The organism is Pseudomonas sp. NBRC 111139 (genome assembly GCF_001753955.1).
Classification (GTDB): Bacteria; Pseudomonadota; Gammaproteobacteria; order Pseudomonadales; family Pseudomonadaceae; genus Aquipseudomonas; species Aquipseudomonas alloputida.
This window is the reverse complement of sequence record NZ_BCBP01000042.1, coordinates 1-83194: the sequence shown is the minus strand read 5'-3', so window position 1 is coordinate 83194 and position 83194 is coordinate 1. Positions and strand designations below refer to the sequence as shown.

Genomic DNA, 83194 nt, shown 5'->3' with positions numbered 1-83194 from the left:
CCATGCTGCTGAAGAATCCGCTCTTGAACTCGAACGCGCACTCCACGATCTGATCGCCGTATTCCATGCGCATCTTGGGTTTAAGCGACGCTACTGAGACAGCCCCGTTGTCGACAGCCGAGTACACGCTGAAAACAAGAGCCACCCTCCCACCCATGCGATGCGAGATAGCCGGGTTGATCTCAACGGTTTCGATCCCTGGCGCTGTCGAACTAGCGCTTACTACATCGCCTGTATGGAAAACGTAGGGGTCAGACTCGAATGACCCACGCTTGTCAGGTGCCTGGATGATTGACATGCGTCCGTCAGGACGAAGTATGCCGACACGGAGATCAAGGTCGTCGTTGTCCCGACCATCTCCATTGTCCACCCATGTAGCGCTTACCTTGATCGTCTTTGGCGCTGCAGCGCCCTTCTCGAGCGAGACCTTGTGGGCAGCTCCAGGCTTGTCCAGGGTGATAACCGATTTGGTGATGTTCACCGGCTTGGTCTGTGCAGCTACAGGCTCGACCTGTTCAGGTTCATCGCTGACCTCCACCCCATACATGTTGCAGAGGCCGGCCAGGCCCGAGGCGAATCCTTGCCACACGGCCCGGGCCTTCGCCTGCCCATTGCGAACATAGAGTTCAAGCACAGTGATGCCCGTCTCCAGCTGAAATCGATTCCAGCATCGGGGAACTCCCGGCCTAGCACCGCGCCAAAAGAGACGCGCTCCGCGCAGCTAGCCTGCACACAAGGCTTCGGCTCCTCGGCCGAGTAGATTTTGAACGTTGGGATCGACTTACCATCCACGAGGGGTGCGACAGGAGTCAGGTTCGCCGCATGTAGGACGTACCATTCATTCCCCAGCTTACGATCGGACTGCAGTCGACCTGGGCCTGGGAAGTCGATCTGATAGTAAGCACCGTCATGGCCCGTCACATGGACCATCATCGGGCTGGCTCTCATTGAACTGCCCGGGTCCATCATGGCCAACGGCGAGCTAAATTGAGCCCTGCCCTGATCCCTGCAAGCTGCGCCAGCGCCTCACTCTCATGCCCGTTAGCATCCTTAAGGCTCGCCTTCAGCTGCTCGTAGCGTGCAAGCACCCCCGTGTGCAGCTTTGCCATGCGTTCCATCTGGCCGAGGTTTGGAGCCACAGCGGCGACAACTCCCGCTGGGACAGTGTCCCCTATCGCAGAAGCCGGCTCATCCAGTGCCTCCGCCGGTACCGGCGCTGATCCAACAGGCTGTACCAACGACTCTGGTTTTGGAATGTTGGCCTCTGAAGGCGACCCCGCGGTGCTCGCAGGTGTTAGTCCAGCGGCGGCTACAGGTGCTGATGTCGGGGCGGCGGATGACTGAGCGGCGGTATTGGCATCCGCACGCAATGGGGGTTGTGTCAAGGAAACGATACCCAGGTTTGCCGCATTACCAAACCCGCTCGCATACTACTTGCCAGATGCATCGACCGCTTCCCACGCCACTCTGGCAGCCGGGCAGTCTTTACCAAGTACGACCGGCAGCACCGAAACCAAACGATCGAGGGTTTTTTGGTTGTCCCACGTGGGACGCCTAATGGTGAGTTCGATATCCGGCTTACACCAGCTATCCGCGGTGCCAGGCACTTCAACCATGACCTGGTCTTTCTTCGAAAAAGCCAGCTCGTGAGATAGAGCATCCGGTGCAAAACCGAATGCTCCGATCACAGCCAGCGCGAGAGCGCTATGCTTTATGGAGTCCTCAGATCAGTTCCCAAGTGCCGTTGTTCTGCTTGCAGAAGGTGTTCTGCTGCTGCTCAGGCTGGCCACTTGCGGATTTGAGGCTCACTGTCACTGGACGGCACGATGTTTCGGCCGCGATCTGCTGGGTCTGCAGGGTTTGAATCGAGTCCAGATCGAATGCCTGGGTCTCTTTGCTTGCCTTGACGTCCATCTCGTCCAGGTTGGCAGATGGGGCGGCGCGCTGGGCTACGGCTTGCTCTTTGGGCTGGACATAGGATTTATGTACATATCCAACAGTGACACCTTTGCGACCTACCAGAATCCAGTCACCGGTGGAGCCAACTGCCTGAAATTCAGTGGAATTCTGCAGTCCGCCGACCTTGTCAGCTTTCAGATTCGGAGCTGATCGAACATTGACGCTCGACTTGGTGACGTAGGGCTCGTTGATCAAGCGCATCGACGGAACGGCCTGGATTTTTGGAGCCCGCTTAACCTCGACGACTTTAGTCTGGGTGAACTCGTTGCCCTGTGTAATCTGTGCCGTTGCACCGGAATGCTCAGACGTCCAGGTAATAGGACGGTTGGGAGCTACAGGTTGGCTCAGAATCTCCTGAGTGCGAAGGGCCAGAGCTTGCTGGTCCTTTTCATCGAGGCTGGCGCCGATACGGTTACCAAGGTAGCTGCCGAGGCTGCCAGCAATGATGATTGCCACAATCTTGCCGGTGCCCTTACCCATTGCCGCGCCAGCGACAGCGCCAGCGAGGCCGCCGATGATAGTGCCCGCCTGCTGTTTGTTGATTCCCAGTTGAGCGCACCCGGTCGTGCTAGCGATGGCGATGGCCAAGCAAGTGGCGACAAACTTCTTACGCACGTTGAAACTCCTTTTTACGAACAGTCACTCTGCTTTAAGCAGTGGCTTGGTGAGGTTGTAGAGCATTGCTTCAGCAGTCATTGCCCAATGGAAAACACCCGCAACCAAAGTGGGGCCGCGATCGATGCTGCGGAAGGCCTTTTTGTACCCCTCAGATTGCACAAGGGCATTGCCGGCTATTAGGGGGATAACCACGATTGCGGCGATGGAGACGGTACGCAGCAACCACTGGCGACCGCGTATCAGTCCGCGCCGCTCGCAGGCGGACAGGATTAGGCCGACCAGGTTGAGTGCTCCCAGAAACAGTCCGCTCAACAGCGACCAGGGAACGAACCACATGTTTTTGAGCACATTCAGACCTTGCTCACCGCGGATGTCGGTGTGTGCAACGTCGGTGGCCATGTTGCGGGCGATCTGTGGAAGGTACTTTTCGAACTGCTCACGACTGGCAAGCACGTTCATCCCCTTCACGTAGATTGGCCCTAGCGCTTGGCTGGCCATGTACATGACCTCAGGAGACTGAGCGACCTGCGGCCGGCTACGCAGGCCTGGCTTGATCGCCTGGGCGTATTCAGCAACTGTTGGCTCAAACCCGAGGTCCTCGCCAGGCTTGGGCAACCGGATGGGTTTCCACTCACTGTTACCTATGCCGGAAGCCCGGAGTGCTTCAAGCTGCGCATACGCGCGGATGATATCCAGAGTGGTTGGTACCACTTCAGCTTGGAGACGATCGTAGAGCGCATCGCCGTTCCGGCGCGTGTAACCTTTGAACACGGTCTCCGCAAATGCTGGGAAATTCCCGTCGATCTTCTCTACGTAGGTCCCCTGCGCACTCATCAGAATCCCGAGGTTTGCAATGAATGCCTTGCCCTCGCCGTGCTCCCGGTAATCCTGATAGGGTAGCCCCGGGATTTGAAGGGAATCGTAGAGCAGCCCCTTCTTTGTGACATAGGCGTAGAGACTGGACACCCGCAGGGTGTGAGGGAATTTCTCAGCGATGAGATCCGGCGCCTCACCCTGAACCCACCACGTTGCAGGTGCGGCGACCAATGTCATCACCCCCACACTGTGCCATAGGTACTTCTCCCCTCCCCAACGGCGATGAGCCCAGATGCACACTCGCCAGCCAGTCAAGCAGACGGTTACTGACGCCAGGATCTGGCTGTATATTTCGAGATCCTGCAGTTTCTTCAGCGGTATGTCCGCGCCGGCGACGTTTAGGAGCTCAGCGTTGAAGAGGAGGCCTGCTAGCAAACAGACAGCGTTGAGGCACGCGAGCAAAACTAGGAGCATCCAACGGTTCCTTGTCAGTGTTGGTGTGTAGAAGCGGCACCTGCAGTTCCGAAAGCCAGAAGCTACGCATTATCCAAAAGCAGTGTGCCGAATCAGGTGAGAACCAAGCTTTATCCCTGAACCTAACTGCCGAGCTTCGGGTTTCAAGAGGTTTCTACCCCTGATATGGAAGCTCTCAGGCAGTCCGCGACAATATCATAATGATTTCACGCCAGGGATGTGTCTGAATTGCGGCCCCTGAGCGTGACCGTCATCGCTAGCCCACACGCTGCTCTGACAAGTACGCTGCGTGCTTGCGAATAGCTTCATCAGACAGCGTGCCGTTCGGACTGCCCTTCAGTTCAGGTTGAAATCATGTGTCGCCTTAAGCCGGAAAAGTGGGGTCTGCAGGTCTTTCTTCAACCGTGTTTGCGTGCGCCGGCGGCAGGTCAATAGCCGCTTTGGCAGAGGCCATTGTAACCGCATGCCCAGGCCACGACCGCCATGCGTGGATCGAGTGTATGCGCAGCGGACCAACCCAAGCCATCCCCGTAGCTAGATTGTCCTTGATCGAGACTCGAAGACGTTTTATCAGGCAGTAAATTGTAGTGACAAAATGCCACGATGGCTCTTTACTACATCGCCCGCCAGCCGATAGATGGGGGGTCAGGAATAGCTGTCTTTAAAGGAGTTCAGAATGCTTACAAAGGGCGCAATCGCGCTGGTACTGGGTTTGGCCGCAGGAGGCGTTTCAGCAGCAAGTTTCGACTGCTCAAAAGCGTCGGGCTTCGCAGAGACTGAGATATGCCGAGATGGCTACCTATCCGGAGTGGATGGAGTTCTCGATCGTACATACAAGAAGGCCGTCGCAGCGTCCTCCAACCCAGAGGGGCTTCGTCAATCGCAAAGGCAGTGGCTTCAGATCCGAAATCAATGCCAAGACCAGAAGTGCCTGGATAAGGCCCTTGGAAGTCGGATTCAGGAACTGGAGCGTATCGCGAGTGACGAACGCGTATTGGCAATGCATGCCCGAGAAGAACGGGAAGCCGCACAACGTCGCGCCGCGGACGCCGAACGCGAAAGGCAAGCAGCGGCCCTGGCGAATCAGCAGCGCCAGTCAGCGCAGATGGCACAACGCACTCCACCTCAAGCATCCACACTGCCGGCAGTCCGCCCGGGTGGCACTAAAGCTCAACAGGAATCGAATCCCGTAGCTACGTGGTTCATCAACGGTCCTGGTTGGAAATACACCCTAGTGCTGGGCCTACTGCTCTCCATCTGGGCCGTTGTACGCCACCATCGAGGGTCGGCAACCATTTACAGCGATTACACCGACGCCTTGATCACCAACGCACTTCCTGCACTCGGGATCGTCACGGCCGCGGTGTGTAAATGGCTCGAAATGCCTGGCGTCGTATCCGTTTTCTCGGTAATAGCAGGCTTCGTCCTCGCGATTACCTATGCGATCTATGCCACGGTAAAAAACAACAGAGGGGGGCTGAGCATCTTCCTTACGTTGATGGCAAAGCTAACCCTCATCACAGTCTTCTATGTCGTCATCGGGATGCTGATTGCCTCGCTGTTCAACGGCGGTGCTCGTCGCAAGGGTGAATCCCAAGCAAGGTTCGAATCGCGGATGCGTCGTCAGGGAAAGGCAACTATGGCGCTGATTACGGCACTCTCCGCGGCGTACACAGCACTTACTGCATGGGTTTGTCGTAACCCAAAGTTCACCCCCGTCGGTGAGTGCCTCGAGTTCAATCGGGTGCCTGCACTATCGTAAGCCCCCTCCGCCGTGCGCCGCCCAGCGCACGCGCGCCATATCCATTAGGGTCAGCCATGCATCAAGGCGGGTGGGAGATCGCTAGGCCCATTCACCTTGATATGGCAGCATCTACTCCGACCGGCCTGAAGTAGTTTGCAACAACTCTCCAGCGCAGGTGCAGCAGTTTCCCTGCATATTGCCAATTTCAAAAGAGTGATCACTTTGATGCCCTGGGTAAAACGTTCGCTTGGAATCCTCAGCTTTGTGCTGGTTACGGCATTCGGTTTGTGCCTCCACTTCTACTTGCCACGCCATGAGGTCGTTCATGTCACTGGCGTCGAGGTGAAGCGCATGGATGCAGATGGCGTGATCAGCGCTGAGAACCCGGCTGATGGTCCAACCCGAGATGTCTATTTCATCAACACTGTTTCAACCGACGCAAATCGTGAGGTAACGGTCTATCGAAATGAGGATACCGGTTGGGGATTCCCGTGGTACTTCAAATTCGATAGCGCCGACCTGCAGGCTAAGGCCCAGGACTACTCGCGTGACGCGAACCAGCTCGCGGTCATCCGGTATTACGGCTGGCGCTTCCAGATCTTCTCGATGTTCCCAAACATCACCGACATCAAGGCCACAACCAGCAAAACTGAGCCTTTCCCAGTTTTCGTGGCCCTATTCTTCGGCGGGCTGCTCATTCTAGTGCTTGCGATCGCCCTCCTCGTCCGCCGAAAGCTTCGCGCCCGGCAAAGGCCAATGGTCCCGAACCAGTAAGCTTTACCTTCGCCGTTATTCCCCCGGACGTTAAGCTGTGTTGGGCACCGCCAGGACGCTGTCCTGGCTTCTCAACCGCCGGACCTGACTTCTCAAGGACGCAGTATGCAAATCACACAGGGCCAGCGCCTGCCGCTGTCCAGCATAGGAATTTCTGATCGCCTCACGATGGCGGTTTCCATTCAGTCGAGCCACGAGATCGACGTAGCCTGTTTCGGTCTTGATCAGCAGTCGAAGCTGTCGGATGACCGCTTTATGGTATTTTTCAATCAAACCTCCTCACCTGCTGATGCCATCCGGCTGATTGGGCCAGGCCAGTTCGAGATCAACCTGGGCGCATTGCCGGCAACGATTGATCGATTGGTGTTCACCGCGGCGATTGACGGCGCGGGTGCCATGAAAGACATCTCATCAAGTCGCTTTGTCGTCAGTGGACCTAGCGCGCCAAACGCCGCGACCTGTGAATTTTCCGGCAGCACTTTCTCCGTGGAGAAGGCGATTATGGTTGCGGACATTTATCGCAAGGGTGGCGAGTGGCGCATGCTCGCAAACCTGCAGGGCTTCAAAGAAGGCTTGGGCGCTCTTGTGCGCCATTTCGGCGGCGAGGTGAGTGATGAACCCGCGACCGCGCCTCCAGCACCCGCTACGCCGCCTCTTGTCCAGGCGACGTTCTCTCTCGAGAAAAAGGTCGCAGCCCAAGCGCCAGCATTACTCAGCCTGGCAAAAAAAGCTCAGATCAGCCTGGAGAAAAACAACCTCACCAAGGTGAGAGCGAAGCTAGCCTTCGTGCTCGATGTGAGTGGTTCTATGAATGGCCAGTACAGCCGAGGCAGAGTGCAAGAGGCCATGAACCGGCTGATGCCACTCGCGGTAGCCTTCGATGATGACGGCGAGCTGGATGTTTTTGGGTTTGGGGCCAAACCAGTTCACCTCTCGCCAGCCACTCTCTCCAACTACAGCGACTACATCGACACTGAGCAAGGTGGTTGGCGGAAGTGGGATGTGGGCCAGCGCGTAAATGACGAACCACGGGCGATGCGCCTCCTGATGGACTACTACAATCAAAGCGGCGACAAAACCCCGGTCTACATCATCTTCATCAGCGATGGCGGTGTTCATGAGAATCGCGCAATCACAAAACTGATGATCGAAGCGTCCTCCAAGAATTTCTTCTGGCAATTTGTCGGCCTGGGCGGAAACGGCTACGGCATCCTGGAGCGACTTGATGATATGCCAGGTCGCGTTGTCGACAACTGCAGCTTCTTCGCTGTGGATGACCTTCACGACCTCACCGAAGATGCACTGTACGACAAGCTTATGAAAGAGTTCCCGGGCTGGCTCAAAGAGGCGAAAGCGAAGGGAATCATCAGTTAATACCCTGATTTTCAGCGAGAACCGTACGAATTTCAGATGTTCCGAATCCTCGCACCAATTCAGCGCATGAAATTAAAAAAGCCACCTGATCCGGAAGGGCCAAGGTGGCTTTTTCGTATTGGGTTTGGATGTGCCCGCTGGGCACTGCCTCAGCCCGGCGGATGGATCAACGTACCTGCTTCAGCGTTCTGATTTCCCTAAAGCGCGTACACCACCACGTAGCCGCGGCTCCCTTCACCCCAGATAGGCAAGGTCAAACGGTTGGATCTCCCAGAACCGCGCAGCACGGTCCAAGTCGACCCGAGCACCCCAGCTATTCAGTGCACCCACAGGATCTATGTGCTCAATGCGAGCAAAGTCCAAAAGCTCCCAGTCCTCCCGCCGCACGACCACAGACAAGATATAGGGCTCCTCAAGGCGCCCGGTCGCTGGGTCATTTCGTTGAACATACCCTGACACCAGGCAGCGATTGATTGCCGGCAGCAGAGCGAATACCTCGCCAACGACCCTGAACAAAGAGCCGTAACACAATCCCACAAAGTCCCGTCGCACCTGGGCATCACTTCGTGTCTTGAAGGTGAGTTTTCCATTGCCTTTTGCCTCGGCAGTACGCCGCGGGGTATCACCTTCGTCAGGTAGATCCACATCCAAGGCTATCCCGGCTGCATCGTAGGTGAACTGATAGGCAACATTCGTTTCCTTGGGCCAGGCTATGCCGCTCAGCACGTAATCGAGCGCTTTCTCCATGTGAGCACTGAATCCCTTCGCAGCCAGGCGGAAGGTCTTCTCAGCTTCCGAGCGCTCATTGTCATGCGCGTCACGGGCTGCCTCCCATTCCGATAGATCCTGCTGGTAGATCTGCTCGTTGGTGAGGCGGTCAGCCTCTAGCTTGCCAGACCTGAACAACCTATCAACGAAGCTAGGCTCAACTGACGTCGGCGCCGTCGGAATCGGTATCGAAAAAGGAGGCGGTAATGCCGGCATGGTACCCGGTCGAGGGGTGCCTACGTGGACGTTCAAGCAATCATTGAGCTCCTGGTTCAAACTCTCTGCAGCTTTTGTGAGCAGCGCTTCAATCTCTGCAGCCTGTTCGCTCTTAACGCGCCTCACGACTCTTGCAGGAACCGGACTTCCTGCCTCATCGACAATCAATAGCGTACCGTCATCCTGCACGCTGATCTTGATCGGCCCTGAATAGCCCGCTGAACCGGAGGAGCTGGATGGTGACTGACGTGCACCATCCAAGCGCTGGCGGTAGGACAACCCGGTCCCGGGTAGGCCAGCGTTCAGAAACGTGCCATTACGTCCCATTGTCATGCTTAGGCCCCTCGGGCCAACTGAAGCGGACAATCCGCTGGGGGAGATATTAAGCCTTACGCCCGGCACAATCGTGATCCGCTTACTGAACCTCCACCCCATAGCCTTTTCCTTGACTCATGATTGTAGAACTGGGCGCTTACTGTCATAGCAGTGTCTCGCACGCATGACGGCAGATACGAAGGTCTGAACATGCGCCCGGTTGAGAACTAGCGTTTAAGCGCCTGGGAGCTCGATGAACTTCTCACCACTCCACTGGAAGCGCTGCGGGTATGGCTGCGTCGGGCAGCAACGTGGATCATCATCTCCCTGAACAAGGGCGTCGATGAAGATGGTGCGACTGCCGACATCGCGCGCCTCACGAACGGCTCCACTAATTGCAGCATCGCCACCTTGAGCCTGCCAACCCTCTGGCGCGTGGTAGAACGCTGCGAGGGAGTGATAGGCCGACTGTGAGCCGCCTGAGCCTTCGATGGTATAGAGCACTGCGGCATCCAATTCACCGTCACCATTCAGGTCCACCTGAATGATTTGCCGACCTTCTGGGTACTCTACACCGCCGTCTGTATCGAGCCCCGCGATGTACGCATTGATTGCCACAGTCAAGTCAGGGAACGACTGTGCTGCAACAGTAGATTGAGCCATCACGACTGCAGGTGGGGTGGCAACTGGGTTATTCAATTGCGGCTCGACCGGATCTGCTGCAATGGTATCAGCCCCGGCATTCGGCTCCGGCTCGACAGAGCTCGGGCTACCTCTGCCGTTCACAGCGTCGGCAATCATTTGGTAACTCCGAAGTGCCTGATCGTCTGGCTTCAGACCTGCCTTCTTCGCACGAACAGAAAACTCCTTTTGGATCTCGCCCAAAGCCCGTCCCATGTCCTCAGGGTTGAAGGTCATCACAAATCCTTTAGGAGACATCGGTTGCGAGTCACCGAAGAAGATGCGCGCAAAAATGTTCGGTCGCATGTCCTCAAGGGCGTCGATGCCGGCATCAACAAACTCGTCCGCGACATCCTTGTACAGCGACCATCCTTCATCGCCGAAAAGCTTGGTGATGTTCTCTTTGGCCACGTCATTTTTGAAGTCGGTTAGCTCCAGGGCTTTCTGGTTAAAGTCGATCGTTTGGCTCCTGCAGCTATACGTGTCATTACCGAAGCAGTTCTGCCTTAACTCGTTGAGTGCCAGGGAAAGACGTACGTCATTTGCTGCCTGGCCGCAGCCGGCCAGCATGGTGACCACAGCACTGGAAACCAAGATTCTCTTAATCACTTGAAACTCCGCAATCCATGCGCATCACGTGTGCGCGCAAAGCTAGGTGGTCAGAACGAACCACCTGACAAAAAAAAGCCCCTGCCGTGTTAGCAGGGGCTTTTCCTACAGGCTCGAATTAGCCGATGGAAACGCCATGGGCTTCAGCCAGTGGCTTCAGGCCGCCAGCGAAACCTTGACCGATCGCCTTGAACTTGAACTCGTCGTTGTGACGGTACAGCTCACCGAAGATCATCGCGGTTTCAGTCGAAGCGTCTTCGCTCAGGTCGTAGCGCGCCAGCTCTTTACCGTCTGCCTTGTTGACGACGCGGATGTAGGCGTTGCCCACCTGACCGAAGCTCTGCTTGCGGCCTTCGGCTTCGTGGATGGTGACTGCGAAAACCAGTTTTTTAACGTCTGCAGCCAGGCCGGTCAGCTTGACGTTGACCTGCTCGTCGTCGCCTTCACCCGCGCCGGAGCGGTTGTCGCCCAGGTGCTCAACAGAACCGTCTTGCGAGGTTTTGTTGTTGTAGAAGATGAAGCTGTTGTCGTTCAGTACTTTGCCATTTTCACCGGTGATGAAGATGGATGCATCGAGGTCAAACTCGGTACCGTCGGTTACACGAGGGTCCCAGCCCAGGCCAACGACCACTTCGGACAGGCCAGGAGCTTCTTTAGAAAGCGATACGTTGGAGCCTTTGGTCAGCGAGACAGCCATAGGATAATCCCTTGAAAATAGATGGAGTGGTCGTTAGCACCGTGTGGTGCTAACGACGGATAGCGACCTTAGAAATTCAGGCCGTACGAGTTGGCAAGAGCCTTCAAGCCGCCGGCATAGCCTTGGCCAACGGCGCGGAATTTCCACTCGCCGTTGTTACGGTACAGCTCAGCGAAGATCATCGCGGTTTCAGTCGAAGCATCTTCGGCCAGGTCGTAACGAACGACCTCAGCACCAGTCACATCGTTGGCGATACGGATGAACGAACCGCCGACCTGACCGAAGTTCTGCTTGCGAACATCGGCGTCATGGATGGTAACGGTGAACGCGATCTTGTCGATGTCCGCTGGCACGCGGCTCAGGTCGACCTTCAGTACTTCGTCATCGCCGTCGCCAGCGCCAGTACGGTTGTCGCCGGTGTGCTCGATAGAACCGTCTTGGCTCTTCAGCTGGTTGTAGAAGATGAAGTCTGCTTCACCGCGAACCTTGCCATTGGCAGCCAGCAGGAATGCACTGGCGTCGAGGTCGAACTCGGTGCCATCGGTCGAACGCGGGTCCCAGCCCAGGCCGACGATGATCTTGGTCAGCGACGGGTCAGTTTTGGTCAGGGACAGGTTGCCGCCTTTCTGCAGGGTCAAAGCCATTTCTTAAACTCCTTGTTAGGGTACGAGTGATTCAGTTGGATTCTGCTTGAGTGTCTTCCTTTTCGGGGAAGATCACACTTGCAACGATGCCGATGACCAGCACCACCATCACGATGAGGAGGCTGGTGTTTGGATCGATCTTGAAGCCGTGGTGGAACATATGGTCTGTGGCGTTGAGGCCCAGTTTTACCGCGATGAAGAACAGCAGCGCAATGACAGCTTTCTCCAGGTGCACCAGGTAGCGCTTCAGGGCCTCGAGTACGAAGTACATGGTACGCAAGCCCAGAATGGCGAACAGCATAGCGGAGTAAACGATGAGAGGCTCACGGCTCACCGCGATCACAGCCGGCACGGAGTCGAAGGCAAACAGCACATCCGATACTTCAGCGACTACCAAGCACAGGAACAGCGGGGTAGCAAACAAACCACCTTTGGCCGCCAGGCTCATGCCTTTGTTCTCAGGTTTCAGCAACTCGCCCTCGAGAACCTTGCGGCTAACGAAGAACTGGTTGCCGTGCAGCTTTGGCCAGACCGGGAACAGTTTCTTGGCGAATCGATAGGCGATGTGCTTGGAGTAGTCTTCCTCCTCCTCATCATCACCGCCGCTACGAAGCATCATGACGGCGGTCCAGGCCACGATCAGTGCGAATACGATTTCTACCCAAGGACCGAACGCCAGAAGGCCGGTACCGATCGCAACGAAAATGCCGCGGAAAACGATAGCGCCGATGATGCCCCAGTAGAGCACGCGGTGGCGGAGGCCATCAGGAACTTTGAACCAGGCAAAGATGGCCATGAACACGAAAAGGTTATCGACGCTGAGAACCTTCTCAAGGGCGTAGCCGGTGACGAACAGGCTGGCGACTTCAGGCCCGTGCTGAACGTACAGGAATCCTGCAAACGCGAGGGAAATGGCAATCCAGAACACGGACCAGACAGACGCTTTTGCCAGCGAGACCGGCTTATCGCCGCGATGCGTAACCATGTCGAGCAGCAGAGCGCCTAAGGCGATGCCGACGAAAACCATCATGGTCAACGGGGGGAAACCGATATGGGTAACTTCCACAGGTCAGTCCTTAAAGTTCGAAATCAGCTGGGGAGAGGCCCAGCTCCATGCAGATCAGACGGCATGCCGCCTTTTCCTTTTCATCAAAGTCACCATCGGATGCGCCGACGGAGCAGGTAACGCGTACGAGAAGGCGCGCAGCCCCTTCGTTGTCTTTGATTCTGCCGATGACCTTCAACGCTTCTGCTTGACCGATCTGAGGGTCAAATTCGAACTTGCTCATCGCGTCGTTGAACACGGCGAGTACGTCGGTCAGGCTGAACACCTTCAACTCTGGGGAGTTGTTGATGAAGCCGATCATCTTTTGCTTTTCTTCAGGACCCGCGCCATTGCTCGCCACAGCTACCATGGCGCAGCCGTTGGCGGTTGCTTCCATGAACTTGCGATTCTTGTGCTTGCCTACTTCGGCAGTCAGGGCCTCGCGTGCTTGCGCACCTTTTGCTTTCAACCAACTGAGCATTGTTCGTACCTCAAAGTGGCGGGAACGAAGCCCCGCCCGAAAGTGGATTACTTGGAACCGACGCTCCAGCGCAGACCCCAACGGTAGGCCTTATCCATGGGCTCTTGGTTTCTATGGAAGTCGACCCTACGAGACACCTTAACGGCGCCGTTGTCGTTTTCAAGGAGAGCAATGGCGCAACAACCGAGACTTCCACCCTCCTCGTTCAAACGGACTTCAATCTCTGGCTGGCCAGGGATGAAAATGGTGACCACACCATCGGTCTGCCCCCAGTTCGGTGCACCGTCGTAGATGAAGGCGTAAACCAGGATTCGCTTGATCTCACTCCACTTCTTCCCATTGATGTGAATCCACTCGCCGCCGGATACGGAGCCAGTTCGGTCATCACCCATGAGTTGAATGTAGGGTTCGTCTTCAAGGTCGCCAAAGGCATTGCCCAACGCCTGAACCACGCCCTTGTGCCCGTCCTGCAACTCAAACAAGCAACCAACGTCGAGGTCGATAGACTTGCTACGACTGAAGAAGCCGCCAGACTTGCCTTGGTTCCAGTTCAGGTTCACCCGGATTTCACCGAACCCAGCAGCTGTCTTTTCCAGACTGATCGAGGAACGAGTCTTGTCGAGGGTCACCTTACTCAGGCTAATAGTCGACTTTGGAGCAGGGGCCGGTGCAGGGGTGGGCGCTGGAGCAGGTGCCGGCGCAGTACTTGGAGCTGGTGTCGGGGTCGGGGCCGCAATGTCGACACCAAAGTGGGTTGCCAGTGGTGCAAGGCCACCGGCAAAGCCTTGAGCGACACATCGAAATTTCCACGCACCCTGGCGACGGTAGAACTCGCCAAGAATCAGCGCGGTTTCCTTCATCCCCGAAGTCGGGATCTGAGTCTCAATGCCACCAGACACAGTGACCACAAGCATGGGTACACGATCGAAGCTGGCTTTGTTCTCGTAGATGGTCGCCGTCAGCGCGACCTTTTCGATAGCTGCGTCCAGCCGGCTGAGGTCAACGGTGAAAACGGCGCGGCCAGCAGCCGTATCAACAAGCTGCACCGACCCACCCAGTACACTGGGCTGGCCGTAGAAACACATGTCATTGTCGCCACGGACCTTTCCAGTTGCGGTCAGTGCAAATGCAGACACATCAATGTCTGCACCTGGAATAGGCGAATAGCCCACCTCCACCCGCAGGCTCCCGGTCGCTACCGGTGCGTTACCACCAGGGACCAAGGTTGTCATGCGCGCACCGCCTGAACGGCCAGGTTCACCAAGTCGTCAGCAGTACGGCCATGGGTAGTCTTACCGATAGCTTTGAACTCCCAACCAGAAGCGCCGCGCGACAGGTTGGCCATGACCACGCCAGTGTGCTCACCCTGGTCACTGAGGTTGAAACGCGCCAACTCCTGTTTATTGCCGTCATTGACGATGCGGCAGTACGCATTTTGGATGCGAGAGAAGTTCTGCCCAGTGAAGCTGTTAGTCGTAAACACCAAGTGCTTAACCGATGCAGGAACGTTGCTCAGGTTTACGGTGATCGACTCATCATCACCCTCACCCTCACCAGTGCGGTTGTCACCAGAATGCTGGATCGAACCATCTTTGGATTTCAACTGGCGGAACCACACCAGGTCGACCGGCTTCAGGTCGCCATCCAGCATGATGCACGACGCGTCGAGGTCGATCTCTCCACCGCCACCACCGAAAATCTTGCCGAAAAGACCAGTAGCTTTCACAGGATCCCAGCCCAGACCCAGGGTTACCTTGGACAGACCCGAGCCCGCGGTCTTCTCCAGAGAAATGGACTGATTCTTCGAAAGGGTAAGTGCCATCGTTACGCTCCTTGTTGGTCATCGTGCTGTTGGGTGCCAGAGGAGACACCCGTAACTGAATTTGTGGTCGCGTTCGTCGAGTTCACACGCGCACCAATTTTCTCAATCTTCATCCGGCCACGCTGCCAGCGCGGGTGAAAGTGCCGCCAGTGCGGCTCTTGCGCTGCAGCAAGTAGCTCTTGATCCCCGCGGGTGTCACCCCAAGCTCGTAGCTTGTACTGGGCCAGCGGGCCATATACAGCTTCCAGGCGAAGTACCTTTGCTTCGCAGCGGCAGTTACTCCCGCTAAGCGCGCCTGTGAGCTTGCCTTCAACTACTTCAAGCTCGGTCCCAATCAAGCTGATACCCAGCTCCTGAGCGAATGGCATGAGCACTATCCGCGGAGAAGCTGAACAGATTGTTACCAGGGCACCGCTAGCAACCTCGGCCGCGACGGATTGTACGCCGGCCGGCCGCATGAGCCGTACCCAAAACGCCTGCCTGAATTCCGCAGCCTTCCGCTTCACCCAAGCCTCCTCAACACCAGTCAGGAAGGTGGCGACAAGCACAGCTTTAAGCTCGTCGCGACTCATTCCCTTGCCGAGGTAGCGAATGCATGCAGGAAGCATGCGTATCACCCGTGCGGCGAACTTCCGCTTACCGAACGCAAACAGCAGGAATGGGACGAAACTGTCTCGCCGCGTCAGGGTGCCGTCGAAGTCAAAAACCGACAGGACCTGGCCGGAGGCCGGGCCAGCTTCAATCATTTCCTGGGTCACCGAACTGCCTCAGCCAGGCGAACTGGCTCCGCTATACCTGATTCTGCGGGTTTCACTCCGTGCCATTTCACCCGTTCGATGATGTTGATGGCCCAGTTGTAGTGGGTCGCTGGTTCAACCATCGCATCGTTGTGCTTGAAGACAGCAGGCGCAGAACCATCGACGATGAGCTTGGCGCAGTTGTAGTCCTCAAGAGGAACGCGGAAGCCGTCATGAATCTGCGCAATCTGAGTCGGGTGAATCGCTGTCTTACCAACCAGCCCATGGGCAATGTCCAAGCCCAGCTCCTCAGCGAGCAGCTGAGGTGTTGCGAGCTGCTCGAAGACAGGGGCGGTAAGAGCAAAACCTTGTGCCCCAAGGACCCCGCACAGCATTGGGATCACGTACCCCATTGGGGTCTGATACAAGGTCGTTGCCGGGTTGCGGCGCAGCCCCAGGCAACTCATAAGATCATTTCCACCGATGCGCAACGCAAGGATTCGATCCCCCAGCTCTGAGCGAAGCGCGCAACCCAACTCGCCCATTGCTCCAGGGTTGAATACGTCGCTGGTTTCAAGCGTGGGCATCATCAGCAGGTCGGGGTTGGTAACTGCTCGGGCCCACTCACCCAAGGTGGCAAGGGACAACTTCGGCACTACAAATCCATGCGCTGCGGTGATCTCAGGCCACTCGTTGAGTAGAGTCGCCATCTTAGAATCACGCGGACGTACGAAAACCAACGGACTTCTCGGAGAGCGGCTAGCTCGTGGCCCGATAGCAGTCAAGATCGCCCGCAGCGACAGCAGTGCATGCTCAACATCGGTAGAGGCAACCGCATCCTCTAGGCAGATAACGAGCGAGCGAAGGCCAGGCTGCTTATCTGCGCAAATCACATCGACGATATCGGCTCTAGTTGCAGGCATGTAGAGCGTCGCGCCCAGGGCCCACGGCGAGATGCGGTCCATTAGCTCACCTCCCGGATGATGGTAACGGCACGGTAAGGCCCCAAGTCTTCACCAGCTTCCTGTACCTGGATGCCGGCACGGTCAGTCAGATGGATCAGCAGTTGGACGTCTGCGTCGTTGCGGTTCCGCACCAGTACCTGATCTGGGACACGGCGCAGCACAGCGCGAGTCGCTTCGGCGATACCGGGCTTGATGCGATTCAAATTGGTCACACCAAATCGATCAGCAAGACGGCTGACGACACCAAGTGCATCGTTCTGCAGGTTCTTCGCCTCATCTGGTGTCCACGGCTGAGCCGGACTTACCTCGACGGCAGCTCGAGCTGCTTCGATCCGATCAATGAATGCTCGGGTCACGTCGTGCTCTCGCAGGTGGTCGTATACTACGCAGCCATGCAGCCCGCCATCACTCGGCCAGATCGAGCGGGAAACCAAACCGGATACGGTCGCGCCCAGAATACCGGATGGGATGATCCAATCTTCGGCCGAGGCTGCGAGCCAGGCTCGGCCGCACGGGTCTGCCAGTACGACCAATCGCGGGTCTTCAGGGAAACGGCTGTCACCTGCAAGGCTTCGCTTGATCTCACCGGAGATTGCGCCTTTGCCTGTCCACCCATCGACGAAGACGATGTTTTCAGCACCATGTGCAGCGATGATAGACTCAAGCGCAACAGTGTCGATACCACGATCGCGGACGATGCTGATGCCGTAGTGATGTGCGTCGCGGCCCCGGCCAATCAATGCACGGCGTAACAGAACCCCAAGCGGAAGCCCGGCGCGCACGAAGGACACGAGCGCAATTGTCGGCCCCTGATAGCGTTCTTCCAAGGCCAGAGCTAGGGATTGAACGTCCGCCGCCATGCGCAGGCCGTTCTGAGTCATCGCTCGCTCGAACAACTGCATGTGAGTCTGTGACGGCGCATCTTCCTGGCTGATCATTTCCGAGTAGTGCTTTTCCTTGGACTGGATCAGCCGCTCCTTTTCCAGCACATCCGTCAGGCCGATGTTCACTGGCTGCAACAGGAAATGAACATCCTCAGGCAAGTAGCTACCGCTACCAACAGTCATCGAGGTCAGGATCGGGTTAAGCATGGATGGTGCCCTCCACCAATGCGGCAAGCTGGCTCCGCGCCGGAGTCGACCAGAAATCGCAGAGGTTCATGTAGCCGAGATCGGTGATGCTGTCGCCGAAGCCGAGCACAGGGCGCTCCCCGTGTAATCCACGATCCTGCTTGAGGAAGTGCTCAACAGCGACGCGCTTGGACAGACCTGCAGGTAGCAGGGCAAGGTTGTTGCCGTTGGAGTGAGTGTGCATGCCTTCGATCAGGCCAGCTTCACTCAGCTTGTTGCGCACCAGAATCAGATCAGCGTCAGAACCGTTGTTGTGCTTGACCACAACGTAGTGACGCTGATCGGCCTCTTCCACAACCCAGCCACGAAGCGATACACCTTGCTCGTCCCCAATACGCAACGCCGTCTCACACAGCACGGGCAAGCGGTCCTGGAACGCCGAGAGAATTCCATTCATCACGCCATGCCAGTCCATATTGACGGAGCGATCGGGATTAAGAATCAGGCCACCATGGGAGCAAATAGCAGGGCCAGTGAAATCCAGACGAACACGATTGAAGGCCTCGGCACTGCGCGCAGTAACGGGTACCACATCAGTCGTTGCCAGGAGCCACCCAAGGAACTGCTTCTGCATCTCGGTCTGGTAACCGCTCACTTCACCGTTAACGTCAAAGGACGCCGGATAGCGCGAAGTGCCCTCAGGCATTTTTCGAGCGGTTTGGAAGAGCGTGTCGTCCAGGTCGACCAGGGCAAGCGGGCGCTTATTTGCCATCGACGATCACCTCCGCGTTCAAAGCTTCAATCAACGCAGCCGGCACAGCCTGTGCGTCCGTCTCGCTGCAGATCAGCACTCGATCGAATTGCCCGGGTGCCACGTTGTAGAGGAAGTTGACGATGCCCAGACCGTAGTTGTCCGAGAAATTCAGCGCGTGCCCAATCGAATGACCAAGTGCAATTGGCGAACGGGTAGTCGAGCTGAAATGCACATCGGCGCCAGCGCGCTCAAGGCGTTCAGCCAGCAGGAAGGGCTTCCAAACGAACTCACCGGTACCGAGGACGATGACCCGCTCACCCGGCTGGACAGCGATGTTGAGCCCCAGGGTGTCTGCTACCCCACGGGTACCCAGTCGGCCCCAATCGTTTTCGGGGTTCACAGCCCAATCTCCAGCGGCCACGGTGCCGGTGTCTGGCATTTCAGGAAGCGGAGCTTCAGGATCTTCAGTGAAGCTGTAAGCGCCACTCAGCAGGGATACCTGTGCGGCCGCTTCGCCGATGCTGCTCGATACAGCGCCTGCAGACCAATCAGTCAGCACGCAGGTGACAACGCGCTCGATCTGGTTGAGTCCAGCGTCCACTAGGGCGCGGTGTAGATTGATGAACGTGCGACCGGTCGAGGCCTCATCATCAACGAGCACCAGCGACTTGGCGCTGCGCATCATTTCCGAGAGTTGAGGTTCGGACGGCTCATGAATCAAGTGTGCACTGGCATGGCTGTGCTCTTCTTCAAAACGAGCAAAGATCAGATCGCCCACCGGGTGGCGGGTGCTGACGATGTACATGGTGTCAGCCCGTGACTCGCTGAGGGCGCGATGAACGCCAGCCCCCAGGCCGACGGCTGTCTCTGCCATACCGATGATCAGTACAGGGCCTGGCAGGTCGGATGGGATTTGTGCAGCCAAGGCCTTATAGGATTGCTGCATCACCGATGGCTTGACGGGAATGTGCTTACCCAGCACCCGAGAAACAAACAAAAATGCTCGTTTCGGATTGCGGCGCTCGGCAAAGCCAAAAAGCGACTCAGGCGAAATGGAAGCCTGATGCACATCAACTTCGAGAACGCCGCGCTTCAGCGTGGCGCTCAACTTTGTAGACGCTCGATTCACTAAACTATGCCCCATGTTGGAGTTCCGTGGACGATAGTAGTGAACCTAACGTGCGCACTTTTAATTTCAATGGCCTGCAGCATTTAATTTCGCGCTTCGACTTTCCAAAGCGACGGTTGAACACCCCTCGCTATATCGGCAGGTGTCTGCGCTGCATGAGAGTCATTGACTGTTATGTGGATATGGCATGCTTCTAAGAAGGCGCCGAGCAAATGGGACTTGACCGCAAAGTTCATGTTCTGCGCATCTGGCACGGTTGAAGTAACCATTCCGACCACACTCCCCTGCGAGTCGAACAGTGGACTACCACTCGACCCTGGCTGAATTGCCGCTGTGAACTGCAAGAGGCTCGAGTCGTTACGTAGTCCGAACAGGGCGGAGACGCCGCCCTGAGTGACATGCGCACCACCGCCCGCAAATCCCGACATTGGGAAGCCAATCGCTGTCACTGCGTCGCCCAGGGAGCAGCCGCCGGTTGCGGCGAACTGGACAGGCGTCAATGGCGCACCATCTACTCGGAGCAATGCAATGTCGTTTGAAGTGTCGACCATCACTGGCTCAGCTCGGTACCGACCATTGAAGGAACTGATCTCAATTGACGACATCCCCTCGATGACATGGGCGCAGGTCAACAGCCCGTTGCTGGACACAGCAAAGCCAGTGCCAGTGGCGGCCGTTGCACCGCCATTAGGCCGAGAGTCGCGACTTCCAACCTCTGGATGGTCAGGGTTGGCTTCGTCTATCTCCACTCCGAGCCTGCGGCCAAACGCCGCCAGGCCATAGGCTGAGCCTTCTGCCATGGCCCGGAACTTCCATTGTCCACCGCGGGAATAGAACTCGCCCAATACCAACGCGCTCTCGCCAAACGCGCTGGTATCCAGGTCGTAGGAAATCGTTTGATCAACCTTGAGCTTGAGGTTGCCAAGAGAGCTAACCGGCCCGAGGTTGGAATATCTGTAGACGATCAGCAGAACGCGATCACTGCCGGCAGGCAGGCTCCCGAGCTGAAGCGAGCAGCCGACCTGCTCCCGACTACCACTCCATTGCATCCAGGCGGGCTGCTCAATGTGAAAGAGCGCGGCAGCCCCCTTTGGGGATCGTTTGTCATCAACAGGGATCAGCGCGACAGCTGCGGTTGAGCCAAAAGCATTCTGCTGCGAAGACTCCAGCGTCCACGATGCTTTTTGTGAAGAAAGTGCAACATTGGCGCCTGGCGTCAGCATGTCTCGCTCCCTGAGTAGACAGAAACTTTAATCTATAATCTGGTACACGTGGTACCAGAATGATGGCCATTCTATCACCCAGCCGGGGTCGTAACGGCAATAGTGATCGCCCGAATTCGCACCCCCTCCTTCCAAGAAATCTCTGGCTCTGGGAGGCCAAGCCGGCGCGCAGCGAAGATACCCGCCAGGTTGACACCAGCTTCACGGGTGTAGCCAACACCACCTGAATATCGTGGGTTGATCTCAAGAAGCCTTGGCATCCCATCGGCGCCATCGCGGGTCTGGACGTTGATGATGCCGTCACAACCGAAATGCTGAGCCGCGGCGACAGCCAGATCGGTTGCCGGCGTGTCTCGCTCGAAAGTTTGGTGCGCTCCGGCTTTCCGGCGACCGACATACGCCACTACCTTGCCGCCCTCACAAACCATGTCTACGGAGCACTCTGGCCCTGGGAGGTAAGGCATCACCAGCATCGGCTCACGAGCTGGCCCGGCCGAGTAGATCCGATGATAAGTCTCGAAGTCGACTTCTCGAGCATCTGGGTTCGCAAAGCAGCGGAATGGGTCAACACCGGCCTTGAACCGCCAGAATCCCTGTCCATAGATGCCAACAACCGGCTTGATGCAAACCTCTGAAGTCGGACTCAAGGTTTCGTAAGCAGCGCGCAGCTGCTGTGGGTTTTCAACCGTGATAGCGGGGATGCAAGCCAACCCGGCGCGTTCTGCCTCGGCCGTAAAATTGGCCTTGTCGTCAACCAGCTCAAAAGTGCGCTTGCTCATTCCGCCGGTAACAAGCGTGATGCCTTCGCGCTCAAAATCCGCACGACGGCTCTCATACGCGCCCCCAAGGCGACCAGCTAAGACCACCCTAATCGAGTTCTCGACTGCAGTGCGGAGCACCCAGTCAATTCGCTCTTCGCGGTCTTCAGGCTCCTTGAAGCTGCCGTGAGCCAAACCGGTGATTTCCGGCCGGTCACCACCATGGGATGCGAATACGCGCACGCCGGCCGGGAGTGCCTCTAAGGCGCCCAGAATGATGTCGCGCTGAGAAGCCTGACCCTGTAGAAACCAGATCATTAAAACCACCTTGATTTAGTACAATTGAATTTGGATCTAGGATGCCGACCTTGGGCGTGATGGTAACGGTTGAGCCGGCGGCTTCAAGAGGGCATCATTATGATCTGCCTCCTTAAAAAACGCCTCTGGCCTGGTGGTAATCGCGTCACGCAAATTGTTGCGATTTATTAATGGGTTCGATCGCGACAGATGGCCGGAAGCCCCCGTGATAGTCCCTATGATGCCCCTGGCCATAAATCTTCTCTCACTAATCTTGATTGTTTTTGTTCACGCTTGCAGAGCCTGGAGGAGGAGCTGAGCAGACATCCTCAAGCATTTTATGATGTGGTCGTACTGTTCCCGTGTGATCGCCCCTGATTCCAATGCTTCCCTAGCCTTAAAGCGGATCACGTCTTTCGATAGTTTTGTCCGGCCGTTTTTTCCTGGCCTTGAGTATTTCGTCAGCCAGCCTCTTAAGTTCTGATGTAGCCATCGTGACTCCCTTCAGTTTGAATTATCAAGATTAAGCTTTGGGGGGCATCTACGACCTCAGTTCAGCATCCAAGGTTACTCCACAGGCCATTCAGCGACTTGAGTGCGATGCACAGCTCAACAAAGTGAGCATGCAAGCACTGGCATTTGCGATAGAGGCTGAGGGCCTGGTTTTCTTTCCTGTCCATCCACCACTCAAGGGCATGAAATGCCGTGGGTCGACAAAAGACGCGCGCAGCCGCCGTGACTACCACCTGCTCGAGTAACTAGGTATGTCCCAGCGCTACCGATTCCCAAGTGGAAAACTCGCACCCGGCTTGATGCTACCAACGAAGATCGAGGGACGCCTTCGCCTGCGCCTCGCATCAATCGAAGCAGCCGATATTCCCGTAACTGCTTGATTGCCCAGGCCAACGCGCAGGGTGCCTGCCTCGGCCTGGACATGGGGGATCTTCTGCTCCGCTCCGACATCGAGCGCGTGGAAATCCCGGTCGACAACGTCGCCAGTAGCGGCTAGCCGAGCTGGCCGGCGACGTGGAGCTGTAACCGATCCGACTACTCCAGGCAGTCCACAGGCCTCAGAACAGTCCGCCCAGCGGTGACTGCTGCCATTTCATGATCACCAACTCGCCGGCCACCTCAGATTTAGTCTGGCGCTGGTTCGTGTTGCTGTAACGAATATCCAGGCACTCGAAGTGGAAGCCATCGAAGGCGCGCCGGATGTCTAGGTGGTCGTTGACGCTGACCATCACCTTGCCCTTGCACCTGCGCATGAAATCGGCCATGCGCTCGCACTTCTCAAAGGGGAAGTCGACGCCATAGATAGCATTCTGCCATTACGGCGGATCCATGTAGAAGAAGGTGTGCGCTCGATCGTAGCGCTCGCCGCAGACGAGCCATGACAAGCTCTACATAGGTGCCAGCGAGGCGCTGCCGCGCGGCGGTTAGGTTTTCTTCGATGCTCAACAGGTTGATGGCCGACTCAGTGGTCGCGTTACCGAACGCTTGCCCGGTGACCTTGCCACCGAAGGCGTGCTGCTGCAGGTATCAGAACCGGGAGGCGCGCTGGATGGCGGTCAGGGTCTCGGGGCGTGTCATCTTCTGCCACTCGGAGATCTGACGGGAGCTAAGCGCCTACTTGAACTGGCGCACTCCTCTAGGTGATTCTGAACAACGCGGTAAAGAATGACCGGGTCACCGTGGGTGACCGAGAGGATTGCTTAAACAATCGTCCTACCCCAGCCGAACTCGGTGGCTATGAGCCGCTTCGGTGAAGCCAACCGCTCAGCGGAAACTCTGCTGAAATCCACCGAAAGCCAGACGCTAAAGGATGGGCTGGAGGATGGGCTGAAAAGCTGTAGGCGTAAAAAAACCCTGAAAAATCAGGGTCTTAATATGAATTAGTGGCGGAAGCGTAGGGATTCGCACCATCTCATCCCCCTCTAAGCTACTCGCCTTCTGCATGAGTGGATGTAGTGCCAGGGATCGTCCGATTCAACATTCATGGACAGTGGGCAGCTGAAAATTCGGTGGGGCAAAAAGTGGGGCAAAATCGCTAACCAAGATAAAGCAGACAGGCATAAAAAAATTCAGTCACCGCTAAGTGACTGGATTTTTTGGAGTTTTTTGGTCGGGACGGAGTGATTCGAACACTCGACCCCTTGCACCCCATGCAAGGAGAGAACGGGCAGGAGGCCACTTACGCTGATCGCCGTCCCCGTATCAATGCGGACAAGGTGGCCTAAAAATTTCCGGCAACACAACATCTAGCGGTAGACGCCCCCCACCAAGCTTCGCGCCGCAGCACTGCCCCCACCGTAATTTGAAGTACCTTTCGACGGTCCCGTGCTAGCACCTGGAGATATCAGGTCGCTCATGAGGGTCCGCTACCGACTCTGAGATATCTTTCGTGGAAAGCAGCCGTCGGCCCAGAGCTGACGCTCAACACTGATAGCCGTCGCAATCACCCGATCATTCTTCCCCGAGGTGTTGGGTCCGCCCCTTGAGTGGGGCATTTTGTTGCCCATTCATCTGCTCGAGCGCACCTCGATGAATTAGGTAGTTTCCAAAGCGTACGGCCCGGAAAAACTGGACTCTATCGGAGAGGTCGCTATGTCTATTGACTCGAATTTTCAAGATCAACCGCAAGTCTCAGATCCATCGATGCCTGGTCCTGATGTAAATAATCCTACCCTGAACCCCGATGACCCTAAGAAGTACGATCCGCTAAGGAAGCCAGGCATGGATAGCCCAGAGGATTGGGAGGACCAAGAACGGTTGCCTCCCGAAGCGGATGAACCGACGCCACTTTCTGATGACCGGCGTTGAGCTGAAAGGCCCGGCTTCGGCCGGGCTGCAATACCACCCTTCTACTCCCTGACATTACAGATGCCTCGCGTATTTCCGGCGTGTAAGTGCGGATAGGCATTAAGTTCCTGTTAAGGATCGCGCCGTAATCTCCTTGATCAGGCAATAAGCCCCAGCGCCCAGTTGATGAGGAGAGATGCGATATGGAAGCTGCACTGGCGAACAAATGGAAATGCCTGGCCCGGACAATCACGTATGTTGGTTGGGCGCTGTTCTGGCTATTGCTGTGGGACGTCGCAGTCACCCTGGATGCGATGCTCGCGGCGGGATATGGGTTTGAGCTGCCGTTGATGCCCCTGTCACTGTTGTGCTAAGCCCTGGTAGTGCTGATCAGTTTTCGTAACTCCAGCGCTTACAACCGATGGTGGGAGGCACGGACATTATGGGGTTCGATGGTCAACAGCTCGAGAAGCTATGGCCGCCAGGTACTGACGCTGATCGACGATGAGCAGCTTGCCAATCCAGTCAAGGCTAGGCTCATTCAGCGTCACGTGGCCTACCTCCAGGCCTTGCGAATGCATCTGCAAGGAAAACGGGACATCTCTGCTTTAACGCCGCTGCTGTCCAACCACGACCTGCAGTTGCTCACCACAGCAAGCAATTTGCCAAACGACATCCTCAGCGGCTCTGCAGAAATCATCGCTAGGGAGTTTCAGGAGGGCCGCCTCGACAGCATCCGCCTAGCCCGCCTTGAGTCCACGTTGGTCGATATTTCGAACTGGCAAGGCGGAATGGAGCGGATTGCCAATACGCCGCTTCCCTACCCTTACACCTACTTCCCCAGGATATTCAGCACCCTCTTTTGCGTGATCATGCCGCTCAGCCTGGTGCCCTCTTTGGGCTGGTTCACACCGGTCGTCTCCACGGTGGTAGGTTGCATGTTGCTGGCCATGGAGCGAATCGGCACCGACTTGCAAGCACCATTCGGGCGTAGCCAACACAGCATTCGTACCGATGACCTCTGCCGAAATATCGAAAAGAATCTTCAGTCGATGTTTAACTCTCGGGAGCGTGGGGCCTTGTCATTGACGCCAAGCCTGGCCACCGAAAGGCACCGTTCTGCCTCGTGAGGCACGGCCAACGGCTTGACAGTTTGCAAGCTCGCTCAAGATAGTAACCAGAGACTGCGGCTAGCCACATAAGCAGCCGGACTAGGAGGACAACACCATGGCTGATCAGATAGCCCGACTGGACGCTGAGCTCGTCTCTCTGGATCAGATTGCTGCTGAATTGGAGCGCCAGGTGGGACCTAGCCCTGTAACGCGCCCCCTGGTCATCGCATGGTTGAGCGAATGGTTGAAGGTGGCGGGCGAATCGAAACCCGGTTTACCTCATCTGCCTCACTCTCTCAAAGCGGCTTATGCCGCCTGGACGCATCAAGCCGTGGATCGCTGAACGGAAACTGCAACCCACGGTTTCCAGCGATGTTTTAAGCAATCCGTTGTTTCGGCTGGTGACGCTCAGCAGCGAGGCACCTTGCACGGCCAACCCCCCAGGCCAAGGCACGCGTCATCGACTCTCCTGGCCGCGTGTCGAAGGCTTCTTCGTGCAGTGGCATACCGGTGCCGGCATACACGCCTATGAACATTTGCGTGTCACCTGTGCGCGAAAGGCGCGCTTGGACATCCATCGTAGTGCCGTCATCCAAGCTCTCATAGTGCGTCCTGTGATGTAGCGCCGGGTCTGCCCATTTCCAGAAAATGTCACCGCGAATCCGCATGCCGCCCTCCTACGACTTTAGTCTTATATATGGGGTTTCTGAACCTTAGCGCAGCGGAGCAGAAGAGACAGCCCCGCCGAGCGGATTATGGATAGATACTGTGATGGGATGTGACGTGGGAGGCATTCCAAATGCGTCAACGGAATTCAGGATGTCCCAGGATTCTAAAGACCCTTTGAAGATTGCTTCTCAGCGCTGATCTGCACCAGCGGCCCATGGTCATGAATGCACAGTGAGATTGAAGGCGAGCCCGATCCAGCACGACTTGCCGTCCGCGCTTCCTCATCACAACTCTCCAGCCAGTGCCCGGATCCGCGATAGCAACCTTGTCGCTCGGAAGCTGAAACTCCCTCACTCCCACTTGACTGTGCACTGAGATGTGCCGAGAGCGAAGTGCTTCAAAGGCACAACGCAGTAAATGTCGTATGACACTTAGATCATTTACTGAGCCTGCGTCCTTTTCGATGGCCAGGCAGGCCGCAGCGAGCACCTCAGCCACCAACTGCTCGGCTTGATCCATGTTTTGATTTGGCATGTCGTCCTCGACCTGACCGACAAAAAAATACCTTGCATGGCTGGCATCAGCATAGCGAGGGTCCCACGCCCGCAATCAGCGGGGAGGTTGGCTTCCCGGAACTTCCAGGCATGCTACGCCCCTGATTCAGGGTCGCTCGCCGGAACTCCAGGGGAACGCTGGCTTTCCTTGTCATTGCCCAGACCGGGGTTGATACGCGGATCATCAGGTATGGGAGCCCCTTCCTTTAGTTGATTATCCCGGCGCACATCCCGCCTACTACTCGCACCGCTAGGGTTTGGGTGTTCACTGGATACTGAGTTGTTTGCATCCACATCATCCATCTCTTCTTCTACAGGGGACTCATCCTCAGGCGGCAACGGGACCTCAACCTCTTCTGTCCCGCGACGCTGCGATGTTTCATCACCGTGTTTATCGCCGATCACCTGCTGCGATACCTTACCGGGAGCATTTTCATCAATGACCATGTCCTTTCTCCGTTCAGAGGCAGATGGTACCTGCACCTAAACTTGGAAAGCGGGCGATGCTTGAGAGTGCCTGCAGCTAGACGAGTGGCGTGGCAGCCTGTCGAAGCCGGACCTTCGGTTGAACGCCTTTCCTCAGAAAGGGGCGTCGGTTCATCCACTTCGACAGGTAAGCGCTCTTGATCCTCCCAATGCCCTCGATCGCGATCGGCCTGACCGTGACAGCCGGCCTTTCTGCATCAGAACCTTCCGTCGCTCTGCGGGCACCCTTCGGTAAACAGCAGGCCGAACACAGGGTGAACAACCAGAGAGGGAGTTTCACCATGAAAGCAGAGAAACCGTGCGCGTTGCTGCTCGCAATGTGCTTGGGTTGCGCGGCGCCATTTGCCCTGGCTGCCACAGACCTGAACGATCAGCGCGCCCCGGGCACGCAACCTCACAGCAATGGGTCCATGAACGGCCAAGGCGATGCGACAGGCTCTGGAATACCAGCAGATGGAATGGGCACGGGTAATGGCGGTACCCATGACAATGGAACGGACAACACGGGCGGTGACGGCACCGATACTGACTCGGGCTCCGGTGATAATGGGGGGGATGGTAGCGGTGCAGGACCGGCGAGTGGTAGTGGTGGCTCAACCGGTAGTGGATCAGGTTCAGGATCGGGCAGCTAGGTGGAATGGCCAAATGGCGGAGGATCTCCCGCTCATGGCCCAGCGTTTCAGTTTCGCCATTGATCAAGCAACACACTCAGGAGTGGATGCCATGCCACGCGGTGACAAGGACAAATATACGGACAAGCAGAAACGCAAGGCCGAGCACATCGAGCAATCGTACGAGGACAAGGGCGTGGGCAAGGACGAAGCCGAAGCGCGCGCCTGGGCCACCGTGAACAAGCAATCCGGTGGTGGTGAAAAGCCGGGAGGCTCGGGGAGGAGGACTGCGTCACGCGAGAAGAAGACCGCACGCACGGATTCAGCCAAACGCGCCGCCGAGTCTCGTCAAGGGCACTCACGCACTTCGCGCGCGTCGCTGGAATCACAAAGCAAGCAAAGCCTTATGAAGGAGGCGCGCAGCAAAGACATCAAGGGGCGCTCGAGCATGAACAAGGCCCAGTTGGTCGAAGCCCTGCAAAAACAGGGGTAATCGGAGAAGGTCGGCGCAGCGTGAGGCTCACTCGCCTCACACTCAACGCCATTGCGTCAGCAGCATGCCCCGAATACCGCAGACCGGGTCTTGTTCAGGGCACAGCACCTGGGCGATGCGCGCGAGATTGCGCGGGTGTGCTGCTCTGTCGGGCCGCTGAATGTCGTAGTCTTCCTGCCCAAGAGGATAGGCGCCGACCACCAGGAAGTTATCGCTGCACTCGATGCAGCGATGGCCCGTACCTGCTGGCAGCACCAGCACATCTCCCCGCTCCACGCTCACGCTTTGCCCGTATTCACCGCCAAGCGTCAAACGGGCCCGTCCACAGGCAATCCCGAGTGCCTCGTGAGCGTTTGGATGAAAGTGGTGATAGTCGAAAATCCCTGAGCGCCAGAGCGGGGTCCATTGGTGAGCCGCAAACATCACCTCGAATGCGCTGGCATTGTCCTCCGACGGGTCAAGTTTCAACCGATAAAGCAGTACGGGAAAACGGCTGTTCGGCGTCGCGCCGTCGTCTTAGAAATACAAGGTCTGCACGCTGGCATCTTGTGTATTCATGAGCGTCATGATGCGCACCCTGAGGGGTTATCGGTGCAACTTCGAACCCGTCGGCGGTTGCCTGGTTCCAGCCGGCAGACGGGTGCACATACCGTTGAAACTTTCCCGGCACGTGCCAAGTCCAGAAGCCTATCGATAACAGAACGGGAGCAGGCAATGACCGGCACGGTAGGCGACTTTCTGGTAGAGCGTTTGTATCAATGGGGCGTACGGCGCATCTTCGGTTACCCTGGCGACGGCATCAATGGTGTATTCGGCGCGCTGAGCCGGGCCAAAGGCAAGATAGAGTTCATCCAGGCCCGCCATGAGGAGATGGCCGCCTTCATGGCCAGCGCCCATGCCAAGTTCACAGGCGAGCTCGGTGTGTGCATGGCCACCTCCGGCCCGGGCGCCTCGCACTTGCTTACCGGCCTGTACGATGCACGCATGGACCACCAGCCGGTGCTGGCCATCGTCGGTCAGCAGGCCCGTGCGGCACTGGGTGGGCACTACCAGCAGGAACTGGACCTGCTGTCGATGTTCAAGGACGTCGCCGGTGCGTTCGTCCAGCAGGCATCGACGCCGGAGCAGGTACGCCATCTGCTCGACCGTGCGGTGCGCACCGCCGTCGGCGAACGCCGCGTCACCGCCATCATCCTGCCCAACGACTTGCAGGACCTACCCTACAACGAACCACCCAGGGCCCACGGTACGGTGCATTCCGGCATGGGCTTCAGCAAGCCCAGGGTGCTGCCCTTCGAGGAGGACTTGCAGCGCGCGGCCGAACTACTGAACGCCGGTCGCAAGGTGGCGATACTGGTGGGTGCCGGCGCGCTGCAGGCGACAGAGCAGGTCATTGCAATTGCCGAAACACTTGGCGCCGGGGTGGCCAAAGCGCTGCTGGGTAAGGCGGTGCTGCCGGACGACCTCCCATGGGTCACTGGATCGATCGGCCTGCTCGGCACCGAGCCCAGTTATCAGCTGATGAGCGAATGCGACACCCTGCTGATGATCGGCTCCGGCTTTCCCTATTCCGAGTTTCTACCCAAGGAAGGCCAGGCACGAGGCGTGCAGATCGACCTGCAACCCGACATGCTAAGCCTGCGCTACCCGATGGAGGTCAACCTCGTCGGCGACGCCAGCGAAACATTGCACGCACTGTTGCCGTTACTTGACCACAAGACCGACCGACGCTGGCGCGACAAGGTAGAAACCTGGCGTGCACAGTGGGACAAGACCGTGGCCAAGCGCGCCCTGGTCAAGGCCGACCCGATCAACCCGCAACGCGTGGTCCATGAGCTTTCCCCTCGCCTGCCCGACCACGCCATCATCACCAGCGACTCCGGCTCCTGTGCCAACTGGTTTGCCCGCGACCTGCAGATTCGCCAGGGGATGCAGTGCTCGCTGTCCGGCGGCCTGGCCTGCATGGGCGCCGCCGTGCCCTATGCGATTGCAGCCAAATTCGCCCACCCGCAACGGGCTGTAGTTGCTTTGGTGGGCGATGGGGCGATGCAGATGAACAACCTCGCCGAACTGATCACCGTGGCCAAATACTGGCAGCAGTGGGACAACCCGCAATGGATCTGTGCCGTGTTCAACAATGAAGACCTCAACCAAGTAACCTGGGAGCAACGGGTCATGGAGGGCGACCCCAAGTTCGAAGCTTCGCAGTCGATCCCTGACGTGCCCTACCATCTGTTTGCCATTTCCATTGGCCTGCAAGGTATCTACGTAGATCGCGAAGAGGACGTTGCCGCTGCGTGGGAGCGTGCGCTGGCTGCCGATCGGCCAGTACTGATCGAGTTCAAGACCGACCCGAACGTGCCGCCCTTGCCACCCCACATCAAGTTGGAACAGGCAAAGAAGTTTGCCAGCAGCTTGCTCAAGGGCGACCCCGACCAGGCGGGCATCATTATGCAAACAGCCAAGCAGGTGCTCGGCTCGGTGCTGCCTGGCAAGAAGTGACAGGCACCTCGGCGAGCCGGCTGAACGTTTGATCAGCCGGCCCGGTCGCAAAAACAGAGACGCAGCAGACTGCGCAAACCCTGACCGTGAGGACCTACCATGAGCGCGATCGCCTACAACGGGGCTGCACAGCACCCCATCTGCCTGACCCTCAATGGTCAGCCCCGAACCCTGCAAGTGCATCCCTGGGTCACCTTGCTTGACCTGCTGCGTGAGCAACTGGACCTGGTCGGCACCAAGAAAGGTTGCGACCATGGCCAGTGCGGCGCGTGCACGTTGCTGCGCGATGGCAAGCGCATCAATGCCTGCCTGACCTTGGCTATCATGTGCGACGGGGCCGACCTGCTGACCATCGAAGGGCTGGCCAGCGGCGACGTTTTGCACCCCATGCAGCGCGCCTTCATCACCCACGATGCGTTCCAGTGCGGCTACTGCACCCCGGGGCAGATCTGCTCTGCGGTGGGGCTGGTTCACGAGGGACGTGCCGACACCCGCGAGGCCATTCGCGAGCAGATGAGCGGCAATCTTTGCCGCTGTGGCGCCTACGGCAACATCGTCGCAGCAGTGGAAGAAGCCCTGCCGTTGATGACCGACGGGGCCCAGCCGCAACGAGGGCCGAACCCATGACGCCCTTCAGCTACCACAAGCCCGCCTCGGTCAGCGAAGCGGTGAACCTAGCTGACGCCTGCTCGCACTTCATCGCCGGGGGCACCAACCTGATCGACCTTATGAAGGAAAACGTGGTGCGCCCAGAGCGCCTGATCGACATCTCCGGCCTTGGGCTGGACGGTATTCACTCCACCCCCGGCGGCGGCGTATTGATCGGTGCACGGGTGAGCAATGCCGACCTGGCCTGGCACTCGATGATCGAGCAGCATTATCCACTGCTGTCAGACGCGATCCTGGCTGGGGCATCGCCGCAGTTGAGGAACATGGCCAGTACCGGTGGCAACTTGTTGCAACGTACCCGCTGCTACTATTTCTACGACACCGGCACCCCGTGCAACAAGCGCGAACCGGGAAGCGGATGCCCTGCGCGTGCAGGCATGAACCGCATCCATGCCATTCTCGGTGCCAGCGACGCCTGTGTCGCGATCCATCCCTCGGACATGTGCGTGGCATTGGCAGCGCTTGAAGCCGTGGTCCACGTACAGGGGCCGTCCGGCGAACGGCAGATACCTTTCGCGGATTTCCATCGACTGCCCGGGGACACCCCCGAGCGCGACAATCAACTGGCATTCAATGAGCTGGTAACAGGCATCGAACTGCCGCCCCCGCTGTTCGAACACCATTACCGTTATCTGAAAATACGCGACCGCGCCTCCTACGCGTTCGCGCTGGTGTCAGTCGCTGCAGCCTTGAACTTCGATGGCGATGTGATCCAGCAGGCGCGCCTGGCACTGGGCGGCGTAGCCCACAAGCCGTGGCGGGATTCGGTTGTGGAGTGCATGCTGGCCGGCCAGGTGCCTTCTGAAGCGCTCTTCACCCGCGCTGCACAAACGATGCTGCAAGGTGCACAACCCCTGAGCCACAACGGCTTCAAGGTAACGCTCGCTCAGCGAGCAATCGTGCGGGCATTGGATGACGCGGCGCGCGGTGCCGCCAACGGGAGGCTACGACCATGATCAACAGCACACCAGTAGTCGGCACGCCCCTGGACCGCGTGGACGGTGTGACGAAAGTCACCGGACAGGCCCGCTATGCGGGCGAATATCCCCAGGCGGGCCTGCTACACGGCAGCGTCGTGTCCAGTACCATTGCCCGCGGTCGGGTACTCGACATCGACAGTACGCAGGCCATGTGCGTGCCCGGGGTCATCGCCGTGCTCGACCATGGCCATCGTCCGCCTATATCCAGTTATGACGACGACTACAGCGATGCCGACTCTGCCGAGGGGGCGCCTTTTCGGCCCTTGTTCAATGATCGCGTGCTCTACAGCGGCCAACCGTTGGCGCTGGTGATCGCCGAAACCCTCGAACTGGCCCGCTATGCAGGCTCGCTGATCAAAATCAAATATGCCGAGAAGGCTCACCAGACAGACCTGGGCGCATGCCAACAATCGCATGCCGCACCCGCCGAAACACCGGCGCCGCGTGGCGACTTCGCCGGGCAGTTTGCCGAGGCGCCGGTACAGGTGGATGCCACGTATCTGACGGCCAACGAACACCACAACCCGATGGAGCCCCATGCGTCGACCGTTCACTACAAGCCCGACGGCACCCTGGAAATCCACGACAAGACCCAAGGCACGCAGAACTGCCAGGACTACCTGCACAAGGTGTTCGGCCTGCCCAAGGCAAACATTCGTGTGCGGGCGGCATTCGTCGGCGGCGCCTTCGGCTCGGGCTTGCGCCCGCAGTACCAGTTGCCGCTGGCAGTGCTGGCGGCGTTGCACCTCAAGCGCTCGGTGCGCGTGACCCTGACCCGCCAGCAGATGTTCACCTTTGGTTATCGACCCCGCACCGAGCAACGTTTGCGCCTGGGTGCAGACACAAACGGGCGCTTGCTGGCGATCGCTCACGATGCGCTTGGCCAGACCTCCCGCTTCGAGGACTTCACCGAGCAGCTGGTGGAATGGAGCGGCATGCTTTACCAGTGCGACAACGTGGCGCTCAGTTATCGCCTGGCCTCGCTCGATGTCTACACCCCGCTGGACATGCGGGCGCCTGGGGCCGCGTCCGGGATGATTGCACTGGAATGCGCGATGGATGAGCTCGCCTGTGCAGCGCAGATCGACCCGGTAGACCTGCGCCGCCGCAATTTCACCGACAACAATGCCAACGAGGGCAAGCCTTACTCCAGCAAGGAGTTACTGGCGTGCTATCAGCAAGGTGCCGAACGCTTTGGCTGGCAGGGCCGCAATCCGCAACCGCGCAGCATGCGCAGTGGCAAACGGTTGATCGGCTGGGGGATGGCTGGCGGCGTCTGGGAAGCCATGCAGATGAAGGCCAGCGCCAAAGCGCGCATCGATAGCCAAGGTAAACTCACCGTCAGCAGTGCCACCACCGATATCGGAACCGGCACTTATACGGTCATGACTCAGATCGCCGCCGACGCAGCTGGCGTCAAGGTGCAGGATGTCACCTTCATGCTGGGTGACTCCTCACTGCCCACCGCCCCGCTTCAGGGCGGATCGTTCACGGTGTCGTCGGTGGGCTCGGCCGTGCGCCAAGCCTGCCATGTCCTGCGCACCCGGGTGCTGGAACATGCGCGCAAAATGTACCCCCAGGTGGCCAACACACCCCGGCAGCAGATTTCTTTCATCGATGGCTACCTGCACGCGGGCAGCCATCGCTGGGCCTTGGCGGACATCGTGGCGATCGCCCCCGACGGTAAGTTCGACGTGCAGATCGACGCAGAGCCCGGCGCCAGGCGCCAGCCGTTCTCCACCGCCACCCATTCGGCGGTATTCGTGGAAGTCCACGTCGACGAGGACCTTGGCACGATCGATGTAACTCGGGTGGTCAGCGCTGTGGCGGCAGGACGTGTGATCAACCCGAAAACCGCACGCAGCCAGATCCTGGGGGGCGTAGTTTGGGGGGTGGGCATGGCCCTGCACGAAGCAGCGTTGACCGACCATCGGCTAGGCCGCATCGTCAATCACAATCTTGCGGAGTACCACATCCCGGTCAATGCAGACTGCGGGGATATCGAAGTGATCTTCGTTGAGGAGCACGACGACATTGTCAATGAACTGGGCTCCAAGGGGGTGGGTGAAATCGGCGTCGTCGGGGTGGCCGCTGCGGTGGCCAACGCGGTCTACCATGCCACGGGCAAGCGTGTAAGGGATTTTCCGATCACGCTCGACAAAGTGCTCTGATCGGGCGGGGGCCAAGTCCCCACCCGCTTTGCGCTAACGACGACGCGCTCGGAGCTTGCCGGCGAACACCCGGAAGCCCCAGGTGTTATAAGCCAGCGTCAGCGGCACCACGGCTGCGAAGCCGATCAGCATGAACAGCTGGGTGGATCTTGAGGCGCTGGCCTCGACAAGGGTCAGCGCCGGCGGAACTGCCAAGGGGAAGAGCGCGATCAGCATGAGCGTGAACGCGAAGCAGATGACGCCCAGGGCAAACGACAACGGCAACCAATCCCGCGTCCTGCCCCAGGCCAGGGAAAATCCCGCGAGTAGCACTGCCAAGGCCGCACCGGCCGTAAGCACGACCCAGCCCTGGCTCAGCCGCTGCCAGTAGCGTGCATCCAGCGCCATGGTCAGGAGCAGCACAGCGACCAGCACCAGTACGGCAACCCCGCATAACAGCCGAGCCTGGTGCTTTGCGCGCACTTGCAGTGTTCCTTCAGTTCGCCAGTACAGCCAGCAAGCGCCCAGCCACAGATAGCTGACAACCAGCGCCAACGCGCAAAACAAAGGAAAAGGCGCCAGCCATTCTTTGCCGTCGCCACTGTATTGACCCTGATAGTGTGGGACACCCTGGATCAACGTGCCCAACACCAGCCCCTGGCACAGCGTGGCAAGCAGCGAGCCACCCAGCGTTGCGGCATCCGACCAGCGTTTGCGGGTCAAGTGCTCACGAAACTCAAGGCCTGCTGCACGCAGGATCAAGCCCATGAACATCAACAGCAACGGCACATAAAGCGCTGGCAACAACACCGCGTAGGCTGTCGGGAATAGCGCCAGCAGCCCTCCACCGCCCAATACCAGCCAAGTCTCATTGGCATCCCAGATCGGCAGAATCGTGAGCACCAGCACCTCGCGCTCTTCGGCGCGACGATGAGCAGCCATGAGCATGCCAACACCCAGATCGGTACCATCGAGCAACACATAGACAAGCACCGAGAACGCCAGCGCTGCGGCGCTCAACAGGGTCAGCAGGTCGACACCCAGGAGGCTCATGGTTGTTCCCCGACTCGCGGCTCAGGGCCCGCCTCGTCCAGCGCGGGCGCCCGGCGCAGCACATGCAACAACAACCACAACCCGATACCGAAGGTGATCACGTAGAACGCCAGGATCGCCACCGTGGCAGCCAAAACGGTCGAGGTGGCCACCGGCGACACGCTGTCGGCCGTGCGCAACAGGCCATAAACGGTAAACGGTTGACGGCCGACTTCGGTCACTACCCAGCCACTGAGCATGGCTACAAAGCCCGCAGGCGCCAACCCTACACTGACGCATTGCAGCCACCGCGCACTCGTTAGCCGCCCACGCCAGCGCACCACCAAGCCAGCAATGCCCTGCATGACCATCAGCAACCCCAGGCCAACCATGATGCGAAAGGCAAAGAACACTACCGGCACCGGTGGCAGGTCTTCGCGTGCAAATTCATCGAGCGCGGCGATCGTGCCAACAAGGTCGTGAGTCAGGTACAGCGACCCCACCCGCGGGATGGCCACTTCAAGGCGGTTTTGCTGCAACGCCATGTCAGGCACGGCGAACAGCCTCATCGGCTCACCGGCACCTTTCGCCGGGCGGTGCCAAGAGCCCTCGATGGCCGCGACCTTGATCGGTTGCGTCTCGAGCGTGTGCTGTCCATGCAGGTCGCCTATCGCCACCTGCAAGGGCGCCAGCACTGCAATGGCCCACAGCGCCATCGAATACTGCTGCCGTGCGCGCTGGTTTGAAGGCGCGCGCAGCAGTTGCCAACCGCCCGCTCCCGCAACCATTGTGGCGGTACCCAGCAACGCAGCCACCAGCATATGCGCCAGACGGTAAGGAAATGACGGATTGAAGATGATCGCCCACCAGTCTTCGGCGACGAAGCGGCCGTGGGCATCGATCGAGTAGCCTGCGGGGGTCTGCATCCATGAGTTGGCACTGAGGATCCAGAAAGCGCTGACCAATGCCCCGACAGCCACTGCGCAGGTGGCCATGAAGTGCAGCCTCGGACCGACCTTGTTGAGGCCGAACAGCATGACCCCAAGGAATCCCGCCTCCAGGAAAAACGCTACCAGTACTTCATAGAACATCAAGGGCCCGATCACCTCCCCGGCCGCCGAGGACAACCCCGACCAGTTGAGCCCGAACTGATACTCCATCACCAGCCCCGATGCGGTACCGACAGCCACCGTCAACGCAAACACCTTCAGCCAGAAACGGTAGATGGCCATCAGCTGCTGATCACGACGGTACAACCACAGTGCTTCAAGCACCATCAACCACTGGGCCAGGCCAATGCTGAACGCCGCCAGGACGATATGAAAGCTGATAGTGATGGCGAACTGAAGCCGCGCAGCCAGAAGCGCTGTCGCCGCACCGCCGAACTCAACCAAGCGGATATTCCGCTGGCAAGCCGCTTTGCGGATCAGCCGCCAACGACTGCGCGCGGTCCAGCGTAACCGGAACCGACCTGGCCGCAGGCACCTTGACGTGCTCGGCGCGGTGCCAGAGCGTCTTCAACGGGTTGCTTTGCGGGTAGTAACCCGCTGCGCAGCCTTCGCGAATGTCGTACGCACCGAAGATCACGCTGCTGGCGCCCCGCACATCAGAGAGATGAATGATCAACATGAGCGGCATACGACCAACTTCGAATTACACAGTGTCCTAGGCCATCTTCATCGCTTCCCGCCGTTGATCTGTAGCCAGACGCCTAGCTCTACCAACACCCCAGGCCAGAGCCCGAGTCATCGATTCGCCCGGGCGGGAATCGAACGCTTCTTCATGCAAAGCCATTCCACAGCCAGCATACACTCCGATGAACATTTGCGTCTGGCCGGTGCGTGAGAGCCTGACCTGGACATCAATCGTGGTGCCGTCATCGAGCTCCTCGTCATGGATACGATGATGAAGCACTGGATCCGCCCAATTCCAAAACACGTCACCTCGAATACGCATGCCGCCCTCCTACGACTTTAGTCTGATGCGGAAACCTCACCATAGCAAAGCCAAGAGGCAGTTCAATGACTTAGGCTCTGCGAATACAGGCATCAGACAACCGGTCTAATTTTTGATACAAACAAATTTTCTTGTACAACTTTGCAACTTTCATCAGGCGGTCAGAGCAGGCAGCCGCGTTGCCAAGAGGCCGGCTGCTGCGGACGTCAGCAATTGAGGTGTAAGCTTTTCGCGAAGCACCCATTTACACGCGACGATTTCATGGTCGGCAACAGGCTTCTCATTTTCGTGGAATCGGGTGGTGAAGATGTGATGCACAACTGAATCCACTTTGATTGAACACAGAGACAGCAGGCCATACCCTTCAATCGATGTCTCTTCACGTAGCTCTCTTGCTGCAGCTGTATGAGGGCTCTCACCAGGCTCAATCGAACCACCTGGGAAATTCCATTTGCCGCCTTTCTTCCGGACAAGCAGTACCCTGCCGCTTCGCAGGCAGATTATCGTTGCCCTGGATTTGATTCTGCCTTTTCGTTTGTCCCGCATACATGCACTCGTATCATCACCCATCAACACCCAGCCTCTCGCGATACAGAGTAATGGGCTTCTTCCCTGAAGACGTTTCCTGCTGCGACTCGTTCAATTTCATGGGCGTTTCAGCCGTCAATTTGCCTCGGATCAGCAGAGCGCGGCACTGCAGCAAATCCCGGTAGCGCGGTAACCGCCGGTCGGTGTATGGTCTAGAGAGCGTGAAATTTGTCCGGCATGTGAACTGGGCCGGATCCTGACCGTTTAAGCCTCTAAGGACATTTGTAAATGACCAAGGCGGACTCGATTCGAATAACGGCACAGCTGAACGCTTGCAGCCAGGCTATGACATCGCTGAGAGCCTATGAAAGGGGGCTATCAGACAGCTGTTGCACGGATCTTGAGAAACTGCGCATAAGTGCGCAGTCCAGTTCAATGCCTTGAAAGCGTTGGACGACGCCGAAAGACCCGGTGACCCAACCGCCGCCGGGTGGGCTTGGTTACTGGAAAGATAGAAGTGAAATCAAGCGGATTTCGGCTCTGAGAACAGCGGTCGGTTTATCTGAGAATAACGACCGCTGTTGACATTCAGTGAGCGGAAGAGCTACCGAAACTGACTCACTTCAGGCTGATGATCAGTCGCCACCCTCCTGCCGGCCACACGTCAGGACAATGCGCTTTTACACAACGACTCGATAGTTCCGACCAGGTCGTCATACTGCACGGGCTTGGTGAGGTGTCGGTCGAACTGCATGTCCTTCGCCACGCCATAACCGCTCAATGCAATCGCAGGCGTGTACTTATGAACCTTGCCGGCCCTAAGGGCACTTATCAGTTCATGCCCATCCATCTCCGGCATTCCGATGTCGGTAAGAATGACATCGAAGCGCTCCTGGAGTGAATGCTCAAGCGCCTGGGCAGGATCGCTGTAGCTCTTGACCTGGGCACTCTCCATTTCAAGCAGCATGCGCATCACATCCAGGACTGCTGGCGAGTCATCGACCAGCAAAACTTTGAGACCCTTCAGTCGCCCTTGGGACTCGCCGGCTTCATCCCCATCCTTCGGCTCTTTAATCAGCTCCTGAGAGAGTGGCAGCGAGACACTGAACGTACAGCCATGACCGATCCCCGCAGATCGGGCAACGACGGAGCCCCCATGCGCCTGGACCAGCTGGCGAACCAGCGACAGGCCGATACCCAGGCCGTCTCGCTGGTGGGTGGCATGCTTGGGTTTGGCCTGCTTGAACAGGTCGAATACGTTTTCAAGTTCGGCAGTAGGCAATCCGACACCGTTGTCGATGATATCGATGTGGGCGTGCTTGTCCGCCTTGCTGAGCACAATACGTACCTTGGCCGCTTCACCGCTGAACTTCAGCGCATTTTGCAGAAGGTTCCAGATCACCTGTTCCAGGCGGGTCGGGTCGCCGTCGATAATCATCGCCGGCACTTCCGCGCTCGGTTTCTCTAGGGTGATCTCTGCGTTGGGATACTCGTCGATAACGATTGAGTGGATTTCATTCAGCATGGCACCGATGTCGAGCAGGCGGGTCTTCAACTTCAGCTTGCCCGTACGAATGCGCGCCACATCGAGCAGGTCATCAATAATACGGGCCTGGCTGGTAACAGCCTCGCCGATGGCGCCGACCGCCTTGCTGGCGTTCTCGGTGTTGCGAACGGAAGGGAGCCTTCGAAGAATTTCTGCGTTCAGTTGAATCAGGTTAAGCGGGTGCTTGAGCTCATGGGACATGACGGCAAAGAACTCATCCTTCATGTGGATCGTGCTCTGTGTCTCGGCAAGCTTTCTGCTCTGCTCATCGTGCAGCCGTTTATGCCCCGTCAGGTCACGAGCAATTTTCACGTACCCCAGAGCACTTTCAGCTCGGAGCAAGGCGATTTCTCCGCTGCAGAAGAACCGGCTACCGTCCTTGCGCACGTGCCAGCGCTCATCCTCTCCGCGCCCATGCTCACGGGCATTGCGCATCTCGTTCTGGGCAACACCCGCGCTACGATCTTCAGCGGAGAAAATCAGCTCGTAGGAGGAACCGATAACCTCTTCAGCGGTGTAGCCAAAGATCAGCTGAGCGCCGGTGTTCCAGTCCGTGATCTTGCCGTGTTCATCCAGGATGATGATGGCGAAATCGTGGGTGCTTTCGGCGACCAGGCGCATGCGTTCCTGGCCCAGGCGCAGATCTTCTTCGGCCTCACGCCGCTTGGTGATATCGATGAAGGTCAGCACCGTACCATCGATATGGTCTTCGCTGGAGCGGTACGGCAGGAGCCGGGCAATGTACCAGCGGCCTTCGGCGCTGCTGACTTCCCGCTCCAGCATGGTCAGCGATTCATACACGGACGACGCGTCTTCGGCCAATTCTGGATAATTGAAGCGATGGGTGATATCCAGCAGCGAGCGCCCGGTATCCACCGGCAGCATGCTGAAAATGTCCTTGGCGCGCGGTGTGAACCAGCGGATATGCATGTTGCGGTCAACGAACACCGTGGCGATATCCGTGGAGGCAATGAGGTTCGCCAGGTAGTCGTTGATCTTGTCGGTTTCTTCGACCTTGGTCTTGAGCTCGTAATTGACCGTGAGCAGCTCTTCGTTGATCGACTGAAGTTCTTCCTTGCTGGTTTCCAGCTCTTCCGTCGCGGAGCGCAACTCCTCGTTGATGGCCTGCATTTCTTCGTTGGACGCCTTCAGCTCCTCGCTCGAAACCTCCGATTGCTCGATGGTTTCCTGCAGGTGGGTCTTGGTTCGCTGCAGCTCGTTTTCCAGACTGGCCAGCACCTTGTTCTCGGTTTGCAAATCCAGGTCGAGCAGATCGGCGCCGGGTTCGATGGACGTGACGTTGAACACGATTGTACGCACATCCTGATCGGTGGCTTCGTCTTTGAAGGGACGCGCCGTGATATCGACCAGGTAGTCGCCTTCAGGATCGTTCACCCGGATCTTGCGGGACAGCGTGGCTTTACCACTTTGCTGGGCCTGGTACAGCGTGGTGCGAAGCTCCAGGCGCAACTGCGGCATGATCAGCACCAGTACGTTTCGTCCCACTTCCCCAGTAACGTAACGCAGGAATCTGCCAGCACCCTCGTTCATGTGCAGGATGTCGCCATTGGGATCGACAATCATGCTCGGCGGCATCTGCTCAGCCATCGCCCGCTGATGGATATCGGCATAGGAAAATTTACGCGTAGGCGGCAGCATGGGTGGCGGCGCGGCAAGACTGGACAGCGCAAAGCCACCCCGGGGCATAGAAGGCGCCCGGCGATTGATGTTGGCGCCCGCTCGTGCACGGAAAATCCGGTTACGCTTGTCGACCGGCGTGAACAGGTCCGGGCAGGCATCAGCAGACTCGGACGAGCCCATGAAAAGATAACCGCCCGGCTTGAGGGCAAAGTGGACCATCTGCAACATTTCTCGCTGGATGTCCCGATCCAGGTAGATCAGCAGGTTGCGGCAGACAATGAGGTCGATCTGAGAGAATGGCGGGTCGGACAATAGGCTGTGTTTGGCAAACAAGACCTTTTCGCGGACTTCCTTGCGGACGCGGTAGTGCTCACCTTCCTTGAGGAAATACTGCCGCAGACGCGTGGGTGGCACGTCGGTGATGATCGCTTCCGGGTAAGCGCCAGCCCGGCCTACCGCAATGGCACGCTCATCAATGTCCGTGGCAAAAACCTGGATTTTGACCGGGTTGGCCTCAAGCTTCTGGTGCTCGGTACACAGGATCGTCAGGCTATACGCCTCCTCGCCTGTCGAGCATCCAGCAGACCAGATGCGCACCTCATCGGGGCGAGCTTCGTCATCGCCTGTTGACATCAGAGGGCCCAGCACGTGGCGCTCAAGCGCCTCGAAGGCTTCTCGGTCGCGGAAGAAGTTGGTCACTCCAATCAGCATGTCCCCCAGCAACTGCTTGGCTTCATCGGGCGAGTTCTCCAGGTACTGGTAGTACGCAGGAAGATCGGGTTGAGCCGTTACCTGCATGCGCCGCTCGATACGGCGCAGCACCGTCGCCCGCTTGTAGTGCTTGAAATCATGCCCGGTGCGGGTTCGCAAGAGCAGCAGGATATCCAGTAGAACCCGCGGCAACCTCACGCTCCAGCTCTGGAGAGGACGAGGCGACTTTCATATCATGAGGTGCCGGGATTTTGATGGCTCTGGTATTGCGCCATATCTCGAGAAGTTTGTGAGGGATTTCTGCTACAGGTAAGACGGCGTCGACCATACCCGTTGCTATCGCTGCCAAAGGCATCCCATCGAATTCTGCGTCGTCGGGACTTTGCACGATGGTGATCCCACCCTGCTCTTTAATACGAGAAAGACCCACGGCCCCGTCGCTACCCGTGCCGGTGAGCACAAGACAAAATGCGAATTCCTTGTGAACATCTGCCAGATCACGGAAGAAAAGATCGATGGCGACGTGGCTTCCCGCCGGACGATTAGCAGGTGTGACCTTCAGATAGCCATCATTCATGGCCAATTGACTAGCAGGAGAGATGACATAAACCCGATTTTGCTCGATGGGAGCGGTATCGGTTACCTGCATGACGGGCATGTCTGTGCAAGCCTGGAGGATCTTGTCAGCTACGCTTTCATGATCAGGTGATAGATGCAGGATGATGACAAAGGCCATACCGCTATCACTGGGCATTTGCTCGAAAAATGTTTTCAACGCGGCGAGACCGCCCGCCGACGCACCTATACCCACCACCGGGAAACGCAGATGGCTAGGGAGGATGCCCTCTCGCTCCGGCAGAGAGGTGGGAACTTTAGTTGTCGGTTTCATTATGATATCAAGATCTTGTCTGAGCTGATAGGGTGAGTGGCTGGGTCGAGGAGTGATGCTCCTGGAGGCTTCACCCGCCAGCAAAATGGTCAATTTTGGCGCGTAATCCGTAACGAAAATGCGCTGATCATGAATGCCATCATCCTGATCATAAATAACGTCTTCTCGAAGTATAGCGTTTACCTTCGCACTGCCGAGACTCCCTTCGTGCTCCGATCCGTACTATACAACGCTTAGAACTGCAGGTCCTAAGCGTTTCGACGCCCGCAATTCCTTGCTCGTCGCCACACCTCGTTCATTCCTGTTTCGAAAACAGCCTTCCCCTCCTCAAGCGTCACCACTGAAGCTGTTGTTTTGAACTTTGCATGGCATGGAAGCTTCCCCTGCATACCCCCACGTTTTTTGTGACGCAGGAGCGAGGAGCATGAGAGCACTGACTTACCACGGAGCAAACGACGTCAGGGTCGATAACGTCCCTGATCCCATCATCGAGCGAGAAGACGACATCATCCTCAAGGTGACTGCCACCGCCATTTGCGGCTCCGATTTGCACCTCTATCGAGGCAAAATTCCAGAAACCGAAGCGGGCGATATCTTTGGCCATGAGTTCATGGGTATCGTGGAAGACACCGGGAGTGCAGTCACCAATCTCCAGGTCGGTGACCGCGTAGTGATCCCTTTTGTGATCGCTTGTGGTAGCTGCTTCTTTTGCCAGCGCGACCTTTTCGCTGCCTGCGAAACCACCAACACGGGGCGGGGCTCGATCATCAACAAGAAAGGGATTCCCCCGGGCGCCGCGCTGTTCGGGTACAGCCATCTCTATGGTGGTATTCCTGGTGGCCAGGCTGACTACGTAAGGGTTCCCAAGGGTAACGTCGGCCCGTTCAAAGTGCCCACCGAGTTGGCCGATGACAAGGTACTGTTTCTCTCGGACATTCTGCCGACCGCTTGGCAGGCAGTCATCAACGCCGAGATCGGCCCAGGTTCAACGTTGGCGGTCTACGGCGCCGGACCAGTAGGCTTGCTGAGTGCCGCCTGTGCGCGAATGCTCGGTGCGCAGACCATTTTCATGGTCGATGACAGCGATTACCGCCTGGCGTATGCCCAGCAAGCTTACGATGTTGTACCCATCAACTTCGAGCGGGACGATGATCCCGCAGACAGCATCATCCGTCAGACACCAGGCATGCGCGGTGTGGATGCGGTGATCGACGCTGTCGGCTTCGAGGCCAAGGGCAGCACTGCCGAAACGGTGATGACGGCGCTGAAAATTGAAGGCAGCAGTGGCAAGGCGTTGCGCCAGAGCATTGCGGCCGTGCGGCGTGGCGGCGTCGTGAGTGTCCCCGGTGTGTACGCGGGCTTCATTCACGGCTTCATGTTCGGCGACGCGTTCGACAAGGGTCTTACCTTCAAGATGGGCCAGACCCATGTCCAGAAATACCTGCCTGAACTACTGGAACACATTGAAGCAGGCCGTCTACAACCGGAATTGATCGTCACTCACCGCCTGGCCCTCGAAGAAGCGGCCATGGGCTACAAGATGTTCGATCAGAAGCAGGACAACTGCCGCAAGGTCATCCTCGTGCCAGGCGCAGCACCCGGCACCTTGGGACCTGACTACGTATAGAGGAAGCAAAGTCATGAACGGGCTCGCCAGCTACTTCTGGATTGCCGTGGCGGCAATCCTTTTACTCATCGATCTGTGGGCCATCGTCAGCGTTTTCAGAAGCGACAAGTCAGATGCAGTCAAAGCGGCCTGGGCCCTGCTGATCGTCGCGCTACCGCTGGTTGGCCTGGGTATCTGGGGTGTTGCTGGCCCGCGGGGTATCAAGCGAGGTACGGGGCCCACTTCTGACGAGCACAGCAAAGGTTGATATTTCCGAGCTCCACTTTCAGGGGTTTCAACATGATCGATCAAGCGACAGGCATGAAATCAGGCGAACGCTATCGCGTGGAGAACGTGGAGCGCGCTCATCAGTTTCCAGGCTTCTTCCAAGACGGAAAGTATTATCTCGGCCCTGAACTTCTCACCGCCGTGGGCTGGCTTGAAGGTACGCGCTTCATCTACGACAGCCTGGATGCCGCAGGTGAACCCGTTTTTCCAAACCGGGTGGCAGGCACGATAGAAGGCCTGACGATGACCCTGGTCGATGGCACCACCCTTGAGCTCTCACGGATCGAGGCCAGCGACACCATTGTTCCGATTGCCCCCGGTGCATCGGGTACGGAACAAGAAGCGCCTGACAGTGGCGCTTGGATAAATTGCGCTCCAAAAGCCGAAGCATCATCAGGCAACCTCTTTGAGCCTCCAAGTGGCAGGAAGGGTATCGACGGAGGCAGGAGGAAGCCAAAAGACATAACGCCGCTGCTGATCGTCGCAGCGGCGCTGGGAATTTTTGTGGGTTTTACACTCACACACTCACGACGCGGGGATAGATAGGGAAGGTCTGCTTTCAGAGGAATGAGCGTGGTTTCGTTGCGAGATCACGTTCGCCCCCTACTCTGCTGACGAGTTCGTGGGGTTAACCGGACGATAGTCCTCCCCTGCTACCGCTCTCAGGTAAGCAGCGTCAGCCTCCAGGCGAAGATCGCGCCATTCCTGCCAGCAGATAATCCCTCGACGATCCATCTCATCGGCCTGGCGAAGTAGTTCCTCGTGATAGTCGTCAGGCGAGTCCATTCTCAAGGCCCTGCTTTCCAGCACACAGTACCAGGCTGCCAAACAGTTGAGCTTCAGCAATTGGGCGGCGGAGAGGTTTTTCTCGAATGTTCGCATCTGGAGGCCTCACACTCTGATGGAGGGTTGAGTCACGAAGATTGCAGAGGTTCAGTAGAGCGGTGTCAACGGCGTTGATTGTGCTCTGCACGACTGGATGCAAGCTTGATCCTTCCCAAACGTTCGCGAGCAAAGCTTAAGGGCGCCACAGGCGCCTGCGCCGGTTCTTTCGCGCAACCCGTCGGCCTTGGCCAAAACCCAAGGAGTAAACACCCCGCTCCGCGACGTCCGAGTTGAACACAGACTTTCCTGTGTGACGACATGAGGTGAAAGATCATGGCTAACAACCCAACCAATCGTGGCCATCAAGGTGGTACTGCTCAGAACAATCCTGGCAATTTTGCCAATGATCGCGAAAAAGCGTCGGAGGCAGGTCGCAAAGGCGGGCAGAGTTCAGGTGGCAATTTTGCCAACGACCGTGAGCGTGCTTCAGAGGCTGGCCGTAAAGGTGGCCAAAACAGCCACGGCGGCGGGCGCGGTAGCGAAAACCGCTAACTGGCGGTGATCAAGCGCCAGGGCAAGAGCTGCCCTGGCGCTTTTCTACTGAACGGCCATCAGGAAACCCTCTCCTTCCACGCTTCGTATCTGGCAAGAAGCGGCTGGACACTCAACCCATGCAGCAGAATGCTCAACGCCACCGCTGACAGCACCAGGTTGGTGCTCTGCGCGGCCAAAGTGGGAAGCAGCCCATGATTGAGGGCATAGAACAGGTAGTAGAAGCTGCCAATACCTCGGATACCAAACCACCCTAAAAGCCCGCGATGGCGAATATCCAGCATTCCTCGAGCGTGGAACAGCAGGATGCTGATGGGGCGAATGACAAAAAACAAAGCACCGGCAACCAGCACTGCCTGCCAGTCCCAATGCTCAATGAGCACTACCCCTAGCAGGGTCACCAGAAACACTTCCATTGCCCGTTCGATCAGGCTACCGAAAGCCAACATGTCACCCAACATGATCCCCGCTGCAACCTGCGAGTCGTCGAGTCCTTTCACATCGCCTTTGACGGCTAGCTCCGGCGCCACGTCCTGGTGACCTACCACAGGCTGTACCAGATGTTCAGCAGCCGGTTCTTCTGGGCTATTGGCGGTCTGAACCTCCGCCTGCCTTAAACCGAGGCCCGCAGCGAATACCGCGAGAAACCCATAGGACTGTATCGACTCGGCGCTCACGTATGCCAACGCAATCAGCGCAAGGGCCAGATAGTCATTGGGCGAGACGGTGCTGTCGTCGTTGCGCAGACGCAAGAACAGTGTGAGCTTGCCCAGGCCGCGCCCGTCCAGTAGCCAAGCAACAGGCCTGCGGTTACTGCCCACAGCATGTCCTTCAGCAGCCAGTCACTGAACCAGGCCTGGTCATTGTCCTGTTGCAGGAGCAGCCCGAGAATGACGAAGGGAAACGCCACGCCGTCGTTGAGCCCTGCCTCACCCGACAAGCTGAAACGCACAATATCATCGTCCTGGGCATCAACCACCTGCACCAAGGTTGCGAGCACGGGGTCAGTGGGTGCGAGGATCGCCCCGATCAGTAGCGAAATGCCCCACCCCAGGTTCAAGCCGTAATGCAGCACCAGCGTTACCCCTGCGATGCAGATCAACATCACCGGCCCCGCCAGAAAAAAGGCGCTGCACCAACGGCGGTTGTGCAAGGGCAGGCGCAATTTCAAGCCACTAAAGAACAGCGAAAACAACACCGCAACCTCTGTGAGGTGCTCCATCCACCCGCTCGACTGGCTCAAGTCCAGTTGAAGAATACCCAGCCCCGATGTACCCAGCCCGATACCCAGGGCAAGACACACTACAGACGAGGTCACAGGGATCCAGCGCAGGTAGGAGGATCAGAGTGCGAGCAGCAGCAAGACTGCGCCCAGCATGGCGAACCAGACGATGAAGGTCATTTCCGCAGACGCCCAGGGAAAGTTTCCGAGTATTTTTTGACTTTTCGGCACGCCACGTCGTTCCGCTGCGCTTGGTGGGTTCAGCCAATACCTGAGGTAAACGTAAAAAAGATTTTCAGCGCTCCGCTGCGGTCAAACTGCGCTAGAGACCTTGCTGGTCGAGCGGCGGGAGAGTTGAAGGTACATTTGCAGGGGGAAGCGCCTGGACAATAGCTTGAGCGAGCTCGTCTATCGACCACGGTTTGAAGAGGTAGGTAACGGGAGGTGTGACCTGAGAAGCATCAAGCTGGTGGCCAGAGGTCAGAATGGCGGGTAGTCCAGACCACCTTTCGTGGGCCATGGAGATGAACTCCATACCTTTGATGCTTCCCGGAACACCATGGTCGACAACGATCAACGAGCAGCCGCTCTTGAGTCCCATCAAATGAATCAAGGCATCTTCTGAGTTATCGAACCCATCGCAGATGGCGCCCAACTCGATCAGGATGTCCACCAGGAGGGTCTGTAGCGTTGGATCGTCCTCTACTACAATTACCGTCTTACCTGACAACGACAAACCCTCGATGCCGAGCTTCATCACCTTCTCCATCCCATGGTTGGATTTTCGAGTATTTCACTCATCCGCACATGCGTCGATGAGGGCTAAAGGCCACCCATGCTCAATGGCCTTCCAACTTCTTCAATTGGGCCAAGCCTTCACGCATGAAAATCTCCACGGTCTTTGGCCCTACGCCCTCGAAACTCAGTAGCCAGCGCTTGAATCCCTCAGCATTTGATCCTTGCTGCATTACCTCAAGTTGAGCAGCCAGTTCCACTTCTACCTTGTTGCCACGATCATGCAGTCGTCGGGCAGTGGATTCATCATAGCGCCCATAGCCAGCCTGACCGAGGAGTCTGACCAGTGCCGAATGAGAAGTCTGGGCAAGCTTAAGCGGCGTATCCAGACCCTCCTGATCAACAAGAACCCGGTACGCCTCCACTGCTACGGTGGATCGGATGCGCTTGCCCATGAGAAAGCTGGCCAGCAACCATCTGAACACGCCAAGGGCATCCGTGACCTCAATGCCGAGGTCACAGGCGGTTATAGTCTTCAACCTTTACTACGACGCGAGTCAGCAGATCGCTAAATGGATTCGCCATCATTCTGGATGTCTTCCTCTGCCTCTGCTGCCTCCGTGGCATCCGCGTCATTCAAAGGTGGCGACGTGGGCTTTTGGGGATCATTGATGAAGGGCACATCGCTGGGCCCTTTTTCTTCGGAGCCTTCGGTTTTCGGCTGCATGGCAATACCTCAAAGCAGATGGATCGGGGCGCGGGGCTTCAAGTACCCGCAGCAACGCCCGAGAACTTTTTGACGTCGATAGGTTGCGCTACGAATTCCGGGCCATCGCCGGCGAGCCGCCACTTCACATTGGCGATGCCGTAGCGCTCGGCCATCGGTCGACTGACCAGCTTGATTTTCTGCTGACTCAATCTCGGGATGATGCCAACGCCGGCATCGCAGCTGGCCCAGTGCCAAGCCACGGCGTTGTCCATTTTTTCCAGGCGGATGATGAACGTCCGATGCTTACCGTGCAGGTCATACTCGATTACGTACAATTGAAGTGATGGCACAAGATCCGCTCCTTGGTTGATACGCTATTGAGCGATTCCTGGAAGAGATAATTCCATCGGATTGGCAGGATGATCTGCAGCCAACCCATGCCCGAGCAGTCAGGCGAGTTGGATGTACACCGAGTAGCTACCCAGGAGCACCCAGAACACTAGAAAGATCCACGGTGTGCGCAGCGAAAACAGCAGTGATTTGCGATGACCTGCACGCGATGTCTCAGCCTCACAAAACAACGGCGACTCGTCGTAGGCCAACCCCATCAACGGCTCGCTGCGCAGCAGGTGACTTTGCTTGAGCTGCCAGTGATCGATGATGTTGTATGCCGCCCGGATGCCAGGCCAAGCGTTGAGTGAGCTCAGTACCCCGAGCAAGGCGAGGAACGCCGGTACGATCAGGGTGAACATCTCGCCCCATCCTTGATTCAGATTTCCCATTGAGGAGACGAAGGCGATGACCAGAAATGACTGCGCCGCCAGGTAGGCATCGGTGCGGTTGGCCAGGATGCTGGTTTCGTACTGGATTTCACGCCGGTAAAAATCCAGACGCTCCTTGGGAGAGCCAAACATCCTGGCATTGTGCTCGCTGATCTCGTGTTCGGGGGTCGCTGGGGTAATGATTCGAGGCACTCGCTACTCCGGGAGTTGGGCCCCGAGCGACGACATGAGCCTGGAGCTGAGTCCGGTAGAACAGGCGATGGGGCATGGAATTCAGCTGGATTGATATCCCGCACCGCTCGTCGTACCAACTGCAGATTGAAATCAACACGAGGTGGCCAGGCCTTTCGAACCGGTATGAACGTTCTCAACTGCAGGAGCTTCTACCATGCGCGACTTCCCTACCCCGCCCTTCCCTTCGCAACCTCAAAATGTACCAGGCTCACAGCGCAAGATGGAGCCCTATCCGGATTGTGGTGAGCAGTCGTATACCGGCCACAATCGACTCGAAGGCAAGATTGCACTTATCACCGGAGCAGACAGCGGTATCGGGCGGGCAGTCGCGATTGCCTATGCCCGCGAAGGGGCCGACGTCGCCATCGCTTATCTGAATGAGCATGAAGATGCGCAAGAAACCGCGCGCTGGGTTGAGTCTGCAGGCCGTCAATGCCTGTTGTTGCCCGGAGACCTGGCGCAGAAACAGCACTGCTACGACATCGTCGAAAAAACCGTTAGCCAGTTCGGGCGTATCGACATCCTGGTCAACAACGCGGCGTTCCAGATGTCCCACGAGACCCTGGAAGAAATCGACGATGACGAATGGGTGAAGACGTTCGATACCAACATCACCGCGATCTTCAGGATTTGCCAGGCAGCACTGCCTTCCATGCCCAAGGGCAGTTCGATCATCAATACCAGCTCGGTCAATTCCGACGATCCATCCCCCAGCCTGCTGGCCTATGCCACGACCAAAGGGGCCATTGCCAACTTCACTGCTGGCCTGGCTCAGTTGCTAGGCAAGAAAGGCATCAGGGTCAACAGCGTCGCGCCAGGCCCGATCTGGACGCCTTTGATTCCGGCAACCATGCCGGACGAGGCCGTCAAGAACTTTGGTTCCAGCTACCCGATGGGGCGCCCGGGGCAACCGGTCGAGGTCGCGCCAATCTATGTGCTGCTGGGCTCCGACGAAGCCAGTTACATCAGTGGCTCACGTTACGCAGTGACTGGCGGCAAACCGATCCTTTAGCGAAAAGAGGCTCGCCTTGATGGCGAGCCTCCTTTTTGGGTGGCGGTTTCAGCGTTTGTGCTGATCGTGATCACGAGCCGTTTTCTGCGCTGTCGAGTCATGGGCTGTACCGGTGGATCCATCCGGACGATGAGCATCGTTGTCTCGCTCCTCCTCCCCATGCGGCCTCGTCTGCGCCGCTGGCTTTTGCGTCTGGGTCTCTTTTTTCATGCTTTTTCCTCCCTTCGCATTTAAACAAAGGAAGCCAATCTACGGGACAAAGTTCAGGTCAGTGTCACTTCAGGAGATGGGCGGGCAACAGGGGCGATGAACCAATTACCTCAGGACCGCGTCCACTGCAAAACAAGCGAATAGACTCTGAAATGGAAAACGACCCTGTACTGGCCGCCCTCGGCTATCTCAAAAACAACAAATTGATTTTGACCACAGCGGAATCGTGCACTGCGGGCTGCCTTGTGGCTTTGTTGGCGGCCGTACCTGGTACAGGAGAGGTGCTGGAAAGCGGCTACGTCGTCTACTCACCTGGCGCCAAGAAACGCCTGCTGAGGGTCAGCCCCGAAACCATCGAACGATACGGCCTGACCAGCGAAGCAGTAGCCTGGGAAATGGCCTTGGGCGCCTTGAGAGACAGCGATGCGAATGTGGTGATCGCCACCACCGGGGTAGCCGGGCCGGCGCCCGAATCCGGGATACCACCGGGGACGATGTGCTTTGCCTGGGCTTTCGCCGGCGAGCCAATAGCCGTTTTCACGCGCACTCAGCGTTTCTTCGGCGAGCGGTCTGAAGTCATGCGCCAAGGCGCCCTGTTCGGATTGGCCCGGCTCTCCCACTATCACCAGCGCTGGTTACGCGGTGAGCGCGCCTGAGGGGGTGGTCATGTCGGAAGATGAACTGATTTCCAGGCATCAACCTGTTCAAGAAGACATGCCGATGCAGCAGCGCGTCTGGCGCTTTGAGCGCGTGGGGTGGTACGTGCTCGTGGCCATCGTATTGCTTGCCTTGGCAGGCCTGTTCGGTAATGGCCCGTTGAGCGATGCCCAGGTGGTAAGCCAGGATGGCCGGGTACGGGTCGAGTACCAGCGCCTCAGCCGAAGCGGCACGACAGACAGTCTTTTCATCACGGTTCAGGGCATCCCTGGTCAGCCGGTGGAGGTGCAACTCGAGGGATCATTGCTCCGTGACGCCAGTATCGAGACGTTACAACCGGAGCCACAACGGTCGCTGTCGCACGGCCAGGCCATGCTGTTCCAGTTGGGTACCAGGCAAGATGGCGTGGCCACCTTGTACCTGACCCTTCGAAGTGAGCACGTAGGCACTCTGGAGGGCAACGTCAGGGCTGGCCCTGAAAGCGCCGTTCACTTCTCCACATTCCTTTACCCCTAGGAGTGCGTCATGGATTCGATCCTCCGCGCAGCCGGGATGTACGTTGCCCTCATGCTGCTGTTTCGCGTAGCCGGGCGGCGCTCGCTGGCTGATTTGACGACCTTCGACTTCGTGTTGTTGCTGATCATCGGAGAAGCCACCCAGCAAGCGCTTCTGGGCGACGATTTTTCATTCACCAATGCCATGCTGGTAATTACCACGCTGATCGTTCTGGACGTCGGCCTTTCGCTCGCGAAGCTCAACTCCAAGTCTTTGGCCAGGTTTCTGGATGGGCACGCTACCCTGGTTGTCGAGAATGGGCGCTTTCTGCATCGCCGCATGCGTCGGGCACGCCTCACGGAGGACGATATCCTTGAGTCAGCGCGGGACAGCCAGGGCATTGAGCACATTGAGCAGGTCAAGTTCGCCATCGTCGAACGCAATGGAAAGATTTCGATCATTCCTGCCGAATGAGGCCTGGGGGCAACAGTAAAGCAACGACTACCGCCTCGCACACACACGCGATGATGCCAGCCATCGTAAGCATTGAACCGTGTCACTCCGTGCGTACTCAACCACGAGCAAGTGCTAGCTGATTCCGTGATGAGGTAACGCCAATGAACGCTATCGACTTACTGATCCAAGACCACAAGCTGGTGAAAAAGCTGCTCGAAGAGCTGTCGACCACTACGGAGCGAGCGGTAAAGAAACGGGCTGAGTTACTCCACAAAATTGAGCAGGAGCTACAGATTCACACCGCGCTCGAAGAAGAAATTCTCTATCCGGCCATCAAGGAAGCGGGTGGCAAGGAAGAAGCGAAGATGTACTACGAGGCCAAGGAAGAACACCGGACTGTCGACGCCCTCGTCCTGCCCGACCTTATGCATACCGAAACCGGCACCGTCGAATTCGCCGGGCGGGTCAAGGTCATGAAAGAGTTGTTGGAGCATCACATCGAGGAAGAAGAAGGCGATCTCTTCCCCACCGCGAAGAAACTGCTCAGCAAGGACACCCTCGAGGAGCTTGGGCAAACCATGGAAATGCAGAAAAAGATCCTCAAGGGCGAGCAGCGAGCGACTTAAGCAAGTGAGCACCTGCCAGCGCCCTGAACGCTGGCAGGTGATCAGCTTCAGATTCCCCATCATCAGTTGGAAGGTTTCATGGAATATTGGATTGGGTTACTTGAATGGCCTGCCATGGTGATGACCGTGGTGGCAGCCTGGTGCATCGGTTCGGGCCGTCCGGGCAGAAGGAAGACAGGATTCTGCTGTTTCATCGCAAGCAACGTGCTGTGGGCCGTGTGGGGCTGGCAAGCACATGCCTGGGCACTGATAATCCTGCAGTTCTGCCTCTGCGCGATGAATTTGCGGGGGTGGCGGAAGAACACGCAACTGGAAATTGCCGGGTGATAACGCTCTGACAAGCAGGTGGCCCAGCGATGCTGCCCGTATTCGTCTATCTACGGCGCCTTTCGCCCACCACCGGTCGTCAGTTCCATCGACCTCCATGCCAGCTCACCGGTCAACCCTGGGAGACTTCGACCGCGACGGTGAATCAATGGACGTGCTTGCTGACAATGATATGTCGACCCGTAGTCACGTGGTGGGGCAACTCATCATGGTGTTCTCCTTGATCTTGTTGTTAGCCCTGTTGCTGGGGCTGTTCTCCCTCTACCGCCTCGCCGGGGCGCTCGACGTCCAACAAATGGAGCAAAGCCGTTTTCATGCTGATTCGGCTATCAAACAACTGCAGAAGAGCGACAGGACGTTCCTGCTGACCCACACTGATTGGCAGGCCGCCTATGATCACCTGGGGAGGCAGGTCGACACGCATTGGGCATACATCGAGGACAACGTAGGCGCCACGCTCTTCACCGCCGATGGGTATGAGGGAGTATACGTGCTCGATGATGAGGGTACCCGCTACGCCATGCTGGAAGGTCAGCTCAGCCAGCAGGGGCTTGAGCAGCTCACCTCCAGTGCTGACAAGATCTTGCACCTTGCTCGCCAAGCCGCCCAGCATGACCAGGCGACTTCAGGATATATCGTATTTCGTGGCCTGCCGGCGTTGTACAGCGCTGCACTGATACGTCCACAGGCCCAACCCCACCACCTGCCGAAACCCACAGCAGTGATGGTGTTCATTCGCGTTCTCTCACCGAAGGTGCTGTTGGTGCTGGGCGAGTTGGCGGGGTTGTCCGGCGTGGCTGTAAGCGATTCGACCGAGCAGCGTAAAGGGCGTGGTGTTCTCGCCCTCCAAGGCATCGGTCTCGCCCTGAGCTGGGATTTACCGCAGCCTGGCACCCAATTGATCAAGACAGTAATTACGCCCCTCGCTATCGCCGTGCTCCTGATTGCGCTGACCATTGCACTGTTTGCACGCTATGCGATGCGGGCCAGCACGAGGATCGATCGTAGCCACCATGCGCTCATGACATCCAGGGCTGCCCTGCAATCGAGCGAAGAGCGCTTCAAGGCTGTGGCCGAAGCCGCATCGGACTGGATCTGGGAAACGGATGTGCTCCTACGGCTAACCTACCTGTCGGACCGTTTTAGCGAACTTACCGGGCATCCTGTAGAAGTATGGCAACAGCGCCCGATTACCGAGCTGCTGTCGTGTGATACCAGCCATTTCCAGACCTGGCTTCATAGTCTGGCTGCGACAAGCTCTTCCGGTACCCTACGCTGCCAGTATCAGGATCATCTGGGCCAACAGCGTATTTGCAGAATCGCTTCCCGCGCAATCGTGGATCAGAGCGTCTGTACCGGGTTTCGTGGCACTTGTAGCGACATCACCGACGAAGTAGCCGCACATGCCCAGATTCAGCATCTCTCTTTGCACGATGCCCTTACCGGGCTGCCGAATCGCAATAAGCTGTTTCGGTTCCTCGAACAAACCATGAGTAGCACTGGGCCACTCCAGGTAGCGCTGCTGATACTGGATCTTGATAATTTCAAGCCGATCAACGACAGCCTTGGGCATCCGGCAGGCGATGCGGTGTTGCTCGAGGTGGCCGGCCGCCTTGGTCAGGTTACCCGCGACAGTGACCTGGTTGCCCGCTTGGGAGGCGACGAGTTCATCGTCGTAGTGACCCGGCCAGGGGATCGCAAGGACATGGACCGATTCTGCATCCGCTTGATCGAGGCAATCAGACGACCCATGCAGGTCGAGGGGCATAGTGTTCAAGTGGGTGTGAGTCTTGGTGTCGTGATGTCGGCCGAATATCCCGGTACGCCAACCGATTTGATCCGCTACGCTGACGTGGCTCTTTACAGCGCCAAGCAGGCGGGCAAAAACACCTGGCGCTTTTTTTCAGCGCAACTGAATGCAGCATTGATGGACAAGCGTGTCCTGGAAAGCGAACTACGCGATGGCATACCACGTGGCGAGCTTGTGCTGCACTTCCAGCCGCGCTTCAAGGTCGACGGGGTGTCGCTCGCATCGGCTGAGGCCCTCGTGCGTTGGCGACACCCACGCCTGGGCCTGCTACACCCGGATAGGTTCATCCCGCTGGCCGAAGAGTCTGACCTGATCGTGCTGCTTGGCAACTGGGTGTTACAGGAAGCCTGCAATAAGGCGCGCGGCTGGCCACAGACGGTAATCGTATCGGTAAACATGTCGCCGGCCCAGTTCAGCCGCAGCGATGTAGTTCGCGACGTCGGCGACGCATTGCGCACCACCGGCCTGCCGGCCCATCGACTGGAACTGGAAATCACTGAAAACGTCATGCTCAACGACGTTGAAGGCGCTCTGCATACCATGCATGCACTGAAGGAGCTGGGCGTGCGCCTGAACATGGACGACTTTGGGACCGGTTACTCCTCTCTGGGTTACCTGCGTACCTACCCGTTCGACAGCATCAAGATTGACAAGCGCTTCGTTCAGCATCTGGGTAAGAGCGGCAGCGACCGCAGCGTGGTCCAGGCCATCATCAATCTTGGCAACGCAATGGGTATGACGGTAACTGCCGAAGGTGTCGAGACCGCAGAGCAACTGGCCCTCCTTAGCGATGACCAATGCCATGAAGTGCAAGGTTTTCTGCTCAGCAAACCGCTGGAAAACGAAGCGCTGATAGGAATGATGAGGGAGCAGATCTCATGAGCGAATTCACGTCTCGGAGAACGCGATGAGGGGATGTGCGTGTAACTTTCCCGATGGGTGCCAAGTCCAGACGCCGGTCTAATTCACCCGTTCCACGGATCATCCCCGCTGACAGCTAGCGTTGCTGGCGGCGCCCGCCCAACTGGATCCAGACCGGCGCATGATCACTGGCCTTGGCTTCGTTGCGCACCCAGGCATCCACGCCCGCCCGCCTCAGATAAGGGCTGAGATCAGGGTTGAGCAGCAGGTGATCAATACGGAGCCCGGCATTGCGCGCCCAGTGATTGCGAAAATAGTCCCAGAACGTGTAGATGCGCTGCTCGGGATACAGGTGACGAACAGCGTCGACCCAGCCCTGCGCCAGCAACTGTTGGAAACACGCCCGCGATTCAGGTTGCAGCAGCGCGTCCTTGAGCCATGAGCGCGGGTTATAGATGTCCAGATCGGTGGGCACAACATTGAAATCGCCCGCCAACACCGCAGGATGGCTGCTGCCATGCAGTGTTTGGGCATGCTTGATCAGGCACTCGAACCAGCGCAGTTTGTAATCGAACTTGGGGCCGGGTTGCGGGTTGCCATTGGGCAGGTAAAGGCAGCCCACCAGTACACCATGCGCCGCAGCTTCCAGATAGCGGCTCTGCTGATCGTCCTGCATGCCGGGCAGCCCGCGACGCACCTCCAGCGGCTCGCTATCACGCGCCAGGATCGCCACGCCGTTCCAGGAGGGTTGCCCTTGGTACAGGCAACCATAACCTGCAGCTTCGATGGCCTGGCGAGGAAACTGCTGATCGGCCGCCTTCAACTCCTGCAAGCAGGCAATGTCCGGTTGCTCCCGCTCCAGCCAGGCCAACAGTGCGGGCAGGCGGCTGCGGATGCCATTGATGTTGAAGGTGGCGATCTTCAGCGCTTTCATGCGTCAGGGTCGCTCACGTGAGCCTGCACGGCATCTTCCAGTGCCCGGATATGTGCCTCATCGGCCAGTGCCTTCAGCCTCAACCAGTCATCCCAGTCAATCGCACCATCGTCCCGTAATGCCTCGGCGGTGCGAACCAGTTCATGGTGGTAGGCGTCCGGCGATTCGCGCCGGTAGCTGATGTCGTCGTACTGCGCGTACCAGGCTTCAAGTTCAGGAATGCTGCGTTCGATGTTCATGACGGCCGCCTCGTTCTATCCCTGCTAGTGAGAGCCCTAGTGCTGCGCAATGTTCAACCGCAACGGCCAGTCGGTCAGCATCCCATACCACTGAAGGAGTGCATTGGAACTTCTCACCCCGTCCGAGACGTCCCACATCCACACCTGGCAAAAACGGAGATTGAACGATGAGTGCAAAACTGAGTGGCAAGCGCGTTGCCTTTCTGGTCACCGATGGCTTCGAACAAGTGGAGTTGACCGGACCTCGCGAAGCCTTGCAGAAAAACGGGGCCGTGATCGACATCCTGAGTGACAAGGAAGGTACTGTCCGCGGCTGGAACCATGACAAGCCGGCCGATGAGTTTGCGGTGGACGCGACGTTCGACAGCGCCCACCTCGACCTTTACGATGCCATCGTGCTACCGGGTGGGGTACAGAATTCCGACACCATCCGCCTGATACCTGGCGCCCAGAAACTGGTCAAAAGCCACAATTCGGCCAGCAAGCCACTGGCGGTAATCTGCCACGGCGCCTGGCTGCTGGTATCGAGTGGACTGGCCAAGGGCAAACGGATGACCAGCTACAAGACCTTGCAGGATGATATCCGCAATGCAGGTGGCCACTGGGTCGATGAAGAGGTAGTGGTGGACGGCAACCTGATAACAAGCCGCAAGCCGGATGATATCCCCGCCTTCAGCGAGCAATTGGTCAAGGCCCTTGCGGGCTAGCTCCCTGACCTGTGAACTGGCAAACACCTGGTTTGCCAGTTCAACACACCAACTCCGTTTGCACGCATTGACCTGACTTTTGCTGCAACGGTTTGCAAAACCGGCACACCACCTTACAATCGCGATTAATTCCCATATGCATCTGATTAGCGGAAAGGTGAAGTGCCCATCGACACCCCACTGCAACCCATTGACAGCCTGTATCGCGATCACCACGGCTGGCTGCAAGGCTGGCTGCGCCACTGCCTGGGTGATCGCGAGCGGGCGGCGGACATCGCTCAAGACACCTTCCTGCGCCTGCTGGTAACCCGCCGCCTGCCGGAACAGCGTGACGGCCGTCGATTCCTGGTGCAGATCGCCCGCAACCTGGTCATAGACCAGTGGCGTCGCCAGCGTATCCACCAAGCTTATCTGGAGAGCCTCGCAGCCCTGCCCGAGCCAGAGACGCCGTCACTGGAAACCCGCGCAATCGTGATCGAAACCCTGATGCAGATCGACGCCATGCTCGACAACATGCCTGCAAAGGTACGCGAGGCATTTCTGCTGTCGCAATTTGAAGGGCTGACCTACACACAGATCGCAGCTCGGCTGGACGTCAGCGTCAGCTCGGTACAAAAGTACATGCTCCGCGCCATCACTGCTTGCTATCAGGTCCTGTACGCTGAATGAAAAACGCCAGCGAAGCACCGCTCTCCCCCGCAATCTTCGAGCAGGCCAGTCATTGGCTCATGCTGCACTGGAGCGGTGAGTTCGAAGCGGCACAACAGCAGCGCTTTCTTGAATGGCGCGCCGCGGACCCGGAGCACGATCGTGCATGGCGACGCCTGGAGCGCCTGCAAAGTACCCTGAGCGGTGTCCCTGCGGATACAGCACTAGGGGTGCTGCGCGAGCTGCCCGATGCGCGTCGTCGGCAGACGCTCAAGCTGCTTGGCATGTTGCTGTTGGCCGGCGGGAGCGGCTATCTGGTGCATTCGCATTCCCCTTGGCGCGAAACCATGGCAGACCTGCGCAGCGGCACTGGCGAATGTTTGCGACGCTCGCTGGTCGATGGCAGCCGGCTTAGCCTGAACAGCGGCACTGCGGTTGATATCCGCTTCAACACGTCAGAGCGGCGCATTTGCCTGATTGCTGGAGAACTGCTGCTTGAAAGTGGTCATGACCCGGCGCAGCGCCCGCTGATTATTGAAACTGCAGAGGGGGAAATCCAGGCGTTGGGCACACGCTTTTCCGTGTACCAGCGTGAGGGTGGCAGCCATGTCGAGCTGTTTGAAGGCGAGCTGAAGTTGCGTCCGCGGCAGGCGCCCGCCAGCCGCCTGCAGGCAGGACAAAGTCGTTGGTTTTCCGCCAATCGCCTCGGCGACCTCGGGCCAGCCAACCTCAACACCATCGCCTGGCTAGACGGCCGCTTGATCGCCGAACGCATGCCGCTGGGGCATTTCGTCGCCGAACTGGCTCGCCATCGTCCCGGCGTGCTTCGCTGCGACCCCGCTGTAGCGCAGTTGCCACTGACGGGGGTGTTTCCCCTGGCAGACACCGACCGCGTGCTAATGGCCGTTCAGCAGTCGCTACCCGTAAAAATACACAGATTGACGCGCTTCTGGGTCAACGTCAGCCCGGCTTAGAAACGCAGAAGGCTGCTGGCCGTCTGCTTCCGGCCTGAATGGCAAAAAAGAGTTTGTGCAGTGTTGTCGTTTTGGTCGAGTTGTACGGGATACCTCTTGAAACCCATCAACAAGCCTTCTCAAGAGGATCGTTCAGAGTGTCGCACCTGCCCACGCCAACCCGTTCACGGCTGACCCACCACATCCTGCTTGCCAGCTTGCTCGGCGGCGCCCCTTTACTGCTTGCCGTGCCTGCAGCACTGGCCTACGCAAGCGAACAGACACGCCAGTACGCCATCCCGGCTGGGGGCCTTGATCAGGCGCTGAACCGTTTCGCGAGCCAGTCCGGCATCTTGCTGTCCGCAGACGCACAATTGACCGCCGGCAAGCATAGCCCGGGGCTCAGCGGCACCTACTCAGTGAGTGACGGCCTCGCCCAACTGCTGGCCGGCACCGGCCTGCGCGTGCTCAAGCGTGCGGACAGCTACATAATAGAAGTGGCAGCGGACAGCGAAGGTGCCCTGGAACTGGGGGCGACTACCGTAACCGGCGCACTGCTGGCTGGCACCACCGAAGGTACCGGTTCATACACCACACGTTCAGCGCAGACGGCCACCAAACTGCCATTGTCCCTGCGCGAGACACCACAATCAGTCACGATCATCACGCGCCAACGCATCGAGGACCAGAACCTCGCCAACCTCAACGAGGTGGTGCAGAACACCCCTGGGCTCACCCTGCGCCGGACGGGCCCCGAACGATCCTCGTACTACGCCCGGGGGTTTTCCCTCGACAACATCATGTATGACGGCCTGCCCACCAGCCTGGACAGCTCACAGGTGTCCCAGGACCTGCTGTCGGCCGACATGGCCATGTATGACCGGGTCGAAGTCGTGCGCGGTGCCACCGGCCTGATGCAGGGTGCGGGCAACCCTGCTGCATCGATCAACCTGATCCGCAAGCGGCCGACGCGGGAATTCCAGGCCAGCATCGAAGGCAGCATGGGCAGTTGGGACCGATACCGCACCGAGGTCGATGTCTCCGGGGCGCTCAACGACAGTGGAACCGTTCGCGGCAGAATGGTGACGGCGTATCAGACCGGCAACAGCTACCGGGACACCCTGGAAAACGAACGCAACCTGTTCTATGGCATCCTTGAGGCCGACCTGGACGACAGCACCACCTTGACCCTGAGTGCATCGCGCCAGCAAGACAACAACAATGGCAACGGCTGGACCGGCCTGCCAGTGGGCTTCGACGGCAGTGACCTGCATTTGTCACGCTCTACGTCGCTGAGCAGTGACTGGGAGTATTGGGACAAGACCAGCACCTCTGCCTACGCGGCACTGGAACACCTGCTGGACAACGGCTGGAAGCTCAACATCTCGGCTACCAAGACCTGGGCCGACCTGGACATGCTGGGCACCTATCTGGTCGCTAACACCACCACCCAGGCCTATAACCAGTTCGTCGGCGCGGGCCACTATCGGGAAACCCAGAACAGCTTCGATGCCTACGCCAGCGGCCCGTTTCGCCTGATGGACCGAGACCACGAACTGGTGGTCGGCGCCAGTCACCGGCGGGTGGTGTTCAACGGGGACGTGCCCTACAACATCTTGCTCAACAGCAACATCGACCTTTACAACTGGGACGCTGGCGCCACGCCAAAACCGCCGAGCCAGGACAAGTACGGCTGGCAGAACACCAATGCCAAGCTCAACAGCGTTTATGCCACCACACGCCTGAGCCTGGCCGACCCGCTGAAGCTGATCCTGGGCAGCCGCCTGGACTGGTACGACAACACCACCTCCTCGCCCTACAAAGGCACCGCCCCGAGCGAGCTCAAAGTCACTCGGCATGTCACCAGGTACGCCGGCCTGATCTATGACATCAACGAGCATCACAGTGTGTATGTCAGCTACACCGACATCTTCAAACCCCAGAACTACCGGGATGCCTCCGACAATATCATTGCGCCGATCACCGGGAAAAACTATGAACTGGGCATCAAGGGTGAGTACTTCGACGGGGCACTGAACGCATCGGCCGCCCTCTTTCAGATCGACCAGGAGGACCGCGCGAAGTCATTTACCGACGGTTGCCCTACGGCTCCCACTACCCCGTGCTACGAAGCGGCAGGCAAAGTGCGCAGCAAGGGCATAGAACTGGAGGTTCAGGGCCAATTGACGCCTGATTGGCAACTGGCTGCGGGTTATACCTTTGCCGAAGCCAAGTATGTCAAGGATGCCAAGAAGGAAAACGAGGGCCGCCTCTTCGACACCGATATTCCCCGCCATCTGTTCAAGATGAGCACGTCCTACACCCTGCCAGGGCAATTCAACCAATGGCGTGTGGGGGCCTCCCTTTATCACCAGAATCGAATCTACAACAAAAACACCACCTACATGATCGAGCAGGATGGCTACACACTGGTGGACTTCATGTTGGGGTTCAAGCCGACCGAACACATCGATGCGCGCGTCAATCTCAACAATGCGTTCGACAAGAAGTATTACAACGCGCTCAGCAACTCTGTCACGGTGCCGAGCAGCGTTTACGGAGAGCAACGCAACCTGATGCTGTCGCTGAAGTACACATTCTGACAGCTGCGCTGCCCCCGGCTCTCACACAGCCGGGCACGCTAGCCAGGCTCACGGTTTCTTTTCTACATCCCTGGGTGCTTTCGCCGGGCCTTGTGGGTCCAATTGAGGGTCGTCCAAGTCCGGAGAGTCCGGGTCGAACCCCAGGTCCTCATCCTTCGTTGCATGATCGGAAGAATGGGGGCCTTTTTGCCGCTGCTCGTCGGGTTTGTTCATCATCCGTTCTCCGAGTGTGTGTGTGTGTCACCGTCACGGCCTTGCCCCTGCCTAGACAACGCCATGGCTTGTTCCTGAACATTTCAATGGGGATCGTCCCTGCCTGGGCCCGCTTCGTCGTGCTCCCCCAGTTGCTGGTACCGCTTTCGAAGCGCATGGAGTTCAGCAGGCCCCATGTCCTCAAGGTCGAGCAATGCCTTGTGCGCCCGTTGGGTAGTGCGCAACAGTTCGTCCAGTTTGATGTGCAACTCGTCGCTATCACGGTTTTGGGTATTCTGGATCAGGAACACCATCAGGAACGTGATGATTGTGGTCGACGTGTTGATGACCAGCTGCCACGTGTCGTTGAAATGAAACAAGGGCCCACTTACGCCCCAGGCTATGATCAACATCAAGGCAATAAAGAAGGTCAACGGCCGCCCGCTGTGGTTGGCTAGCCATTGTGCAAAACGATCAAATTTCATCGCTGAGCCTCCTTCGTGGTGTACCGCGGTGCAACCCTGGCATCCGGTGGAGGATTGCAACACCGGCAAAGTTCCCAATTTTGCATAGCCATCCACTCGTCAATCCCGGTGAACAATCTCGTCCTGCTGCCTGTCGCTACTGTTAAGCACAGGAGCTCAGGGGGCTATGGTAAGCGAGATCCGCATTGGAATTTCCGGTTGGCGCTATGGCCCATGGCGCAAGGACTTCTACCCCGAGGGGCTGCGCCAGGACGACGAGCTGGCGTTTGCCTCACGGGCAGTCAACAGTATCGAAATCAACGGTTCGTTCTACGCCCTGCAAACGCCCGAGCGCTATGGCAAGTGGCGTGACGAGGCACCGCAGGGCTTCGTTTTCTCAGTCAAGGCGCCGCGCTACATCACTCATGTACGCAGGCTCCGCGAAATCGACGAGGCGCTTGCCAACTTCTTCGCATCGGGCCCCTTGCTGCTGGGCGACAAACTCGGCCCCTTCCTGTGGCAGTTTCCCCCCAACCTGAAATTCGACGCGCAGCGCTTCGGCGACTTTCTGGCCAAGCTGCCACGCGACCGCAAAGCCGCCCGCAGCATTGCGCGCCACGCCGCAGAACGCCTGCAAGGCAACGGCGGCGTGGCCGTGCCGGGTAATGCGCGCCTGCGCCACGCCGTGGAAATCCGCCACCCCAGCTTCCTCTGCGACACCTTCATCAACCTGCTACGCAAGCACAAGGTTGCGTTGGTGGTCGCCGACAGCGCCGGCAAATGGCCCTATGTCGAAGAGGTCACGGCCGATTTCATGTACCTGCGCCTGCATGGCGATGTCGAACTGTACAGCAGCGGCTACACGGCCAGGGCACTGCGCCGCTGGCGCCTGCGCATCCAGGCCTGGGCTGCGGGCGGTCAGCCTGAGGATGCTCAGCGTGTGGTGCGTCGCGCCCCGGCAAAACGCACCTCCCGTGACGTCTACTGCTACTTCGACAACGACCAGAAAGTCCATGCCCCTTACGATGCCCGCCGCCTGCTGGACAAGCTAGGCCTTGACGGCGAGCTGGCGACCGAACCAGGCGTCGAGCCGCAGGAGCCGCTATGAACCCGACACTGCCCGCCCCCCGCTGCATCATCGACAAGGTCACCGCCGTACATCGCCTGACGGTACTGACCCTTAACGTGCACAAAGGCTTCACCCTGTTCAACCGCCGCTTCATTTTGCCGGAACTGCGCGAGGCGGTACGCTCGACCGGCGCCGACTTGGTGTTTCTCCAGGAGGTGCACGGCAGTCATCAACACCATGCCGAGCGCCATCCCAAGTGGCCAAAGACACCCCAGTACGAATTCCTCGCCGACAGCATGTGGCCGCAGTTCGCCTATGGCCGCAATGCGGTCTACCCCCATGGCGACCATGGCAACGCCCTGCTGTCCAAGTTTCCCATCCGTGCCCATGACAACCTGGATGTTTCGGTCCATGGCAACGAAGAACGGGGCCTGTTGCATTGCCAGCTGGAAGTGCCGGGCCATGAACAGGTGCACACAGTCTGCGTACACCTGGGCCTGCGTGAAGCGCATCGTCAGCGGCAGGTCGGCCTGCTGCAGGCATTGCTTGACAGCCTGCCGCCGGATGAGCCGGTCATCGTCGCTGGCGACTTCAACGATTGGCGCCTGAAAGCAGATGCGAGGCTGTCGGGCCACCTGGTGGAGGCTTTCGGCAAGCCGGCACGCAGCTTTCCCGCGCGCTTGCCGATGTTGCGGCTGGACCGCATCTACCTGCGTAACGCACAAGCTTGCGAAGCACGGGTGTTGTCCAGATACCCGTGGTCACACCTCTCCGACCATGCCCCGCTGGTGGCGCAGGTGACGCTATGAAGCTGCCTTGGTGCGACGGCAACCGCGTCGAGTTGCTGATAAACGGCGAGCAGTATTACCCCCGCGTATTCGAGGCCATGGCCCAGGCACGCGAGGAAATCCTCCTGGAAACCTTCATCATCTACGACGACAAAGTCGGCCAGCCCCTGCGCCAGGCCCTGATCGATGCCGCGCGACGCGGGGTGCGGGTCGAGGTGGCGGTGGACGGCTACGGCACCGCCGACCTGCCTGACGATTTCATCTCATCGATGACCGAGGCCGGGGTGCGTTTCCATTCGTTCGATCCGCAACCACGGCTGGTGGGCATGCGCACCAATCTGTTTCGCCGCTTGCACCGCAAGATCCTGGTGATCGACGGTCAACGCGCCTTCATCGGCGGCATCAATTACAGTGCCGACCACCTGGGTGACTTCGGCCCACAGGCCAAGCAGGACTACGCCGTGGAGGTCGTCGGCCCAGTGGTGGCCCAGGTGCATGCTTCTTCCTGCCGCATGCTCGCACCGGTGCTGGATGCCGCCAGCAGGATTGCGCCGGGCGGCATCGCTTCAGGCCCGGCCAGCGCCGTGCTGGTGGAACGCGACAACCAGCGCCATCGCAACGATATCGAAGCCTGCTACCTTCAGGTTTTCCGTGAAGCAAGGCAACGAATCGTCGTGGCCAACGCCTACTTCTTCCCCGGCTACCGCTTGCTGCGCGAACTGCGCAACGCCGCCCGGCGCGGGGTCGAGGTGACGCTGATCCTCCAGGGGCAACCGGATATGCGCTGGGTACGCGCGCTCTCGCGGCTGCTCTACAACTACCTGTTGCGCGACGACGTGCGCATCCATGAGTACTGCCAGCGGCCGCTTCACGGCAAGGTTGCGTTGGTGGACAACGACTGGTCCACCGTAGGCTCAAGCAACCTCGATCCACTGAGCCTGTCGTTTAACCTTGAGGCCAACCTGCTGATACGCGACCCCGCGTTCAACGAACAACTGTACCAGCACTTGACCGAACTGAGCCGGGAGCACTGCAAGACCGTGACGCTGGAGCGCATGGTGCGCGGCTACTGGTGGCGTGCTCCGCTGATCTTCCTGGGCTTTCACATCACGCGCTATTTCCCGCAGATCGCCGGCTGGTTTCCGGCGCACCGGCAGCGCCTGCAGTCGCTGCAAGCCGACGGCGAGGCCCCGGCCGATTACCACGGGGGCAAGACCTGATGGCCACTACCCGCTGGAAGACATGGGGCAAACGCTTTCTGACCGTGCTGTTTCTGGTGTTGATACCAGTGCTGCTGTTCTCCCTCGCGCGCAACCTGGACTGGAACGAAGTCCGCCAATCGCTGCTGGCGTACCGGCCCTCGACCCTGGCCTTGGGGTTGCTGCTGGCCCTGTGCAGCTACTTGGTATTCGCCAGTTACGACCTGCTCGCCCGCGCCTACACCGGCCACCGCCTGCCGGCCCGTCAAGTGCTGCCGGTAGCATTCGTCTGCTATGCGTTCAACCTCAACTTCACCACCTGGGTCGGTGGCGTGGCCCTGCGTTATCGCCTGTACAGCCGGCTGGGCCTGGATACCCCGACCATCACCCGCATCCTCACCTTGGGGCTACTGACCAACTGGATGGGCTACCTGCTGCTGGCCGGCTCGGTATTCGCCCTGGGCTTCGTGAAGCTGCCGGAAAGCTGGGCGGTGGGTGCCAGCGGCCTGCGCCTGATCGGCGTATTGATGGTGGCGATAGCGTTGGCTTACCTGTGCGCCTGCGCCTTCGCCACGCGGCGCACGTGGGCGCTGCGCGGGCACGAAGTCACCCTGCCAAGCCTGCGTATGGCGCTCTGCCAGGTCGCGCTGGGCGCAAGCAACTGGGCGCTGATGGCAGCGCTGATTCACCTGCTGTTGCCCGCTGAGCTGTTCTATCCCTCGGTGCTGGGTGTGTTGCTGATCAGTTGCGTGGCCGGGGTGGTCGCCCATATTCCCGCCGGGCTCGGCGTACTGGAGGCCGTATTCCTGGCGCTGCTCCACGGCCAGCTAGGCCAAGGCACCCTGGTCGCGGCGCTGCTGGGCTATCGAACGTTGTACTACCTGATCCCGCTGCTGTTGGCGGTGGTGACCTACCTGGTTCTCGAGAAGCGCGCCAAGGCCCTGCGCAAGCAGGTCGGGGCAGCCCTCGACAAGCGCTGACGGGCCTTGGTGCCCGGGAGGTATATCATGCGATTCGCTCTGTACATGGCAATGCTGGGCACCCTGAGCTGCGGGCAGGTGTTGGCCGAAGGTTGCGACGTGGTTACCCGCTCATCCAGCGAGGCGGTCAAACCCGTGCAGCAACACACCTGTTACAGCTACGGCAACATTCCCGCTGAGGCGATTGCCTGGTCGTGCAGCAACGAAAGCAAAGAGATGTTGAACAACGAGAAGCGTCGGGTTGAGCGTTGCCCCGACGGCAGCGTTGGCAGCTGTATCGCGCCACTGACGCAGGAGACACTGGCCAACCCCGATGCCGCTGGGCGTGATGAACCTGCCACCCGCCCTGCACTACCCAAGGATGCGCGGATCATCACCTACTACTACGACACCCCTAGCCTGGGCCAGGCCCGCAGCGATTGCGAACGCAATAACGGTGTCTGGCAGACCCATTGAGGGCGTAACTCAAACCAGATGCGTGACGGGTGAGTTTCCACATGATCCCAACTCCCGTCTCACATCTGGCAGCAACTGGCCTCATGGCGAAATCGGATCGCTCGCCGGGAATGTTTCCTCCAGTGCATTATCGACATTGGACTCTTTCGACTCAGCCAACTCACCACACTTGCAGTCGCTCATTCGACAGGGTTCGCCATTGCGATGGCCCTTCGCACAGGCCTCGCAGCAATAGGCCTTGCCATCCTGGACCACAGCATTGGCATCCACGGTGCAAGAACAATGGGTGCAGGAACAACGTTGCTCATTCATTTCGGCTCTCTCCCTTCATCATCGGGTACCACCTCATCGGTCCACAGCTCGCCGTCCAGCGGCGCGGAGCGGGCCAGTTCGGCCTCGTCCAGGCCGGAACCGGCACCGATCTCGTGGGCCTCCACCTGGCGCAAGGTCTTGTCCGCCGGGCCGCCGCTGCCAGGCTCATGCGGATCGCGGGCACCGGTCTCATCGAGCAGCGTATCGGGGCTCAGGTCATCGAGGGTGACATTGTCCTCGTGCAGGCTGTCGCTCAGCGCCTCGCCGCCGGTCATGCCGCTTTCGGCGACACGCCGGGGCGGGTAATCCTCGGCGATCTCCCGCGCCGGACGCTCGTCGCCGACACGCCCCTGGCGTTCATCGCGGCGTTCGCTGAAATCCAGCTCGTGGACGCTGCCCATGCGGTCCTCGGTGTCGTCGATCTCAATGGGCGGTCTTGGGTCATCGGGTGTGGACATGAACGTTCTCCGTCTGTGGGCTTCACTCGGTCGACTCTCCCCGGCGGCAAATGATTCAGAGTTTCTGCCAGCCCTCACCCCTCGCATTTTTTGAACTCCTCGCGCCACCGCCGCCTCCCAATCCTGAGACCCGCGAACCCTTCCGGAGCCCGTCATGGCCAAACCCCTGCAGGAGTACCAGCGCAAGCGCGACTTCAATGCCACGCCCGAGCCGGCTGGTAAACGCGCCTGTCCCCGCTCGGCCCATGCGCTGCAGTACTGCATCCAGAAGCACGATGCCAGCCACCTGCATTACGATTTTCGCCTGGAGCTCGACGGCACCCTCAAGAGCTGGGCCATCCCCAAGGGCCCCTCACTGGATCCCAAGGTTCGGCGCCTGGCAGTGCATGTGGAGGATCACCCACTGGACTACGCCGATTTCGAAGGGCGCATCCCTGAAGGCCACTACGGCGCAGGCGATGTGATCGTCTGGGACAGGGGTGTCTGGGAGCCCGAAGGCGACCCACGCGAAGCCTATGCAAAGGGCAAGCTGCGCTTTCGCCTGCAGGGCGAAAAACTGTCAGGGGTCTGGAACCTGTTCCGTACTCACCTGGCCGGCAAGAAAGAGCAGTGGATGCTGGTCAAGTCTCATGATGGGCAGGCACGCAGTGAAACGGACTACAGCATTGTCGAGGCCCTGCCGGACAGCGTGCTGAGCGAACGTACCCTGCCCCCGCGCAGCCCGGCCAAGGCGACCACCGCCAGGCACAAGCGAGTCGGCCGCAAACCCCTGCCGGATACGCTCCAGCCGCAACTGGCCACGTTGGTCGACTCCCCGCCAAGCGGCGATTGGCGCTACGAAGTCAAATTCGACGGCTACCGCATCCTGGCGCGTATCGACGGTGACGACATACGCCTGTTTACCCGTAATGGCCACGACTGGAGTGCGAAGATGCCCCGGCAGGTCGAGGCGCTCAAGGCCCTGGGCCTGGACTCGGCATGGCTGGACGGCGAGATGGTAGTGGTCGACGACAACGGCGTGGCCGACTTCCAGGCCTTGCAGAACGCCTTCGACACCGAGCATGACGAGCGCATCACCTACTACCTGTTTGACCTGCCCTGGCTGGGTGGCGAGGACCTGCGTGCACTGCCGCTAAAACGGCGTCGCGACAGCCTGGCCCGGTTACTGGAAGGCCATGCATCGCAGGTACTCAGGTATTCCGCCGATTTTGAGGAACCCGTCGAGTCACTGCTCGATAGCGCCTGCCGGCTGGAACTCGAAGGCCTGATCGGCAAGCGTGCCGATAGCCCCTACGTTGGCCGGCGCAGTAGCGACTGGATCAAGCTCAGGTGCAAGCAGCGCCAGGAATTCGTGATCGTAGGCTACACCGACCCCAAAGGCAGCCGCAACGGCTTCGGCGCCCTGCTGCTGGCCCTGCACGACCACGGCAGCGGCCAGTTGCGCTACGCCGGCAAGGTCGGCACCGGTTTCAGCGCTACCACCCTGGATAGCATTCACGCCCGCCTCAAGCCGTTGCAAACCGACAGATCGCCCTTGCCGAAACCACCCACCGGTGCCGAAGCCCGCGGCGTGCATTGGCTCAAACCACAGCTGCTGGCAGAGGTCGCCTATGCCCAGATGACCCGTGAAGGCATCGTTCGCCACTCGGTGTTCCACGGCCTGCGTGACGATAAACCTGCCACCGCCATCGACCTGGAGCGAGCAATGCCCACCAAGCGCGCAGCACAGACAGAACCCGAGAACCTGGGCACCCTGCGCCTGACCCACCCCGACCGCGTGGTCGACGCAACCACGGGTACCACCAAGCGCGAGGTCGCTCACTACTACGCTCAGGTCGCCGACTGGCTGCTGCCACAGCTGAAGGACCGGCCTGTAGCCCTCGTCCGGGCCCCGGATGGTCTGGACGGCGAACTGTTCTTCCAGAAAAACGCCGGCCAGCTGCATATTCCCAAGGTGCTCAGCTACAACAAGGCCCAGGCCGGCCAGGCGGCCATGGTGCTCAACCGCGCCGACAGCCTGCTGGGCGCGGTGCAGATGAACACGCTTGAGCTGCACACCTGGAATGCCACCACCAAGGATTTCGATAAACCCGACCGCTTTGTCCTCGACCTGGACCCTGACCCGGCGCTGCCCTGGAAAGCCATGCTTGAGGCCACCCAGTTGATCCTTACCCTGCTCGACGAACTGGGCCTGAAGGTGTTTCTCAAGACCAGCGGCGGCAAGGGCATGCACCTCGTCGTACCCTTGACCCGACGCGCTGGCTGGGACGAGGTGAAGGACTTTAGCCATGCCTTGGTCAACCACATGGCCGGGCTGTTCCCTGATCGTCTCAGCGCCGTGTCCGGGCCGAAGAACCGGGTCGGGCGGATCTTTATCGACTATCTGCGTAACGGCAAGGGTGCCACCACCGTTGCCGCCTACTCGCTGCGGGCCCGCGAGGTCCTGCCGGTGTCGGTGCCGATCTGGCGTGAGGAACTGAGCCAGCTCAAGGGTGCCAACCAGTGGAACATCGGCAACCTTCACACGCGGCTTGCACAGGTCGAAGACCCGTGGGCCGAAATGGGCAAGACACGCCAGTCGATCACGTTGCGTATGCGCAAGCAGTTGGGTATTGCATGATGGAACTGACCCACTTCGATTCGTTGTTACACCGTTTTGCTCACCGTTCGCAGGCCATCGAACGCGACGCTTCGCTAATAGAACTGATGCAGGCCTTGCAGGGCGAACGGCTCGACGTGCTCCCGTTGCCCGGCCAGGGCTGCACGCTCGAACGCTGGCGCGTCCTGGCGCGGGTCGCCGGTTGCGATCTAAGCCTGGCCAAACTCTATGAAGGCCATACCGACGCCTTGGCGATCCTCGCCGAATGCGGTGCCGCCCAGCATGCCTCCAACGGCATTTGGGGCGTGTGGGCCGCCGAGCCGCCAGATGCCCGGGCATACATCGTCGAGCGGGACGGTGAACGCGTGCGCCTGCAAGGCCGCAAGGCTTGGTGTTCGGGCGCGTTGCAGGTCGACCGTGCCCTGCTCACGGCCTGGGAAGACGACCAGCCTCAGTTGGTGGCCATCGAACTGCCTCATCCCAGCCAGCGCATCCTGGCCGAGCATTGGCAGGCCGTAGGCATGGCCGCCACCCGCAGTGTCGTCATCGAATTCGACGACTCGCCAGGGCTGGCCATCGGTTCGCCCGGCCAGTACCTGTCCCGGCCCGGCTTCTGGCAAGGCGGCGCGGGTATCGCCGCTTGCTGGTATGGCGCCGCCGAGGCCCTGGCGGACTACCTTCGCGAACATTGCCGTAAACCCCGGCGCGACCCGCATGCCGATGCGCATCTGGGCGCAGTCGATGCTGCCTTGTACGGTGCCCGTGCCGCCCTTCGCGAATGCGCCACCTGGATCGACCTCCACCCTCAGGACGACGCCAGCTTCGAGGTGCGGCGCACCCGCGCCCAGGTCGAGCAGGCGGTCGAGCAGGTCATTCAGCATGTCGGCCGGGCGCTCGGTGCCACGCCGTTCTGTTGCAGCAGCCATTTCGCCCGGCTCAGTGCCGACCTGCCGGTATACATACGCCAGAGCCATGCCGAACGCGACCTGGCCGAGTTGGGCCGGCAACTGACCGGCCTGCCGGCGGGAGCATGGCAACTATGAGCCAGAACTTGATACAGGCTGCGCAAGGAACGCCATGGGGCGCTTGGCAGCATTCTGCTCAGTTGGCCCGCGCCAGCTGGACGCTGCCCGAGCAGTTGTGCCCCCCCGGAAGGCGCCTGGTGCTGCTGGCTCCGCACCCGGACGACGAAATCTTCATGGCCGGCGGGCTGCTGGCCAGCTTCCAGGGACGAGAACAGGACGTGCTGCTGATTTCTGCTACCAATGGCGAGGGCAGCCACCCGCATTCCTCGCAATGGCCCGAGCGCCGCCTGCGTCATCAGCGCCTACTGGAAAGCCGCCATGCCCTGCAACTGCTTGGGCTGGACCTCAACCGTTTGGACTGGCGACGACTCAACCTCAAGGATGGCGCGCTGCCCCATGATGAAGCCTTCCTGGTCAATCACCTGAACCAGTTGCTCAAACCTGGCGACCTGCTGCTGACCACATGGCGCGGCGACGGCCATTGCGACCACGAAGCAGCAGGTCGCGCCTGTGCCCAGGCTGCCCAGGCCAGGCGTGTACAACTGGCTGAGGTCCCGGTCTGGGCCTGGCACTGGGCAAGCCCCGATGACCCGCGCCTGCCCTGGCCCCGGGCTCACCGCCTGCAGCTGTGCGATGAGCATCTGGCGCTCAAGCGCCAAGCCCTTGCCGCACATGCCAGCCAGTTGCAGCCCGATGGTGATCGGCCACCGGTTGTGTCAGAACAGCTGCAGGCTTGCCTGTTGCAACCGTTCGAGCTGATATTCCTGTCAACGGAGGCAACATGAGCCTGGACGCACAGTACTTCGCCGACTTGTATGCCGGCAGCGATGACCCCTGGGCCTTTCGTACCCGCTGGTACGAACGGCGCAAGCGCGAGCTGACCCTGGCCAGCCTGCCGCGCCAATGCTATGAACGCGTATTCGAGCCAGCCTGCGCCAATGGCGAGCTAAGCATCCTGCTGGCCGAACGCTGCGCCAGCCTGTCGTGCCAGGACATCGACGCGACCGCCGTGGCCCTTGCCCGTCAGCGGCTTGCAGGTGTGAGCCACGCCCATGTCGAACAGGGCCACCTGCCGGGCGACTGGCCGGGCGGGCAGTTCGACCTGATCGTGCTCAGCGAAATCGGCTACTACCTGGACCCCACCGACTGGCTGCAGGTGATCGAGCAATCGGTGGCCAGCCTGGCGTATGACGGTGGTTTGCTGGCCTGCCACTGGCGCCATCCCATCGCCGGTTGCCCGCAGGATGGCCGCGAGGTGCATGCCCTGCTGGCCAGGCATCTGCCACTTTATCCAGTGCTGCGCCACGAGGAGGCAGACTTCCTGCTCGAATACTGGTCGTGTCAGCCCAGCGTGGTGGACCTTGACGAGACCTGCCCATGATCGCCGTCATCATACCCGCCCACAACGAAGCTCGTCGCCTCGGGCACTGTCTGGCCGCCGTCAAGCTGGCGGTGGCGCAAGCGGAAGCGGCGGGCTTGGCAGTGGAGGTCCTGGTGGTGCTCGACCGCTGTGTCGACGCCAGCGCGCGCATCGCCCGCCGCCATGGCGTGCATACCCTGGAACTGGAGGCCGGCAACGTCGGCATCGCCCGGCGGCTGGGCGCGGAGTGGATGATCGAGCGCGGTGCCCAGTGGCTGGCCTTCACCGACGCCGACAGCCGCGTGCCTGGGCATTGGCTGGTGTCACAACTGCAATGGCGCGCGGACGCGGTGTGCGGCACGGTGCACATCGAACGCTGGCAGCCGTGGCAGAACGCAGCGTTACGCCAGTTGTACCGCAGCCGTTATCAGGCACGAGACGGGCATCGACATATCCATGGCGCCAACCTCGGTGTATGCACCAAGGCCTACCAGCGCGTGGGCGGCTTCCAGCCATTGCCGGCGCATGAAGATGTGCATCTGGTGCTCGCCCTCGAAGCCAGCGGCGCACAGATCGTCTGGACCGCAGCGCACAGCGTGGCCACCAGCAGCCGGGTGGACAGCCGTGCGCGCGAGGGCTTTGGGGACTATCTCAAGGCGCTGGAGGGGCCGTTTGCATAACTCATGACGCCTTGCGCGGTCGCTTGGCTGCCGGCTTCTTCGCTTTGGTCTTTCCGCCGAGGCTACGTTTAAGCAGTTCAGTGAGGTCGATGATGTCGGCGCCCTTCTCAGCCGTCGCGCCCTCGCCTTTGTCCACGGTCTCGATCTTACCTTTGCTGGCTTTCTCTTCCACTAGGTCGAGGATGGTCTGGCGAAACGCATCATGGTAATCATCCGGCGTCCATTGCCCGCTCATGTCCTCCACCAGGCGCCGGGCCATGTCCAGCTCACGCTTGTCGACCTTGCTCTCGGTCACGCTCTTGTCCAGCTCCAGCGTATCCAGCCCGCGCACCTCTTCCGGCCAGCGCAGGGTGATCAACACCAGCGCGTCTTCCAGCGGGCGCAGCAGGGCCAGGTGCTGGCGGGTGTGCAGCACCACAGTGGCCAGGGCCACCTTGCCGGTGCTGTGCAGGGTCTCGCGCAGCAAGGCGTAGACCTTGCCGCCACGACGGTCGGGGCTCAGGTAGTAGGGAGTGTCAAACTGTTGCAGCGGGATGTCGCCGGCATCGACGAACGAGAAGATATCGATTGTCTGGGTCGCCTCGGGCCTGGCCTTGCGGATTTCTTCCTCGCTGATCACCACATAACGGCCCTTCTCGTACTCCACGCCCTTGACGATGTGCTCCTTGTCGATGTCCTTGCCGGTCACCTTGTTTACTCGCTTGTAGCCAACCGGCTCCATGCTGCGCTTGTCCAGCCAGTCGAAGTCCACACGCTCGCTGCGCACGGCGGTATTCAGCGAGACGGGGATGTGCACCAGGCCGAAGCTGATCGCGCCTTTCCAGATTGACCGGGCCATGGTCCGCTCCTACGTATTGAAGGGTTGGCCGGGCTGGCTGTAGCGCAGCGCGCCACAGCGTTCGCAACACTGGCAGTGAAACCCGGCGACTTCACACACCAGCAGGCTGCGCCATTGGCAGCCACGCAGCAGGCAGTAGAGTTTCATCAGCCACCTCCCTGGCCCTCTGGAGTATCCGGGCCCTTACTGAAACTGACTCCAAGGCGCCGCGAAGGTTTATCCGGATTTCCAAGGGCAGCGGCTCGCCACCGGCCTACCGATGATCGCTCATCACCTGCCCGACCACTGCGCGCATCGCCTGGCGGTTATCCAGGCCCTGTTCACGGGCCAACGCGAAGGCCTGCCGCTGGCGATCGGCACTGCTGCCCTCGCGCAGGATGTGCCGGGCCTGAATGAATGAACGCTCGGCATCTGCAGTGTCCGGCGGGCATTGCAGCTGCAACTGCATGAGCCAACCTTCGGCGCTTACCGGCTGTTGCTCGTGGACACCGATGAAGGTGGCCAGGCGGCCCTGACGCAGGGCGCGCCAGTAGTTCTCTTGGGTGACCCAGCGCATCTCGCGGCTGGCGGGGTCATCGTGGCGGGCCAGCGCCAGCTCGACAAGGTGGCGAAACAGGCCGGCGACGGCCAGTGCATCTTCCAGCCGCGGGCAGCCATCGCAGATACGCAGCTCGACCGTAGGGAACCGCCGCGAGGGCCTGATCGCCCACCAGAAGTCGCCGTCCTTGGCCAAGCTGCCGGTCCGTTGCAGCAATGCCCGGTAGCGCTGGTACGCGCTCCAGTCCGGCAACGGCTCAGGCAGCCCCATGTGCGGCCATTCCCCGCACACCACGCGGCGGTAGCTCATGTAGCCGGTATCCTCCCCGCCCCAATACGCAGACGAGGTACTGAGCGCCAACAACAAGGGCAGCCAGTAGAGCACCCGATTGATCACCCGCATCCGATCGATGCCCACCGGTACGCCAACGTGCACGTGCAAGCCATTCAACAGGCTGCGCTGGGCCACCAGCTGATAATCGTCGAACAACTGGCGATAGTGCGGGGTGCCACGTGGGCGTTGGCGCAGCCACTGGGCGCTGGGGTGGCTCGCCGCGCCGTACAGCCCGGCGCCCTCGTCGGCCAGTGCCTGGGCCAGGCGCTGACGCCGCTCGCCAAAGAAATCACGCGCCTGGTGCAGTGCGTCGAATATGGGCGAAGCGAGCTCTATCTGGCTGTGGAACATTTCCTCGGCGAACCACGGGCCCAGCGCATCCCGACAACAGCTGGCCACGGCTGCTGACGGAGCCGCCATGACGTGCCCGGTGGCCAGCTTCACCAGCAGGTATTCTTCCTCGATGCCAAACGTGCACTGCCGCGCCACGACGCTATCAGCCGCGACGGGTGACGGTCAGGGCCACGGCGGCAATGCGCTCGACCTGCTCGTAACCGGGTTCAAGCAATTGCTCACCGAATACATCCGGGTCCAGCTCGCGATAGAACCAACTGAACGCAGGCCCTGCCAGGCGCAACCGCATGGCTTCGAGCAGCGCGTCGCGCCCCTCGACGATGGCGACACCGGTGTAGAGCAGCAACGTGCCCCCTGGCGACAGGCGCTCCCGGGCTTGCTCCACGATGCGCAGCGACAGCTCGGCCCCCAGTGCGCCGCCGCCGTGGCGGTAGGCGCGCTGTCCGGCGTCGAGCATGTACGGCGGGTTGGCGACGATCAGGTCGAACGTACCTGCGATGTCATTGAGCAGGTCACTGCGCTCGACCGAAACATTGGCCACACCGGCCAAGGCGGCATTGATGGCGGTGTAGCGCAATGCCATAGGGTTGATGTCCACTGCGCAAACCTGAGCGTGTTGGGCGGCGCGAGCGATCAGCAACGCCCCTACACCGCTGCCACAGCCGATGTCTACGGCATGCTGCACGCGCTCGGGCGTGCTTCTCAAATGATCGTGTATCAGCTGGGCGAAACGGTAGCTGTCCGGGCCAAAGAACACCGCGTCGCGGCTGTCCGTTGGCCAGGCAGCATGTACCAGCAACAGATCGTCCAGGCTGGACCAGCGCACAGTGCTGCGCCACAGCGCACCTTGGGCCTCCAGCACGCCAGCGAGGCGCAGCTGCTCCAGTTCGTCAGGGCTAAGCAGCGACGCGGCAAACGGTCGACTCCAGCCGAACACATCACGCAAGGTACGCGCCTGCTGCGCATCGGCCCGGGCATTGACCCTGGCCTGGGTCGCCGGCGTCACACAGGTGAAACGATAGCCGTCGGCACGCAGTCGACGCCCCAACTGCAACAAGGCCTCATCGGCACGGATCTGGTCCTGGTCGAGCAGCATCAGTAGAGCCCTCCTTGCATCAAGCCGGTGGCCTGAATGAACGCGCGGGTGGCGTGCAGGCCCTGCGGGGTAGCATGCCGATTGCCAGCCATTGCTTCGATCAGCGCAGCCATGTCTGCAGCAGGCGGCGCAAGGGGTGTTTCATCTGCCAACTGCAAGGCGTGCTCCCACTGCCCTGGCGGCACCCGACGGATTTCTGCGCCTTGCCAGTCTCCGGCGATCCAGTCATGCCAAAGCTGCTTTTCATAAGCATCGAACACACCGAACATGGCCGCTACAGGGCCTTCTATCAGCGACCAGAAGCGGCTTTGTCGGGGATCGGTGTCGCGCTTGATCCAACCCTGAACCTGTAGCGCCTCCAGAAAATCAGGCATCGCGCCGGGTTCGGCAAGCCACTGGTTGATGGTGCGTCCTTGCAGGCGACAACGGTCCGAATGCATGCACTGGCCATAGATGCGCTTGCGCTCCAGCGCGCCGAGCAATTCGGCCCGCAGGTCGAACGAGGCGATCAACGACGGCGTGTCGATCCCCAGGTCATTAAGACGGTAACCATGCCTGACACGCTCGTAAAACGCGGGTCGCTCATCCCGCATCAGCTCGGTGAAGCTCTCTATGGCGCGGCGCGCATGGCCGCTGGCGGCATTATCGATGGTCACATGCAACTGGAAGTAATGGGCGTCGATACCCAGCTCGGCCAGCTCGTGGGTGGTGATCAGCAGATGCAAGGGGGGCTGTTCGTAACCCAGGTTGTAACCGATCACTTCTGGAAGAAAACGCTCGCAGTGCTGGCCGAGCGCCAGTTGCAGCGCGCCCTGCAGGTAACGAGCAGGATCAAGCGGCCGCTCCTGCGAGCAACCCAGACGGCTGAGCAAACGCTGGTAGATCAGCACGTGATTGCAGCGTGGGTCGCCGTCCCCGAGCTCTTCGAGAAAGGTGCGGATCAGCCCATGGAAGCGCGGGTCCTGCCAGTGCCACAGGGCCCCGTGCAGCCATGCACCGTCGACCGCCTTGGTCGGCGCGACTTGTTGCAGGAACCACAAGGCATGGGAACGGTTGGCAAAATAACGGCGGGCCCCACCCTGACGCCGGTGTTCCAGATAGGCCGCATGCGCTTTGGCGACACAACCTGCATGGGCATCGGCCCATTGCGCAAGTAGCCCCGGATCCTCTGGCAGATCGTCGACAAGCAGACGGGCATGACGCAATTGCTCCTCCAGCCAGGCCTCGCCCGTCGGTTCAGGGCCCTCAAGTAGCGCTCGATAGCGGCGTTCAAGCCCTGCGCTGGCCTTGTGGGTCGTGGTACCTGCCTGTGTCATTGCCACCATGCCTTGTACCTCGATCATTGATTCTGCGGTTTGGTCTCAGCTGGAGGATTGGTTACGGACGGTGTGGGTTGCTGCATCTGAAGCGACGGTTTACTTGGGTCAGCATCCTTCGCCGGATGATCCTTGTCGCGGTCGAAGCAACCTCCGAGCAGCGAAAAACTGGCAGACAACAGCAGCACGACAAACAGGTTGTTTTTCATCTGATGAGCTCTCGTTTTTGTGAAGACTTACAGCAACGAGTCCGACCGGTACCCGTGAATTCGTTCTGATTCCGACATAGCGGATGAGCGGTGCCCGAAACGCCGGTTGCGCCCTCACGGCGGCCCTGAATTCGAGAAAAACTAAACCTTCACCTGCTCCCACCGCTCAACCGAGTGCGACACAGAGGTCGCAGCCACCAAGCGAAGGAGTGACAGATGAACAAACCATTCTTGAAAATCGCCGGGGTAACCCTGTTGATGGGCCTGGCTTCGTTGCAAGTACAGGCAGCGTCTTCGGACGATTTCGTCGATGCGGCCACTGAAGCCGGTATCGCCGAAGTGGTCACCGGCAACCTGGCACAGGAAAAGAGCCAGAGCGCAGACATCAAGCAATTCGCCCAGCAAATGGTCACGGACCATACCAAAGCCAACCAGGAACTCGCTGATATCGCCCGCAAGCTGGACATCAGCGTGCCCGACGAAGCGGCGCTGACCGACAAGGTCAAGAAGATGATCCTCGAATGGCGCGAGGAGTCTTTCGACCGGTCATACGTCAATAATCAGATCGACGCGCACGAAAAGGCCGTGGAACTGTTCAAGAAAGAGGCCGCCTCCTCCGACAAGCCGGAGCTGAAGGCCTTCGCCAGCGACAAGCTGCCAACGCTGCAACACCATCTGGAACAGGCCAAGGCGCTGCAAGCCACCCACGGCAAGTAACCCACACGTCACCACGCTATCCAGGGGCCGCCCTGCGGCCCTGCCTTGAGCCATCTGGAGGTGGGCTCCCCATGAATGATCGAATCATCGAACTGTTCACCGACACCACATTCTTCGGCATTTCCATCCTCAACCTGCTGGTGGCGCTGTGCGTTGCTGTGCTGACGTTCCTGATTGCCAGAGCTGTCATCGGCCTGTTGATGCGCCGGGTGCAGCGCTGGTCCGAACATGACGGGGCAATGAGTCAGGTGCTGGCCAAGGTACTGGCCGGCACCAGCAACAGCCTGCTGCTGCTCGCTTCGCTGCTGGTGGGTTTGAGCATGCTGGACCTGCCCGAGCGCTGGCTGGGCCGGGTCAGTAGCTTGTGGTTCGTGGTCGCTGCCCTGCAGATCGGCCTCTGGGTCAATCGCGCCATCGCGCTGGGCCTGACCCGCTACTTCAGCCGGCACAGCGCCGACGGCCTTTACCAAGGCAGTGCGCTGGCCACGCTTTCGGCCTGGGGCGCGCGCGTGCTGTTGTGGTCGGTGGTGTTGCTGGCCATGCTGTCCAATCTGGGCGTCAATATCACCGCCTTCGTGGCCAGCCTGGGTGTGGGCGGCATTGCCGTCGCCCTGGCCGTGCAGAACATTCTGGGTGACCTGTTCGCTTCATTGTCGATCGCCGTCGATAAACCCTTCGAAGTCGGCGACTTCATCGTCATCGGCCCACTGGCCGGCACAGTGGAACATGTCGGGCTGAAGACTACACGCATCCGCAGCCTGGGCGGTGAGCAGATCGTCATGGCCAATGCCAGCATGATCAGCAGCACGATCCAGAACTACAAGCGCTTGCAGGAACGACGCATCGTGTTCGAGTTCGGCTTGTCCTATGACACCCCCACTGATGCGGTCAAAAAGGCACCCGCCATCGTCGAGGAGGCAATCAAGGCCCAGCAGCAGGTCCGCTTCGACCGCGCTCACCTGCGCGGCTTTGGTAAAGAGGCGCTGGAGTTCGAGTGCGTTTATATCGTGCGGGACCCTGGCTACAACCTTTACATGGATATCCAGCAGGCCATCAACTTCCACCTGCTAGAGCGCTTCACCCGGATCGGAGCCAAGTTTGCCGTGCCGGTACGTGCCATCAAGGTCACCGCGCTGCCGCAGCCGCCCGCTGAGCCACCGGCTCACTGATAAATAGCGGCACTTTGGCCAACGAGGGCTGTCCTAACGTGAACCCCGCTCGTCGTCTGAAGGGTGTCGGGCCTATAATCGGTGCCAAAGCTCACTCCCGGTTCGCACAAGGCTCGTGCCAATGAAATCGTCCAGCAAGACTTCCATCGCGTCGCCGCACAACCCTGCGCTCAGCCCTAGCCACCTGGACTTTCCAGTGGTGGGCATCGGCGCATCGGCTGGCGGGCTGGAGGCGGTCCAGGCGTTTTTCCAGCACGCCCCCGAGCACTGCGGCATGGCGTTCGTTGTAGTGTTGCACTTGTCGCCGGACCACCAGAGCCAGGCCGACCGCCTGATTCAGCGTGTCACGCGCATGCCGGTGTGCCAGGTGAGCGAGCCGGTACCGATCGAGCGTGATCACGTCTATGTGATTTCACCGGCCAACCGCCTGTCCACCAATGACGGCTACCTGCGGGTCAGCCCGGCCAGACGCAGCCGCGGCGACCATGTTGCCATCGACCTGTTCTTCCGCGACCTGGCCGACGTGCACAAGGACCATGCGTTCTGCGTGGTGCTTTCGGGCAGCGGCAGCGATGGTGCAGTGGGCCTGTCACGCATCAAGGAACAGGGTGGCGTAACCCTGGTGCAGTCCCCCGATGACGCCCAGTACCCCGACATGCCCAAGGCTGCCATCGCCACCGGCATGGTCGACCTGATCCTGCCGGTAACCGAGATTCCGGGCAAGCTGCTGGAGCTGTGGCGCTCGGCACAGAACGTGAAACTTCCTGAAATCGAGGATGACAGCCTCCCACCGCCTCTGGGCGAGCGTTCAGGCGACCCGGCTCAATGCGACCCACTGCTCGACGACATCCTTGCCCGCCTGCATGCCAGCACCGGTCACGACTTTCAGCACTACAAGCGCGCGACGGTCCTGCGCCGACTTGAACGGCGCCTGCATGTCACTGCACAGACCGACCTGGCCGGTTACCGCGAATACCTCGAGCAGCATCCTGAGGAATGCCGTGCATTGCTGGCTGACATGTTGATAGGGGTCACCAATTTCTTCCGTGACCGCGAAGCCTTCGAAGCATTGCAGCAGCATGTGATGCCGGGCCTTGCCAATGACGACAACGAAGAGCTTCAGCGCGAAGTGCGCATCTGGTCGGCAGGTTGCTCATCCGGCGAAGAAGCCTACAGCCTGGCGATGATGGCGACCGAGCAATTGGCCATGGAGCAGCGCAGCACCAAAGTCCAGGTGTTCGCCACCGATCTCGACGAACACGCGATCAATGTCGGCCGGCTGGGCGTCTACCCCGATGCCATCGCCACCGATGTACCCACGGCCAGGTTGCGTCAGTTTTTCATCAAGGAAGACCAGCATTACAAGGTACGCAAGGACATTCGCGAAAAAGTCCTGTTCGCCCGGCACAACCTGTTGTCCGATCCACCGTTCTCTCAGTTGGACCTGGTGGTATGCCGTAACTTGCTCATCTACCTGGACCGGGAAGTGCAACGGGAGATCCTGCGGCTGTTCCACTTCGCCCTGCGCAAAGGAGGTTACCTGTTCCTGGGCAGTTCGGAATCAGCGGACGTGGCGGCCGACCTGTTTATTGCCGTGGACAAGCGCCATCGCATCTTCCGCGCCAGGGAAGTAGAACCGGCGAGCCGCCCAGGGCGGCTTCAAGCGCCCGACACGCAAGCAGTACGCACCAAACCCAAGCCCCTGCGCAAGCTGTCCTATGCTGAAATCCATCACCGTGCATTGTCCAGACGCACACCGCCCAGCCTGATCGTCGATACTGACGGCAACATCTTGCACATGAGCGATGGTGTCGGCCGCTTCCTGCGCCACGCCGGTGGCGAAGTCAGCCCCAGCCTGCTCAACCTGGTACTCACGCCGCTGCGCCCTGCCCTGCGCAGTACCCTGTTGCAGGCCCAGAACACCGGTCAGCCGGTCAGCTCTGGCGCAGTGATCACCACCGTCGACGATCAACGCGTCGAAGTCCAGTTACAGGTCCAGCCCCACCAGGACGAACCCAGTGGCAGCGAATGCCTGCTGGTGGTTTTTCAGGTTCGCGAAGCTGATCCCCATACCCCGCCTGCTATCCAGCAAACCGAAGGCATGGTGTTGAACACCCTGGAGCGCGAACTGCAGCGCACCCGTCAGCAGTTGCAGGAAACCATCGAGCAGTCGGATATCTCCAGCCAGGAGCTGATGGCCTCGAACGAAGAAATGCAGGCGATCAACGAGGAGCTGCGCCTGGCCAGCGAAGA

At 59.2% G+C, this 83194-nt stretch carries 79 protein-coding genes, 1 tRNA gene and 7 pseudogenes; 38 read left to right on the top strand and 49 right to left on the bottom strand.

From position 1 onward, the window contains the following. From BJQ17_RS17300 to BJQ17_RS17290, 4 genes and pseudogenes are all read right to left on the bottom strand, one after another. Positions 1-634: pseudogene (locus BJQ17_RS17300) on the bottom strand (stress response protein TerZ); the annotation flags it as partial. Positions 635-1430: 796 nt separating this feature from the next. Next, a complete protein-coding gene (locus tag BJQ17_RS31190) occupies positions 1431-1688 on the bottom strand; it encodes a hypothetical protein (RefSeq protein WP_014753711.1) in 258 nt (85 codons plus the stop codon). A gap of 34 nt (positions 1689-1722) precedes the next feature. Further along, a complete protein-coding gene (locus BJQ17_RS17295; protein WP_014753712.1) occupies positions 1723-2574 on the bottom strand; it encodes an SH3 domain-containing protein in 852 nt (283 codons plus the stop codon). 24 nt (positions 2575-2598) lie between these two features. Continuing rightward, complete coding sequence (locus BJQ17_RS17290) at positions 2599-3867, bottom strand: hypothetical protein (protein ID WP_014753713.1); 1269 nt, start codon at positions 3865-3867, stop codon at positions 2599-2601. 676 nt (positions 3868-4543) lie between these two features. Here BJQ17_RS17290 and BJQ17_RS17285 point away from each other — a divergent pair. The 3 genes from BJQ17_RS17285 to BJQ17_RS17275 all read left to right on the top strand — a co-directional run bounded on the left by BJQ17_RS17285 (position 4544) and on the right by BJQ17_RS17275 (position 7759). Continuing rightward, positions 4544-5629 (top strand): lysozyme inhibitor LprI family protein, encoded by a 1086-nt coding sequence (locus BJQ17_RS17285; RefSeq protein WP_014753715.1) that lies wholly within the window; start codon positions 4544-4546, stop codon positions 5627-5629. Between the two features lie 207 nt (positions 5630-5836). Next, a complete protein-coding gene (locus BJQ17_RS17280) occupies positions 5837-6385 on the top strand; it encodes a DUF1523 family protein (protein ID WP_070096372.1) in 549 nt (182 codons plus the stop codon). A gap of 105 nt (positions 6386-6490) precedes the next feature. Then, complete coding sequence (locus BJQ17_RS17275) at positions 6491-7759, top strand: VWA domain-containing protein (protein ID WP_070096371.1); 1269 nt, start codon at positions 6491-6493, stop codon at positions 7757-7759. Between the two features lie 234 nt (positions 7760-7993). Here the strand turns inward: BJQ17_RS17275 and BJQ17_RS17270 are convergent, their stop codons facing one another. The 17 genes and pseudogenes from BJQ17_RS17270 to BJQ17_RS31710 all read right to left on the bottom strand — a co-directional run bounded on the left by BJQ17_RS17270 (position 7994) and on the right by BJQ17_RS31710 (position 24181). Next, positions 7994-9178 carry a DUF4236 domain-containing protein gene (locus tag BJQ17_RS17270; RefSeq protein ID WP_080580319.1) on the bottom strand — a complete coding sequence of 395 codons (1185 nt, stop codon included), beginning with the start codon at positions 9176-9178 and terminating at the stop codon, positions 7994-7996. A 114-nt stretch (positions 9179-9292) separates the two neighbouring features. Continuing rightward, positions 9293-10348, bottom strand: coding sequence for a hypothetical protein (locus BJQ17_RS17265; RefSeq protein WP_070096370.1), 1056 nt, complete (start codon positions 10346-10348; stop codon positions 9293-9295). A 118-nt stretch (positions 10349-10466) separates the two neighbouring features. Continuing rightward, positions 10467-11045 (bottom strand): TerD family protein, encoded by a 579-nt coding sequence (locus BJQ17_RS17260; protein WP_014753721.1) that lies wholly within the window; start codon positions 11043-11045, stop codon positions 10467-10469. A gap of 68 nt (positions 11046-11113) precedes the next feature. Beyond that, positions 11114-11689 (bottom strand): TerD family protein, encoded by a 576-nt coding sequence (locus BJQ17_RS17255; protein ID WP_014753722.1) that lies wholly within the window; start codon positions 11687-11689, stop codon positions 11114-11116. A gap of 31 nt (positions 11690-11720) precedes the next feature. After that, positions 11721-12755: a TerC/Alx family metal homeostasis membrane protein gene (locus BJQ17_RS17250; RefSeq protein WP_070096369.1), complete on the bottom strand. Its 1035-nt coding sequence runs from the start codon at positions 12753-12755 to the stop codon at positions 11721-11723. A 10-nt stretch (positions 12756-12765) separates the two neighbouring features. Continuing rightward, positions 12766-13215, bottom strand: a complete 450-nt coding sequence (locus BJQ17_RS17245) for a tellurite resistance TerB family protein (protein WP_014753724.1) — start codon at positions 13213-13215, stop codon at positions 12766-12768. Between the two features lie 47 nt (positions 13216-13262). After that, positions 13263-14447, bottom strand: coding sequence for a TerD family protein (locus tag BJQ17_RS17240; protein WP_041167235.1), 1185 nt, complete (start codon positions 14445-14447; stop codon positions 13263-13265). Next, entirely contained in the window at positions 14444-15037 is a 594-nt protein-coding gene (locus tag BJQ17_RS17235; protein WP_014753726.1) for a TerD family protein, read from the bottom strand. Before BJQ17_RS17235 ends, BJQ17_RS17240 begins: the two co-directional genes overlap by 4 nt. Positions 15038-15039: 2 nt before the next feature. Next, positions 15040-15795: an HAD-IB family hydrolase gene (locus BJQ17_RS17230; RefSeq protein ID WP_070096368.1), complete on the bottom strand. Its 756-nt coding sequence runs from the start codon at positions 15793-15795 to the stop codon at positions 15040-15042. After that, positions 15792-16739, bottom strand: a complete 948-nt coding sequence (locus BJQ17_RS17225) for an HpcH/HpaI aldolase/citrate lyase family protein (RefSeq protein WP_014753728.1) — start codon at positions 16737-16739, stop codon at positions 15792-15794. Before BJQ17_RS17225 ends, BJQ17_RS17230 begins: the two co-directional genes overlap by 4 nt. Further along, positions 16739-17830, bottom strand: a complete 1092-nt coding sequence (locus tag BJQ17_RS17220) for a cysteine protease StiP domain-containing protein (RefSeq protein WP_070096367.1) — start codon at positions 17828-17830, stop codon at positions 16739-16741. The genes BJQ17_RS17225 and BJQ17_RS17220 overlap by 1 nt, the downstream gene beginning before the upstream one ends. Continuing rightward, on the bottom strand, positions 17823-18581 hold the full coding sequence (locus tag BJQ17_RS17215; RefSeq protein WP_070096366.1) for a trehalose phosphatase: 759 nt from the start codon (positions 18579-18581) through the stop codon (positions 17823-17825). The genes BJQ17_RS17220 and BJQ17_RS17215 overlap by 8 nt, the downstream gene beginning before the upstream one ends. Beyond that, positions 18571-19707, bottom strand: a complete 1137-nt coding sequence (locus BJQ17_RS17210) for a phosphoribosyltransferase domain-containing protein (RefSeq protein WP_041167236.1) — start codon at positions 19705-19707, stop codon at positions 18571-18573. The genes BJQ17_RS17215 and BJQ17_RS17210 overlap by 11 nt, the downstream gene beginning before the upstream one ends. A gap of 68 nt (positions 19708-19775) precedes the next feature. Next, positions 19776-20915 carry a trypsin-like peptidase domain-containing protein gene (locus tag BJQ17_RS17205; protein WP_014753732.1) on the bottom strand — a complete coding sequence of 380 codons (1140 nt, stop codon included), beginning with the start codon at positions 20913-20915 and terminating at the stop codon, positions 19776-19778. 74 nt (positions 20916-20989) lie between these two features. Beyond that, on the bottom strand, positions 20990-21991 hold the full coding sequence (locus tag BJQ17_RS17200) for an ATP-grasp domain-containing protein (RefSeq protein WP_014753733.1): 1002 nt from the start codon (positions 21989-21991) through the stop codon (positions 20990-20992). Positions 21992-23040: 1049 nt separating this feature from the next. After that, a pseudogene (locus tag BJQ17_RS32145) lies at positions 23041-23661 on the bottom strand (DNA adenine methylase); the annotation flags it as partial. A 428-nt stretch (positions 23662-24089) separates the two neighbouring features. Next, positions 24090-24181, bottom strand: a tRNA-OTHER gene (locus BJQ17_RS31710). A gap of 791 nt (positions 24182-24972) precedes the next feature. Between BJQ17_RS31710 and BJQ17_RS17180 the strand changes: the two are divergent. Then, positions 24973-25899: pseudogene (locus tag BJQ17_RS17180) on the top strand (bestrophin family protein). Between the two features lie 97 nt (positions 25900-25996). Further along, positions 25997-26224: a hypothetical protein gene (locus BJQ17_RS17175; RefSeq protein ID WP_060494607.1), complete on the top strand. Its 228-nt coding sequence runs from the start codon at positions 25997-25999 to the stop codon at positions 26222-26224. Positions 26225-26258: 34 nt separating this feature from the next. On the opposite strand, the gene BJQ17_RS17170 is transcribed toward BJQ17_RS17175, so the two are convergent. Together BJQ17_RS17170 and BJQ17_RS30185 are read right to left on the bottom strand one after the other, a co-directional pair. Next, a complete protein-coding gene (locus tag BJQ17_RS17170) occupies positions 26259-26549 on the bottom strand; it encodes a hypothetical protein (protein WP_070096365.1) in 291 nt (96 codons plus the stop codon). 648 nt (positions 26550-27197) lie between these two features. Continuing rightward, positions 27198-27551, bottom strand: coding sequence for a hypothetical protein (locus tag BJQ17_RS30185; RefSeq protein ID WP_081238043.1), 354 nt, complete (start codon positions 27549-27551; stop codon positions 27198-27200). Between the two features lie 762 nt (positions 27552-28313). Between BJQ17_RS30185 and BJQ17_RS17165 the strand changes: the two genes are divergently transcribed. Further along, entirely contained in the window at positions 28314-28694 is a 381-nt protein-coding gene (locus tag BJQ17_RS17165) for a hypothetical protein (protein WP_060494608.1), read from the top strand. Positions 28695-28736: 42 nt separating this feature from the next. On the opposite strand, the pseudogene BJQ17_RS17160 reads toward BJQ17_RS17165, so the two are convergent. After that, positions 28737-29261 (bottom strand): annotated as a pseudogene (locus BJQ17_RS17160) (cupin). 147 nt (positions 29262-29408) lie between these two features. Here BJQ17_RS17160 and BJQ17_RS17155 point away from each other — a divergent pair. From BJQ17_RS17155 to BJQ17_RS17140, 4 genes are all read left to right on the top strand, one after another. After that, entirely contained in the window at positions 29409-31196 is a 1788-nt protein-coding gene (locus tag BJQ17_RS17155) for a thiamine pyrophosphate-requiring protein (protein WP_060494605.1), read from the top strand. Between the two features lie 99 nt (positions 31197-31295). Continuing rightward, positions 31296-31823 carry a (2Fe-2S)-binding protein gene (locus tag BJQ17_RS17150; protein ID WP_060494604.1) on the top strand — a complete coding sequence of 176 codons (528 nt, stop codon included), beginning with the start codon at positions 31296-31298 and terminating at the stop codon, positions 31821-31823. After that, the gene (locus tag BJQ17_RS17145) at positions 31820-32821 is read left to right on the top strand and encodes a xanthine dehydrogenase family protein subunit M (protein ID WP_063425420.1); all 1002 of its coding nucleotides are present in this window, start codon (positions 31820-31822) and stop codon (positions 32819-32821) included. The genes BJQ17_RS17150 and BJQ17_RS17145 overlap by 4 nt, the downstream gene beginning before the upstream one ends. Beyond that, on the top strand, positions 32818-35016 hold the full coding sequence (locus tag BJQ17_RS17140) for a xanthine dehydrogenase family protein molybdopterin-binding subunit (RefSeq protein ID WP_060494602.1): 2199 nt from the start codon (positions 32818-32820) through the stop codon (positions 35014-35016). The genes BJQ17_RS17145 and BJQ17_RS17140 overlap by 4 nt, the downstream gene beginning before the upstream one ends. Before the next feature lie 33 nt (positions 35017-35049). Here BJQ17_RS17140 and cydB read toward each other — a convergent pair whose 3' ends face one another. The 6 genes and pseudogenes from cydB to BJQ17_RS17115 form a co-directional block, all read right to left on the bottom strand. Next, positions 35050-36048, bottom strand: coding sequence for a cytochrome d ubiquinol oxidase subunit II (cydB, locus tag BJQ17_RS17135; protein WP_060494601.1), 999 nt, complete (start codon positions 36046-36048; stop codon positions 35050-35052). After that, entirely contained in the window at positions 36045-37421 is a 1377-nt protein-coding gene (locus BJQ17_RS17130; protein WP_060494600.1) for a cytochrome ubiquinol oxidase subunit I, read from the bottom strand. Before BJQ17_RS17130 ends, cydB begins: the two co-directional genes overlap by 4 nt. Next, on the bottom strand, positions 37414-37665 hold the full coding sequence (locus tag BJQ17_RS17125; RefSeq protein WP_060494599.1) for a hypothetical protein: 252 nt from the start codon (positions 37663-37665) through the stop codon (positions 37414-37416). Before BJQ17_RS17125 ends, BJQ17_RS17130 begins: the two co-directional genes overlap by 8 nt. A 27-nt stretch (positions 37666-37692) precedes the next feature. Beyond that, positions 37693-37983, bottom strand: a complete 291-nt coding sequence (locus BJQ17_RS17120; RefSeq protein ID WP_063425418.1) for a hypothetical protein — start codon at positions 37981-37983, stop codon at positions 37693-37695. A 153-nt stretch (positions 37984-38136) separates the two neighbouring features. Next, entirely contained in the window at positions 38137-38529 is a 393-nt protein-coding gene (locus tag BJQ17_RS30175) for an NUDIX domain-containing protein (protein ID WP_081238041.1), read from the bottom strand. 646 nt (positions 38530-39175) lie between these two features. After that, a pseudogene (locus tag BJQ17_RS17115) lies at positions 39176-43298 on the bottom strand (CheR family methyltransferase). A gap of 424 nt (positions 43299-43722) precedes the next feature. Here BJQ17_RS17115 and BJQ17_RS17110 point away from each other — a divergent pair. The 3 genes and pseudogenes from BJQ17_RS17110 to BJQ17_RS32405 form a co-directional block, all read left to right on the top strand. Then, entirely contained in the window at positions 43723-44925 is a 1203-nt protein-coding gene (locus tag BJQ17_RS17110) for a zinc-dependent alcohol dehydrogenase (RefSeq protein ID WP_060494693.1), read from the top strand. Between the two features lie 13 nt (positions 44926-44938). After that, positions 44939-45172, top strand: coding sequence for a PLD nuclease N-terminal domain-containing protein (locus BJQ17_RS17105; protein ID WP_014859183.1), 234 nt, complete (start codon positions 44939-44941; stop codon positions 45170-45172). Positions 45173-45204: 32 nt separating this feature from the next. Then, positions 45205-45552, top strand: a pseudogene (locus BJQ17_RS32405) (short-chain dehydrogenase); the annotation flags it as partial. A gap of 243 nt (positions 45553-45795) precedes the next feature. On the opposite strand, the gene BJQ17_RS32140 reads toward BJQ17_RS32405, so the two are convergent. After that, a complete protein-coding gene (locus tag BJQ17_RS32140; RefSeq protein WP_060494691.1) occupies positions 45796-46074 on the bottom strand; it encodes a hypothetical protein in 279 nt (92 codons plus the stop codon). A gap of 276 nt (positions 46075-46350) precedes the next feature. On the opposite strand from BJQ17_RS32140, the gene BJQ17_RS17090 reads away from it, so the two are divergent. Continuing rightward, on the top strand, positions 46351-46569 hold the full coding sequence (locus BJQ17_RS17090) for a general stress protein (protein WP_060494690.1): 219 nt from the start codon (positions 46351-46353) through the stop codon (positions 46567-46569). Between the two features lie 59 nt (positions 46570-46628). On the opposite strand, the pseudogene BJQ17_RS17085 reads toward BJQ17_RS17090, so the two are convergent. The 6 genes and pseudogenes from BJQ17_RS17085 to BJQ17_RS17065 form a co-directional block, all read right to left on the bottom strand. Next, positions 46629-47971 (bottom strand): annotated as a pseudogene (locus BJQ17_RS17085) (cation:proton antiporter). 142 nt (positions 47972-48113) lie between these two features. Continuing rightward, positions 48114-48548 carry a response regulator gene (locus BJQ17_RS17080; RefSeq protein ID WP_060494712.1) on the bottom strand — a complete coding sequence of 145 codons (435 nt, stop codon included), beginning with the start codon at positions 48546-48548 and terminating at the stop codon, positions 48114-48116. Positions 48549-48630: 82 nt separating this feature from the next. Further along, positions 48631-49065 (bottom strand): hypothetical protein, encoded by a 435-nt coding sequence (locus BJQ17_RS17075; protein ID WP_060494711.1) that lies wholly within the window; start codon positions 49063-49065, stop codon positions 48631-48633. A 29-nt stretch (positions 49066-49094) separates the two neighbouring features. After that, on the bottom strand, positions 49095-49253 hold the full coding sequence (locus BJQ17_RS31705; RefSeq protein ID WP_169725122.1) for a hypothetical protein: 159 nt from the start codon (positions 49251-49253) through the stop codon (positions 49095-49097). Between the two features lie 38 nt (positions 49254-49291). After that, positions 49292-49585, bottom strand: coding sequence for a DUF6555 family protein (locus BJQ17_RS17070; protein WP_060494710.1), 294 nt, complete (start codon positions 49583-49585; stop codon positions 49292-49294). A 99-nt stretch (positions 49586-49684) separates the two neighbouring features. After that, positions 49685-50209, bottom strand: coding sequence for a hypothetical protein (locus BJQ17_RS17065; RefSeq protein ID WP_004573937.1), 525 nt, complete (start codon positions 50207-50209; stop codon positions 49685-49687). 196 nt (positions 50210-50405) lie between these two features. On the opposite strand from BJQ17_RS17065, the gene BJQ17_RS17060 reads away from it, so the two are divergent. The 7 genes from BJQ17_RS17060 to BJQ17_RS17030 all read left to right on the top strand — a co-directional run bounded on the left by BJQ17_RS17060 (position 50406) and on the right by BJQ17_RS17030 (position 56726). After that, the gene (locus BJQ17_RS17060; protein WP_054881852.1) at positions 50406-51263 is read left to right on the top strand and encodes a glucose 1-dehydrogenase; all 858 of its coding nucleotides are present in this window, start codon (positions 50406-50408) and stop codon (positions 51261-51263) included. Positions 51264-51625: 362 nt separating this feature from the next. Then, positions 51626-52129: a CinA family protein gene (locus tag BJQ17_RS17055; protein WP_060494709.1), complete on the top strand. Its 504-nt coding sequence runs from the start codon at positions 51626-51628 to the stop codon at positions 52127-52129. Positions 52130-52139: 10 nt separating this feature from the next. Then, positions 52140-52646, top strand: a complete 507-nt coding sequence (locus tag BJQ17_RS17050) for a hypothetical protein (RefSeq protein WP_060494713.1) — start codon at positions 52140-52142, stop codon at positions 52644-52646. A gap of 9 nt (positions 52647-52655) precedes the next feature. After that, a complete protein-coding gene (locus BJQ17_RS17045) occupies positions 52656-53099 on the top strand; it encodes a DUF421 domain-containing protein (RefSeq protein WP_060494708.1) in 444 nt (147 codons plus the stop codon). Between the two features lie 143 nt (positions 53100-53242). Continuing rightward, complete coding sequence (locus BJQ17_RS17040) at positions 53243-53707, top strand: hemerythrin domain-containing protein (RefSeq protein WP_063426161.1); 465 nt, start codon at positions 53243-53245, stop codon at positions 53705-53707. A gap of 78 nt (positions 53708-53785) precedes the next feature. Then, positions 53786-54034: a hypothetical protein gene (locus BJQ17_RS17035; protein WP_060492552.1), complete on the top strand. Its 249-nt coding sequence runs from the start codon at positions 53786-53788 to the stop codon at positions 54032-54034. A gap of 148 nt (positions 54035-54182) precedes the next feature. Next, a complete protein-coding gene (locus tag BJQ17_RS17030; protein ID WP_063426159.1) occupies positions 54183-56726 on the top strand; it encodes an EAL domain-containing protein in 2544 nt (847 codons plus the stop codon). A 115-nt stretch (positions 56727-56841) separates the two neighbouring features. Here BJQ17_RS17030 and xth read toward each other — a convergent pair whose 3' ends face one another. Beyond that, positions 56842-57639, bottom strand: a complete 798-nt coding sequence (gene xth / locus BJQ17_RS17025) for an exodeoxyribonuclease III (protein ID WP_060492550.1) — start codon at positions 57637-57639, stop codon at positions 56842-56844. Then, a complete protein-coding gene (locus BJQ17_RS17020; RefSeq protein WP_060492549.1) occupies positions 57636-57878 on the bottom strand; it encodes a hypothetical protein in 243 nt (80 codons plus the stop codon). Before BJQ17_RS17020 ends, xth begins: the two co-directional genes overlap by 4 nt. Before the next feature lie 167 nt (positions 57879-58045). On the opposite strand from BJQ17_RS17020, the gene BJQ17_RS17015 reads away from it, so the two are divergent. The 4 genes from BJQ17_RS17015 (at position 58046) to BJQ17_RS17000 (ending at position 62789) form a co-directional block, all read left to right on the top strand. Further along, a complete protein-coding gene (locus tag BJQ17_RS17015; RefSeq protein WP_060492548.1) occupies positions 58046-58585 on the top strand; it encodes a type 1 glutamine amidotransferase domain-containing protein in 540 nt (179 codons plus the stop codon). 162 nt (positions 58586-58747) lie between these two features. After that, positions 58748-59254, top strand: a complete 507-nt coding sequence (locus BJQ17_RS17010) for a sigma-70 family RNA polymerase sigma factor (protein ID WP_063426157.1) — start codon at positions 58748-58750, stop codon at positions 59252-59254. Then, the gene (locus tag BJQ17_RS17005; RefSeq protein ID WP_060492546.1) at positions 59251-60207 is read left to right on the top strand and encodes a FecR domain-containing protein; all 957 of its coding nucleotides are present in this window, start codon (positions 59251-59253) and stop codon (positions 60205-60207) included. Before BJQ17_RS17010 ends, BJQ17_RS17005 begins: the two co-directional genes overlap by 4 nt. Before the next feature lie 137 nt (positions 60208-60344). Next, complete coding sequence (locus BJQ17_RS17000) at positions 60345-62789, top strand: TonB-dependent receptor (RefSeq protein ID WP_060492545.1); 2445 nt, start codon at positions 60345-60347, stop codon at positions 62787-62789. Positions 62790-62837: 48 nt separating this feature from the next. On the opposite strand, the gene BJQ17_RS31700 is transcribed toward BJQ17_RS17000, so the two are convergent. Together BJQ17_RS31700 and BJQ17_RS16995 are read right to left on the bottom strand one after the other, a co-directional pair. Then, a complete protein-coding gene (locus BJQ17_RS31700) occupies positions 62838-63002 on the bottom strand; it encodes a DUF6021 family protein (protein WP_169725121.1) in 165 nt (54 codons plus the stop codon). A gap of 83 nt (positions 63003-63085) precedes the next feature. Continuing rightward, positions 63086-63466, bottom strand: coding sequence for a low affinity iron permease family protein (locus tag BJQ17_RS16995; protein WP_060492544.1), 381 nt, complete (start codon positions 63464-63466; stop codon positions 63086-63088). Positions 63467-63632: 166 nt separating this feature from the next. Between BJQ17_RS16995 and BJQ17_RS16990 the strand changes: the two genes are divergently transcribed. From BJQ17_RS16990 to BJQ17_RS16970, 5 genes are read left to right on the top strand one after another with little or no spacing between them, the layout of a single operon-like run. Further along, on the top strand, positions 63633-64553 hold the full coding sequence (locus tag BJQ17_RS16990) for a DUF72 domain-containing protein (RefSeq protein ID WP_060492543.1): 921 nt from the start codon (positions 63633-63635) through the stop codon (positions 64551-64553). After that, entirely contained in the window at positions 64550-65323 is a 774-nt protein-coding gene (locus tag BJQ17_RS16985) for an endonuclease/exonuclease/phosphatase family protein (RefSeq protein ID WP_060492542.1), read from the top strand. The genes BJQ17_RS16990 and BJQ17_RS16985 overlap by 4 nt, the downstream gene beginning before the upstream one ends. Then, complete coding sequence (gene clsB / locus BJQ17_RS16980; RefSeq protein WP_063426153.1) at positions 65320-66522, top strand: cardiolipin synthase ClsB; 1203 nt, start codon at positions 65320-65322, stop codon at positions 66520-66522. The genes BJQ17_RS16985 and clsB overlap by 4 nt, the downstream gene beginning before the upstream one ends. Then, positions 66522-67481, top strand: a complete 960-nt coding sequence (locus BJQ17_RS16975) for a lysylphosphatidylglycerol synthase domain-containing protein (protein ID WP_060492540.1) — start codon at positions 66522-66524, stop codon at positions 67479-67481. Before clsB ends, BJQ17_RS16975 begins: the two co-directional genes overlap by 1 nt. A 27-nt stretch (positions 67482-67508) precedes the next feature. Continuing rightward, positions 67509-67937: a hypothetical protein gene (locus tag BJQ17_RS16970; RefSeq protein ID WP_060492539.1), complete on the top strand. Its 429-nt coding sequence runs from the start codon at positions 67509-67511 to the stop codon at positions 67935-67937. A gap of 81 nt (positions 67938-68018) precedes the next feature. On the opposite strand, the gene BJQ17_RS30170 is transcribed toward BJQ17_RS16970, so the two are convergent. Together BJQ17_RS30170 and BJQ17_RS16965 are read right to left on the bottom strand one after the other, a co-directional pair. Next, positions 68019-68249 (bottom strand): metallothionein, encoded by a 231-nt coding sequence (locus tag BJQ17_RS30170; RefSeq protein ID WP_081238088.1) that lies wholly within the window; start codon positions 68247-68249, stop codon positions 68019-68021. After that, a complete protein-coding gene (locus tag BJQ17_RS16965) occupies positions 68246-68707 on the bottom strand; it encodes a hypothetical protein (RefSeq protein ID WP_060492538.1) in 462 nt (153 codons plus the stop codon). Before BJQ17_RS16965 ends, BJQ17_RS30170 begins: the two co-directional genes overlap by 4 nt. Before the next feature lie 154 nt (positions 68708-68861). Between BJQ17_RS16965 and ligD the strand changes: the two genes are divergently transcribed. From ligD to BJQ17_RS16940, 5 genes are read left to right on the top strand one after another with little or no spacing between them, the layout of a single operon-like run. Further along, on the top strand, positions 68862-71327 hold the full coding sequence (gene ligD, locus BJQ17_RS16960) for a DNA ligase D (protein WP_060492537.1): 2466 nt from the start codon (positions 68862-68864) through the stop codon (positions 71325-71327). After that, positions 71324-72349 (top strand): hypothetical protein, encoded by a 1026-nt coding sequence (locus tag BJQ17_RS16955; protein WP_060492536.1) that lies wholly within the window; start codon positions 71324-71326, stop codon positions 72347-72349. The genes ligD and BJQ17_RS16955 overlap by 4 nt, the downstream gene beginning before the upstream one ends. Continuing rightward, on the top strand, positions 72346-73116 hold the full coding sequence (locus tag BJQ17_RS16950; RefSeq protein ID WP_060492535.1) for a PIG-L deacetylase family protein: 771 nt from the start codon (positions 72346-72348) through the stop codon (positions 73114-73116). Before BJQ17_RS16955 ends, BJQ17_RS16950 begins: the two co-directional genes overlap by 4 nt. Then, positions 73113-73712, top strand: a complete 600-nt coding sequence (locus BJQ17_RS16945) for a bifunctional 2-polyprenyl-6-hydroxyphenol methylase/3-demethylubiquinol 3-O-methyltransferase UbiG (protein WP_060492534.1) — start codon at positions 73113-73115, stop codon at positions 73710-73712. Before BJQ17_RS16950 ends, BJQ17_RS16945 begins: the two co-directional genes overlap by 4 nt. After that, a complete protein-coding gene (locus tag BJQ17_RS16940; protein ID WP_060492533.1) occupies positions 73709-74371 on the top strand; it encodes a glycosyltransferase family 2 protein in 663 nt (220 codons plus the stop codon). Before BJQ17_RS16945 ends, BJQ17_RS16940 begins: the two co-directional genes overlap by 4 nt. Before the next feature lies 1 nt (position 74372). On the opposite strand, the gene BJQ17_RS16935 is transcribed toward BJQ17_RS16940, so the two are convergent. The 6 genes from BJQ17_RS16935 to BJQ17_RS16915 form a co-directional block, all read right to left on the bottom strand. Further along, positions 74373-75209: a Ku protein gene (locus tag BJQ17_RS16935; RefSeq protein ID WP_060492532.1), complete on the bottom strand. Its 837-nt coding sequence runs from the start codon at positions 75207-75209 to the stop codon at positions 74373-74375. Between the two features lie 9 nt (positions 75210-75218). Next, a complete protein-coding gene (locus tag BJQ17_RS31695; RefSeq protein WP_169725120.1) occupies positions 75219-75356 on the bottom strand; it encodes a PSPA7_2676 family Cys-rich small protein in 138 nt (45 codons plus the stop codon). Positions 75357-75462: 106 nt separating this feature from the next. Beyond that, a complete protein-coding gene (locus BJQ17_RS16930; RefSeq protein WP_063426149.1) occupies positions 75463-76569 on the bottom strand; it encodes a carboxylate-amine ligase in 1107 nt (368 codons plus the stop codon). 7 nt (positions 76570-76576) lie between these two features. Beyond that, positions 76577-77530, bottom strand: a complete 954-nt coding sequence (locus BJQ17_RS16925; protein WP_060492530.1) for a class I SAM-dependent methyltransferase — start codon at positions 77528-77530, stop codon at positions 76577-76579. Beyond that, positions 77530-78855, bottom strand: a complete 1326-nt coding sequence (locus tag BJQ17_RS16920) for an iron-containing redox enzyme family protein (RefSeq protein ID WP_060492558.1) — start codon at positions 78853-78855, stop codon at positions 77530-77532. The genes BJQ17_RS16925 and BJQ17_RS16920 overlap by 1 nt, the downstream gene beginning before the upstream one ends. A gap of 14 nt (positions 78856-78869) precedes the next feature. Then, complete coding sequence (locus tag BJQ17_RS16915; RefSeq protein ID WP_060492529.1) at positions 78870-79055, bottom strand: hypothetical protein; 186 nt, start codon at positions 79053-79055, stop codon at positions 78870-78872. Positions 79056-79271: 216 nt separating this feature from the next. Here BJQ17_RS16915 and BJQ17_RS16910 point away from each other — a divergent pair, with 216 nt between their 5' ends. From BJQ17_RS16910 to BJQ17_RS16900, 3 genes are all read left to right on the top strand, one after another. Beyond that, a complete protein-coding gene (locus tag BJQ17_RS16910) occupies positions 79272-79772 on the top strand; it encodes a DUF4142 domain-containing protein (RefSeq protein WP_060492528.1) in 501 nt (166 codons plus the stop codon). 71 nt (positions 79773-79843) lie between these two features. After that, entirely contained in the window at positions 79844-80941 is a 1098-nt protein-coding gene (locus BJQ17_RS16905) for a mechanosensitive ion channel family protein (RefSeq protein ID WP_060492527.1), read from the top strand. Between the two features lie 121 nt (positions 80942-81062). Then, a partial coding sequence (locus BJQ17_RS16900; protein WP_139139789.1) for a CheR family methyltransferase occupies positions 81063-83194 on the top strand: 2132 nt, incomplete at its 3' end.

Coding starts and splice junctions, on each gene's coding strand:
- BJQ17_RS17290 (WP_014753713.1), bottom strand. CDS start 3,867: ATGCTCCTAGTTTTGCTCGCGTGCCTCAACGCTGTCTGTTTGCTAGCA.
- BJQ17_RS17285 (WP_014753715.1), top strand. CDS start 4,544: ATGCTTACAAAGGGCGCAATCGCGCTGGTACTGGGTTTGGCCGCAGGA.
- BJQ17_RS17280 (WP_070096372.1), top strand. CDS start 5,837: ATGCCCTGGGTAAAACGTTCGCTTGGAATCCTCAGCTTTGTGCTGGTT.
- BJQ17_RS17275 (WP_070096371.1), top strand. CDS start 6,491: ATGCAAATCACACAGGGCCAGCGCCTGCCGCTGTCCAGCATAGGAATT.
- BJQ17_RS17270 (WP_080580319.1), bottom strand. CDS start 9,178: ATGGGGTGGAGGTTCAGTAAGCGGATCACGATTGTGCCGGGCGTAAGG.
- BJQ17_RS17260 (WP_014753721.1), bottom strand. CDS start 11,045: ATGGCTGTCTCGCTGACCAAAGGCTCCAACGTATCGCTTTCTAAAGAA.
- BJQ17_RS17255 (WP_014753722.1), bottom strand. CDS start 11,689: ATGGCTTTGACCCTGCAGAAAGGCGGCAACCTGTCCCTGACCAAAACT.
- BJQ17_RS17245 (WP_014753724.1), bottom strand. CDS start 13,215: ATGCTCAGTTGGTTGAAAGCAAAAGGTGCGCAAGCACGCGAGGCCCTG.
- BJQ17_RS17240 (WP_041167235.1), bottom strand. CDS start 14,447: ATGACAACCTTGGTCCCTGGTGGTAACGCACCGGTAGCGACCGGGAGC.
- BJQ17_RS17235 (WP_014753726.1), bottom strand. CDS start 15,037: ATGGCACTTACCCTTTCGAAGAATCAGTCCATTTCTCTGGAGAAGACC.
- BJQ17_RS17225 (WP_014753728.1), bottom strand. CDS start 16,739: ATGGACCGCATCTCGCCGTGGGCCCTGGGCGCGACGCTCTACATGCCT.
- BJQ17_RS17220 (WP_070096367.1), bottom strand. CDS start 17,830: ATGCTTAACCCGATCCTGACCTCGATGACTGTTGGTAGCGGTAGCTAC.
- BJQ17_RS17215 (WP_070096366.1), bottom strand. CDS start 18,581: ATGGCAAATAAGCGCCCGCTTGCCCTGGTCGACCTGGACGACACGCTC.
- BJQ17_RS17210 (WP_041167236.1), bottom strand. CDS start 19,707: ATGGGGCATAGTTTAGTGAATCGAGCGTCTACAAAGTTGAGCGCCACG.
- BJQ17_RS17205 (WP_014753732.1), bottom strand. CDS start 20,915: ATGCTGACGCCAGGCGCCAATGTTGCACTTTCTTCACAAAAAGCATCG.
- BJQ17_RS17200 (WP_014753733.1), bottom strand. CDS start 21,991: ATGATCTGGTTTCTACAGGGTCAGGCTTCTCAGCGCGACATCATTCTG.
- BJQ17_RS17175 (WP_060494607.1), top strand. CDS start 25,997: ATGGCTGATCAGATAGCCCGACTGGACGCTGAGCTCGTCTCTCTGGAT.
- BJQ17_RS17170 (WP_070096365.1), bottom strand. CDS start 26,549: ATGCGGATTCGCGGTGACATTTTCTGGAAATGGGCAGACCCGGCGCTA.
- BJQ17_RS30185 (WP_081238043.1), bottom strand. CDS start 27,551: ATGGTCATTGATGAAAATGCTCCCGGTAAGGTATCGCAGCAGGTGATC.
- BJQ17_RS17165 (WP_060494608.1), top strand. CDS start 28,314: ATGCCACGCGGTGACAAGGACAAATATACGGACAAGCAGAAACGCAAG.
- BJQ17_RS17155 (WP_060494605.1), top strand. CDS start 29,409: ATGACCGGCACGGTAGGCGACTTTCTGGTAGAGCGTTTGTATCAATGG.
- BJQ17_RS17150 (WP_060494604.1), top strand. CDS start 31,296: ATGAGCGCGATCGCCTACAACGGGGCTGCACAGCACCCCATCTGCCTG.
- BJQ17_RS17145 (WP_063425420.1), top strand. CDS start 31,820: ATGACGCCCTTCAGCTACCACAAGCCCGCCTCGGTCAGCGAAGCGGTG.
- BJQ17_RS17140 (WP_060494602.1), top strand. CDS start 32,818: ATGATCAACAGCACACCAGTAGTCGGCACGCCCCTGGACCGCGTGGAC.
- cydB (WP_060494601.1), bottom strand. CDS start 36,048: ATGAGCCTCCTGGGTGTCGACCTGCTGACCCTGTTGAGCGCCGCAGCG.
- BJQ17_RS17125 (WP_060494599.1), bottom strand. CDS start 37,665: ATGCCGCTCATGTTGATCATTCATCTCTCTGATGTGCGGGGCGCCAGC.
- BJQ17_RS17120 (WP_063425418.1), bottom strand. CDS start 37,983: ATGCGTATTCGAGGTGACGTGTTTTGGAATTGGGCGGATCCAGTGCTT.
- BJQ17_RS30175 (WP_081238041.1), bottom strand. CDS start 38,529: ATGCGGGACAAACGAAAAGGCAGAATCAAATCCAGGGCAACGATAATC.
- BJQ17_RS17110 (WP_060494693.1), top strand. CDS start 43,723: ATGAGAGCACTGACTTACCACGGAGCAAACGACGTCAGGGTCGATAAC.
- BJQ17_RS17105 (WP_014859183.1), top strand. CDS start 44,939: ATGAACGGGCTCGCCAGCTACTTCTGGATTGCCGTGGCGGCAATCCTT.
- BJQ17_RS32140 (WP_060494691.1), bottom strand. CDS start 46,074: ATGCGAACATTCGAGAAAAACCTCTCCGCCGCCCAATTGCTGAAGCTC.
- BJQ17_RS17090 (WP_060494690.1), top strand. CDS start 46,351: ATGGCTAACAACCCAACCAATCGTGGCCATCAAGGTGGTACTGCTCAG.
- BJQ17_RS17080 (WP_060494712.1), bottom strand. CDS start 48,548: ATGAAGCTCGGCATCGAGGGTTTGTCGTTGTCAGGTAAGACGGTAATT.
- BJQ17_RS31705 (WP_169725122.1), bottom strand. CDS start 49,253: ATGCAGCCGAAAACCGAAGGCTCCGAAGAAAAAGGGCCCAGCGATGTG.
- BJQ17_RS17060 (WP_054881852.1), top strand. CDS start 50,406: ATGCGCGACTTCCCTACCCCGCCCTTCCCTTCGCAACCTCAAAATGTA.
- BJQ17_RS17055 (WP_060494709.1), top strand. CDS start 51,626: ATGGAAAACGACCCTGTACTGGCCGCCCTCGGCTATCTCAAAAACAAC.
- BJQ17_RS17050 (WP_060494713.1), top strand. CDS start 52,140: ATGTCGGAAGATGAACTGATTTCCAGGCATCAACCTGTTCAAGAAGAC.
- BJQ17_RS17045 (WP_060494708.1), top strand. CDS start 52,656: ATGGATTCGATCCTCCGCGCAGCCGGGATGTACGTTGCCCTCATGCTG.
- BJQ17_RS17040 (WP_063426161.1), top strand. CDS start 53,243: ATGAACGCTATCGACTTACTGATCCAAGACCACAAGCTGGTGAAAAAG.
- BJQ17_RS17035 (WP_060492552.1), top strand. CDS start 53,786: ATGGAATATTGGATTGGGTTACTTGAATGGCCTGCCATGGTGATGACC.
- BJQ17_RS17030 (WP_063426159.1), top strand. CDS start 54,183: ATGGACGTGCTTGCTGACAATGATATGTCGACCCGTAGTCACGTGGTG.
- xth (WP_060492550.1), bottom strand. CDS start 57,639: ATGAAAGCGCTGAAGATCGCCACCTTCAACATCAATGGCATCCGCAGC.
- BJQ17_RS17020 (WP_060492549.1), bottom strand. CDS start 57,878: ATGAACATCGAACGCAGCATTCCTGAACTTGAAGCCTGGTACGCGCAG.
- BJQ17_RS17015 (WP_060492548.1), top strand. CDS start 58,046: ATGAGTGCAAAACTGAGTGGCAAGCGCGTTGCCTTTCTGGTCACCGAT.
- BJQ17_RS17005 (WP_060492546.1), top strand. CDS start 59,251: ATGAAAAACGCCAGCGAAGCACCGCTCTCCCCCGCAATCTTCGAGCAG.
- BJQ17_RS31700 (WP_169725121.1), bottom strand. CDS start 63,002: ATGAACAAACCCGACGAGCAGCGGCAAAAAGGCCCCCATTCTTCCGAT.
- BJQ17_RS16995 (WP_060492544.1), bottom strand. CDS start 63,466: ATGAAATTTGATCGTTTTGCACAATGGCTAGCCAACCACAGCGGGCGG.
- BJQ17_RS16990 (WP_060492543.1), top strand. CDS start 63,633: ATGGTAAGCGAGATCCGCATTGGAATTTCCGGTTGGCGCTATGGCCCA.
- BJQ17_RS16985 (WP_060492542.1), top strand. CDS start 64,550: ATGAACCCGACACTGCCCGCCCCCCGCTGCATCATCGACAAGGTCACC.
- clsB (WP_063426153.1), top strand. CDS start 65,320: ATGAAGCTGCCTTGGTGCGACGGCAACCGCGTCGAGTTGCTGATAAAC.
- BJQ17_RS16975 (WP_060492540.1), top strand. CDS start 66,522: ATGGCCACTACCCGCTGGAAGACATGGGGCAAACGCTTTCTGACCGTG.
- BJQ17_RS16970 (WP_060492539.1), top strand. CDS start 67,509: ATGCGATTCGCTCTGTACATGGCAATGCTGGGCACCCTGAGCTGCGGG.
- BJQ17_RS30170 (WP_081238088.1), bottom strand. CDS start 68,249: ATGAATGAGCAACGTTGTTCCTGCACCCATTGTTCTTGCACCGTGGAT.
- BJQ17_RS16965 (WP_060492538.1), bottom strand. CDS start 68,707: ATGTCCACACCCGATGACCCAAGACCGCCCATTGAGATCGACGACACC.
- ligD (WP_060492537.1), top strand. CDS start 68,862: ATGGCCAAACCCCTGCAGGAGTACCAGCGCAAGCGCGACTTCAATGCC.
- BJQ17_RS16955 (WP_060492536.1), top strand. CDS start 71,324: ATGATGGAACTGACCCACTTCGATTCGTTGTTACACCGTTTTGCTCAC.
- BJQ17_RS16950 (WP_060492535.1), top strand. CDS start 72,346: ATGAGCCAGAACTTGATACAGGCTGCGCAAGGAACGCCATGGGGCGCT.
- BJQ17_RS16945 (WP_060492534.1), top strand. CDS start 73,113: ATGAGCCTGGACGCACAGTACTTCGCCGACTTGTATGCCGGCAGCGAT.
- BJQ17_RS16940 (WP_060492533.1), top strand. CDS start 73,709: ATGATCGCCGTCATCATACCCGCCCACAACGAAGCTCGTCGCCTCGGG.
- BJQ17_RS16935 (WP_060492532.1), bottom strand. CDS start 75,209: ATGGCCCGGTCAATCTGGAAAGGCGCGATCAGCTTCGGCCTGGTGCAC.
- BJQ17_RS31695 (WP_169725120.1), bottom strand. CDS start 75,356: ATGAAACTCTACTGCCTGCTGCGTGGCTGCCAATGGCGCAGCCTGCTG.
- BJQ17_RS16925 (WP_060492530.1), bottom strand. CDS start 77,530: ATGCTGCTCGACCAGGACCAGATCCGTGCCGATGAGGCCTTGTTGCAG.
- BJQ17_RS16920 (WP_060492558.1), bottom strand. CDS start 78,855: ATGGTGGCAATGACACAGGCAGGTACCACGACCCACAAGGCCAGCGCA.
- BJQ17_RS16915 (WP_060492529.1), bottom strand. CDS start 79,055: ATGAAAAACAACCTGTTTGTCGTGCTGCTGTTGTCTGCCAGTTTTTCG.
- BJQ17_RS16910 (WP_060492528.1), top strand. CDS start 79,272: ATGAACAAACCATTCTTGAAAATCGCCGGGGTAACCCTGTTGATGGGC.
- BJQ17_RS16905 (WP_060492527.1), top strand. CDS start 79,844: ATGAATGATCGAATCATCGAACTGTTCACCGACACCACATTCTTCGGC.